This is a genomic window from Actinomadura sp. NPDC000600, assembly GCF_040492135.1.
In the GTDB taxonomy this organism is placed as follows: domain Bacteria; phylum Actinomycetota; class Actinomycetes; order Streptosporangiales; family Streptosporangiaceae; genus Spirillospora.
The window spans coordinates 167,201-251,160 of record NZ_JBEUPD010000010.1 but is presented as its reverse complement, the minus strand read 5'-3'; the positions used below and the strand labels follow the sequence as shown (position 1 = coordinate 251,160).

Sequence of the window (83,960 nt, the reverse complement as noted above, 5' to 3'; positions counted from 1 at the left end):
TCGTGTGGTCCCGGCCGCTTCCTGAGGGTGCGTCGCCGTCCACGGTGACGGTGTCGCAGGACGCGGCTGGACGCTGGTTCGTGTCCCTGCTGTGCGAAGACCCGTCCGTCCAGCCGCTCCCGGCGACGGATGCCGCCGTGGGCGTAGATGTCGGGCTCGACCACCTGCTGACCTTGTCCACCGGGGAGAAGGTCTCCAACCCTCGGCACGAGCGGCGCGACCGCGCCCGCCTGGCCAAGGCGCAGCGGCGGCTCGCCCGCAAAGCCGAGGGCGAGGGAGCGAACCGGGCCAAGGCGCGCCGGAAGGTCGCCCGGGTCCATGCCCGCATCGCCGACCGCAGGCGCGATCACCTGCACAAGCTCACCACTCGACTCGTTCGTGAGAACCAAACGATCGTGATCGAGGATCTCGCCGTTGGGAACATGGTGAAGAACGGCGGCCTGGCCCGCGCCATCGCCGATGCGGCCTGGTCGCAGTTCCGGAGCATGCTGGAGTACAAGGCCCGGTGGTACGGCCGCGAAGTGATCGCGATCGACCGCTGGTTCCCCTCGTCCAAGCTGTGCTCGGTCTGCGGCGCCTTGGCCGACGAGATGCCGCTGAACGTCCGCGAGTGGACGTGTGACTGCGGGACGACCCATGACCGGGACGTCAACGCGGCGAAGAACATTCTGGCCGTCGGGCTGACGGCGTCTGTCTGTGGAGCCGGTGTAAGACCTCAACGGAGTACTCCGGGCGGGCAGTCGGCGATGAAGCAGAAACCCCAGCGGGTGACCGCTGGAATCCCCCGCCTTTAGGCGGGGGAGGAAGTCAAGGCTGGTCATAGGAGACCGAAATGCCGCAGCCCCCGAAGCGCCTCACCCCGTCGAACAGCCCCCTCGACCTGTTCGGATCAGAAGTCCGCCGGTACCGCGTGCTCGCGGACCACAGCATCAAGCAGCTCGCGGACAAGATCCCCTACAGCGCGTCCTTCATCGGCGCCGTCGAACGCGCCGAATGCCACTGCGAACGGAACTTCGCCGAACACTGCGACGCCGTCCTCGACACCAAGCAGGCCCTGTCCCACCTCCACGACGGCCTGTTCGGCGACAAGAAGGACGGCTTCCCCGAGTGGTTTCGCAAGTGGCCAGAGGTTGAAGAGGACGCTGGAGCCCTTAAGGTCTACGAGCCCATAGTCATCTACGGACTGCTCCAGAGAGAAGACTATGCGAGCACCCTCCTGTTCGGTGACCGCGAAGCGGTCGACGCTCGACTGGCTCGCCAGTCCATTCTCACTCGTACGAGCCCTTTGCCGCCGCGTCTGATCTACATCCTCCCGGAGACGGTTCTCTGGAATGATGTCGGCGGACCGGCCGTGATGCGGCCCCAGCTTGAGCGCCTCGTGGAGGCTGTCGGCCCTCGATTGAGTATCCAAGTCGTTCCCAACGGAGCGCGGCACCCTGGTAACGAGGGGACCTTCACAGTCGCCACCCGCCCAGGGGGTGAGGAAATAGCCTTCGCAGAGACCGCACTACGTGGGATCATGATTGAGGAGCGCAAGGACATCTCCAGACTCAAAGACAGGTTCGACGCGATCAGCACGCAAGCCCTCCCGGTCGGAATGAGCGTCGACCTGATCAGGCGGACCCTCGACGAGAAGTGGCGATCATGAGAAGTGATCTTGTGTGGCGTAAGTCGAGCCGTAGCGGCAGCTCCGGTGGCCAATGCGTTGAGTTGGCCGGAGCGAAAGACGGTGTGGCCATTCGGGACTCGAAGGACCCGAACGGTCCGATGCTTCTTGTCCTGCCGACCGTGTTGCGCGAGGCGATCCGGCTCGCCACGGAGTGAGGACGCGCGATGCGGGACCTGATCTGGCGTAAGTCGAGCCGTAGCAGCAGTGATGGTGACCAGTGCGTCGAGGTTGCCCACGTGGAGCACGGAGTTGCCATTCGGGACTCGAAGGAGCCGGAGGGGCCGTTTCTGGTCGTTCCGCGTGCCGCCCTGCGTGCGGCGCTTCGCGGCCTGACCGATCGCTAGCTCGGCGGACGGCTCGTCCCCCGGCCGATTCAACGATCCGTCGGCGGCGGACCGGCCGGGGAGTCCGACTGGCGGGTGAGCCGGGCGAAGCTGTCGAGCATCGCGGTGAGGCCGAGGTCGAAGTGGTCGTCGGGGTAGGCGTCGTCGGCGCTCTTGGCGAGAAGGTTGTAGTCCGGTGCGTCCGGCGGCGGTTTCCTGCTGCGCCGCTCGCCGCCGAGCCGGAGCACGGCGAGGGTGAGCGCGTGACCGACGGTGAATTCCCGCAGGCAGCGCAGGACCCGCAGGGCGGTGCCCGGGGTGAATCCGGACGCGGTCATGAGCTCGATCATGCGGTTGCCGGTGTCGATGGCCGCTGGTGAGCGGACCGGGCGGGTGGCGAAGATGGTGACCGCGTGCGGGTGGGCGAGCAGGGTGTCCCGCATGCGGCGGGCGTACTGCTCGGCCAGTTCCCGCCAGGCCCCTTGCCAGGGCAGGGTGTCCACGTCGAGCTCGCCGAACAGCGTCTCGGCGATGCCGTCGAAGAGCGCCTCCTGGTCGGTGAAGTACCGGTAGACGGCCATCGGGTCCACGCCGAGTTCGGCCCCGAGTTTGCGCATGGAGAACTTGTCCCGGCCGATGTCGTCCACGAGGGCCAGGGCCATGGCGGCGATGTACTCGCGGCTCAGCGTCGGCCTCATCGGCGCCGCCGGCCGCGACCGGCGGGCTTCGTCGTCTTTCGTCATGGGTGTAGCTGGTCCAGGATCTCGGTCAACCGGTGTGCGAACGCCTGCGGGTGTTGCTGGTATGCCGTGTGTCCTCCGGGAAATTCCACGCAGGGTATGCCGAGTGTCTCACCGAGGACGTGAGCAGGGCGGTGGTAGAGACGGCCGACGCTGTCCTGGCCGGTGGCCGGCCGCCACGGCACCGAGACCGAGCGCAGTGCCGCCAGGTCCGGTTCGTATTCGTAACAGAACGCGGGCAACTCGCGGCGGAAGAGGATGCCGGCGTTGCCGAGCAGGCGTTGCGTCCCGCCGGGCTCGCGTCCGGTCACCCGCCGCGACATCCGGCCGAGGGCCAGTAGGACCCGCATCATCGCCGCCAGCGCGACACGGCCGGGGCGAGTCTGGAGAGACCGGGGCGGCTTGGGCATCGTCATGGCCGCGAAGGCGGTGAACGCTCGCAACGGCCCCTCCGTGTCAGCGATCCGGCGCAGCTCGTCCAACTGCCGCTGTTCGGGCCCGCCGGGGAGGACCTGAACCAGCGGCGGCTCGTGGACCACAGCGCCGAGCAGGCGGCTCTCATGCGCGGCGAGCAATTCCAGGGTGATGATCGCGCTGCCGCTGCTGCCGAAGACGAAGGCGCGGTCGATCCCGTGGTGGTCCAGCACGGCGACGACGTCGGCCGCCTGCTCCGCGACCCCGACGGGGCTGGACGCGTCGTCGAGAGGGCTGCGGGAGTTCCCCCGCCGGTCGAACGTGATCACGGTGAACCGTTCCGCCAGCGGCCGGACGACATCGCCGTACATCGCCGCGTCGCCGCCGCCTCCGGGGACGAGCACCAGCGCGGGCCCCTGCCCCGTCCTTTCCGTGTACAGCCTGGCACCGGGACTCCGAACCAGATCCGCGGCTCCTGCAGATGCCACGCCACCTCCATACGGCTCACTCCTGGACTACAGTGTAGTTGCTGTCTACAGTGTAGACGTCCTCATGACCTGGAGGACTCCTCGTGACAATGTCCGCTTCGATGCCGCTGCCCGCGCGTACCCGGGTCCTGTTGCTCGCCGGCCTCGGCCCGGCGCTGTACATCGCCGTGTTGCTGCTCGACAGCATCACGCGCCCCGGCTACCGATGTGCGGGTCAGTGCTCCGGCCTTCGGGGCGTGGGTGAAGGCCGGCGCGGGTGGGGCGCCAGGCCCGAGGGTGTTCTAACCCGGCTGGTTCTGCTGCTGGATGTAGTGCCGCAGCGCGGTGAGGGACGCGCCGCCCATGCTCCCGGCGAAGTAGGACGCCGACCACAGCTTGTTCGCCCGGTGGTAGTGGCGGGCCAGTTCGGGGAACTCCTGGCGCATCCTTCGGGAGGACACGCCCTTGAGCGAGTTGACCAGTTTGGACACCGCGACCTTGGGTGGGAAGTGCACCAGCAGGTGCACATGGTCGGCCTCGCCGTTGAACTCGGCCAGTTCGGTGTCGAAGTCGGTGCACACGTCTCGCATGATCTGCTCCATGCGCTCCAGTTGGGTTCGCGTGAACACCGGATGCCGGAACTTGGTCACGAAGACCAAGTGCGCGTGCAGCATGAAAACGCAGTGTCTGCCGGTCCTTATATCGCTGTGCTCTGCCATAGACCAATAGTAGGATCAGGGTGTGCGGCTGAGGTATCAGTTCCGGCTCCACCCGACCCCCGGCCAGCAGGAATTGCTGGCGCGGGCGTTCGGGTGCGCGCGGGTGGTGTACAACGACGCCCTGCGCGCACGGGAGGAGGCGCACGCGGCCGGGCTGGCGCACCCCTCGGACGGGGAGTTGTCCAGGCGGGTCATCACCGAAGCGAAGAAGACCCCCGAGCGGGCATGGCTCGGGGAGGTCTCGGCCGTGGTGCTCCAGCAGGCGCTGGCGGACCTGAGCACCGCCTACCGGAACTTCTTCGCGTCGGTGTCGGGGAAGCGGAACGGCCGCAGGGTCGCGGCGCCCCGGTTCCGGTCGCGCAAGGACGGGCGGCAGGCGATCCGCTTCACTCGCAACGCCCGTTTCACGGTCACGGCGGGCGGGAGGTTGCGCCTGCCGAAGATCGGGGACGTGCGGGTGCGGTGGTCGCGTCCGCTGCCGTCCGAGCCGTCGAGCGTGACGGTGATCCGGGACGCGGCTGGGCGGTACTTCGCGTCGTTCGTGGTCGAGACCGCGGACGAGCCACTGCCGGACGTGGCGGCCGAGGTCGGGATCGATCTGGGGTTGACGTATTTCGCGGTGACCTCCGACGGCCGGAAGATCACCAGCCCGAGGTTCCTGCGCCGCGCCCAACGACGGCTCCGCAAAGCCCAGCAGGCCCTGTCCCGCAAGCAGAAGGGCTCAGCGAACCGGCGCAAGGCCGCCGCGAAGGTCGCGCGCCTGCACGCGCGGGTGGCCGATGCGCGGCGGGATCATCACCACAAGCTCTCCACCCAGTTGATCCGCGACAACCAAGCGGTCTACGTGGAAGACCTCGCGGTGAACGGTCTCGCCCGCACCCGCCTCGCCAAGTCGGTGAACGACGCGGGCTGGTCCCAGTTCCTCGCCATGCTCCAGTACAAGGCCGAACGGTACGGCCGCACCTTCACGAAAGTGGACCGCTGGTTCCCCTCCTCCAAACTATGCGGGGCATGCGGGAGCCTGGCCGAGTCGATGCCGCTGAACGTCCGCACGTGGACGTGCGCGTGCGGCGCGGTCCACGACCGCGATGTCAACGCCGCCAACAACATCCTGGCCGCCGGACGGGCGGACAGGCTAAACGCCTGCGGAGGGACCGTAAGACCTCCCGTCCAGGGAGGCAGGACCCGGCGAAACAGGAAGCCGCAGAAGTGCCGCACACTCGGCACAGGCTGAATGCCCGGCCTTCAAGCCGGGGAGCGCGTCAATTCAGCGTGCTCGCCACCGGCGGCCGGCCTGCTCCGGTGAGGCCCGGGTTGAGTTGGCCGGGCCGGCAGGTGGCGTGGCGATGGGAGACGAGAAGGAGCCGGAGGGGCCGGTCCCGCTCGTTCCTCGTGCTGCGCTTCGCGGCCTGACCGATCGCTAGTAGGGGAGGTCGTGCGCGTCCGGGCCGTCGATGTACCGGGCGAGCCATGGCGGCACGCCAGGGCGCGGATACGTCTGCAGGTCGTTGAGGTAATGATCGGGCGCCAGCAACTGGTCGTGGGGGAAGGGGCCCTCGCCGTGGTCGTAGTTCACGGTCGTCTCACCGAAGCTCGTGACGGTGAGCAGCAGCCGCCACCACGGCCCGGCGGGCATCTCCGCAGCGGCGAGCCGCTGGCGCCGGACGAGCGCGGCGACCGACTCCGGCACCGGCGCGACGACCGACCGCTGGTAGGACGAGAAGCGCAGGTGGGAGATCTCGGCGGAGACCGTGAAGGCGAACTCCGCCCGCAGCCACTCCCAGTCGGGCGGCCCGAGCTGGGCCAACGCCCGCACGATCGGCTCGATCAGCCGGTTCGGCTCCGCGGCGCTCGCGTCCTCGGCTGCGGAGCCGACGACCGTGATGCCGCTGACGGCCGGTTCGTCGTCACCGTCATGCTCCAGCCACCGGGCGAATTCGGCCATGTACTCGTCGGCGTCCAACCCGGCGCGCGGCGGCCGGGCGGTGGGCTCCTGCGCGGTGAGGGTGCGCTCCTGCGCGGTGAAGCGGTCCTGCGCGACGTGCGGGGGGACGGACGACGAGACCTCCTCGACGCGGCCGGAGTCGCCGACCAGGAACACCGACCGCCCCACCGGCATGTCGAGGAACGCCATCGGGTCGCTCTCGTCGACGTCCACCGGCGCGTACACACTCCAACCGGCCTCGAAACGGTCCGCCGCCAATCCCGCCGTGGGGTAGTCCAGGCCGCGAGACCGAATCCATTTCACTACTAGGGAAATCGCTTCCGCCGCGTCCATCCGTCTGGCCTCCCGCGCGTTATCGCCGGTCACTATACGGGGGTGGACGAGGAGCGGGAGCGGTTCAGCCGGACGGTTCGCTTCACGGCGCGGTCCTCTTCTTGAGGGGTTGGCGAAGTGCCATCCTGAACCGATGGAGGTCGTCTTCGCCGAGAAGCACATCCGCTTCCTGTACTACGACTTCCGCGGTGCCACCGTCCACCCCACCGGAATGGTCACCCCCGCGCAGATCCGCGACGCCGACTGGAAGGCCATCAGACCCGAGATCCGGACGACTCTCGGCGAGACCCTGTTCCTGCCCAGCGCGCAACGGTCGGAGCTTGAGCGGTTCTGTGTCCGCAATGGCGTCGCCCGCAGGTCCCGCTTCGATGCTTGGGCAGACCTCCTCGAACCCTTCCTCGACACCCGCTTCGACCCCGAAGACGAACGCGCCACCCTCACCCGTCTGCGCGAGGCCGGGTTCCTCTCACGGGAGGTCGCTGAAATCCGTCGGCGCCTCACTCCGCTGATGCACGCCTACAATTTCGACGCCATGGTCTGGGAATGGGCCCATCTCGGCCTGTGCGACCTTCTCAACGCCGCCAACGCCCCGGTCATCCCCCCTGGCATCCAGAACGAACTGGGCGAACCCGCGGCCTTCTATGCCTGGACCATGATGATCGCCGACCGCTTTCGCTGACGCCTGCCCATGGCACGCGACCCGCGACAGCGAGGTCGGCTCCACGGGGCAGGCATTGCGCGCCCGGCAGCCGCGAATGGTCTCGTTTCAGCTTGTGCGGTAGTGGCGGCGGAGGGCTATGCCCGCCGCGACGCCGCCCGCGAGGGCGCCGGCGCCTGCGGCGGCGGGGAGGGCGACCATCGTGACCTTGCGGCCGGTGCGGAAGTCGTGGATCGGCCAGCCGTGGTCGCGGGCGTGGGCGCGCAGCTCCGCGTCCGGGTTGACGGCGTGCGGGTGGCCGACGGCGGTCAGCATCGGCAGGTCGTTGATCGAGTCGCTGTAGGCCGAGCAGCGCGCGAGGTCGAGCCCCTCGCGCTGCGCCAGGGCCCGGACGGCCTCCGCCTTCGCCGGCCCGTGCAGCAGGTTCCCGACGAGCCGGCCGGTGTAGACGCCCTCGCGGGTCTCGGCGACCGTGCCGAGGGCGCCGGTGAGGCCGAGCCGGTGCGCGATCGTGCGGGCGACCTCGACGGGCGTGGCGGTGACGAGCCACACCTGCTGGCCCGAGTCGAGGTGCTGGAGTGCGAGGGTGCGGGTGCCGTGCCAGATGCGGTCGGCCATCACCTCGTCGTAGATCTCCTCGCTCAGCTTGACGATCGCGCTGACCTTCTGCCCGGCGACGAACGCGAGCGCGGCCTCCTTGGCGCTGCCGATGTGCTCGGAGTTCTCGCTGCCGCGCAGGCGGAACGCCGCCTGCCCCCAGGCGAACATGGCGAGGTCGCGCATGGTGAAGAGCTTGCGGGCGGCGAGACCGCGCGCGAAGTAGTAGATCGACGCGCCGCGCATCATCGTGTTGTCGACGTCGAAGAACGCCGCGGCGGCGGGGTCGGGCGCGGGGAGCGGGGCGGGCTCGGCCGCCGCGGCGGCGGCCACCTGCCCCGCGCTCTTGTGGTCCTCGTCCCTGCCGCGCCCCCAGAACGGAGGCTGCCAGAATCGCCGCATGAGGCGAAGCCTAGTCAACCGCCTCCCCGTGCCCCTCCCTCCGGTCGCGATTGCGACAGTCCTCACCCCTGTCGCTCGCGGCCGCCATCAACCGCTCGCGCAGCACGGCGCGGAACCGCGGGTCGGGACCCGCGGCGCTCTCCCGCAACCGGGCCAGCGCGTTCCCCTGCTCTGCGATCTTTCCTCGCCTCGTCAACACCGAGCTCTCACTCGCCGCTCCCTTGCGGACGTCAGGCGCGAACGCGCTCCTGACCGCTTGAACGATCGGACGGTGGGCCGGGTTACGGCCCAGTAGTTCATTAATAAACCATCCAGTCGGCCCGCAATGGCGGTTCAAGCGACGGATCAGGTCGGCCCCGGCGGGTCGGCGCGGCGGATCAGCGCCGCGGGCGGGGTCATCCGCGCAGGTCGTCCGGGAGCATGCGGGCCAGCGACCGGACCGCGCGGTACTGCAGCGCCTTGATCGCGCCCGGCTTCTTGTCCATGATCAGCGCGGTCTCGGCGACCGACAGCCCGTGCAGGAAGCGCAGCACGACGCACTCCTGCTGCTCGGAGTTCAGCCGCCGGACGGCCCGCAGCAGGGTCCGGTTGGTCATCGCGTCCAGGACGGCCCGCTCCGGCCCCTCCTGCGGGCGGTCCGGCTCGATCAGCTCGGCGGTGCAGACCTCCAGCCGGTAGCGGCCGGACTTGAAGTGGTCGGCGACCAGGTTGCGGGCGATCGTGACCAGCCAGGCCCCGAAGTCCTTGCCCTGCCAGTGGAAGTCGCAGATGCGGCGGAGCGCCCGCAGGAATGTCTCGCTGGTGATGTCCTCGGCGAGCGCGTGCGTCCCGACCCGGTAGTAGACGTACCGGTAGACGAGTTCCACGTAGTGGTCGTAGAGGGAGCCGAACGCCTCGGCGTCGCCGTCCCGCGCCCGCAGCACCAGCGCCTTGAGGACCTCGGCCCTGTCGGACGAGCGGTCGGCGGGACGCGTCAGGGAGCCGCGGGAATGCCGGGGAAGCGGGATGACCCCGGCATCGAGGGTCAAGCTGCTCATGCAGTTCTCCTCGGGGCGTACGCGACCTCCGGCGTGAAGTGCCACTCTAGATACCGAAAGGTACGCGAGGCAATGGTGCGTTCCTTGCCCGCGGTTACCCGTCAACCCCGCGCATCGGGCACCATGGGGGCGCGATGGTCGATGCTCTTCTCGCGTTGCTGGCGACCCTTGGTGCCCTGGCGGCCACCGGGTTGCTGGTTCAGCGCGCCTACAAGGACCGGCTGCTCTATCTGATCGCCTGGTCGTTCACGCAGGTCGGGCTGACGCTCGCGCTGCTGTCCATGAGCCTCGGCTTCATGATGGGCTTCAACGGCGTGCTGTTCCGCGTCATGGAGCTCGGCGCGGCGCTGATCGGGCCGGTCTGGCTCGCGCTCGGCATGATCGAGCTGATCGCCCGGTACGTGCAGGTCCGGTTCGGCGCCTGGTTGTTCACGATCTCCTACACGGTCGTCGCGATCGTCATCCTGATCCTGGACCCGCTGAAGGGCTCGCTCGGCAAGAGCCTGCCGAAGCCCGGCGCCACCTACGACGCGCTGCCGCTGCTGCTGATCGACGGCGGGCACGTCGTCGCCGTGCTCGCGCTCGCGGGGTGCACCGGCGTGACCGCGTGGCTGGCCAGCAAGCGCGACCAGGAGGCGGCGGAGCTGCTCATCCCGGTGGCGCTGGTCGCCCTGGCGGGCGTGCTGGTGGTCAGCGGCACCCGCGGGTTCCTGCCCGCGCCGCTCGCGCTGATCGCGCTCGGCGCCGCCGCGGGCCTCGTCTGGTACGGGTCGATGCGCACGATCCCCGTCTACGACGAGGACGCTGACGGCTACGACGAGTACGGCGACGAGCCCGCCACCGGCTACGAGGAGCAGGGCTACCCCCGGCGCGCCAAGGCCGAGCCCGTCCCGGCGCCCACCCCGCCCCCGGACCCCCGGCGCGGCGAGCTGCGCTTCCCGGAGCCCGCGTCCGAGGAGCTGCGCTACCCCGAGAACACCAGCATCCCCGAGAACACCGGCGTCCCGGAGCGGTCCATGTACCCCGACAACCCGGCCGGGCCCACGGCGATCGACGGTCCGCTCGGCGGTCCGCTCGACCGCTCCCCGCTCGCCGGCCTGGCCAAGCCGGGCGCGCTCGGCGGCGAGCTGGCCAACGCCTGCGGCCAGATCACCGTCTACACGCTGCTGGACGGGCGCGAGGACGCCTTCGACCGGCTCGCCGCCGACCTCGTGAAGGCCGCGCTGGCGACCGAGCCCGACACGCTGGTCTTCGCCTGCCATGAGGTGGTCGGCGGCCCCACGCAGCGGATCTTCTACCAGCTGTTCCGGGACGAGTCCGCGTTCGCCGCGCACCGCCGGCAGCCGCACCTGCAGCGCTTCCTCGCCGAGTCGCGCACCCACGTGATCGCCACGAACGTGATCGAACTGAAGCTCGGCCCGGCCAAGGTGCCGCTCCCGGCGCCGGAGTTCCCCGGAAGGTGACATGCCGCGCGAGATCATGATCACGCTGCTCGGCAAGCCGGGCTGCCACCTGTGCGAGGACGCCCGCGCGGTGATCGAGCGCGTCGCCCGCGACCTCGGCGTGCCGTGGGAGGAGCGCGACATCACCCAGTCGGAGCAGGACACCGAGCAGTACTGGGAGCAGATCCCCGTCACGCTGGTCAACGGCGTCCAGCACGACTTCTGGCGCGTCGACGAGAACCGGCTCCGCAAGGCGATCGAGGACCTCCGCCAGCGCTAGCCCGGCAGCGCCGCGACCTGGGTTTCGGTCCGGCGGCAAGAGGGAGTGGTACGGCAGGAGCGCCCCTCCGTGATTAGTGCCGCAGGGCCATTGTTCTCCCGCGTTGAGGGTGCCAGGGCACCTTGTGAGCCGTTCGCCCGATCGAAGATCGTTTGAAGGTACGGCCGTTCACCCGAACCGCGAAGAGGAGCTCCCATGTCCTTCAAGATGCGCACGCTGGGCGTCGGCGTCGCCGCCGCGGCCGCCTTCGTTCCTTTCGCCGCGACCGCCGCGCAGGCCGCTCCGGTCACCGCCCAGCGGGCCTGCACCTATGACGTCTGCATGTACACCAAGACGAACTTCAAGGGCTCGTGGAAGGGCTACAACCACTACAGGAACAAATGCGTCTCCTACGACAAGGCCTTCAAGATGAAGTCCTTCAAGATCAACAGCTCCGTGGGCACGACGTTCTGGTCCAAGAAGGGCTGCAAGGGCACCCCTTCCATGAGCTTCAGGGGCCACGCCAAGGTCAAGAACTACACGTTCACCTCGCGGTCGAGTCGCTGACCGCCTGACGACGGCGCCCCGTGGAGCAGCGGCCCACGGGGCGCCGTCGCGTCGTGCGTCCGGCCGGCGCCCGGCGGTTGCCCGCGCGGGCATGTCTGGTCGGTCACACCCCGCCGATCTCCGCTATCCCGGTCGTATGCTGAAAAGTCCCTGATGGACGGCTCTTCCGGGATGCCGCCCGGAACGCGCGCTCGCCGCGAAGCCGGGGGGCCGACTTTGTGCGCGTATTCACAAAGGCTTAACCTGGGGGACACACCGTCGAGCCGAAGAGCAGGCCGTGACACCTCGACAGAACCGCCACCGCGACCGCGCGGGCCGCGGCATCCCCGAAGCCACCGTGGCGCGGCTCCCGGTCTACCTGCGGGCCCTCACCGGGCTGCAGGATCGCGGCGTCGCCACCGTCTCCTCCGAGGAGCTCGCGGCCGCGGCCGGCGTCAACTCGGCCAAGCTCCGCAAGGACCTCTCCCACCTCGGCTCCTACGGGACCCGCGGCGTCGGCTACGAGGTCGAGTACCTCGTCTACCAGATCTCCCGCGAACTCGGCCTCACCCAGGACTGGGTGGTCGCGATCATCGGTGTCGGTAACCTTGGCCGGGCCCTGGCCGGCTACGGCGGTTTCGCGTCCCGCGGCTTCCGCGTGGCGGGCCTGCTCGACGCTGACGAGTCCATCGTCGGACAGGAGATCTCCGGCATGACGGTGCAGCACATCGACCGCCTGGAGGACATGATCGCCGAGCACGGCGTGTCCATCGCCGTGATCGCGACCCCGGCCGGCGCCGCCCAGGGCGTGTGCGACCGCGTGGTGGCGGCCGGCGTGACGAGCGTTCTGAACTTCGCCCCGGTGGTGCTGTCGGTGCCCGACGGGGTCGATGTGCGCAAGGTCGATCTTTCCATTGAGCTGCAGATCCTCGCGTTCCACGAGCAGCGCAAGGCGGGCGGGCCCGACGGCTTCGCCCCGCTGGCGGGCGGCGAACCGCCGACCGGCGCTGCACAGTACGTGGAAACGGTGGAAGCATGAGGGGGTCAGACCCGGGGGCGTGGAGGGTCGTCCCCCCGCAAGCGGCAGGCAGGAGCGGAGCGGAGCAAGGGGCGCCGGCAGGCGCCTCCTCACCAGGAGCTCGCACGGCGCGGGTGGGCGGAGACGCGGAAGACCCTGGAGACGGGAAATGAGCATTCTGGTCGTGGGCCTCAGCCACCGAAGCGCGCCCGTGGCGGTGCTGGAGCGGGCGGCGGTGGCCGGTGACGATCTCGTCAAACTGCTGCACGCCGTGCACGCGTCCGCGAACGTCGCCGAGGCCGCCATCGTCTCGACCTGCAACCGGGTCGAGATCTACGCGGTCGTGGAGAAGTTCCACGGCGGCGTCTCGGCGATCTCGGAGCTGCTGGCCCTGCACTCCGGCGTCCCGCTGGACGACCTGTCGCGGCACCTGTACGTCCACTACGAGGAGCGGGCCGTCCAGCACGTGTTCGCGGTGGCGTGCGGGCTGGAGTCGATGGTCGTCGGCGAGGGGCAGATCCTCGGGCAGATCCGGCAGGCGTTCCGGCTGGCCCAGGAGGAGGGCACGCTCGGCCGTGACCTGCACGACGTCCTGCAGCAGTCGCTGCGGGTGGGCAAGCGCGCGCACCACGAGACCGGGATCGACAAGGCCGGCGCTTCGCTGGTCAGCGTCGGCCTGGACGTCGCGGTCCGGCATCTCGGCCCGCTGGAGGACGTCCGGGCGCTGGTGGTCGGCGCCGGCTCGATGAGCTCGCTGGCCGCCGCCACGCTGAGCCGCGCGGGAGCGCGCGAGGTGGTGATCGCCAACCGGACCCCCGCGCGGGCGCAGCGCCTCGCGGAGTCGCTGGACGTCCCGTCCCGCGCGATCGGGCTGGCGGAGCTGGACGCGGCCCTCGCCGAGGCCGACCTCGTGGTGTCGTGCACCGGCGCCGCCGGCCTGGTGATCACTGCCGAGCAGCTCGCGGCGCAGGGGATCGGGGCCGACGGACGGCGCCGCTTCCTCCTCGACCTGGCGCTGCCCCACGACGTGGACCGCGCCGTCCGCGACCTGCCCGGCGTCGGGCTGGCGGGCCTGGACGACCTGCGCACCGCGCAGGAGGCGGCCGAGGCCATCGGCCCGGAGGCGGTCGAGGCCGCGCGGCGGATCGTGTGCGCCGAGGTCGAGGCGTTCCTCAGCGCCGCCCGCGCCGCCGCCGTCGCGCCGACCGTCGTCGCGCTGCGCAGCAAGGCCGCCGAGGTCGTGGAGGCCGAGCTGGCCCGGCTGAGCGGGCGGGTGCCCGAGATGGACGTCCGGGCCCGCAAGGAGATCGAGCAGACCGTGCGGCGCGTGGTGGACAAGCTGCTCCACGCGCCGACCGTCCGGGTCAAGGAGCTGGCGGCGGCGCCGGGCGGCGACTCCTACGCCGACGCGCTGCGCGAGCTGTTCGACCTGGACCCGAAGGCCCCCGAGGCGGTGGCGCGCGCGGACATCCGCGAGGCCGACGTCCCCGAGGCGGCCGTCCCCCGGCTCGACGGCCGGGACCCGAACCAGGAATGCGCCGAGGCCGACTGCGTCAGCCCGGCGTCCGCGCCGGGCCGGGACGCGCTGTCCGAGGCGGTGTCCGATGCCGTGTCCGAGGTCGTGGCCGACGCCGTGTCGGACGCGATGTCGGACGGCGTGAACGCCGAGACGGTTAACGCGCAGGCCGCGAGCGTGCGGGCGGTCAGCGCCCGGGACGCCGTCCCGGCGCACGAAGGAGACGAGACGTGAGTACGGGGAGCAGGGGCCCGCTTCGGCTGGGCACCCGGAAGAGCCTGATGGCGACGACCCAGTCGCAGGGCGTCGCCGACACGTTGTCCGAGCTCACGGGGCATGCCGTCGAGCTGGTCGGGGTAACGACGCAGGGTGATGTGTCCAAGGCCCTGCTCGCCCAGATCGGCGGGACGGGCGTGTTCGTCAACGCGCTCCGCGACAAGGTGCTGTCCGGCGAGGTGGACTTCGCGGTGCACTCGCTGAAGGACCTGCCGACGTCCGAGACGCCCGGGATCGTCCTCGCGGCCACCCCGGCCCGCGACGACCCGCGCGACGCCCTGTGCGGCCCCTCGAAACTCGCCGACCTGCCGCGCGGCGCTCGGATCGGCACCGGCTCGCCGCGCCGCGTCGCGCAGCTGCGCGCCCTCCGCCCGGACCTGGAGATCGTCCCGATCCGCGGCAACGCCGACACCCGGCTCCGCAAGGTCGGCGACGGCGAGCTCGACGCGGTGGTGCTCGCGCACGCGGGCCTCAAGCGGATCGGCCGGCTGGACGCGGTCGGCGAGGTCTTCGACCCGGACCAGATGCTGCCCGCCCCCGGGCAGGGCGCGCTCGCGCTCGAATGCCGCGCCGACCGCGACGACCTCCGCGAACTGCTTGGAACGGTCGACGACGCCGCGACCCGGCGCGCCGTCACCGCCGAGCGGACGGTCCTGGCGGTGCTGGAGGCGGGCTGCTCCGCGCCCGTGGGAACATACGCTGCCGAAGTAGATGAAAGGCTGCATCTGACGGCGACCGTCGCGGCATACGACGGCAGCAGGCAGGTGCGGCTGTCCGCAAGCGGCCACCCGGATGACGCCGAGCGGCTCGGACGCGACCTCGCGGCCCGGCTTCTCGCGCAGGGGGCCGACCAGTTGATGGGGGAGCGCGAGTGAGCCCCGCCGCGAAGAGCACCACGAAGAGCACGGCCGCGACGGACGCCGCGGCCGACGAGAGCGTGGTCGAGAACACCGCCGCCGACAAGACCGCCGCCGACAAGAACACGACCACCGGGAAGACCTCGACGACCGGCAAGACCGCGAAGAGCACGGCCTCCGCATCCGCCGCCCCGCACCGGACGGCCGGCCCGGGGACCGTCGCGATCGTCGGCATGGGGCCCGGCGACCCCGGCCTGCTGACCCTGCGCGCCGCCGCCGAGCTGGAGCGCGCCGACACCGTCGTCGTGAGCCGCGCGCACTGCCCGGCCGAGATCCTGACCCACTGCCGCCCGGACGCCGAGATCCTCGACACGGCCGACGGCGACCCGGTGAAGCTCGCCGCGCGGGCCGCCAAGGCGGGCCGCCGGGTCGTCCGGCTGTTCCGCGGCGACCCCGGGGTGGCCTGCAACTACGCCGCCGAGGGCGGTGCGCTGGCCAAGGCCGGCGTCCCGTTCGAAGTGGTGCCAGGCGTCTCCTCCGTGACGGCCGTGCCCGGGTACGCGGGCATCCCGCTGACCGACGCCGCCAACCGCGAGATCCGCGTCGTCGACGCCTCCGAGGGCGGGGTCGACTGGGAGCGGTTCGCCGCCCCGGACACCACCCTCGTCATCCTCGGGGCCGAGGGCGCGGTCGCCGAAGTCGCCAAGGGCCTGGTGGCGGCGGGACGTCCCGACTCCACCCCGGCCGCGATGACCAGCCTCGGCACCACCACCGAGCAGGAGACCGTCGTCTCGACGCTCGCCAGGCTCGCGCCCGACACCAAGGGCATGGAGACCCCCGGCCTGATCGTCGTCGGCGACGTGGTGAACTGGCGCGACAAGCTGTCCTGGTTCGAGACCAAGCCGCTGTTCGGCTGGCGGGTCCTCGTGCCGCGCACCAAGGAGCAGGCCGCGTCGCTGTCGGACCAGCTCCGCGGGTACGGGGCCGTCCCGGACGAGGTCCCGACGATCTCGGTCGAGCCGCCGCGCACCCCGCAGCAGATGGACCGGGCCGTGAAGGGCCTTGTCACCGGCCGCTACGAGTGGGTGGTGTTCACCTCCACGAACGCGGTGAAGGCGATCCGGGAGAAGTTCACCGACTACGGCCTCGACGCCCGCGCGTTCGCCGGCCTGAAGGTCGCCGCCGTCGGGGAGCAGACCGCCGCCGCGCTGGTCGAGTTCGGCGTCGTCCCCGACCTGACCCCGTCCGGCGAGCAGTCCGGCGAGGGCCTCGCCCGGGAGTGGCCGCCCTACGACGAGGACCTCGACCCCATCAACCGGGTCCTGCTGCCGCGCGCCGACATCGCCACCGACGTGCTCATCGCCAGGCTGACCGAGCTCGGCTGGGAGTGCGAGGACGTGACCGCCTACCGGACCGTCCGGGCCGCGCCGCCGCCCGCGCCGATCCGCGAGGCGATCAAGGGCGGCGGGTTCGACGCCGTGCTGTTCACCTCGTCCTCCACGGTGAAGAACCTGATCGGCATCGCCGGCAAGCCCCACAACGTGACCGTGATCGCGGTGATCGGCCCGCAGACGGCCAAGACGGCCGAGGAGTACGGGCTGCGGGTCGACGTCATGGCCGAGAAGCCGTCGGTGTCGGCCCTCGCGGAGGCGCTGGCGGAGTACGGTGCCAAGCGGAGGGCGGCCCAGATCGAGGCGGGGGACCCGCTCCGCAAGCCCAGCCAGATGCGCCGGGGCGCCCGGCGCCGGAAGTAGACCCGCACCCGGAAAACCGAGGGATCATGTCTGCACAGTTCCCCGTCGCCCGCCCGCGACGGCTGCGGCGCACGCCCGCGATGCGGCGGCTCGTCGCCGAGACCCGGCTCAGCCCCGCCGACCTGGTGCTGCCCGTCTTCGTCAAGGAGGGCATCTCCGAGCCGCAGCCGGTCGCGTCCATGCCGGGCGTCTTCCAGCACACCCGCGACAGCCTCCGCAAGGCCGCGCACGAGGCGGCCGAGGCCGGCGTCGGCGGCCTCATCCTGTTCGGCATCCCGGCCGAGAAGGACGGCACGGGCTCGGCCGCCGACGACCCGGACGGCATCGTCCAGCTCGCGCTGCGCGACCTGGCGTCCGACCTCGGCGACTCGACCGTGATCATGACCGACCTGTGCCTGGACGAGTACACCGACCACGGCCACTGCGGCATCCTCACCGAGTCCGGCGAGATCGACAACGACGCCACGCTGGAGCGGTACGCCTCGATCGCCGTGGCGCAGGCCGAGGCGGGCGCGGCGGTCGTCGGCCCGTCCGGGATGATGGACGGCCAGGTCGGCGCGATCCGCGAGGCCCTCGACGGCGCCGGACACTCCGACACCGCGATCCTCGGCTACTCGATCAAGTACGCCTCCGCCTACTACGGCCCGTTCCGGGAGGCGGCCGAGTGCGCCCCGCGGTTCGGCGACCGGTCCACCCACCAGCAGGACCCGGCCAACGCCGACGAGTCGCTCCGCGAGGTCTTCCTCGACCTCGACGAGGGCGCCGACATGGTCATGGTCAAGCCCGCCGGCGCCTACCTCGACATCGTGCGCCGCGTCCGCGACGCGGTCGACGTCCCGGTGGTCGCCTACCAGGTGAGCGGCGAGTACGCGATGATCGAGGCCGCCGCGGAGAAGGGCTGGATCGACCGCGAGCGCACGATCATGGAGTCGCTGCTGTCGATCCGCCGCGCCGGCGCCGACATCGCCCTCACCTACTGGGCCACCGAGGTCGCCCGCCGGCTGGCCTAGATCATCGTCTAGCCCATCCGTCCCTCCGGTCCCTCCGCCCTCTAGTCACTTAGGGTTGTTTTCCCGGGGTTGCCGTGTCCGGCGTTCACCCCGGCGGGCATCATCGTTAACCAGGAACCCACGTGCGACCTTGGGTAATGGGGGGCGGAGATGCTGGCGGTCTCGGGGAGCAAGAAGCAGCGGGCGGCGCGCGACCGGATGGCCGCGGCCGCGCGGGAGTACGCCGACCTGGGCTGGCCCTGCTTCCCCGGAGCCCATCCCCCGGCCGGCGGTGACCGGGCGTGTTCGTGCGACCGGATCGGCTGTCCCGACCCCGGCGCGCACCCGGTGTCGGCCGCCTGGGCGCACCAGGCCAGCGTGGACGCGGGCACGATCGAACGCTGGTGGGACGAGCGGCCGCAGGCGAACATCATCTTGCCGACGGGCCGGGTGTTCGACGTGTTCGACGTACCGGCCGCGGCCGGGACCATCGCCCTCGACCGGATCGAGCGGGAACACCTTCCCGTCGGTCCGGTCGCGTCGTTCGGGGGCGACCGGCACCTGTTCTTCGTCGCCACGCGCGGCGCGCCCGTCGACGAGGACGAGTGGTGGTCCTGCCACCTCGACTGCTCCCCGGAGGACGTCGCCGAGACGCCCGGGATGCGCTGGCACTGCCGTGACAGCTACGTCGTAGCGCCGCCGTCCATCCTGCCGCACGGGCGCGAGGCGGCCTGGCTGCGCCCACCGTCCCGCGACCCGCTCCCCGACCCCCTCCGCCTCCTGGAAGTCCTCTCAGACGCCTGCGAGGACGCCTTGCTTTAGCAGTCCCGGCCCACTTCGCTCGCCTGGCGGCTGTGTTAATGCAGTCCCGGCCCACTTCGCTCGCCTGGCGGCTCGCTACGTGACCGGGCCTGGGCGAACGCGGCATCGCTTCGCGATCTGCCCGGTTCCGCTCGCCTCCGGCTTCGCTCCACCGGCCAGGTCACGCGTTCGCGCGCGACCCTAGCCAGGCGGGCCCGGCCTTCAGCGGGTGCGGCTCTCCGCCGGGTGCGGCCCTTACGGGCTGCGGGCCGCTCCGGCGGGCGTTCGGCTCGGTCCGGTCAGTGGGGGGCCTTGATGGGGGGCTTGCGGGTCCAGCCGCTGAAGGAGCCGCGCTGCATCTCGTTGCGGCCCTTCTCGGGGCCGGCGCGCACCCAGAACTTCACGGGGCGGAAGTCGGCGTCGAGCTTGACGGCGAACGCGATCTGCTGCGCGCCCGTCGCCTGTGCCATCTGCGCGTACAGGGGGCCGACGCCGGGGGCCTCCGTCAGCTTCGCGGCAGGGGCCTCGCCCTCATAGATCGCTCCAGACTTGGAGAGCCTGGTCGCCGACCGCATCAGCGCCGTCAGGCTCGCGACCGAGCCGCCCATGCGCACCTGGTCGGCGACGGCCGGGTAGCCGCGCCCGCCGAGCGGCGACGGCCGCCACTTCTTGCCCGCGCGGACGTACAGCCGGTCCTGGACGATGACGGCCCGCACCGGCTTGCGGGACGCGCCCGCCCCCGCCAGCGTGAGGGTGTAGGACGGGTTCCCGCCCTGGACCACCATCGTCCCCTTGCCGGTGGCCGCGAAGCCGCAGCAGCCGGTCTGCCGGTAGCTGAACGCGGCGCCGGGCGTCTTGGCGACGGCCTGGTCGATGCGGGCGACGAGCGGCGCGGGGTCGACGCCGCCGACCGGCAGCGTCGGCTGCGGGCTGCTGCTCTGCGCGGGCGTCGGCTCGGGCGGCTCCTTGTCACCGCTCAGCGACGTGCCGCCCTTGAACAGGACCGCCGCGCCCGCCCCGGCGGCGACGACCACCACGGCGACGGCGACCACCCAGCGCGTCCGGGACCGGCCGCCCCCCTGTGCGCCCGCGACGACCGGGGTGCGGCCGCTGCTGCGGGACGGCTTCGGCTTCGGCGGCTCGGGCTGCTGCGCGGCCTGCGCGGCGAGCTCGGTGAGGCGGCCGCGGCCCTGCGCCTCCCAGGACGGCCCGTAAGCGGAGACGGCCGCGTCCTCCAGCGCGCCGAGGAAGTCGGCGGCCGACTTCGGGCGCTCCTCCGGCTCCTTGGCCAGGCCCTGGTGGATCAGGTCGCGCAGCGGCCCCGGCACCTCCTCGGCCGGGATCGGCGCCTCGCGGTGCTGGCGCGCCATGTTGCGGCCCGCGTACGGGGGCCGTCCGGTGAGGCACTCGTAGAAGATCGCGGTGGCGGCGTACAGGTCGGTGGCGACCGTGGCCGGCTCGCCGTCCCACAGTTCGGGCGCCGCGTACTGCGGGGCCTGCTGCGCCTCGGTGCCCGCGGGCGCCGTCGCGAAGTCGGTGAGCCGGGCGTTGCCCTCGCCGTCGACCAGGATGTTCGCCGGCCGCATCGCGCCGTGGACGAGGTCGTGCTCGTGCGCGACGGCGAGGCCGAGGAGCATCCCGCCCAGCATCGACAGCGCCGCGAGGGGGCCGCTCGGGCCCTGCGCGGCGATCATGCGCCGCAGGCTCACCCCCTCGACGTACTGCATCACGAGCGCGGCGCCGTCGGCGGTCTCCACGAAGTCGTAGAGGTCGACCACGTTCGGGTCTTCCAGCTGGGACAGGCCCCGTGCCGCCACGCGGAAGCGCGCGAGAAACGCCTCGTCGGCGCCGAGCGCCGTGTCGAGGTATTTGATCGCGACCCGCGTGCCGGTCATGTCGTCGACCGCCAGCACCACCCGGCCCGAGGCTCCGCCGCCCAGTTCGCGTTCGTGGGTGAAGCCCGGGACCGTCCAGCCGTTGACCACGGTAGAAGCCATCCCTCCGATGTCGTCACTTGGTGGAATATCGGCCCATACGCCGCCGGGTCAAGGCAAGTCGCCGAACTGCAACTGAGAGACTGCAACCGTGACTGACTTCGATCGCTCCCGGCAGTTGTTCGACCGTTCCGCCGCCGTTGTCCCCGGCGGCGTCAACTCTCCGGTCCGCGCCTTCGGCGCCGTTGGCGGAACGCCCCGTTTCATGGCGTCCGGGCGTGGTCCGTACCTTACCGACGTCGACGGCAATACCTATGTCGATCTGGTGTGTTCGTGGGGTCCGATGATCCTCGGGCACGCGCACCCGGCCGTCGTGGAGGCGGTGCGGGACGCGGCCGGGCGCGGGACGTCCTACGGCGCGCCCACGCAGGGCGAGGTGGAGCTCGCCGAGGAGATCGTCTCCCGCACCCCGGCCGAGAAGGTCCGGCTGGTCAACTCGGGGACCGAGGCGACGATGTCGGCGATCCGGCTGGCCCGCGGGTTCACCGGCCGCACCAAGATCATGAAGTTCGCGGGCTGCTACCACGGGCACGTGGACTCGCTGCTCGCCGCGGCGGGCTCCGGCGTCGCCACGTTCGGGCTCCCCGACACGCCGGGCGTGACCGGCGCGACCACCGCCGACACGCTGATCCTGCCCTACAACGACGTCGCGGCCGTGGAGACGGCCTTCCACGACCACGGCAACGACATCGCCTGCGTGATCACCGAGGCCGTGCCGTGCAACATGGGCGTGGTCCCGCCGCTGGCCGGGTTCAACGCGCTGCTGAAGCGGCTGTGCGAGCGGTACGGCGCGCTGCTGGTGCTCGACGAGGTGCTCACCGGGTTCCGGGCGTCGCGGTCCGGGTGGTTCGGGGTCGAGGGCGTCCCCGGCGACCTGATGACGTTCGGCAAGGTGATGGGCGGCGGGCTGCCCGCCGCCGCGTTCGGCGGGCGCGCCGACGTCATGGACCACCTCGCCCCGGCCGGGCCCGTCTACCAGGCCGGCACCCTGTCGGGGAACCCGCTCGCCACCGCCGCCGGGCTCGCCACGCTGCGGCACGCCACGGACGAGGTGTACGCCGCGATCGACCGCTCGGCGCGGATCGTGTCGACGGCCGCGTCCGAGGCGCTGGAGCGCGAGGGCGTCCCGCACACGCTGCAGAACGCGAGCAACCTCTTCTCGATCTTCTTCACGGACGGGGCGGTGGGCGACTTCGCCGCCGCGCAGCGGCAGGACTCCAAGGCCTACGCCGCCTTCTTCCACGCCGCGCTGGAGCGCGGCGTGTACCTGCCCCCGTCCGCGTACGAGGTGTGGTTCCTGTCGGCCGCGCACGACGACGAGGCGCTGGAACGCGTCCTGGAGGCCCTCCCGCACGCCGCCCGCGCCGCGGCCCGAGCGGCGGCTTCCTAGAACGGCGGCTTCCTAGAACGGCAGGGCGCGGAGCGCTCTCAGGGCGGCGACGACCGATTCGGGACGCGGTGCGTGCAGGGGTGCGCGCACCGCGGGGTCGTCGATCAGCCCCTCGTCGGCGAGGCAGGCCTTCAGGACGGCCGGGGACGGCTCGCTGAACAGCGCCTCCGCCATCGGGAGCAGGGCGTTGTGGAACGTCAGCGCCCGCGCCGCGTTCCCCTCCCGCGTGGCCCGCGCCATGGCGGCGTAGGCGGCCGGCGCGAGGCACGCGCAGGCGGCGACGCCGCCTGCCGCGCCGAGCTGGAGCATGGGATAGATGTAGGCGTCGTCCCCGGACAGGATCGCCTTGCCCGGGTTGGCCGCCAGCACGGCCAGGGTGTCCTGGTCGATCGCGCCCGCGCAGTGCTTCATGCCGACGACGCAGTCGAGCGCGAGGATCTCCAGAAGCGCGCCGGCGGACAGCGGCTTCGCCGTCCGGTACGGCACGTTGTAGGGGATCAGCGGGACGTCCACGGCAGCGCCGACGGCGGCGAAGTGGTCGATGACCCCCTCCTCCGACGGCCGCAGGTAGTACGGGACGACGACGAGCAGCGCGTCGGCGAGCGGGGCGCGTTCGCGGGCCTGCCGGATCGAGTCCTCGGTGCCCATCGTCCCGGCGCCCACCGTCAGGGGCGTCCCGTGCTCGATCGAGACGGCGCGGCACACCTCCAGCACCGTCCGCTGCTCGGCGGCGCTCAGCAGCGCGGCCTCGCCGGTGGTGCCCAGCGCCACCAGGCCGGCGGCGCCGTTCTCCAGGCAGTGGCGGGCGAGGCGTTCGAGGGACTTGGCGTCCACCTCGCCGGAGCGGGTGAACGGCGTGACGAGCGACGCGTGGATTCCGTGCATGGGTCTCACCTCGTTCGGGCCGGCCGGGCGGCCGGAGCGGGGGATGCGGACGGCGCGGCCGCTTCGACCGGCGCGGGCGGTTCGGCCGACACGGCGGGCGCTGGCGGGACGGGCAGGCCGCGGCCGCGGAGCCGGATGCTGCCGACCGCGACCCCCGTGATGATCAGTGCGGCGCCGGCGAGCCGCGTCCCGTCCACGTGCTCGTCCAGCAGCAGGGCCGCCGAGACGAGCCCGAACGGCGGGACGAGCAGCGAGTACATGGCGACGGTGCCGACCTCGTACCGGCGGATCAGCCACGCCCATCCGCCGAAGCAGAACAGCGTGGCGACGTAGGCGATGAACGCGATCGAGGCCACCCCGGTGAGCGAGAGGTTCCGCGCCGCCTCCGGCACGGCCCCCGGCCCCTCGAAGACCAGCGACAGGGCGAGCAGGGGGAGGGGCGGCACCAGCGACATCCACACCATGAACGCGAACGCGTCGACCGGCTCCTCGGTGGACTGGTTCATCCCCCGCATCGCGACGTTCGCCAGCCCCCAGGCGGCCGCGCCGGCGAGGCAGACCAGGAACGCCCCCACCGGGCTCCCGCCCTCGCCCTGCGCGACGCCGAGCAGCGTGACGCCGCTGAACGCGACGACCATCCCGGCGACCTGCCGGCCGCCGACGCGCTCGCCCAGCAGCAGGCCCGCGAACAGCGCGGTGAAGATCGCCTGCACCTGGAGCACGACCGATGCCAGGCCGGCGGGCATGCCCATGCTCATGCCGAGGAACAGCAGGCCGAACTGCCCCACGCCGAGCGGGACGCCGACCAGGACGAACCAGCGGGCGGCGACCGGCGGGCGGCGGACGAGGAAGACCGCGGGCACCGCCGCGGCCGTGAACCGCAGCGCGGCCATCAGCAGCGGCGGAAAGTCCTCCAGCGCGACTTTGATGGGCACGAAGTTGAAACCCCAGAGGGCGGCGATCAAAGTGGCCAGCAGGACGTGGCGCGATTTCATGCCTCGATCGTGAGGAAACACTCGCTTTAGGACAAGCGAGAACTTCTTGACACCTCGTTTTAGTATTGCTTCATGCTTGATCTGGAACGGCTGCGCGCTCTGCACTCGGTCGCGACCTACGGGTCGGTCAGCGCCGCCGCGGACGTCCTCCACGTCACCACGTCCGCGGTGTCCCAGCAGCTCGCCAAGCTGGAGCGCGAGACAGGCCAGAAGCTCCTCGAACGCAACGGCCGCGGCGTCCGCCTCACCGACGCCGCCGAACTCCTCGTAGCGCACGCCGAGCGGATCCTGTCGCTCGTCGAGCAGGCGCAGGCCGACCTGGAGGCGCACCGCGGCTCCGTCGTCGGCCAGCTCACCGTCGCCGCGTTCCCCACCGCGATCCGCGGGCTGATGCCCGCCGCCCTGAGCGCCCTGCGCGCCGACCACCCCGAGCTGCGCGTCCTGCTCCGCGAGGAGGACCCCATGCGCAGCATGCCGCTCGTCCTGCGCGGCGACTTCGACATGGCGGTCGTCCAGGACTGGAACAACGAGCCGCTCCCGCTGCCCGAGGGCCTGCACAAGGGCGTCATCTGCGAGGACGTCGCCGACGTGGCGCTGCCCGCGGACCACGACCTCGCCGGCCGCGACACGGTCGACCTCAAGGAGCTCGCCGGGGACACCTGGATCAGCTCCTCGCCCGACAGCATCTGCTGCGACTGGCTGCTGCGCACGCTGCGCGCCATCGACAGCGAACCCAAGATCGACCACATGGCCTACGAGTTCGCCACCCAGCTCTCCCTGGTCGCCGCCGGGCTCGGCAACGTCATCCTGCCCCGCCTCGGCCGCTGCGACGTCCCGCCCGGCGTCGCGATCGTCCCGCTGTCGGCCCCGCTGTCGCGCCGCGTCTACGCCGTCTGGCGCGAGGAGGCCGCCCGCCGTCCCGCGATCCGCGCCGCCGTCACCGCCCTGCGCACGGCCGTCGCGGCCGACGCCCCCACCGACGTCCCCGCCCCGGCCTGACCTGCCTGGCACCCGCCCCGGGTCGTCGCGCGCGAACTTGTTCGGTAGGTTCTCGCGATCATGGAAGGCGAGTGGCGGGACGGCGCGGAGCAGGCCGGTGAGCGGTGGGCCGGTGAGTGGCGGGTCGGCGGGTACACCGAGGTGCGCGAGCTGGGCGCGGGCGCCCAGGGGCGGGTCGTGCTCGCCCGGGACGACGCGTCCGGCACCCCGGTGGCGATCAAGTACCTGGCGGTGCGGGCGGACGAGGCCGACCGGGAGCGGCTCCGCCATGAGGCGCTCATGCTCGGCCGCGCGAACAGCCCGCACGTGGCGCGGCTCTTCCGGCTCGTCGAGGGGCCGGGCACCGCCGCGATCGTGATGGAGGCCGTCGACGGCGTCTCCCTCAAGGAGGTGCTGGCGCGGTACGGCGCGCTCGGCCCGGAGGCGGCGCTGGCCGTCCTCAAGGGCTCGCTGCTGGGGCTGGCGGCCGCACACGCGGTCGGCGTCGTCCACCGCGACTACAAGCCCGCCAACGTCGTCGTCCCGGCGGACGGGCGGAGCCGCCTCGTCGACTTCGGCATCGCCACCCCCGCCGGGGAGGAGGCGGGCGGCGCCGGGACCCCGTACTACATGGCGCCGGAGCAGTGGAGCAGGCACGTCGCCACGCCCAGGACCGACGTGTACGCCGCGACCTGCGTTTTCGTGGAGTGCGTGACCGGGCGGCGGCCCTACACGGGTGCCCGTGCCGAGCTGATGCGGGCCCACCTGACCGGAGAGATCCCCGTCGACGCCGTGCCCGAGGCGCTGCGGCCGCTCGTCCTGAAGGGCATGGCCAAGGCGCCGGAGGAGCGTCCGGCCGGGGCCGCCGCGTTCGTGGACGACCTGGAGCGCACCGCCCAGGCCGCCTACGGCCGGGACTGGGAGGCCCGGGGCGTGCACGCCCTGTCCGCGGGCGCCGTCGCGCTCGCCGCGCTGTTCCCGCTCGCCGCTTGGCTGATGCCGGGCGCGGCGTCCGCCGCCGGCGCCGCCGCCGCGGGGACGGGCGCTGCCGCCGGAGCCTCTGGAGTGTCCGGTGCCGGGACGGCGTCGGTCGCCGGGAAGGTCGCCGCGGGCTCGGCCGTCAAGGCGTTCCTCGGCAGCGGCGCGGGCCTCACCGCCGCCGCGGTCGGTACGGTCGTGGTCGTCGGGGCGGGCGCCGTCGCCGTCCAGCAGGTGACGAAGCAGGACCCCGCCCCGCGCCCCTCGGCGACCGCCAGGGTCGCGGCCACCGTCGCGGACGTGAGGCCCTGCGTCACGCGGGCGCCGGGTGCGGTGATCACACCGTCCGACGGGCCCGCGAAGGTGACGCTCCCCGCGCAGGTCAAGATGCCGAAGAACGCCGCCGTCTACCGCTCCGGGCAGGGGCTGCTGATCGGCCCGGCGGGCGCGGAGTGCGAGGCGTCGGTCGGCGCGAACGCGGGCGCCGCCTCGGTCGGGGACTTCGGGACGGCCCTGGTCGAGCAGAACTGGCAGGGCTCGGTCGGCGGCATCCGCATCCAGATGTGCACGTACTTCCCTGACTCCGCCCAGGCGCAGCGCGAACGCGCGCAGGGCAACGAATGCTCGTCCATCCTGTCGACGCGACAGGCCCTGGCGACGGGCGTGCCCGGCTACCAGGCGGTGCTCACCCGCGGCCCCGGCACCGACAACCTCCCGCCGTCGCCCGCCGTGAAGGCCGAACTGGCCGTCCTGACACCGCGCGGCGTCGCCTGGCCGATCACCTGCACGGCCCCGGCCGCCCAGTCCGCCATCTGCGACGCCGCGCTCCTCTACTGGTTCACCCAGCGGCTGGAGGACGCCAAGGTCCCGAAGGCCGACCTCGACCGCGCCGCCAAGGCCATCTCCGACTTCGTCGCCTCCACCCGCATCTGACCCGCCCGACCGCCCCGTCTCACCCGCCGGGACAGGGGGGCGGGGCGGGCGGTGAACGCGGGTGATTCGAGCGCGGGTAATCTGGCGAGGCCATGACTGAGACCACGATCGTTCACCTCCTGCGGCACGGCGAGGTGCACAACCCCGAGGGAATCCTCTACGGGCGCCTGCCCGGCTACCGCCTGAGCGAGGACGGCGTCCTCATGGCGAAGGCCGCCGCCCGGTGGCTCGGCGACCGGGACGTCACCGCGCTGTTCTCCTCGCCGATGCAGCGGGCGCTGGAGACGGCCGCGCCGCTGGCCGACGCGTTCGGCCTGCCCGTCACGGTGGACGACCGCCTGATCGAGGCCGGCAACCACTTCGAGGGGCTCACCTTCGGGATCGGGACCGGCTCGCTGCGCCGCCCCGAGCACTGGCGCCACCTCGTCAACCCGTTCCGGCCGTCCTGGGGCGAGCCGTACAAGATGCTCGCCGCCCGGATGCGCGCCGCCGTCATCAGGGCCCGGGAGGCGGCGCGCGGCCACGAGGCCGTCTGCGTCAGCCACCAGCTGCCGATCTGGATCCTGCGGCTGCACGCCGAGCGCCGCAAGCTCTGGCACCACCCGGCGCGGCGGGAGTGCTCGCTCGCCAGCCTCACCAGCCTGACCTTCGAGGGCAGCCGGCTGGTGGAGGTCGCCTACCGCGAGCCCGCCGCCGGGATCGCGAAGGGCCCCAGTGTCGCGGGTGCCTGACCGCACCGCTAAGTTGTGTACTACATCTTGTAGTACTCAATATCCCGTGCCGCGCGTCTTCGCGGGACGTCCCGAACCGGGCGTCTCGCGCTGAACGACTGCACCGAACGCCTTGTACCGAAGCCCTGTAGGACCGAGGAGGGGCACGTGAACCCCCGCCGCATCTCGCCTTCCCGCGCCCCCTTCCGCGCGGGGGCCGCCGTCGCGCTCTGCGCGCTGCTCGCCGGCTGCGCCGGCACCGGCGCCGCCGACGGAGGGCCGGACGGCGGCGACAACCGCTTCATCTCCGGCGACGGCAACGTGACCGAGTACAAGGCGGCCGACCGCAAGGGCCTCCCCGCCGTCGGCGGCGAGCAGCTCGACGGCAAGGCCTTCAAGCTCGCCGACCTCAAGGGCAAGGTCGTCGTCGTCAACTTCTGGGCGTCCTGGTGCGCGCCCTGCCGCGGCGAGGCACCGTCCCTCCAGCAGGTCTACGACGAGAAGAAGGCGCAGGGCGTGGAGTTCCTCGGCGTCAACTTCAAGGACGCCAAGCCCAACGCGCAGGCGTTCGAGCGCAAGTTCAAGGTCACCTACCCCAGCCTCTTCGACGCCGACGGCCGCGTGACGCTGGCGTTCCGGGACGTCCCGCCGAGCGCGATCCCGAGCACGCTCGTGCTGGACCGGCAGGGCCGCGTCGCCGCCCGCATCATCGGCGCGACGACCTACACCAAGCTGAACCCCCTGGTCGGCAAGGTCCTCGCGGAGAAGTGAGCTCCCTGGACGAGACGGTCGTGAGCGGGTCGTTGGTGGCGGCGGCGCCGCTGGCGGCCCTCGCCGGGCTCGTCTCGTTCGCCTCGCCATGCGTCCTGCCACTGGTCCCGGGCTACCTGTCGTACGTGACGGGGATGAGCGGCGTCGACCTCGCCGAGCAGCGGCGCGGGCGGCTCCTCGCCGGGGTCCTGCTGTTCGTCGCGGGCTTCAGCGCGGTCTTCGTCAGCTACGGGGCGGTCTTCGGCGGGCTCGGCCGGTGGCTGCTGGAGTACCAGGACACGATCACCCGCGTCCTCGGCATCATCACGATCGTGTTCGGGCTCGCGTTCATGGGCTTCGTCCCCGGCCTGCAGCGGACGGTGAAGTCGGGGCGCCTCCCGGCTGCCGGGCTCGCCGGGGCGCCGCTCCTCGGCGTCCTGTTCGGATTGGGCTGGACGCCGTGCATCGGCCCGACGCTCGGCGCGGTGCAGGGCCTCGCGATCACCGAGGCCAGCGCCTGGCGCGGCGCGCTGCTGTCGCTGGCGTACTGCGCGGGCCTGGGCCTGCCGTTCGTGGCCACCGCGATCGCCTACCGTAGGGCACTCGGCGCGTTCGGCGCCGTGAAGCGCCACTACCCCCTGGTCATGCGGATCGGCGGGGGGATGCTCGTCCTCATCGGGGTGCTGCTCGTGAGCGGCCTGTGGGGTGACCTGACCATCGAGCTGAGGTCGTGGATCAGCGGCTTCGAACCGGTGATTTGAGATGACTGACACGGACCACGTCGACACCGACACCGACCACGCCGGCACGGACCAGGCCGAGGACAGGGCCGAGGAGACCGGCACCGAGGCGCCCGCCGCGCGGCAGGCGCCGGAGGAGGTGCCGCGCCCCTCCGGCATCGGGCCGCTCGGATGGCTGCGGTGGGGCTGGCGGCAGCTCACCACCATGCGGACCGCCCTGATCCTGCTGTTCCTGGTGGCGCTCGGCGCGGTGCCCGGCTCGATCCTGCCGCAGCGCGGCCAGGCGCCCGAGAAGGTCGCCGCCTACCTGGACAAGCACGAGACGCTCGGGCCCTGGCTCGACAAGTTCTCGATGTTCGACGTGTTCGCGGCGCCCTGGTTCGCGGCCATCTACATCCTGCTGTTCGTCTCGCTCGCCGGCTGCGTGATCCCGCGCGCCGTCAAGCACTACAGGTCGATGCGGGCGCGCCCGCCCGCGGCGCCCCGCAACCTCGCGAAGCTGCCGCAGTCGGCGGCGTACGAGACCGACGCCTCCCCCGAGGAGGTGCTCGCCGAGGCGCGCACGGCGCTGCGCGAGCGCCATTTCCGGGTGGACGTCTCCGGCGGCGCCGCGTCCGCCGAGAAGGGCTACCTGGGCGAGACGGGCAACCTGCTCTTCCACCTCGCGCTGCTGGCGCTGCTGTTCGCGCTCGGACTCGGCAACCTGTTCGGCTACCGGGGCAACGTCCTGCTGACCGAGGGCAAGACGTTCGCGAACTCGCTCGGCCTCTACGACCAGTTCCAGCCGGGACGCGCGTTCACCGGCGGCGAGCTGGCCCCGTTCACGCTCACGCTGGACGACTTCAAGGCCGAGTACGAGACCAAGGGCGACAAGCGGGGCCAGGCCACCGCGTTCAACGCGAAGATCCACTACCGGTCGAGCCCGGACGCCCGGAACAAGCCCTACGACCTGCAGATCAACCATCCGCTCAAGGTCGGCGGCGCGAAGGTGTACCTGCTCGGCCACGGGTACGCGCCGGTGTTCACCGTCCGGGACGCCAAGGGCAACGTCGCCTTCCAGGACTCGGTCCCGTTCCTGGAGATGGAGCCGCGGAACCTCACCTCCGAGGGCGTCATCAAGGTCCCCGACGCCGAGCCCGACCAGCTCGCCTTCTACGCCATCCTGTGGCCGACCGCCGTGGCGAGCGAGGACGGCAAGCAGATCGTCTCGGCGTTCCCCGCGCCGATCCGGCCGGTCGTCACCATCACCGCGTTCAAGGGCGACCTCGGCCTGGACTCCGGCAGCCCCCAGTCGGTCTACAAGCTGGAGGGCGTCGGCAAGACGCTCCAGCCGATCAAGGGCGGCCAGAAGCTGCTGGAGCCGGGGGAGACCTTCAAGCTCCCCGGCGACGCGGGCACGGTCACCTTCGACGGGCTCAAGGAGTGGACGAGCCTGTCGGTCAACCGCGACCCCGGCCGCATCCCCGCGCTGATCGCCGCGGTCCTCGCCGTGCTCGGCGTGGCGACCTCGTTCATGGTCCGCCGCCGCAGGGTGTGGGTCCGTGCGAGCGCCGGAGAGGGCGGGCGTACGGTTGTGGAGGTCGGCGGTCTCACGCTGGGGAACCCGACCTCGGAGTTCGACGACATCGTGACCGCGCTGCGCGGTCCGCAGGACGGGCCCGCTTCCGAGCCCGGCGAGACCGACCCCGCCGCCGACGGCCCCTCGGGTGCGGCGACCGAACCGAAGGAGTGACGAGGTGAGCCACGCCGACCTCGCGAACCTGAGCGACAAGCTCATGCTGACCACCGTGGTGATGTACATCATCGCGCTGGTCGCCTACGCCGCCGACATGGGCTTCGGCCGCCGCCGCGCGGTGGCCGCCGGCCCGGCGGAGAACTCGGCGGAGAGCACGGCGAAGGCCGAGGCGAAGGTGCTGGTGGGCACCGCCGGTGCCGAGACCGCGGGCGGAGCCGGGTCCGGCGAGGCCGCGGCGGACGGCGCCGCCCCCGGCACGGACGCCGGTGACGGGGCCGAGCGCCCCCAGGTCGACTGGATCCGGCTCGCCGTCCTGCTGAACGTGCTCGGCTGGGGCGCGCACCTCGGCGTCCTCGTGACCCGCGGGCTCGCCGCCAACCGGTGGCCGTGGGGGAACATGTACGAGTTCCTCACCGCCATCGCGTTCGCGGCGGTCACCGCGTTCATGGTCGTCATGTTCCGCTACCGGGCGCGCTTCCTCGGCGCGTTCGTCATGGCCGCCGCGGTCATCGCGCTCGGCGTCGCCAACATCTGGCTGTACGACTCGGTGGGCCCGGTCAGCCCGGCGCTGAACTCCTACTGGATCGCCATCCACGTGACCGCGGCGATCATCGCGACCGGCGCGTTCACCGTCGCGGGCGCCGCGACCGTCCTTTACCTGGTGAAGGAGCGGGCGGAGTCGCGCGGCGGGGTGGCGGACGGCGGCGTGCTGTCGCGCCTGCCGTCGGTGGAGTCCCTCGACCGGCTCTCGATGCGGGTCACGATGTTCGCCTTCCCGATCTGGACGGCCGCGATCATCATGGGCGCCATCTGGGCCGACCAGGCGTGGGGCCGCTACTGGGGTTGGGACCCCAAGGAGATCTGGTCCTTCGTCACCTGGGTCATCTACGCGGCCTACCTGCACGCCCGCGCCACCGCCGGCTGGAAGGGCCGCAAGGCGGCGATCCTGTCGCTGGTCGCGTTCGCCGCGCTCCTCTTCAACTTCTTCGGCGTGAACTACATGTTCTCCGGCCTGCACTCCTACGCCTGACGGCGGCGGTCCGCCACGGTCCCGTGACTCCCTGGGATGACGGGGAGTCGGCTTCCGGCTTACCCTTCCTTCGGGAGCCCGGTCCGGCGGCGGACGCCGCCCGATACCCCCGCGGGTCCCGCTGACAGAGGAGCCCGATGCGCTTCAAAGGCGTGCACCGCAAGCCCCGGGAGACGTTCCGCGGCGGACGGTTCCGCGCGGACGCGGCCGGCGACCCGCCCGGCGACGAGGTCGCCTACGCGCCGTCCCCGCCCGACTCGGGGCAGGTGCGGCCGCGCAGCAACCAGCCGCGCGACCGCTTCGGCCGGTTCCGCAAGGCGGGCCGCGACGACGACTACGCGCTCGGGCCGGAGCGCCCGGAGGCCGGGCCCGTCGACACGGCGGGCGGCCTGCGCGGGATGACCGGCCGGCTCGGGCGGCGCGGGCACGGCAGGCCGCGGTCGGGCGACTACTCCTGGAGCGACTTCGAGCTGGAGGACGAGCGGCCGCGCGTGGAGCCCCACCCGCCGGGCATGCCGCACGCCGCCGACGGGCGCCGCGACTGCGGCGTGCTCGAGGCCGTCCTGCACCGGCAGTGGGACCTGCGGGACGGGCCGCCGCCCCCCGAGGTGATCGGCGCGGTCGACAGCCTGGCGTCGCTGCCCGAGCCGCTGAAGGAGAAGCTGGCGAACGGCCTCGACGGCATCTACGTCGGCCCCGGCGGCGTCCCCCAGCTCGACGACATGGGCCACCTGCGCGACCGGCCGCTGCCGTCGGGCCGCGCCACCTGGGACATCTGCGCCGGCGCCTACGGCGACCGCAAGATCGTCGTCGGGGACCGGCCGTCCCCGACGCCGGACGTGATGCTGCACGAGGTCGGGCACGCGCTCGACGACATCGACGGCGACGACGGCGAGTGGACGTCCGACAGCCCCGCCTTCCGGCAGCTGTACGAGGAGTGCCTGCCGTACCTGGCGAGCGCGTTCCACAAGCAGCCGAACGCGCTCGGCCGCCGCGAGTTCTTCGCCGACGCGTTCGCCGCGATCTCCTCCCGGCAGCGGCCCGCACTGGTCGATATGCTCGCCGGCAACATCCGCACGGCCCTAGAGGTCATGCTCTTCTTCAACCGCAAGTACGGGATCTAGGACACGAGATGGTCAGGCCGCCCGACGACAGACGGCGAAGGTGATCGACGATGTACGTGATCCGGCTTCCCGACGGCACGCTCCGGGTCCCCCACAGCGTCCTCGCCGACGGCGAGGACGGGCCCGAGGCGCGCGAGGGGCGGATCATCGCCGACGCCTACATCGAGATCGGCCCGGACGACCCCGACTACGACCGGCTCCTGGAGGAGTCGCTCACCGAGGAGGAGCTGGCGGAACGGCGGCGCCGCTGGCGGGACGAGGACGCTGACCTGCTCCGCAGGTTCGAGGAGTGGAAGGCGGGCGGCCCGGAGAGTGAGCGCTGAGGAGTGAGCGGGGGCGGGGCGGGGGGCGCCCAGGCCGCCCGGCGAGGACTGCCTTCGGCCAAGGACTGCTTCGGCGGGCGGTCCGGGCGGTTCAGGACCGCGGGTCCGGGCGGTGGGCCCGCGTCAGTGGGCCGAATGCTCGGCGACGGGCTCCTCGCCGCGCAGCAGCGCGTGCACCTCCGACTCGCGGAAGCGCCGGTGGCCCCCCGGAGTGCGGATGCTGCTGATCCGGCCCGCGGCGGCCCACCGGGTGACCGTCTTCGGGTCGACCCGGAAGAGGGCGGCGACCTCTCCTGGGGTCAGCAGGCGCTCGCTCGTGCTTTCCACGTTTTCTCTCCCCCTTTGTCCCGCTCTCGGCGCGGGTGGACTGTTTAACAGTGTGGCGGGTCAAGACCGATTTCTCCCTTGTTTTCGGAAAAGATCACCGACCGTAGTCCGGTGAACTGGAGCGATCACGCACGGTGATTCCGGCATGGGTCACAGTGATCACCCTGACCCCCGCTGACCTGCCATGTCACGCCGTCAGCGCCCCCGCGAACGGCCGGGAGAAGTAGTCTCCCGGGCATGTCCGATCTCGTTACGACGCCGGAGATCGAGCGGGCCGCCGAGCGCATCGCGGGGGTCGCCGTCCGGACGCCGCTCGTCCCGTTCCGCCGCGACCCGGCCCCGTCCGCGTCCGGCGCGCCCGCGCTGCTGGTGAAGGCCGAGTCGCTCCAGCCGATCGGCGCCTTCAAGCTGCGCGGCGCGTACTCCGCGATCTCCTCCCTCGACCCGGAGGAGCGCTCGCGCGGCGTCGTCACGCACTCCAGCGGCAACCACGCGCAGGCCGTCGCCTACGCCGCCCGCGCCCTCGGCACCAAGGCCGTCCTCGTCATGCCGCACACCGCTCCGGCCGTGAAGGTCGAGGCGTGCATCGCGCTCGGCGCCGAGGTCGTCCACGTCGAGCCGACCGCCCAGGCGCGCGCCGAGACCGCGGACAAACTCGCCGCCGCGCACGGCTTCGCGCTGATCCCGCCCTACGACGACGCCCGGGTCATCGCCGGGCAGGGCACCGTCGGGCTGGAGATCGTCCAGGACCGCCCTGACGTGGACGTCGTGCTCGTCCCGATCGGCGGCGGCGGCCTGGTCGCCGGGGTGTCCGCCGCGGTCAAGGCGCTGCGCCCGGAGGCGAAGATCGTCGGCGTCGAGCCGGCCCTCGCCGCCGACGCCCGCGACTCGATGGCGGCGGGACGCCCCGTCGAGTGGGCGGCGGAGGAGACCGGCCGCACCCTCGCCGACGCGCTGCGCGTCCAGCGGGTCGGCGACCTGCCCTACGCGCACATGCGCGCGCACGTCGACGCCGTCGTCACGGTCACCGAGGACGAGATCCGGCAGACGATGCGCCGCCTCGTCCGCGAGGCCCGCCTCGTCGCCGAGCCCGGTGGCGCCGTCGCCACCGCCGCCTTCCTCTACCACCTCGCGGAGCTTCCCGAGGGCCGCACCTACGTCTCGATCCTCTCCGGGGGCAACGTGGACCCGGCCCTCCTCCTGGACGTGCTGAGCTGACCGCGGCGCCGGTACGCGGTCGCGAAGCCGCCGACCCGCGACCCCGGGGAGAGATCGCTCGGGACCGGGGATAACCTCGAAGGGCCATGCGTTCCGTCATCCTCTACACCCTCGCCAGGGCCGCGATCTTCGCGGTCACCGCGGGCGTGCTCGCGCTCTTCGGGGCCCGCGGGTTCCTCCTCCTGCTGCTGGCCCTGCTGATCAGCGGGGTCGTCAGCTACGTCCTGCTGTCCGCGCAGCGCGACCGGATGTCCGCCGCGGTCGCCGGCGGCGTGCGCTCGCAGCGCGAGAGGTTCGAGCGGTCGGTCGCCAAGGAGGACGCGCCGCGCCCGCGCGCGGACTGACCTGCGCGGACCGGCCCGTGCCCGACCGGCCCGCGCCCGGCCGGCGGTCCGATGCCCGCCGCGCGAGGCGAGAACCGGCCCCCCGCCCCCGCGTGCAGGGGCTTGAGCGGCCTAGGCTGGATTCATGACCCGCGCTTCACTCGACAAGCAGCCCGCCGACGTCGCGGCGATGTTCGACGGGACCGCCGAGCGGTACGACCTGATGAACACGCTGATGACCGGCGGCCAGGACCGGCGGTGGCGGCGGGAGGTCGTCCGGGCGATCGGGGCGCGTCCAGGCGAGCGGATCCTCGACCTCGCCGCGGGGACGGGCACCTCGTCGGTGCCGTTCGCCGAGGCGGGGGCCGACACGGTCGCGTGCGACTTCTCGCTCGGCATGCTGCGCGTCGGGGTGCGCCGCCAGGCCGGCGTCGCGGGCCTGCGCTTCGTGGCCGGCGACGCGCTGCGGCTGCCCTTCGCGGACGGCTCCTTCGACGCCGTCACGATCTCCTTCGGGCTCCGCAACGTCGCCGACACGGCGCTCGCGCTGCGCGAGCTCCGCCGGGTCACCAGGCCCGGCGGGCGGCTGCTGATCTGCGAGGTGAGCCACCCCCCGAACGCGGTCCTGGCGCTCGGCCACAAGGCGCACCTGCGCTACGGACTGCCGCTGCTGGCGCGGGTCAGCTCCAATCCCGACTCCTACCACTACCTCGCCGAGTCGACGCTCGCCTGGCCCGACCAGGCGGGGCTGGCGCGGCTCATCCAGGACGCGGGCTGGGACGGGGTGCGCTGGCGCGACCTCACGTTCGGCGTGGTCGCGCTGCACCACGCGGTGAACCCTGTCGTCAAGCCCTCTTGACGTGCGGCGGCCGGTGGCGCGGGACCGGTCCAGACTCGGACCGGCCCAGAAGTACCCACCAGTCGTGATAAAGGAATAGACTCCCCACCGGATGTTTGTGAAGTACTTCACAAGCGAACGAGCGAAGAGGACCATCGTGACCGACTCCACCCGACACGCGGACGTCATCGTCGTCGGGGCAGGCCCCGCCGGATCGGCGACCGCCTATTGGCTCGCGCAGGCCGGCCTGGACGTGTTCCTGCTGGAGAAGGCCACCTTCCCGCGCGACAAGATCTGCGGTGACGGGCTCACCCCGCGGGCCGTCCGCGCCCTCATCGGCATGGGCGTCGACATCAACGACCCCGGCTGGGGGCGCAACCGGGGGCTGCGCATCTACGGCGGCGGCGTGAAGGTCGAGCTGCCGTGGCCGGAGCTCGCGTCCTTCCCCGACTTCGGCCTCGTCCGCAAGCGCACCGACCTCGACCAGCTCCTCGCCGAGCACGCCGCCAAGGCCGGCGCCCAGCTCCTGCAGGGCTGCAACGTGACCGGCCCGATCGTCGACGAGCGCACCGACCGCATCACCGGCGTCACCGCCGACTACGAGGGCGAGAAGCTGGAGTTCCACGCGCCCCTGGTCGTCGCCGCCGACGGCAACTCGACCCGGCTGTCGCTCGCCATGGGGCTGCGCCGGCGCGAGGACCGCCCGATGGGCGTCGCGGTCCGCCGCTACTTCCAGACCCCGCGCCACGACGACGACTTCATGGAGGCGTGGCTGGAGCTGTGGGACGGCGAGCGCCTCCTGCCCGGCTACGGCTGGGTGTTCGGCGTGGGCGACGGCACCTCCAACGTCGGCCTGGGCCTGCTCAACACCAGCAAGGCGTTCCAGAACGTCGACTACCGCGGCATGCTCAAGCGCTGGTGCGCGCAGATGCCGGAGGACTGGCAGTTCGACGAGGAGCACGCGACCTCCAAGATCCGCGGCGCGGCGCTGCCGATGGGCTTCAACCGGCAGCCGCACTACACCCGCGGCATGCTGCTCGTCGGCGACGCCGGCGGCATGATCAACCCGTTCAACGGCGAGGGCATCGACTACGCCCTGGAGTCCGGCCGGCTGGCCGCCGACATCATGGTGCAGGCGCTCGCCCGCCGCACTCCCGCGCAGCGGGAGCGGACCCTGTACGAGTACCCGCGCATCCTGAAGGACGAGCACGGCGGCTACTTCACCCTCGCCCGCGTGTTCGTGCAGGCGATCGGCGACCCGCGGGTCATGAAGTTCCTGACCTCGCACGGCCTGCCGCACCCCACGCTCATGCGCTTCACGCTGAAGCTCCTCGCGAACCTCACCGACCCCAAGGGCGGCGACGCGATGGACCGTGTCATCAACGCGATGCAGAAGGTGGCGCCGACGGCATGAGAGCGCGCGTGGAATTCATACTTCCGCAGGTGAGCGGACTACAGTGCAGTACCCGACCCCCTGAGGGGAGCGCTATTGATCACCTTGGCTAGGGTGGCGGGTCGCAGGCGGCCCGCCCCGTACAACGTCGTACGTCCCGAGGAGAGGCTGTAGAGATATGGATCTCTATATTCCGATCATCGTGCTGGGGGTGCTCGCCTTCGCCTTCGCCGCCGGCTCGGTGGCGATGGCCGCGTTCACGGGTCCCAAGCGCTGGAACCGCGCCCGGTTGGACGCCTACGAGTGCGGCATCGAGCCGACCCCGCAGCCCGTCGGCGGCGGGCGCTTCCCGATCAAGTACTACCTGACGGCGATGCTCTTCATCGTCTTCGACATTGAGATCATCTTCCTTTACCCCTGGGCGGTCGCGTTCGACCGGATGGGGCTCTTCGGCCTTGTCGAGATGGTCCTTTTCATCGTCACCGTCCTTGTGGCGTACGCCTACATCTGGCGGCGCGGCGGTCTGGAGTGGGACTGACATGGGTCTAGAGGAGAAACTCCCCAGCGGATTCCTGCTGAGCACGGTCGAGCAGGCGGCGGGGTGGGCGCGCAGTTCCTCGGTCTGGCCGGCGACGTTCGGCCTCGCGTGCTGCGCGATCGAGATGATGGCCGCCGGCGACCCCCGGCACGACTTCTCCCGGTGGGGGATGGAGCGCGCCTCGGCGACGCCGCGGCAGGCCGACCTGATGATCGTCGCGGGCCGGGTGAGCCAGAAGATGGCGCCGGTGCTGCGGCAGATCTACGACCAGATGACCGAGCCGAAGTGGGTCATCGCGATGGGCGTGTGCGCCTCGTCCGGCGGCATGTTCAACAACTACGCGGTCGTGCAGGGCGTGGACCACATCGTCCCGGTGGACATCTACCTTCCCGGCTGCCCGCCGCGGCCCGAGATGCTGCTGGACGCGATCCTGAAGCTGCACGACAAGATCCAGAACACCAAGCTCGGGCCGCAGCGCGCGAAGCAGATCGCCGAGCTGGAAGAGGCCAAGCGCCGCCGTCTTCCGCTGCTCGGGCAGGGAGCGTGAAATGAGCTCTCAGAACCCTGAGCAGCAGGCCGAGCAGAACGCCGACAAGCTCCCCGCGCAGGCGGAGGAGGAGCGCCGCGAGCAGCCGGTCGTCCGCAAGGGCATGTTCGGCGCGCGGACCACCGGCGACACCTCCGGCTACGGCGGGCTCGTCATCCGGCAGAGCCCGAAGGTGTCCGCGCAGCGCCCGTACGGCGGGCCCGGCGGCGCCGCCGAGGCCGGCGAGTTCGACGAGGTCGCCGACGAGCTGGAGCGGGCCTACCCCCACTTCGGCGACGCGGTCGAGCGGGTCGTCGTCGACCGCGGCGAGATCACGTTCTTCGTCAAGCGCGAGCACCTGGTGGAGGTCGCGCGGACCATGCGGGACGAGCCGTCCCTGCGCTTCGAGATGTGCTCGGGCGTTTCGGGCGTGCACTACCCGAAGGACGAGGGCGCCGAGCTGCACTCGGTGGTGCACCTGCTGTCGATCACGCACAACCGGCGCGTCCGGCTGGAAGTGACCTGCCCGGACGCCGACCCGCACGTCCCGTCGCTGGTGCCGGTCTACCCGACGAGCGACTGGCACGAGCGGGAGACCTACGACTTCTTCGGGATCATCTACGACGGCCACCCGGCGCTCACGCGGATCGAGATGCCCGACGACTGGGTCGGCCATCCGCAGCGCAAGGACTACCCCCTCGGCGGCATCCCCGTCGAGTACCGCGGCGCGGAGATCCCCCCGCCCGACGAGCGGAGGTCGTACGTATGAGTTCCACGAAGTACACCGAATACGACGCCTACGCCGCCGAGGAGGCGGCCGAGGGCAAGGTCTTCGACGTCAACGGCCAGGACTGGGACCAGGTCGTCGCCGGCGCGGAGGACCTCGGCGACGAGCGGCTCGTCGTCAACATGGGCCCGCAGCACCCGTCCACGCACGGCGTGCTCCGGCTCATCCTGACGCTCGACGGTGAGACGGTGAACGAGGCCCGGGTGGGCATCGGGTACCTGCACACCGGCATCGAGAAGAACATGGAGTTCCGCACCTGGACGCAGGGCACCACGTTCTGCACCCGGATGGACTACCTCGCGCCGATCTTCAACGAGACGGCGTACTGCCTGAGCGTGGAGAAGCTGCTCGGCATCACCGACCAGATCCCGGAGCGGGCCCAGATCATCCGCGTGATGATGATGGAGCTGAACCGGATCTCCTCGCACCTGGTCGCGATCGCCACGTTCGGGCTGGAGCTCGGCGCGACGACGGTGATGCTGAACGGCTTCATCGAGCGCGAGTACACCCTCGACCTGTTCGAGGAGATCACCGGCCTGCGGATGAACATGGCCTACGTCCGTCCGGGCGGGGTCGCGCAGGACCTGCCGAGCGGCGCGACCAGCAAGATCCGCGACTACCTGGACCGCATGCCGAAGCGCATCCAGGCGATGCGCAAGCTGATGGACGCCAACCCGGTCTACCTGGCGCGCACGCAGAACATCGCGTACCTCGACCTGACCGGCTGCATGGCGCTCGGCGTCACGGGCCCCGTGCTGCGCGCGACCGGGCTCCCGTGGGACCTGCGCAAGTCGCAGCCCTACTGCGGGTACGAGACCTACGACTTCGAGGTCGCCACGCAGGACACCAGCGACGTCTACGGCCGCTACCTCGTCCGGATGGACGAGATGGAGCAGTCGCTGAAGATCGTCGAGCAGTGCCTGGACCGGCTCCAGTCGGTCAAGGGCCCGGTGATGATCGAGGACAAGAAGATCGGCTGGCCGGCGCAGCTGGCGATCGGCGCGGACGGCATGGGCAACTCGCCCCGGCACATCGCGCACATCATGGGCACCTCGATGGAGGCCCTGATCCATCACTTCAAGCTGGTGACGGAGGGCTTCCGGGTGCCCGCGGGGCAGGCGTACGCGCCGATCGAGTCGCCGCGCGGCGAGCTCGGCGCCCACGTGGTCAGCGACGGCGGCACCCGGCCTTACCGGGTCCACTTCCGGGAGCCGTCCTTCGTCAACCTGCAGGCCACCCCGGCGATGGCGGAGGGCGGCATGGTCGCCGACGTCATCGCGGCGGTAGCCAGCATCGACCCGGTCATGGGGGGAGTGGACCGATGACATACGGACCTGAGGTCCGCGAGCGGCTGGAGCGCGACGCCAAGGAGATCATCGGCCGGTACCCCCGGCCGCGCTCCGCGCTGCTGCCGCTGCTGCACCTGGTGCAGTCGGAGGAGGGCCACATCACCGAGGCCGGGATCGAGTTCTGCGCGGAGCAGCTCGGCATCACCCCGGCGCAGGTGACGGGCGTCGCCACCTTCTACACGCAGTACAAGCACGCGCCGGTCGGCGACTACCACGTCGGCGTCTGCATCAACACGCTGTGCGCCGTCATGGGCGGCGACCAGATCTGGGACGAGCTGAGCGAGCACACCGGGGTCGGGCACGACGAGGCCACCCCGGACGGCAAGGTCAGCCTGGAGCGGATCGAGTGCAACGCGGCCTGCGACTTCGCGCCGGTGATGATGGTCAACTGGGAGTTCTTCGACAACATGACTCCCGAGAAGGCCAAGCGGCTCGTCGACGACCTGCGCTCTGGTAAGCAAGTGCTTCCTTCGCGTGGCCCGAAGAGCCTGGCCACCTGGAAGGAGGCGTCCCGCGTGCTCGCCGGGTTCCCCGACGGGCGCGCCGGCGAGGGCGTCCAGGCCGGGCCGGAGTCGCTGGTCGGACTGGAGATCGCGAAGCAGCGCGGCTGGGAGGCGCCCCGCGCCGACGTCGAGCGCGAGCGTCCGGAGGAGCCGGTGAAGCCCGAGGACATGGGCTCCCCGCCGCAGGAGCCGGGCAAGCCGGTCGGCGGCGAGGCCAAGCCCGGGTCGCAGGAGGGGCGGAACAAGTGACCACGCTCACCCCGATCCTCACCAGGAACTGGGACCAGGCCGACTCGTTCACCCGCGCGGGCTACGAGCGCGACGGCGGCTACGAGGCGCTGCGCAAGGCGTTCCGCATGGAGCCGGACGAGATCGTCCAGGCGGTCAAGGACTCCGGCCTTCGCGGCCGCGGCGGCGCGGGCTTCCCCACCGGGATGAAGTGGGGCTTCCTGCCGCCGTCCAGCCCGAACCCGCGCTACCTCGTCGTCAACGCCGACGAGTCCGAGCCGGGGACGTGCAAGGACATCCCGCTGATGATGGCCAACCCGCACGTGCTCGTCGAGGGCATCATCATCAGCGCGTACGCGATCAAGTCGAACCTCGCGTTCGTCTACGTGCGCGGCGAGGTGCTGCACGTGATCCGCCGCCTCCACCAGGCGGTGGCGGAGGCGTACGAGGCCGGCTACCTCGGCAAGGACATCCTCGGCTCCGGCTACGACCTGGACGTGGTCGTGCACAGCGGCGCCGGGGCCTACATCTGCGGCGAGGAGACGGCGCTGCTGGACTCCCTCGAAGGGTTCCGCGGTCAGCCCAGGTTGAAGCCCCCCTTCCCGGCGGTCGCGGGCCTGTACGGCGGGCCCACCGTCATCAACAACGTCGAGTCGATCTCCTCGGTTCCCTCGATCATCGCCAACGGGCCGGAGTGGTTCGCCGCGATGGGCACCGAGAAGTCCCAGGGCTTCGGGATCTTCTCGCTGTCCGGGCACGTCACGCGGCCCGGGCAGTACGAGGCGCCGCTCGGCATCACCCTGCGGGAGCTGCTCGACATGGCGGGCGGCGTCCGCGAGGGGCACCGGCTGAAGTTCTGGACGCCCGGCGGGTCGTCCACGCCGATCTTCACCGAGGAGCACCTGGACGTGCCGCTGGACTTCGAGTCCGTCGGCGCCGCCGGGTCCATGCTCGGCACCCGGGCCCTGCAGATCTTCGACGAGACGACCTGCGTCGTCCGCGCCGTGCTGCGCTGGTCGGAGTTCTACGCGCACGAGTCGTGCGGCAAGTGCACGCCGTGCCGCGAAGGCACCTACTGGTACAAGCAGATGCTGAAGCGGCTGGAGGCCGGACAGGGCACCGAGGAGGACCTGGAGACCCTGCTCGACATCTCCGACAACATCCTCGGCCGGGCGTTCTGCGCCCTCGGCGACGGCGCGACCAGCCCGGTCGTCTCGTCCATCAAGCTGTTCCGGGACGAGTACCTCCGGCACTTCGAGCTGGGCGCCTGCCCGTTCGACCCGGCCAAGTCCACCCTCTGGGGAGGTGCCAAGTGACCGTCACCGACGACAAGTCGGGCAAGTCGGTTGAGCAGGTGGAGATGGTCTCCTGCACCATCGACGGCTTCGAGATCGAGGTGCCGAAGGGCACCCTGATCATCCGGGCCGCCGAGCTGCTCGGCATCCAGATCCCCCGGTTCTGCGAGCACCCGCTGCTCGACCCGATCGGCGCCTGCCGGCAGTGCCTGGTCGAGATCCCGGACGCCGGGAACGGCCGCGGGATGCCGAAGCCGCAGGCGTCCTGCACCACCGCCGTGATGCCGGGCATGGTCGTCAAGACCCAGCTCACCTCGCCGGTGGCCGACAAGGCCCAGCACGGCATCATGGAGTTCCTGCTCATCAACCACCCGCTGGACTGCCCGATCTGCGACAAGGGCGGCGAGTGCCCCCTGCAGAACCAGGCGATGTCCAACGGGCGCGGCGAGACCCGGTTCCTGGAGACCAAGCGGACCTGGCCGAAGCCGCTCCCGCTGTCCAGCGGCGTGCTGCTCGACCGCGAGCGCTGCATCCAGTGCACCCGCTGCACCCGGTTCTCCGAGCAGATCGCGGGCGACCCGTTCATCGACCTGTTCGCCCGGGGCGCGAAGGAGGAGGTCGGGACCGCCGACGGCAACCCGTTCCACTCCTACTTCTCCGGCAACACCGTGCAGATCTGCCCGGTGGGAGCGCTCACCGGCACCGCCTACCGGTTCCGGTCCCGCCCGTTCGACCTCGTGTCGCAGCCGAGCGTGTGCGAGCACTGCGCGTCCGGCTGTTCGATGCGCACCGACCACCGCCGCGGGAAGATCACGCGGCGGCTGGCCGGGGACGACCCGCAGGTCAACGAGGAATGGAACTGCGACAAGGGCCGCTGGGCGTTCGCCTACACCACGCAGCCCGACCGGTTCACGCACCCGCTCGTCCGGGGCGAGGACGGCGAGCTGGAGCCGGCGTCCTGGCCCGAGGCGCTCACCATCGCGGCGCGCGGCCTCGCGGCGGCGCGCGGCTCCGCCGGCGTCCTGACCGGCGGCCGCGTCACGCTCGAGGACGCCTACGCCTACAGCAAGTTCGCCCGGATCGCGCTCGGCACCAACGACGTCGACTTCCGGGCCCGGCCGCTGTCGGACGAGGAGTCGCGGTTCCTGGCCTCCTCCGTCGCGGGGCACCCGATCGAGGTCACCTACGCCGACCTGGAGAAGGCGCCGGTCGTCCTCCTCGCCGGGTTCGAGCCCGAGGAGGAGTCGCCGATCGTCTTCCTGCGGCTCCGCAAGGCGTTCCGCAAGAACCGCCTGAAGGTGTTCGCCGCGGCCCCGTTCGCCACCCGCGGGCTGGGGAAGGTCGGCGGCACGCTGCTGCCGACGCCGCCCGGCGCGGAGGCCGAGACCCTCGGCTCCCTCATCGGGGACGCCGCCAAGTCCGACATCCGCACGCTGCTGGAGACGCCCGGCGCCGTCATCCTCGTCGGCGAGCGGCTCGCCACCAGCCCCGGCGCGCTGACGTCGGCGGTCCGGGTGGCGCAGGCGACCGGCGCCCGGCTGGCCTGGGTGCCGCGCCGGGCCGGTGAGCGCGGCGCGATCGAGGCCGGGGCGCTGCCCGGGCTGCTGCCGATCGGCCGCCCGGTCACCGACCCGCAGGCGCGCGCCGAGGTCGCCCGCGCCTGGGGCGTCGCCGACCTGCCCGCCGGGCCCGGCGAGGACACGGCCGGCATCATCGCGGAGGCGGCCGCGGGGCGGCGCGGCGCGCTGCTCGTCGGCGGCGTCGACCCCTACGACCTGGCCGACCCGGAGGCGATGCTGCGGGCGCTGGAGGCCGCCCCGTTCGTGGTGAGCCTGGAGCAGCGGCCGAGCGCGGTCACCGACCGCGCCGACGTCGTCCTGCCGGTCGCGGCGGTCGCGGAGAAGTCCGGGACGTTCGTCGACTGGGAGGGCCGCGGCCGCCAGTTCGACGTGGTGCTCAAGTCCGCCGGGCGGATGTCCGACCTGCGGGTGCTGCACGCGCTGGCCGACGAGATGGACGTCCACCTCGGTCTGCCGGAGCCCGAGGCCGCGCGCCGCGAGATGGCCGCCCTCGGCGCCTACCGCGGCGAGCGCCCGGACGCGCCGAACGTCGCGCAGGGCCTGCCCCCGCACCCCGAGCAGGGCGAGGCACTCCTCGCGACGTGGCGGCTGCTGCTGGACCGGGGCCGCCTGCAGGACGGCGAGCCGTTCCTCGCGGGCACCGCCAAGCACGCCGTCGCCCGGCTGTCGCCCGCGACCGCCGCGGAGATCGGCGCGACCGGCGCGGTGACCGTCACGGCCGCGCGCGGCGAGGTCACGCTCCCGCTGGAGATCACCCCCGACCTGCCCGACCGGGTGGTGTGGCTGCCGACGAACTCGGCCGGCTGCGCCGTGCACCGGGACCTCGGCGCGGAGGCGGGAGGCGTCGTCAAGATCGCGAGCGCGGTGCTCGCGACCGCGACCGAGAACGCTGGAGGCATCCGATGAGCTACCTGGCCGCGGCGCCGGCGCCCGACCCGCAGCTGCAGGACTTCGGGTCGGACCCGTGGTGGCTGATCGGCGGCAAGGTCCTCGCCGTCTTCGTGTTCCTCGTCGTCACCGTGCTGATGACGATGTGGATCGAGCGGCGCGTCATCGGCCGGATGCAGCTGCGCGTCGGCCCCAACCGCGCCGGGCCCTTCGGCCTGCTGCAGGGCCTCGCCGACGGCGTCAAGCTGGCGCTGAAGGAGGACATCGTCCCCCGCCAGGTGGACAAGGTCGTGTTCGTCCTCGCGCCGGTGATGTCGGCGGTGCCGGCGTTCATCTCGTTCATCATCATCCCGTTCGGGCCGACGGTGTCGGTGTTCGGGCACCAGACGGCGCTGCAGGGCACCGACCTGCCGGTCGCGGTGCTGCTCGTCCTCGCGATGTCGTCGATGGGGATCTACGGCATCGTGCTGGCCGGCTGGTCCTCGATGTCGCCGTACTCGCTGCTCGGCGGGCTGCGCTCGTCCGCCCAGATGATCTCCTACGAGATCGCGATGGGCCTGTCGTTCGTGGCCGTGTTCATGTTCGCGGGCTCGATGTCCACCTCGGAGATCGTCGCGGCGCAGCACGACAAGTGGTTCGTGGTGCTGCTCGCGCCGTCGTTCGTCGTGTACGTCATCACGATGATGGGCGAGTCGAACCGCATCCCGTTCGACCTGCCCGAGGGCGAGGGCGAGCTGGTCGGCGGCTTCCACACCGAGTACTCGTCGCTGAAGTTCGCGATGTTCTTCCTCGCGGAGTACATCAACCTGGCGACGCTGTCGGCCCTGGCCACCACGCTGTTCCTCGGCGGCTGGCGCGCTCCCGCGCCGATCTCCACGGTGTGGGCGGGCGCCAACTCCGGCTGGTGGCCGGTGCTGTGGTTCCTGGTCAAGGTCTTCCTGTTCATCTTCTTCTTCATCTGGCTGCGCGGCTCGCTGCCGCGGGTCCGCTACGACCAGCTCATGAAGCTCGGCTGGAAGGTGCTGATGCCCTTCTCGCTCGGCTGGATCCTGCTGGTCGCGACGATCCGCGCGCTGCGCAACGACGGCTACGAGATGCGGCAGCTGTTCATCGCCGCCGCCGTGGTCGCCGCGGTCGTGCTGGTCGCCACGGTGGTGTGGGAGATGGCCCGCGGCCGCGAGGACGGCAAGGAGATCGTCCCGGGGGCGACGGAGGGGCCGCGCACCGACCCGTCGGCGGGCGGGTTCCCGGTCCCGCCGATGGACGCGCCCCACTACCACGGCCGCGCTCCCGAGCCGGTCCGGCCGGCCACGATCGAAACCCCCTCCGAGGAGGTCACCAGTGGGACTCACTGATTTCCTGAACCCGGTCAAGGGGTTCGGGGTCTCGTTCCACCAGATGTTCATGAAGAGCGAGACCGTTCAGTACCCCGAGGTGAAGAAGCCGACGGCTCCTCGCTTCCACGGGCGGCACCAGCTGAACCGGTGGCCGGACGGCCTGGAGAAGTGCGTCGGCTGCGAGCTGTGCGCGTGGGCGTGCCCCGCGGACGCGATCTTCGTCGAGGGCGCCGACAACACGGCCGACGAGCGGTACTCGCCCGGCGAGCGGTACGGGCGCACCTACCAGATCAACTATCTGCGGTGCATCCTGTGCGGCCTGTGCATCGAGGCGTGCCCGACCCGGGCGCTCACGATGACCAACGAGTACGAACTCGCCGACGACAGCCGCGAGAGCCTCATCTACACCAAGGAGATGCTGCTGGCGCCGCTGCGCGAGGGCATGGAGGCGCCCCCGCACGAGATGCGGCTCGGCGACACCGAGGAGGACTACTACCGCCTCGGCCTCCAGGAGAGCGACTCCGCGCCGACCGCGTCCTCCGAGGGGGGACGACCCCCCACGCCCCCCGGATCGCCTTCGGCTCCAACCGTTCCTTCCGAGAGCGGCGGCCGCGCCGGCATGGACCAGGCCGTCAAGCGCGAGAAGGACGTCAAGCGCGAGAAGGCGCGCAAGGGCGGTGAGGGCAAGTGACCGGCTCCGTCGCGAGCGCGCACGTGCTCGCCGCCCAGGTCGCCGACAAGCAGTCCGGCGAGCCGTTCTTCTTCTGGCTGCTGGCGGTCGTCTCGGTGCTCGGCGCACTCGGCATGATCCTCGCGCGCAAGGCGGTGCACTCGGCGCTGCTGCTGGCGACCGTGATGCTCTCCCTGGCCGCGCTGTACGCGATCCAGAACGCGCCCTTCCTGGCGTTCGTGCAGGTGATCGTCTACACCGGCGCGGTGCTGATGCTGTTCCTGTTCGTGCTGATGCTCGTCGGCGTCAGCTCCACCGACTCGCTGGTGGAGACGATCCGGGGGCAGCGGTTCTGGGCGGTGATCGCCGCGGTCGGCTTCCTCGTCCTGCTCACCGTCGGGGTCGGCAACGCCGCGCTCGGCAACTCGGCCGGGCTCACCCAGGCCAACTCCGAGGGCAACGTCATCGGCCTGGCCCGGCTCCTGTTCTCCAAGTACGTGTTCGCGTTCGAGGCGACCAGCGCCCTGCTGATCACCGCGGCGCTGGGCGCGATGGTGCTGGCGCACCGGGAGCGCACCGAGCCGAAGGCGACGCAGAAGGACCTGTCGCGGCAGCGGTTCCTGTCCGGCTCGCACCCGGGCCCGCTGCCGGGCCCCGGCACCTACGCCCGGCACAACGCCGTCGACATGCCGGCGCTGCTGCCCGACGGGACGCCTTCTGAGCTGTCGGTCAACCCGGTCATCGCGGCCCGTACCGACACCGCGGAGCGGCACGCCGACCTGTACGGCGGCTCCGAGGAGGAGGCCCTCGAACGGGACGTGGCCGCGGTCAAGGCGGTCACCGAGGACGTCCGCGACACCGACGCCGAGGAGCGCTCGGTCAAGTCGGGGACCCCGGCCGCCGGCGGCGGCGCGAGTGAAGGCGAGGCAGGCGAATGAGTCCGGGGCACTACCTGGCGCTCTCGGCGATCCTGTTCACCATCGGAGCGCTCGGCGTCCTCGTGCGCCGCAACGCCATCGTGGTGTTCATGTGCGTCGAGCTGATGCTGAACGCGACGAACCTGGCGTTCGTCTCGTTCTCCCGCATGCACGGCAACCTCGACGGCCAGATCATCGCCTTCTTCGTGATGGTGGTGGCCGCCGCGGAGGTCGTGGTGGGTCTGGCGATCATCATGACCATCTTCCGGACCCGCAGGTCCTCGTCGGTCGACGACGCGAACCTGCTGAAGTACTGAGAGGCCAGGGATGAAAGCGGAAGGCATCCAGGCCGCGTCCTGGCTCCTCGTCGCGCTCCCGCTCGCGGGCGCCGCGATCCTCCTGCTGGGGGGGAGGCGCACCGACAAGTGGGGCCACCTGCTCGGCACCGCGCTGTCGGTGGGGTCGTTCGCGGTGGGCGCCGCGATGTTCGCGCAGATGCTCGGGTACGACGCCGAGACCCGGCGCCGCACCGTGCACCTGTGGGACTTCATCGACGTCGGCACGTTCAAGGTCGGCATGGACCTGCTGGTGGACCCGCTGTCCATCACCTTCGTCCTGCTGATCACCGGGGTGGGCTCGCTCATCCACATCTACTCGATCGGCTACATGTCGGGCGACCCCGACCGGCGCCGGTTCTTCGCCTACCTGAACCTGTTCCTGGCGGCGATGCTGCTGCTGGTGCTGGGGAACAACTTCCTGATCCTGTTCCTCGGCTGGGAGGGCGTCGGTCTCGCCTCCTACCTGCTCATCGGGTTCTGGCAGCACAAGCCGACGGCCGCGACCGCCGCGAAGAAGGCGTTCGTCGTCAACCGCGTCGGCGACATGGGGCTGATCATCGCGATCGCGCTGATCTTCGCCACGTTCGGCACCATCGACTTCGGGCCGGTGCTCGGCACCGGCGCCGAGCACGCGGGGCTCGCCGACAAGCTCGGCACCGGCACCGCGACGGCCATCGGGCTGCTGCTCCTCGTCGGCGCGTGCGGCAAGTCGGCCCAGCTGCCGCTCCAGTCCTGGCTGCTGGACGCGATGGAGGGCCCGACCCCGGTGTCGGCCCTCATCCACGCGGCCACGATGGTGACCGCGGGCGTCTACCTGATCGTCCGCTCCGGGCCGATCTTCGAGATGTCCGAGACCGCGCAGCTGGTGGTGACGATCGTCGGCGCGGCCACGCTGCTCGCCGGTGCGATCATCGGTTGCGGCAAGGACGACATCAAGAAGGCCCTCGCCGGGTCGACGATGTCGCAGATCGGCTACATGGTGCTGGCCGCCGGGCTCGGCCCGGCGGGCTACGTGTTCGCCATCGCGCACCTCGTCGCGCACGGCTTCTTCAAGGCGGGCCTGTTCCTCGGCGCCGGCTCGGTCATGCACGGCATGAAGGACGACGTGAACATGCGCCACTACGGCGCGCTGCGCACGGTGATGGTGATCACCTACGCGACGTTCGGGCTCGGGTACCTCGCCATCATCGGGTTCCCCGGCCTGTCCGGCTGGTTCACCAAGGACGGCATCATCGAGGCCGCCTACGACAAGGGCGGCACGTCCGGGATGATCCTCGGCTCCTGCGCGCTGATCGGCGCCGGGATCACCGCGTACTACATGTCGCGGGTCATGTTCATGACGTTCTTCGGTGAGAAGCGCTGGGAGGACGACGTCCACCCGCACGAGTCGCCGGCCGTCATGACCTGGCCGCTGATGCTGCTCGCGGTCGGCTCCGTCTTCGCGGGCGGGTTCCTGATCCTCGGCGGCTTCGCCGACTTCCTCGAACCGGTCGTCGGGGCGCCCGAGCACGCGCACGAGTTCAAGTGGCTCACCGCGCCGGGCGCCGCCACCTTCGTCCTGATGGTCGTCGGTGCCGGGATCGCCTGGATGCAGTACGGCGCCCGCAAGGTGCCGCGCGAGGCGCCGAAGGGCTCCTTCATCACCGTCGCGGCCCGCAAGGACCTCTACGGCGACGCGCTGAACGAGTCGCTGCTGATGCGGCCCGGCCAGTGGCTGACCCGGCTCGCGGTCTGGTTCGACGGGCGCGGCGTCGACGGCGCCGTCAACGGCACGGCCGCCGGCGTCGGCGGCAGCTCCGGCCGGCTCCGGCGCGTCCAGACCGGCTTCGCCCGCTCCTACGCCCTATCGATGCTCGGCGGCGCGGCCCTCGTGGTCGCGGCGCTCCTGGTGGTGAACGTGTCATGAGCGACTTTCCCTGGCTGAGCGTCCTCATCGCGCTGCCACTCGTGGGCGCGGTGCTGCTCAGCGCCATCCCGCGCGAGCGGGAGGCGCTGGTCAAGCAGTTCTCGCTCGGCGTCTCCCTCCTCGTCGCCGCCCTCACCGGGGTCATGGCGGCGGGCTTCGACGCGGGCGGCCCGCGCTTCCAGTTCACCGAGAAGTACTGGTGGATCAAGGAGTTCGGCGTCCACTGGGCGCTCGGCGTCGACGGCGTCGCGCTGGTGCTGATCCTGCTGTCGGTGATCCTCGTCCCGCTGGTCATGCTGGCGTCGTGGGGCGAGGCCGACCGGTCCGGCGGCGTGGACGTCCCCGCGAAGCGATCGGCGAAGACGTACTTCGCGCTGCTGCTGGCGCTCGAATCGGCCATGATCGGCGTGTTCGCCGCGACGGACGTGTTCCTGTTCTACGTCTTCTTCGAGGCGATGCTGATCCCGGTGTACTTCATCATCGGGTACTTCGGCGGCCCGCAGCGCTCCTACGCCGCGGTGAAGTTCCTGCTGTACTCGCTGTTCGGCGGGCTGCTGATGCTCGTCGCCGTCATCTGGCTGTACCCGCTGTCGAGCCGGGCGGTCGAGAAGGGCGGCCTCGGGCAGGGCACGTTCATGTTCGACGAGCTGTCGAAGATGAACATCGACCCGACGACGGCCAAGTGGCTGTTCCTCGGCTTCTTCGTCGCGTTCGCGATCAAGGCGCCGATGGTGCCGGTGCACACCTGGCTGCCGGACGCGGCGCAGCAGTCCCCGCCCGGCGCGCTGGTGCTGATCGTCGGCGTCCTGGACAAGGTCGGCACCTACGGGATGCTCCGGTTCTGCCTGGAGTTGTTCCCCGGCGCCGCCAAGTGGGCGACCCCGGTCGTGCTCGGGTTCGCGGTGCTCAGCATCATCTACGGCGCGGTCCTCGCGATCGGCCAGGTCGACATGAAGCGCCTGATCGCCTACACGTCGGTCTCGCACTTCGGGTTCATCGTCCTCGGCATCTTCGCGATGACGTCGCAGGGCCAGTCCGGCGCCGCGCTCTACATGGTGAACCACGGGTTCTCCACCGGCGCGCTGTTCCTCGTCGTCGGCTTCATGATCGTCCGGCGGAGGTCCGCGCGGATCTCCGACTTCGGCGGCGTGCAGAAGGTCGCGCCGGTGCTCGCCGGGATGTTCCTGATCGCGGGCCTGTCCGCGCTGTCGCTGCCCGGCCTGTCCACGTTCGTCTCGGAGTTCCTCGTCATCGTCGGGACGTTCAGCCGGTACGAGTGGGCGGGCGCGCTCGCGGTGAGCGGCGTCGTGCTCGCCGCCATCTACGTCCTGTGGATGTACCAGCGGACCATGGGCGGCCCCAAGGTGCCCGCGGTCGAGGGCATGAAGGACCTGTCCGCCCGGGAGAAGTGGGCCATCGCCCCGATCATCGCGATCATCGTGGCGATGGGCTTCTTCCCGCAGCCGGTGCTGCACGTGATCAACCCGTCGGTGGACCACACGCTGGCCCGGGTCGGCGAGCACGACCCGGCGCCGGACATCACCGGTAACGTCGCCGAGAACGGAGCCCGTCCATGAGCACCACCAGTCAGGTGAGCGCGGTCCTCGCGCAGGGGGGTGACATCCCCGCGCCGCACATCGAGTACGGGCAGATCGCCCCGCTGCTGCTGGTCCTCGGCGCCGCCGTCGTGGGCGTGCTCGTCGAGGCGTTCGCCGGCCGGAACGCGCGCTACTACCTCCAGGTGCCGGTCGCGTTCCTCGGCCTCGCGGGCGGGTTCGCGTGGACGATCGCGCTGGCGTGGCGCGACAACCCGCACCACGTCGCCGCCGAGGGCGCCCTCGGCGTGGACGGGCCCACCCTGTTCATCCAGGGCACGATCCTGGTGCTGGCACTGGTCAGCCTCCTGCTCATCGCCGAGCGGGGGGACAAGGCCGGCGGCCACTTCGCCGCGCAGGCGTCCGCCCTGCCCGGCAGCGAGGCCGAGCAGCGCACCACCGCGATGGGGTTCACCCAGACCGAGGTGTTCCCGCTGATGATGTTCGCCGTCGCGGGCATGATGATGTTCCCGGCGGCCAACGACCTGCTCACCATGTTCGTGGCGCTGGAGGTCATGTCGCTGCCGCTGTACCTGCTGTGCGGGCTCGCCCGCCGGCGGCGCCTCCTCTCCCAGGAGGCGGCGGTCAAGTACTTCCTGCTCGGCGCGTTCTCCTCGGCGTTCTTCCTGTACGGGGCGGCGCTGCTGTACGGGTACGCCGGGTCCGTCCGGCTGTCGGACATCTCCGCACAGATCGGCAAGGACGCGGGCAGCGAGACCCTGCTCCTGTCGGGCGTCGCGCTGCTGTCGGTCGGGCTGCTGTTCAAGCTCGGCGGCGTCCCGTTCCACATGTGGAAGCCGGACGTCTACCAGGGCGCCCCCACGCCGATCACGGCGCTGATGGCGTCCTGCACCGTCGTCGCCGCGTTCGGCGGGATCCTGCGCGTCTACTACGTCGCGTTCGAGACGCTGAAGTGGGACTGGCGGCCCGTCATGTGGGGTGTGGCGATTCTCACGATGGTCGCCGGCTCGATCATCGCGATCACGCAGACCGACATCAAGCGGATGCTGGCCTACTCGTCCATCGCGCACGCGGGCTTCCTGCTCATGGGCGTGATCGCCAGCTCCGCGGACGGCCTGTCCAGCACGATGTTCTACCTGGTCGCCTACGGCTTCACCTCCATCGGCGCGTTCGCCGTCGTGACGATGGTGCGGGACGCGGGCGGCGAGGCCGGCCACCTGTCGCGGTGGGCGGGGCTCGGCAAGCGGTCCCCGGTGGTCGCGGGCGTGTTCGCCTTCTTCCTCCTGGGCTTCGCGGGCATCCCGCTGACCAGCGGCTTCACCGGGAAGTTCGCGGTGTTCAAGGCCGCCGTCGAAAGCGGCGCGACGCCCCTGGTGGTCGTCGCCGTGATCTCCTCCGCGGTGGCCGCGTTCTTCTACGTCCGTGTGATCGTCGTCATGTTCTTCAGTGAGCCGGACGCCGAGGGCCCGGTCGTGGTGGCCGGCCCGGCGACCGCGGTCGCGGTCGCCCTCGGGGTGACGGCTACTGTGGTACTCGGCGTGATCCCGCAGCCCGTTCTGGACCTCGCGGGTCAGGCCACGACCCACATGTTCGTCCGGTAGGGAGTCTTGGGTGAGCAACCCATTCGCTGAGAAGTCCGGCGGGCCGGCCCTCCAGGAGACCGGCCCGTTCGGGCTTCCCGTCGACGCCGCGCTGGCGGCCGACGCCAAGGAGCGCCTGGCCTCCGTCGAGTCCCTGCTCCTGGACTGCGTCCGCGGCGAGGATCCGCTGCTCACCGAGGCGTCGCAGCACCTCGTCGAGGCGGGCGGCAAGCGGTTCCGGCCGATGCTGGTGCTGCTGGCCTCCCACTTCGGCGACCCCGCGGCGCCCGGCGTCGTCCCGGCCGCCGTCGTCGTCGAGCTCACCCACCTCGGCACCCTCTACCACGACGACGTCATGGACGAGGCCACCGTCCGGCGCGGCCAGCAGTCCGCGAACTCCCGCTGGACGAACACCGTCGCCATCCTCACCGGCGACTACCTGTTCGCCCGCGCGTCGGACCTGCTCGCCGACCTCGGCCCGGAGGCCGTCCGCATCCAGGCCCGCGCGTTCGCCCGCCTGGTGCGCGGCCAGATCCAGGAGACCGTCGGCCCCGCCGAGGACGCCGACCCCCTCAAGCACTACCTCCAGGTCGTCGCCGACAAGACCGCGTCCCTGATCGCCGTCTCCGGCCAGTTCGGCGCCCTGCTCTCCGGCGCCCCCGCCCACGTCGTCGACACGGTCACCTCCGCCTGCGAGAAGATCGGCATCGCCTTCCAGCTGTCCGACGACATCCTCGACATCGCCTCCGAGACCGAGGAGTCCGGCAAGACGCCCGGCACCGACCTGCGCGAGGGCATCCGCACCCTCCCCATGCACCACGTCCTCGCCGGCATCGGCTCCGGCCCGGACGACGCCCGCCTCCGCGAGCTGCTCGTCCAGGACCTCACCGACGACGCCCTGCACGCCGAGGCCCTCGCCCTCCTGCGCGCCCACCCCGCCATGGACCGCGCCCGCGCCGACCTCCGCCGCTGGGCCGAGGACGCCCGCACCGAACTCCTGACCCTCCCCGAAATCCCCGCCCGAGACGCCCTCACCAACCTCTGCGACTACGTGATTTCCAGGACGGGCTGACCTCGACCCGCACCTGAGTGGCCGCACGTTCGCGGCGAGATCGAGCGCGAGACTAAACGGGGCCGCGGGACCGCCGGGTGATGCCGGCGGCCACACGGCCCCGCTTTTGTCTTTTAGGCGTTCTGGGGTTCGGGTTCTTCGGTTAGGCCTCGGGTCTTCATGGCGTGCAGGACGAGGTCGATGAGGACTTCCTTGCAGGAGTCCAGGCGGCGGGCGTCGCAGAGCATGACGGGGACCTTGGGGCCCAGGTTGAGGGCCATCTGGATCTCCGCGAGGTCGTAGCGCTGGGCGCCCTCGAAGCAGTTCACGGCGACGATGAACGGGGTGCCGCGGCGCTCGAAGTAGTCGACGGACGGGAAGCAGTCCGACAGGCGGCGGGTGTCGGCGAGGACGACGGCGCCGAGCGCGCCGAGGGAGACCTCGTCCCACATGAACCAGAAGCGCTCCTGGCCGGGGGTGCCGAACAGGTAGAGGACGTACTCGTTGCGCATCGTGATGCGGCCGAAGTCCATCGCGACCGTGGTGGTCTGCTTGCGCTCCACCCCGGAGATGTCGTCGATGCCGACGCTCTCGTCGGTGAGCAACTCCTCGGTGCGAAGCGGGCGGGTCTCCGAGACCGTGCCCACCATCGTGGTCTTGCCGACCCCGAAGCCGCCCGCGATCACGATCTTGACCGCGGTGGGGAGCCGGCGGGCGCGCACGTCGCGCCTAGAGGGCCCGGAGACCATCGATCACCGCCTTGTAGAGCCTGATGTCATGCATGTCCGCCTCTGGTTCGGGTTCCTGCAGGGAGACGAAACCCTTGTCGAGCAGGTCGCCGAGCATCACCCGCACGGTCGCCACGGGCAGGTCGAGATGGCCGGTGATCTCGGCCACCGACATCACCGCCTGGCAGAGCCGGATGATGGCCAGGTGCTCGGGGCCGAGGCCGATCGCGCCCTCCGGTTCGGGGCCGACCGCCACCACCAGGGTGATGAGGTCGAACTTGCCGCGGGTCGGCTCGATGCGGCCGCTGGTCATCACGTACGGCCGCACCATCGGGCCGGCGTGCTCGTCCAGGAAGCGGTCCTGGACGGGCGGCCGCGTCGCGGTCTCGTCCACCCAGGGCTCCTGGGTGGGGTCCTCGGGGGGCATCATGCCGGGCGCCCCTCCTGCGCGGTCTCCGAACGCGACGGCGTGGTGAGGTGGTGGCCCATGGCGGTGACGAGCATCGCCATCTCGTAGGCGATGAGGCCGACGTCGGCCTCCTCGCCGGCGAGGACGGCAAGGCAGGCGCCCTTGCCGGCCACCGTGACCAGCAGGAACGCCGAGGCCATCTCGACGATCGTCTGCCGGACGGGGCCGCCGCCGAAGCGGGTGCCGGCGCCCTTGGCCAGGCTCTGGATGCCCGCCGCGACGGCGGCGAGGTGCTCGCCGTCGTCCTGCGTCATGCCCTCGGAGGACGCCATGAGCAGGCCGTCGGCCGAGAGCACGACCGCGCTGCGGGCGTGCGGCAGCCGGTGCACCAGGTCGTCCAGCAGCCAGCCGAGATCGGAGGAGGAACCGGTCTTCTGCGTCACTGATCTGCCTCGCCTTCCGCTGCGTTGGTGCCGAGGGCTTCCGCCGCCTCAGAGCGGCCCCGCTGGGTACCGCGCTGATAGGAACCCATGATCCGCTGGATCTCCTCGGGGGAGCGGCCCGGGTCGTCCTGCTCGTCCTGCTCGTCGGCGACGACGGGCTCATCGGTGCGCAGGGGGTCGGCCAGGTTCGCCTGCGGCACCCGGACGGGCAGACCGGACGGTGTCGTGGAGATGTCGGGCACGGGTGGCAGGTCCTCCGGCTCGATGGGGTCGGGACGTGCGCCGTCCTCGGGGTCCTCGTCGCGCCGCGCGGGCGCGGGGGCCTCGGGCCGCGGTTCGGGGACGCTGCCGCCGGACGCCTGGGCGGTCGGCGGTTCCGCCGCCGGCGGGGGGACCGCGACGAGGGCGGGCCCTACGGGCTGCGGTCCGGTGCTCGCCGGGGGGAGCGTCGCCGTGGGCGCGGTGGTGCGGACGGCGGCCGCCGGCGCGGCGCCGACCGCGGCGGGGCGCCGCACCTCCAGGCCGTTCGTGGTGGTGGTGCCGGCCGGGACCTGCGCCGGGCCCTGCTCGACGATCAGTTCCCGGGGGATGACGACGACGGCGGTCGTGCCGCCGTAGGCGGACCGCTTCAGCGACACCTGCAGGTTGTAGCGCTCGGCGAGCTTGCTGACCACGAACAGGCCGAGCTGGACCGAGCTCTGCAGGTTGAAGTCGGGCGGGTCGGCGATCCGCGCGTTGATCTCGGCGAGCTTCTCGTCGGTCATGCCGAGCCCGCGGTCCTCGATGTCGATGGCGAAGCCGCTGGCGACCAGGTGCCCGCCGACCTGCACGATGGTGTCGGGCGGGGAGAACGACACGGCGTTCTCGATCAGCTCGGCGAGCAGGTGGGTGACGTCGCCGACCGCGCGTCCGGCCAGTTCGACCGGGCCGAACGGCAGGACGGTGACGCGGGTGTAGTCCTCGACCTCGCCGACGGCGGCGCGGACGACGTCCACCATCGGGACGGCGTTGCGCCAGCCGCGGGCCGGGAGGGCGCCGGAGAGCACGATGAGGTTCTCGGCGTTGCGCCGCATGCGGGTCGCGAGGTGGTCGAGACGGAACAGCTCCTCCAGCTCCTTGGTCTCGATGTCGCGGCGGCGCTCCATGGTGTCCAGCATGGTGAGCTGCCGGTGCACCAGCGTCTGGGTGCGGCGGGCCAGGCTCAGCAGGACGTCCCGGATGCCGCGGCGCAGCTCCGCCTGCTCGACGGCGGTGCGGATCGCGGTCTCCTGGACGGCGTTGAACGCACGGCCCACCTGCCCGATCTCGTCCGTGCCGAACCGCAGCGGCGGCGCCTCGACGGCGACGTCCACCTGCTCGCCGTGCCCGAGCCGTTCGACGACGCCGGGCAGCCGCTGCTCGGCCAGCTCCCAGGCGGCGCCGCGCAGCCGTTCCAGCTGCCGGACGAGCGCGCGCGCCGTGGTGATCGACACGACGATGGACGCGATGACCGCGAGAAGGCCGAGTCCACCGGCGAGCAGCAGCCGGACGATGACCCAGGCGGCGATCGGGGTGGCGCGCTCCACAAGCCGGTCGCCGGCGTCCTGGATCGTCTTGCGCATCTGGGCGATCGCGGGCTCCGTCGCGCCGCGCCACTGCTCGGCGCTCACGTTGGGGCGCTGCGCCTTGTTCCGCGTGAGGAGCGCGTCCTCCATGTTGACGACGGTGTTGAGGCGCTTGTTGGCGTTCAGCTCGTTCCACGCCTGCCGGTCGGCGAACTCCAGGTCGACCAGGGCGCGGTCGTAGTTGAGGCGGCGCGCGCCGACGGCCTTGGCGATGTCCAGCTGGTCGACCGGGGTGATCCGGCCGGACGCCAGGACGCCGGCGATGAGCGCGTCCTCCTGGGACAGCAGCTCCCAGGAGCGGTTGACGGCGATCTCCGCGCGCAGGTCGGCGGTGAAGCCCTTGTCGTCGAGCGTCGTCGTCCCGTCGTACATGTGGAAGATCGACTCGATGGTGTCGGAGTAGACGTCCATGATGTGCCGGCGGTCGTAGACGCCGGAGTCGATCGAGCGGCGGTCGCCGTCGAGCCGGCCGAGCAGCCGGACCATCGCGTCGAGCCGCCGGTCCATCTCGTCGTCGGCGGCGCGGCGGACCGAGCCGCTGCGGGCCTTCTCGACGACGATGGCCCGCTCCTTGTCGGTGCGGGCGCGCTGGGCGGCGAGCAGGTCGGGCCGCCGCTGGCCGGACGCGAGCATGGTCACGGTGAGGCGGCGCTCCTGCTGCAGCTCGACGAGCAGCGGGTCGCTCGGGGCCACGACGCTGTCCAGGGTGCTCACGAAGAGCAGGTTCACGCCTTCGCGCAACGTCACCCAGGCGGCGAAGGCCCACAGCGCGGTCAGCGAGACCAGCAGGGCCGCAATCTTGGTCCGCAGCCGTGAGTTGCGGAAACGCATTATGATCGCCCCAACAATTGTCAAGGTGCCTGCAATGCGAGGTACTGGGGCCCGGCTGCGAGACACTGGTGGCGTGAGTGCGGGTAGCGCTATGCCGTGTCACCGGCAACGCACCGCTGAACCTTACCAACGCCACCAAACCCACTCAAGGTGAATGGTTTCCGTCTCAGCCGTACAAGCAGGTCACCCTCATACAACGTGGTGAAATTCACCGCACCGAAACACTGGCGTCACACCGGGCGAGACGAAGAGCCGCCAGCACCGCCGCCCGGACGATCGTCGTTGGGCGATATAGGTCTTTGTCATGCCATAGAGGCGGCTTGCCGGAGTCAACGTCCTCCGGACCGCCGGTCAAGGCGCCGGAGGCGGTCCGCAGGGCCGATCTCAGGTAGGCGTCGCCCCGCCGGACCGCTCGCTCCGCCGCCTCCCGCACCGCCGAGTCGGTCGCGGCGTCGCCGGACGGACGGGCCAGCGTGAGGACGTGCACGGCGTAGGCCGTCTCCTCGGCGGTCCCGCACCAGCGTCCCCACGAGCCGTCCGGGCGCTGTTCGCGCAGCACCCACCCGACGGCCCGGCGCACCGCGTCCGCGGATTCCGGGCCGCCGAACCCGTCCAGCGCGAGGGCCGCGCAAGCGGTCGCGTAGAGCGGTGAGGCATGCCACCGGTCTTCCCAGCGGCCGTCGTTCAACTGCTCGCCCCTCAGCCAGGACGCCGCCTTTCGCGCGCTCGCCGCGTAACGGCCTGCCGGGTCGGCGCCGCCGCACTCCAGGTAATGGCCGAACGCCTCAAGTACGTGCGAGTTGGTCGTGACGGAGCGTCCGTTCTCACCGGGCCAGCTACAGAAATGCGTCTTCGTTTCGTACTTCCACAGCAGGTCGGGTGGGTGCGGTTCCCCGAGAAGCGACAACGCGTACAGCAGACCGGAACTGGTGTCGGCGTCCGGAGGCAGGCCGGTGCCGCCCGGCGCGCCGTCCTCGCCGAGCGCCGTCCGCATCTGGGCGATCAGCTCCGGCGGGACGGCCGGCGCGAGCCCGGCGCGGGCCAGCCAGCCCAGCACCCAGCCGCGCTCGAAGTTGGTCACCGGGACGGCGACGGGAACGGGACCGCCGTGCTGCTCGACGGCGGCCTCCAGGTAGCGCAGCACGGCCTCGTCCGCCTCCCCGCCCCGGCCCGGAGTGCCGAGCCAGGCGGCGGTGGCGGCGGTGGAGGCGCCGACGGTCGCGAACCGTCCCGGCGCCTCCGGCGCGGAAGGATCGCGGGAGGGGTGCGGGCCCGGCAGCGGTACGGGGTGGACGGACTCGGCGCGGCGTGCCGACGCACCCGCCACTTCGAGCGCGTGCTGCACCTTCAGCGGGACGGCGCCGCCGCCTTCGAGATGGGCCCTGGCGGCGGCGACGAACGCTCCGTCCATCCCGGCGGGCGGGGCCAGCCGGCCGCCGGTCCACCAGGTCGCGAAGGCGGGGTCGTCGCGGAGCCGGTCGAGGTGCCCGTTGATCGCCTCGATGAGGGCCGGGGTGATGTGCTCGATCGCCGGCATGTCCGGGACGTCCGTCGCCGCCCCGCCGTAGATCCACCGCGCGACGGTCCGCATGGCGCGCCCGGCGCCGCGGGTCACCTCGGCGACGTAGACGCCGGACGGCCAGCGCCGACCCTCCGAGACGAGCACGGACAGCAGCGCCTCGGTCGCGCTCAGGCTAGGGACGAGCGCGTAGCCCGGATCGGGCGGTCCCCAGCCGCCGTCGGGCCGCTGCGTGTCGAGCAGGAACCGGATCCGCCGGGAATGCCCGGTCAGCCACGGGGCCAGGCTCACCAGCCGCCCGGTCTCGTAGACGGACGGGGACGAGCGTCCCCACGGGGCGCGCACGAGGTCGGCCACCAGCGCGTCGGCGGCCGTGTGAAGATCGTGGGGGTCCGGGTCCGCGGCTTCGGGCGCGTCCGGACCCGCCTCCTCGACGGTCACAGCGACCCCCAGTAGTCGCTCAGCTCGTAGAAGCCCGTGCTGTAGCCGATCTGCCGTTCGAGGTAGGCGACGGCCTCGGGGCAGTCGGCCCGCAGCGGCCGGACGCGGTCGCGGCTGCCCGCCACGATCTCGTCGATCCGCGCGGTGATCTCGGCACGTTCCACGCCGAGCATCTGCGCGTTCAGGTCGCCCCAGGTGACGTCCCGCTCGTAGGTGGCGAGGTCGTTGAGCAGCCGCAGCACCTTCTGGACGTCCCGGCTCGCGGCCTGCAACTCGCCGATGTGGTCGAGGACGCCCTGGTCGGCGTGCACGATCCAGTGCGAGACGTTGACCCAGGCCGAGCCGTAGTTGTCGGCGTTGTCCAGGTACTCGTCGAACGTCGGCCAGGCCGCCTTGTCGCCCGACTTCCACGTCAGCTCGCGGGCGCCGCACTCCAGGAGCCGTCCGAGCTGCGCGAGCCAGTCGTCGCGCAGCGCCGCGAAGGCCGGAGACGCGGCCGCGTCGTCCCGGATGTCGGCGAGGAACCTCGTGAGCCCGTCGCCCGGGGTCGGCGCGGCCCCCTCGGCCACGGCGAGGCAGCGGCGGTTGATGTCGTCGACCTCGTCCCTCGACGTCGCGACATGGTCCACCAGCCAGTCCAGGCCGAAGATCCACAGCGAGGTGCGCGCCGCCATCCGGATCCCGGACGCGCTCAGCCACGGCGACCCGAAGGCGTTCGCGCAGGCCACGGCGTTGAACAGGGTCTCGTCGATCGGCTTGGCGTCGAACAGGTCGGGATAGGACTCGGCGCACTTCGCCAGGTCGCGGGCGCACTTCACGGCCTGCGCCATCACGGCCCCGTTGTGCCGCGCGTCCTGGAGGGCATCGGGCTTCGCGGGGCCGCCGGTATGCGGGGGCGCCCCGTCCACCGCCGTCACGCGTCCCGCCTGACCGGGGTCAGCGTCATCTCCAGCGACTCCCGCGGCCGCAGGGTCGCGCCGATGCGCGGCATGGCGGGGATGGCGTCGGACAGGGTCGGACGGAACCGGTTCAGGATGCTCGTCAGGATCATCCGCGCCTCGACGTCGAACACGTGGCGGCCGATGCACTGGTGCGGCCCGCCGCCGAACGGGAAGTAGGCGTAGCGGTGCCGCTTGCGGGAGTTCTCCGGCGTGAACCGCTCCGGGTCGAACTCCAGCGGACGTTCCCACACCGACGCGAGCCGGTGCGTGAGGAACGGGCTGATGAGGACCGGGTCGCCCGGCTCGATGTGCACGCCGCCGAGGATCGTCGGGGCGGTCGCCATGCGCGGGAACATCCAACCCACCGGGTAAAGGCGCAGCAGTTCCTGGACGACCTGCGACACGTACGGCAGTTGCGGAAGGTGGTCCGGACGGACCGGCTCGCCGCCGACCACGTCCTCGATCTCCTCGACCAGCCTGTCCCTGACGTCGGGGTGGTCGTGCAGCAGCGGCCACAGCCAGGTCAGTGCCAGCGTCGTGGTCTCGGTACTGGTCGCGAACATGGCGAGCAGGTTGTCGCGGATCCACTTGTCGTCAGGCGGGGCGCCGTCCTCGGTCCGGGCCTGGCAGAGCGCGGTGAAGATGTCGCTGCCGTCGCCCGGGTCGTCCCGGTAGCGCGCCACCAGCTCGAACAGGACCTCGTCCATCACCTGGACGGCGTCCTTGAACGCCTTGTCGCCCGGCATCGGCAGGACGCGGGGCAGGAACGGCAGCAGGAACCGGACCGAGATCGAGGTCGCGATCTGGTCGAACGTCGGGATCAGCTTGTTGGCCTCGACGGGGGAGATCTTGTCGCCGAACAGGACCTTGATCACGGTCTCGTTGACGATCCGGCTCATCTCCGGCAGCACGTCGATGGGCCGTCCCGCGCGCGCCGGCTCGTCCAGCTTGGCGACGGCGTCGTTGATCGCCTCCGCCATCAGCCCCGTGAGCCGGTTGACGTTGCGGGTGGTGAACACCGGCTGCAGCACTCGCTTGCTGTGCTCCCACTCAGCGCCCTCGGACAGGATGCTGTCGCCCATCAACTCCCGCAGGGGCCGCCAGAACACCCCGTCCCGCTGGAAGATCTCCGACTCGCGCCGCAGGACCTGCTGGATGTGGTCGGGATGGGTGACGAGGTAGGGGTGCGATGCACCGAGGTCGAGCCGGATGAGCCGGCCGTCCCCCTCCGTGCTGATCCGCTCCAGTTGGCGCAGCGGGTCGCGGACGAATCCGGCGACCGTGCGGTACAGGGGGAAGTTCTTCGCCTTCTGGACTGGGACGGCGCCGACGTCAACGGACATTACCGACTGCCCCTCGATGTTGAGTTGGAGTGCCAGTGCTCGCGGTCACACCGTCCCGGAGCGCGGGGCCGCCCGGGACGTCCGGCGCCCCTCGCGGCGGGACGCCAGGAATGAGTGATTAGGGGTGTGTGGGAAGGTTGCGGTGTTATGTAGCTTTCTGTGGGAGTATCACATGATCAATTAACATCGGCAAGGCTTGGAGCGGTAGAAATCTCAACCTTTTCGACGTGACCCTTATCACTTGCCGGCTGTGTTGTCCCGTTGTCGAGTCGGCCTTACAAGCATGATCAAATGGCTCGCGAAAAGGGCGTACGCTCCCACCGGACAACACAGAGAGTGATGCCGGTTAAGTGGAGCTCTCTTCCGGTTTATACCGAATTACTTTGCCGCGCGGTCGATCGGGGCCAGATCGGGCCACGCGACGCGCCCCGCCACCCGCACCTCGCCGATCACCGTCCGTGATCCGCAGCGCGCCACGACCGGGTACGTGCTCGGCGGGGCGTCCCGCCTGACGACGGCGGCGCCGTCCACCGCGCGTCCGGCGAACGCCTCAGACCTCGCGGTCACCCTGCCCGTGCAACCGGGCACCGCCAGCCGGACCCGCTCACCGGGCCGCACGGCGCGGGGCTCCACCGACACCGGGCTCCTCCCGGTCGCGGTCGCCTCTCCCGTCGCCGGAGCCAGCATGCCCGCCGCCACGAGCGCCGTTCCCAACACGGTGACGCTGAGCAGACGCAACGACGACTCCCTCACTCGGGCGTGTGACGTCCGGCACTTTAGCCCCTCAGGGCGGTTTCGGGCACCGCTTCCCGGCGTCCGGCGCGCAACCCGTCCCACGTGAGCGTCACCAGCGCGACCCAGACCAGCAGGAACCCCGCCCACCGGCTCGGCGGCATCTCCTCGTGCTGCACGAGGAGACCGATCGCGAACTGCAGCACCGGCGCCAGGTACTGGAGCATGCCGAGGGCGCTCAGCGGCAGCCTCACGGCCGCCGCGTTGAACAGCATCAACGGGACGGCCGTCACGATCCCGGCCGCGGCCAGCAGCGCCGCGTGCCCCACGCCGTGATGCCCGAACGCCGCCGCGCCCCGTCCCTCCAGCACCAGCACGAACGCCAGCGCCGGCAGGAACGTCACGGCCGTCTCGACGGCCAGGCTCTCGGCCGACGGCATGTCGGCGAACTTCTTGAGCAGGCCGTACACCCCGAACGCGAACGCCAGCACCAGCGCGATCCACGGAGGCCGCCCGTAGTCGACGGTCAGCACGACCACCGCGGCCGCCCCCGTCCCGACCGCCGCCCACTGCCATGGCCGCAGCCGCTCCCGGAAGACCAGCACCCCGAACACCACGGTGATCAGCGGGTTGATGAAGTACCCCAGCGCGGACTCGATCGTGTGCCCGCTGTTGACGGCGTAGATGTACGTCCCCCAGTTGACGCTGATCGCCAGCGCCGCCAGCGTCAGCAGGACGCCCCGCCGCCATCCCAGCGTCCGCAGCCACCCCCGGCTCCGCCGCACGGCGAGCACCGCGACCACCGCCACGAGCGACCACATGATCCGGTGCGCGAGGATCTCTCCCGCCCCCGCGGGCTTCAGCAGCGGCCAGTACAGCGGGAACAACCCCCACATCACGTACGCCGCGACCCCGCACACCATGCCCCGCCTCACGAACGCAACATACCAGCAGGTAATCAACCAAACGGAACAACGCTCATGTCATTTGGCTCACTGACCTTGAGAGCATGTTCGGCTTAGCGAAGACCAAGATGGTCACTCCAGAAAAGGCGCTCCCCGGCAGGGACGAGCCCATCCCGGTACCGGACTAACCTCCGCCACCGACTTCCACTTCGCCGAGGCCTACCTCCAGAAAAACCCCAACGGCTACCGCGGCCCAGGCGGCACCGGCCTCTCGTCCCCCGCAGGAGTAGCCTCCGCGGGGTGACTTGGACGGCGGACGAAGAGGTCTCGGCCCTCTGGGCAGAGCATTTGGATCTCGCGTTCCCAGACGCCTTGCGGTGGCTGGACGCTCCAAGCGGTGAGTCAGTGGCGACGCTCGACGCCTACGTGGCGGGTTGCATCTCCGCGTACCTGCTGGGAGGGACTCTTGATACCGAACGCCGGTCCGCCTTGAACGGCCTGCTGAGCGATCTTCGTGGCGTCATGCCGCAGCTGCGTGGCGACGGCGCCGAGTACGTGGCCCGCTTGCTCCGCATGGCGGAACTGATCGCCGCTTCTCTGCGATAGCGGTGACGCTCAGGCGACGTAGGTGTCGAGCACTTCGTGCACCTGGGGGGCCGTCCCGTGTGGCTGCAGCTTGGTGGCTAACGGTCAGATTTGTGCGTCTGGCTCTTGGGGCGCGGTCTTCGCCAGGGCGCCCGGCCGGGGGTTGCCCCTGACGGCGACGCAGATTCCGAAGATCCGCTCCCGTCCTGTCCAGCCATTGATCCGGCCGCGGTTGTTGCTGATCCGCACACGGCCCTTGGCGGCATCGATGCCCGAGACGAGATGCAGGTAGACCGTCCCGGCCACCCGAGCGAGCACGATGTCGCCGACCTCGAGTTTCACCGGATCGACCGGCGCGACGGTGACCAGATCCCCGCTTCGGATCAGCGGCACCATGGAGGACCCGGAAGGCCGGAACTCCACGGTGGCCCCCTCCGCGACTCGCGCGGCGATCGTATCCATTTTTCCCATAAAGGCAGGATGCGGGCCTCGCGCATACCTGTCGATCGAATTTAGACGCATCTACTGCATCTCTTCGATAGCGGCGCAGGTCAAGCGCCGTAGCCGTAGGTCGTGGTATTCGGGCTCGGCCGTTGCCCGGATGCCCTGTGGGGCGAGTCGACGGCCCCGCCGCCAGCTCATCGGCAGGCCGGCCCCGTCTGGGTTACGACATGCCGGTGCCAAGCGGGCGTGAACCCCTCCCCAGCGCACGTGCCGCGCTCTGCGGGGGAGGTGCCATCTTGTGGTGATGGCTGAATCCGGAGTGCGTTATCCCTTGGTCGCGGCTTGTACGGCTGCGAACCAGCGCGCGGCCGCGAATTCGAACATCGATTGAACGACGGGAAGCCTGAACGCATACCAGCCTTCGTCGCTGGCCAGTGTCATGTTGATCAGGGTGCCCGAATGCGATGGAGTTGCGACGATGGATGCCTTCATAGGGAAAGCTCCGCTCCGGATAAGAGCGCCGAAGAGGCGAAGTAGCAATCGGGAGCCTTTCCGAGCGTGGATGGTGTCACCCTGGCAGGCAATGTCCTTCCAGTTCAGCCCGTCCAGCGTGGTGACAATGGTCCGTATCGAATCGGCCGGCGTCCGATGGACTTCCCATTGCTGGTCCGCGCGCATGCGCGGAGCCTATCGCAAAGCGTCCGGTATATGTCGGTTCAACCGGCCGGTACCGATCGGCCGAGCCCGTGCGGCCGCGTAGCAAACGCACTCGCTTCCCCGGCGCGGTGTGCGCGGAGGAAGCCGCGTGATGATGTCGTACTTGGCGGCGGACTTGACCTCGTGCCCGCGCCGGGTGCGATGCTCATCTCGTTCTTGTTCAGTCGAGGTACGCGGGTAGGTGGCGACACGGATGTGGTGGGGCACGCTCGGTGGAAGCTTCGTTCGGGGCCTCGGCGGCACAGGGCTGAGCCGTTCCGGCGGCCTGGCCCCCGCCGAGTAAGGGCATGCCCACAGGACGGGTCCTCTACGTGATCGCTTGTGGAGCCTCTGCGGCGTCCGATGTGGAGGTCTTTGTACGGCTGGCGCAGGGCGAGGGTTGGCATGTCCGGGTGATCGCGACCCCGATGGGGGCCAAGTTCCTGGACATGGAGCGGCTCGCAGACCTGACGGGCGGGCCGGTGCGGACCGACTTCCGCCGGCCGCACGAGACGTCGAACGGCCTGCCTCCCGCCGATGCCGTCGTGGTGGCTCCGGCCACGTTCAACACGATCAACAAGTGGGCGCTGGGCATCACGGACACGGTCGCGGTCGGGATGCTCTGCGAGCTCCTGGGCATGGGCGTGCCGACGTTGGCGGTGCCGCAGGTCAAAGCCGAACTGGCCGGCCATGTGGCCTTCCGCCGGAATCTGGAAGCTCTTCGCGCTATGGGCGCCCACGTGCTCTTCGACCCTGCCGCCCCTCCGGAGGCGCGCATGCCCGGCTGGCACGACATCCTCGCGGAGCTGAACAGCATCCTCGATGACTGACCCGGCGGTGTCGGGTCAGTGGACGGCGGTGGTGCGGCCGTTGATCACGAGAGATTGACCATCGCGCAAGGTGCGATGGGCGGTGCCTTGCGCGCAATAGTGGTCGGCGACCTCACCGAGGATTTTGGTCTCGGGATGGCCGGGGGAGTCGATATGCGGCACCACGACGTAATCGAGGACGGCGAGGCCGTCGAAACGGGCCGGGGTGCCATAGGCGGTCTGCACTGCCTCGGGGTCGTCGCACCGATCTAGGCCGTGAAGGTCCGGGGCCAGGACGCAAGCGCCGGCGCTGTAACCGGCATAGACGGCGGCGTCCTCGCGCAGCAGTTCGGCGATGGCGCGGTCGGCGCCGCTCGCCGCCAGAGCGTGGCGCAGGACGAACACGTTGCCTCCCCGGACCCAGAGGAGGGGGAATCCGCGAAGCGTGGCCGCGACTCGGCTGGGGTCCTGGCCGAAGAACGCCCGCAAGTCGACTTCGACCGGCCGCAGGCCGAGGGCGGCGAGGGCGTCGATCTCCCGCTCGACCGCCGCTCGGCGTCGGGCAGGGCGTCAACAGCGTTGGCGATCACCGCGGCCCGCGTCCCGGCGGCACCGGTCAGCAGCCCCAGCATCTGTTGTGGATGCTCCCCGGTCCGCCAGGAAGACAGATACATGCGCACCCGAGAACCCTAGAGCCCCCGGCCGGGGCCGCTGATCCCGAACACCTCGGCATGGGCCCGCCGACCTCGGTGGGCCCGCAGATCGGGTCGAATTAGCCGACCTCATGGTGTCCGGTTTTGCATGGACCGTACGCTACTTTCTCCCTCGGTACCGAGCGAGAGCGACCTGATGACTTGGGAGACGCCGCCGACGGTTCTGTGGCTGCTGCCATGCCTGGCGTGGCTTGTCGTGTGGTTGTTCCTTTAGGAGGAAGGACGACCCATCAAGCCCGGATTGGGGCTGCTTAGCAGTTCAGGCGTGGGATGTGGCGCATGTGGCCGAGTGCGTACTTCTGTGGGTGTTCGACTGTCCCGTTTAGGCAAATCCTTGGACGAGCGGGGCCCCATACGGCTGGTGGTGCACTAGTCTTTGCGACCTAGGCACTTTGAAAGGTTGCACTCTGCCGTCTGGCAGAGCAGTGGAAGGTGTAGGGGCATGCCGGACAGTCCGACTGTTCACCAGCGACGCCTTCGGGTAGAGCTCCGCAGGGCGCGCGAGGCCGCCGGGCTGACGCAAGAGCAGGCGGCGAAGGCCTTGGACTGGTCCCTCTCGAAGATCATTCGTATTGAGGGTGGGACGGTCCGGGTCGCGGTGAGCGACGTCCGTGTCATGTTGCAGGAGTACGGGGTGGGGCCGGAGCGGTTCGACGAGTTCCTGGGCCTGGCACGGGCAGCTCGTGAAACGGCGTGGTGGAGCGCCTATCGCAGGGTGCTCAGTTCGCAGATGGCCGAGCTCATCGGCTTCGAGTCGGCCGCCGGCGTATGCCGGGAGTTCGATCCTCTGCTCATTCCCGGGCTGCTGCAGACCAGCGCCTATGCCAAGGAGATCCTCACCAACCTGCGCGGAGAGGCCGCACCCGAGCAGATCAACGAACTGGTCGAGGTGCGGCTGCGCAGACAGGACATCTTCGAAGGCGACGCTCCGCCCAGGTTCTACTTCGTCATCGACGAGGCGGCGATACGCAGGCCGGTCGGCGGTGCCGCTGTGATGCGGGCCCAGTTGTCGCATCTGCTGGAGATGACGAAGCGCCCCAACGTGACGATCGAGATCGTCCCGTTCGGCCATGGAGCGCATCCGGGGCTGAGCGGGCCGTTCAAGCTCATCGAGTTCGTTGAGCCCGAGGACGACGACGTGCTCTACCTCGAAGGCGCACAGGGGGAGTTGATCGGGCGCGACTATCGCGAGGACATCGTCCGGTATCGCGAGAAGTTCGAGGTGCTGCGCCGAATTTCGCTCGGCCCGGAAGGCTCGGCCGTGCTGCTCAACACGGCCGCGGAATCCCTCTGAGAAGCCTTGCCCGCATCACCGGCGACGGGTGATTGATCCACCTATGGCTTGATCTACGGTGAACACTTACACTTTCACATTGACAGAGCACGACACAGGACTGTGGTGTGCCTGAGATCGTGCGCCGAAGGGCATGGCCGAGCTTGAGGATGTCCGCCCGAACAGAAGGTCGCCGTTCGCATCCTGATCGGCCTGCGAGGACGCCTCCAAGGTTGTGCCCAGGAATTCTGACAGCCGCGTCGCGAGGGCCGGCGGTTGGAAGGGGCCAGTGTGGACAGGACGGAACGATCGCAGGTGGTCTGGAGAAAGAGCAGCCGCAGCGGGGGCGGGAACTGCGTCGAGATCGCCTTTGACGGGGACTCCGTCCTGATGCGGGATTCCACTGATCGCCTGAGCGCTGTCCTGTCGATTTCGAGCGTGCAGTGGCTGCTTCTGCGGAGCTCGCTCCGCAGGCGGTACGGCGCTGCGCAGGACTGAAGACCGATCATGCGGCGGGCTCCGGGAGGAGAGGCTCCCGCGGCAGCACCGGGTCGTGGTGGATGTAGCCGCTGTACGGCTTCTCTTTGATCACTACTTCCAGCTTGACGAAGTTCGTGGGGTTCAGGGCGCAGAAGCCGCTCCCCACGACGTCCTTGTACAGGATGTCGGACACCACCAGGGCCAGGTCACGGTCCTGGTGCTCGGCGAGGTGGTCGCGCAGCGGTGCCGCGTCCAGCAACCGGGAGACCACGACGGGGGCGTCGCCGGCCGGGCCGAGCGGCCCTTCGATCATGGTGCCGTAGTGGAACGCGAGCCGCATGCGCAGGCGGGTGGCCCGATGCTCGTTGAGCTCGGCGAGCGCGTGTTCGAGGTCGCAGGCGAAGGCGCCCACCACGTGGGGGATGTCGACGTCGGCGGGCATGACGACGAGTTCCCCGTCCCCGCCCGGCTGGCGGTACCAGCCGCTGGTTCGGAGCCCGGACCTTCTCGCGGAGCCGTTGAGTAACCTGCGAAGGTCCTTCTGGGCGGCGAGTTGCCGCTGCGCGTCCAGGTGACTGTACTTCTCCAGGTCCACGGCGAGGAGCAGGCGGTACGCGAGCCGCCTCCCACCGGTGGGCCAGGGCCATCGAAGCATCATCTGCCGTCCTAGAAGCCGCCGTCAGTTCGATTGTGCCCGATGCATCCTGCTATGTGCAGGGCAACATGAGTCGGTTAGCAACATGGCACTTCGCCGGTAGCTTCTGGCTGAGGGCGGAGCAGACTGCCACCGCTCCTTCACCTGCATAGACGTCACGGGAAGAGTTCAGTTGTATCTTGCGGGGTGGCGTGTGGACACCTCGCGTTGTGCCATATGGCGTTTTGCCTTCTGGATGGCCCCGACCCCCGGTCGCTCGCTAGGGTTGGGGGATGGGGTTTGAGGTTGTTTGTGAGGTGGAGCCGCCTACGCGGCCGGATCTGCGGCGGGTGCGGCATCAGATCGGGGTGTTGAGTCCGGTGGCGGACTCGTTCCTGATCCCGGACAACCACATCGGGCGGGCGACGGTGTCGAGTGTGGCCGTCGCTCATGAGGTGCAGGCGATGGGGGCGCGCGGGATCGCGTGCCTGAACTCCCGCGACCGGAACCTGCTCGGGTTCCGGCGCGACCTGCTGACGGCCGCTGCCTACGGGGTCGAGCGGTTCCTCTTCGTCTACGGGGACAAGCCCTCGGCCGGCGGACGGACGAGCGAGCTGACCGTGCGCGCGATGATCGAGGAGGCCCGGGCGGCGGGGGAGGATGCCGCTTTCGCCGGGTGTGCCCCGTTCCAGGTGGGGGTGACCTCCGGGCTGCGGCGGGTCCCTGACTGGAAGCGGGCGGCGGACTTCATGTTCGTCCAGGTCAGCTACTCGGTGGAGAGCCTGCTGCGGTGGCGGGACACCGTTGACGTCGAGGGGCCCGTGTACGCCGGGGTGATGGTGCTGGCGAGCGCGGGGATGGCCCGCAACCTGGCCGCGTCGATTCCGGACATCGACATCCCGGACGAGCTGGTCGAGGCGGTCGAGCGCGACCGGGCGGCCGGGGTCGCGGCGGCGTGCGAGCAGGTGCTGGCCGTGCGCGACAGCGGGGCGTTCGACGGGGTGCACCTGGTGCCGGTCAGCCGGTATCGGGAGGTGGCCGCGCGGCTCGAGCGTGAGCTGCACGCCTAGCCGGGCAGGATGGGCGCATGAAACTGACGCCGGGGCTGCGGGGCGAGGTCGAGATCGTGGTCGCGGAGGCGGACACGGCCGTCCAGGTGGGGAGCGGGGACGTGCCCGTGCTGGCGACGCCGCGGCTGCTCGCGCTCGCCGAGGCGGCCACGGTGAAGGCGGTCGGGCCCTGGCTGGAGGAGGGCGCGACCTCGGTCGGGACGCGGGTCGAGGTCCGGCATCGCGCGGCCACACCCGTCGGCGGACGGGTGACGGTCACCGCCGAGTTGCGGGACGCGGACGGGACGCGCCTGGCCTTCGCGTTCGAAGCCGTCGACGGACGGGGCGCGGTGGTGGGTGAGGGCCGGGTCGAGCGGGTGGTCGTGGACAGGGAGAGCTTCCTTTCGCGGCTCTCCCGTTGAGGGTCAGTACGGCAGGAGGCGGCCCGAGGGGGTTCGCAGGTCGGGCTGGCTCGGTTGACGTGGGGGCTTGGGGCGCTTGATGAGCTGCTGCCGTGCCATGGTGATCATCTCCCCCCGCCGGGCTGCCTTTAAAACCCGTGGATCGAGCGGTTACCTCATGTGACGCGGCCGGGCCGGACGAGGTTCGCTGAGCTTATGCGACCAACACTGCCCGTTCGACCGATTTTTGGGAAGCCCATTTCCACGGTTCGCGTCCAGAAGATCGCGGATCGTGGCCGAAATCAGGTGACGGCACCGAATCAAGAGACGATGTCGCGCGTCCGGAAACGGCGGAACGCCAGTGCGAACAGGACGGCGGCGTAGGAGACGGAGATGGCGGCGCCCTTGGCCATGCCCGCCCACTGGACTTCGGGCTGCAGGGCGTCCATCCAGGAGTACATCCAGTGCGTCGGGAGGAAGTCGCGCCAGGAGCCGAGCGCTGTGACGGCGTCCAGGATGTTGCTGACGATGACGAGCCCGACCGCGCCGCCGACCGCGCCCAGAGGGGAGTCGGTCGTCACGGAGAGCAGGAACGCCAGGGCGGCGACGACGAGCTGCGCGACCAGGGAGTAGCCGACGATGATCGCCATGCGGCCGAGCGCGGTGCTCACCGGGACGGTGCCGCCGGTCGGGAGCTCGACGTCGCCCCAGCCGAACCCGGCCGCCCCGGCGACCAGCGCCATCAGCGGCAGGCTGACGACCGCGACGACCGCGTAGGACAGGGCGACGATCAGCTTCTGGCGCAGCAGCCGGGCGCGCGGCACGGGCGCGGCGAGAAGGTAGCGCAGGGACGACCAGCCCGCTTCGCTCGCCACCGTGTCGCCGCAGAACAGGGCGACCGCGACCACCAGCAGGAAACCGGTCGAGACAAAGAGGGCGAACAGGGCGAAGTTCAGCGCGGACGACGTGGCGACGTCGACCAGGCTGGGGACGCCGTCCGGGCCCGGGTCGCCGCCGAGCTTGAACGCGGCGACCAGCACCCACGGCAGCACGAGCAGGATCGCGAAGGCCACCAGCGTGCGGCGGCGCCGGAACTGCCGGACGGCCTCCACCCGCAGCGGAAGGGTGCGCCGGACGTGGTAGGCGGTCATGGACCCTCTCCGATGATCTCCAGGAACGCGTCCTCCAGGCGGCGGCCGGACCCGGTGATCTCGGCGACCGGGCCGGCGGCCACGCGGCGGCCGGCGGCCATGACGACCGCGTGCGTGCAGGTCTGCTCGACCTCGGCGAGCAGGTGGCTGGAGACGATGACCGTCCGCCCGGCGGCCGCGTACCGGACGAGCACCTCCCGCATCTCGCGGATCTGGGGCGGGTCGAGTCCGTTGGTGGGCTCGTCCAGGACGAGGAGGTCGGGCAGCCCCAGCATGGCCTGCGCTATGGCGAGACGTTGCCGCATCCCCTGCGAGTACGTGCGGACGGCCCGGTCCAGCGCCGAGCCCAGGTCGGCTATCTTCAGCGCTTCGTCCAAGTGGGCCTCGTCCAGGGGACGGCCGGTGGCGCGCCAGTAGAGGTCCAGGTTGTCGCGGCCGGAAAGATGGGGCAGGAATCCAGGTCCCTCTACGAACGACCCCAGGCGGGACAGCACGGGCGCGCCCGGGTACACGCGGTGCCCGAAGATGCGGATCGAGCCTGAGTCAGGATGGATCAGCCCCATCAGCATGCGCAGCGTCGTCGTCTTCCCCGCACCGTTCGGGCCGAGGAGCCCTAGCACCTGCCCCTTCTCCACCCGGAACGACAGGTCCGAGACCGCGAGATGCCCGTTCTTGTACGCCTTCGTTAGCCCGGTTATCTCCAGGGGAACGTCGTTGTCCGTTTCGGCGCCGCGCCTGTGGCGTCCAGGGAGAAGGATGGCGAGCGCCAACGCGACGGCAACGAGAGGCAGTGCCCACACCCAGGCGGGCAGAGGCGCCGGCGCGGTCTTCAGCGACGGGACGGACGGGACGCTCAGCGGCGACACCACCTGCACCTTGTACGACGAGGGCTCGGCGGGCGTCGCGAACCCCATGTCGGTGGTGGCGATGACCAGGCGGAGCCGGTGCCCGCGGTCGAAGCGGTAGTCCATCGCCGGGAGCGTCACCGTGACCTCGCCGCCCGACACCCGGAACGGTGCGGCCAGCCGCCGCGCCGGGGCAGCCGCCCCGCCCGGGGGGACGTCGTAGAGCTTCGCGAACAGCGGGCCGTCCCCGCTGACCTTCAGCCGGACGGTCGCGGCGCCCGTCAGCCACAGCGGACGGTCCAGCGGACGAGTGTCGAACGTGGCGGTCTGCCCGGGCATGTCCGAGGGCAGTTGCCCGCCCAGGGAGCCGCCGAGCGACCCGCCAAGGGAACCGAGCGCCCCCAGCCCCGGCAGGGCCGAGATCGACGCGGGCGCCCCGCCCGCCGGGTTGAAGATCGTCTGCTCGCTCCCGGCCAGCGGCAGGGTCGACGAGTCACCAGAAAGCCCCGGATAACGCCGCGTCGACGCCTCGTCCACGACGACCGCCTGGGTGGAGGAGTCGAGCCCGCCCGCCCGCGTCACCGTGAACCCGTCCGGGGACGGCGCCGACGTCCGCATGAGCCGCGCGTCGAAGAAGTCGCGCACGAGTCCCTCGACCCGCTCGGTCTCCGGGTCGCCGCCGTCGTGCCCGCCCTGGAACCACACCACCGACACCGGCGCGCCGTTCCGCGCGATCGCCCGCGCGTTGGCGTCGCCCTGGTCGAGGGGGAACAGCGAGTCGGACTGCCCCTGGACGACCAGCGCCGGCACCCTGATCCGGTCGGCGACGGACGCGGGGCTCGACCGCCGCAGCGTCGCGATCGCCGACTCGGTCGGACGGCCCTTCTCCGCGACCTCCTGGTACATGTCGCACAGGGACGGCAGGAAACGCCCGCACGCCGTGCGGCCGGCGCTGCCCGTGAAGAACAGGCCCGCCCACAGCTTCTTGAAGACGCCGTCGGTGGGCTTCGCGCCCGCGGCGGCGTCGGGGAAGAGCGCGTCGGGCAGGCTGTTCCAGGTGATCTGCGGCGCGATGGCGTCCACCCGCCGGTCGTACGCGGCGGTCATCAGCGCGATCGCGCCGCCGTAGGACTCGCCCGCCATCCCGACGCGCGGGTCGCCGGGCCCGTCGAGCCGGACCTCCGGGCGCCGCGCCAGCCAGTCGATCAGCTGCCGGGTGTCCTTCACCTCGTAGTCGGGGGAGTTGAGGGCGATCTCGCCGGTCGAGCGCCCGAACCCGCGCGCCGACCAGGCCAGCACCGCGTACCCGGCGCGGGCCAGGCCGCGTGCCTCGCCCGCGACGTCCCGCTTGCTGCCGCCGAAGCCGTGCCCCAGCAGGACCGCCGGGCCCTTCGCCCGCCCGACCGGCTTGTAGAACGTCGTGTCGAGCGTGACGCGCTGGTCGTCCTTCGGCCCGTCGACGACGGTGACGCGCTGCTCGGTCTCCCGGACGCGGGCCTCCCCGTCGGCCGTCGCGCCCCACGCCGCGGCACCGCCCGCGATCACCACGGCGACCCCGGCCGCAGTCCAGCGCGCGGACCGTCCCGTCCTGCCCCACCGCGCCTTGAGCGCGCCCGCCCGCCTCATGCCAGAACCCTATGCGCGCCCCGCGACCGGCCGCTCCGCCCTGAAGCCGATCTCGGCTGCTCCCGCCGCGGTACGCGGGCCCGGCGCCGCTACGCCTCGCGACGGACGGACGGGGCGAGGGCGGCGGTGAACATCGCGGTGAGGCGGTCGGTGAGTTCGGCGGGGTCGGCGGCGCGCAGGTCGCCGAGGCCGAGCAGGCGCCGCACCGGCCCGCCGCCCATGATGATCGTGGACGCCAGCAGCGCCCGCGCCCGCGCGTCGGGCCCGTCCAGCTGCGCCACCATCGGCTCGACGATGACGTCCTCCAGGTAGCGGAGCAGGATCTCCTTGACCTCGGGGTGGCCGGCCGACCGGTCCAGCATCCGGGACATGGCGGTGACCGAGCGCTGGTCGACCTGCCGGACGAAGTGCTCGGCGAGGCGGCGCGGCAGCCCCTCGGGGTCGCCCGCGATGACGCCGCGGATCACCGACTCCCCGGCCAGCACCTCGCCGAACAGCGCCGCCTTCGAGCCGAAGTACCGGTTCACCAGCGCCATGTTCGCCTCGGCGCGTGCGGCGATCATCCGGACGGTGACGCCGTCGTAGCCGTGCTCGCCGAACAGGTCGCGGGCGGCGTCCAGGATGCGGCGCCGGGTGGCCTCCCGGTCGCGCTTGCGCCGCCGCGCGACCTCGCGGCGGGGCTCCTTCTCGACCTGCATCCCCAGCTCCCGGTCACCGGTAACGGTCCATCCCCATTATCCAATGAGTTGCAAGTAAACAACCGTCTACATAAGGTATATGCAGAACACAGGTATTTCATCCGAGTTGTGGGGGCAGGGTGGCTCAGGCGAGCGTGGCGTCGCACGGCCCGGCGGCGCCAGAGCAAGCGCGACCGCACTACACGCACCGTCAGATCCTGGAGATCCTCGCCGGTCTGATGATGGCGATGCTGACGTCGATGATCTCGACGTCGGTGGTCGCGACGGCGCTGCCGACGATCGTCGGCGACCTCGGCGGCCAGGACAAGCTCTCCTGGGTCGCGAGCGCCTCGCTGCTGACCATGACGGCGTCCACGCCGCTGTGGGGCAAGCTGTCGGACATCGCCGGGCGCAAGCTCATGTTCCAGACCGCCCTGATCATCTTCGTGGCGGCCTCGGTGGGCGCGGGCCTGTCGCAGGACATCGGCCAGCTCATCGCGGCCCGCGCGTTCCAGGGCCTCGGCGTCGGCGGCCTGTCCGCGCTCGCCCAGGTCATCCTCGGGGACGTCGTCGAGCCCCGGCAGCGCGGCCGCTACGCCGGGTTCATGGGCGCGGTCTTCGGCGTCTCGACCGTCGCCGGGCCGCTGCTCGGCGGGTTCATCGTGGACACCGACGGCCTGGGCTGGCGCTGGTGCTTCTACGTGTGCGTGCCGCTCGCGGTCGTCGCGTTCCTCGTCATCCAGAAGGTGCTCAAGCTGCCGAAGGTGCGCCGCGACACCCGCATCGACGTCTTCGGCGCGTTCACCATCACCGGCAGCGCCGCGCTGCTGATGCTGATGCTGTCCATGGGCGGGACGGAGTTCGCCTGGAACTCCCAGTGGACCTACATCCTGCTCGGCGCCGCCGCCGTGCTGCTCGTCCTCGCGATCGTCGCCGAGCGCGTCGCGCGCGACCCGATCCTGCCGCCGCGGCTGTTCCGCAACCCCACTTTCCTGCTGACCTCGTTCGTCTCCGTCTGCGTCGGCATGGCGATGTTCGGCGTGATGATCTACATGCCGCAGTACCTGCAGATCGTCAAGGGGATGAGCCCGACGGCGTCCGGCCTGATGACGCTGCCGCTGGTGGTCGGCATGCTCGTCACCTCCACCGGTTCCGGGCAGGTCGTCACCCGCACCGGCCGTTACAAGATCTTCCCGGTGTTCGGGCTGCTGTGCGTCGCCGGCGGGCTGTACCTGCTGTCGCTGCTGCACACCGACTCGCCCAAGGTGCTCGTCGGTACCGACCTCGCCGTCCTCGGCGTCGGGATGGGTCTCAGCCTGCAGATCCTCATCCTCGCCGCGCAGAACGCCGCGGCGCCCGCCGACCTCGCCTCCACGACGTCCGGTGTCTCGTTCTTCCGTAATCTCGGCGGTGCTATGGGCGTGGCCGCGTTCGGCGCTATCCTCACCAACCGGGTCGCGGACGAGATCACCAGTGGCTTCCGCGCCGCGGGCATCCCCATGCCGGGCGGCGGTGCGCACGGTCTCGGCTCCCCGGAGGAGATCAGCAAGCTTCCCCCGCCGGTCAGGGGCATCATCCAGGAGGCGTTCACGAACTCGCTGCAGACCGTCTTCCTCGTCGGCATCCCGGTGGCCCTGGTCGGGTTCCTCGCGGTGCTCGCGCTGAAGGAACTCCCCTTGCGCGGCTCGGCGCACCGCGGCAAGGGCGAGCCGGCGCCCGCCGTCCAGCAGGAGGCGCCCGCGGAGAGCGGCGTCGTCCACCCGCCGTCCCCGGCGGTGCGGACGGGTGCCGTCGGTGCGATCGGCGCCGGCAGGCACGCGCGCGGCCACGGCCCCCAGGACGACGGCCGCTTCGCCAAGACCGCCACGCCGCCGACCCCGCCCGAGGAGCCGGCGGCGCCCTCGGCCACTCTGGACCTGGCCTCCCAGGTGCACCTCCTGGCCCAGCAGAACGGGCTGCACGAGCCCGGCGGCGTTCCGGTGCGGGGCGTCGTCCGGACGCGCGAAGGCGAGCCCGTCGCCTCGGCCGCCCTCACTCTCATCGGCGTGGACGGCCACCAGCTCGCCCGCACCATCACCCGGGAGGACGGGCGGTACGCGCTGCCGACGCCCGGCCCCGGCAGCTACGTGCTGATCGCCGCGACCGGCGGGCACGAGCCGCAGGCCGCGACGCTCGTCGTCGGCGACCGGCCGGTCGAGTTCGAAGTGCTGCTGGCCGGCAGCGGCGGCCTCGTCGGAACGGTCCGCAGCGCCGACGGCACCCCCATCGTCAACGCGATGGTCGTCGTCACCGACGTGCGCGGCGACGTCGTCGGCACCGGACGCACCGACCCCGACGGCCGCTACGCGTTCAAGGACATCGTGACCGGCGCCTACACGCTCGCCGTCAGCGCCGCCGCGCACCGCCCGGTCGCGATGCCGGTGGAGGTCGCCGGGAGCGGGCAGACGGTGCTGGACGTGGACATGCCGCCCGGCGCCCGGATTCGCGGGACGGTCCGCAACGAGTCGGGCGAACCGGTCGGGGACGCGCGGGTCACGCTCGTCGACGCCGCCGGGAACGTCGTCGCGATGGTCATCACCGGACCGGACGGCGAGTACGCCTTCACCGACCTCACCGGCGGCCAGTACACGCTGATCGCGTCCGGATATCCTCCGGTCGCGACCGGTCTGTCGCTTTCCGGCGGCGGACTGGACGACCACGACCTGAAGCTCGGCTACCCGGACGAGTGACGGACGCGAGCGAGCCGGGCCGCCCGCGGGCGGCGGCCCCAGAACACGGAACCTGGAGTGCGGGTCGTTGATGGACGCGAACCGAGGTCTGCGCGGGACGGTGCGGACGAAGGACGGCTGGGCGGTGCGGCACGCCATCGTCACGGTCACGAACCTGGCGGGCGACCAGGTCGCGCGCGAGCAGACCGGGGAGGACGGCGTGCTCGCCGCCGGCCCGCTGCCCCCCGGCACCTACACGGTGATCGTGACGGCGATGGGCTTCCAGCCGGCCGCCTCAACGATGATCGTCTCCAGCGCGGGCACCGCCGACATCGGGAAGATCGTCCTCGGCCGGGCGGGCGGCACCGAGCTCCCGCCGGCCGGCGCCTGGACGATCGACCCGGCGCACTCCAACGTCGGCGCCGTCGCGCAGCACCTCGGCCTGTCGAGCGTCCGCGGCCGGTTCGGCGCCTTCGAGGGACGCATCGAGATCGCCGAGCCGGTCGAGGAGTCACGCGTCACGGCGCGCATCGAGGCGGCGTCCATCGACACCGGCAACAAGATGCGCGACGACCATCTGCGCTCTGCCGACTTCCTGAACGCCGACGTCCACCCGGTCGTCACCTACGAGGGCGAGGGGCTGACCGCCGCCGGGCCCGACCGCTGGACCGTCCACGGCCGCCTCACCCTCAACGGCGTCACCCAGCCGGTCGACCTCGACATGACCTACCTCGGCAGCGGCGGCGACCTGTGGGGCGGCCTCCGCGCCGCGTTCCGCGCGACCGCCGAACTCCGCCGCACCGACTTCGGCATCCGCTTCAACCAGATCGTCGAAGCGGGCGTAGCCCTGGTAGGCGAAAGCCTGAAGGTCGAACTGGAAATCCAGGCCGTCCAAGGCGAGGAGCTTCCCCAGGCGTGAGCGCCTGATTTCAGCCCCCGTGCCCCTTTAGTTGGCGGACCAGGGCGTTCGCTGAGGCGCGGTCGGGGGAGCCGGTCACGATGACCTTGCCGTCGGTGATGGCCATGTCGACGCGCGGCAGGGTGACCAGCCGCTCGCGGACGACGAAGGCCAGGTCGCGGCCGACCGTCGCGCGGGTCAGCTGGGCGAACGCCTGCCGGTCGCTCGGGCGGAGCGTCACCGCCACGTCGTACCCGCCGGGCTTCACGCGCGACTTCTGCACGCGCAGGTCGGCGACCTTGTGGATGGCGAGCCCCTGGGTGAGGCGGTAGCAGGTCACCCCGGTGGCGGTCTGCCCGGTGATGCCCTGCGTCCCGGCGGGGCACTGGCCCGGGACCGCCTGCGCGACCGGGTAGATGTGCAGCGGCGCGGTTAGCGTCACCGGCCGCGTCCGCATCGAGGACGCGATCAGCCCGCCGGTCACCGCGACGGCGGCGATCAGCAGGCCCAGCGTGAGCACCATGACCAGCATCGCCGACCGGTGCTGCTCGGCGGCCCCCGCGGGCGGGGCCTCCCGGTAGGTGCGGCCCCGCCGCCGCGCCGCCCGGCTCCGCTTCATCTCCGCGGCCTGCCGCTGCCGCTGCGCGGCCCGCGCACGCCGCCGCTCCGCCTCCGTGTCCAGCGGCCGGGAGGCCGCGGGCAGCACGGCCGTCGTGGCCTCGGCGCGCCGGTCCGCGTCGCGCAGGCTCTTCTGCCCCAGCGCCTCGGCGGGGTCGCGGCCCGGTTCGGGCGAGGCCTTCATGGGACGCGTGTCGCCGGACGGGGCGGGGACGGGACGCTGGGGCTGCGTCGGCTGCGCGGCGTCTTCGGGGATCAGCGGGGCCTGGCGCTTCACGTTCGAAGGCGAGGGTTCGGGGGACGGGGCGGGAGGCGCCGGGGTGGGCGCGGGATCCTCGTCCCGCGAACGACCCTTGTTACGGCGCGGTATGACCCGCATCGTCACCTCCCCGGTTCATGATCTCCTCAGTCTGTCAGGCGGGGGCGCCGCCGCGCATGGCGTCCCGTCCGGAAGACTCCCGCGGATCGCCGGCCGTCGGCACGTGAGAGACAGTGCCCCGTTCCCGGGGTTTCCAAGCGTGCGAAGGCCCGGCCCCGCGGTGGCGGGGCCGGGCCTCGGAAAGTGCTCTCCTACGTCGTCGCGATCAGTCGATGCGCCAGGTGTCGCCGCTGCCGAGCAGGGCCGCGAGGTCGCCCTCGCCCTGCGTCCGGACGGCCTCGTCGAGCTGGGCCCGCATCAACTCGTCGTAGGACGGGCGGTCGACGTCGCGGAAGATGCCGATCGGGGTGTGCTCGAACGCCGGCTGGTCCAGCCGCGACAGCGCGAACGCCTGCGACGGGTCCGGGTTGTGGGCGTCGTGCACGGCGATCTCGGACGGGTCCACGTCCGCGACGTTCACGACCTCGAACGACCCGGACGGGGTGCGGCGCAGCGCCTTGGCGCGGTCGGCCCCGAACACGATCGGCTCGCCGTGCTCCAGCCGGACGGTGACGTCGTCGCGCACCGCCGCGTCCTTCAGCGGGTCGAACGCGCCGTCGTTGAAGATGTTGCAGTTCTGGTAGATCTCGACGAGCGCGGTGCCGCGGTGCTGCGCGGCGGCCCGCAGCACCGACTGCAGGTGCTTGCGGTCGGAGTCGATGGTGCGGGCGACGAACGAGCCCTCCGCGCCGATCGCGAGCGACAGCGGGTTGAAGGGGGCGTCGAGCGAGCCCATCGGCGTCGACTTGGTGATCTTGCCGAGCTCCGAGGTGGGCGAGTACTGGCCCTTCGTCAGCCCGTAGATCCGGTTGTTGAACAGCAGGATCTTGAGGTTGACGTTGCGGCGCAGCGCGTGGATCAGGTGGTTGCCGCCGATGGACAGCGAGTCGCCGTCGCCGGTCACCACCCACACCGACAGGTCCGGACGGGACGTGGCGAGGCCCGTCGCGATCGCGGGCGCGCGGCCGTGGATCGAGTGGAACCCGTAGGTGTTCATGTAGTACGGGAACCGCGACGAGCAGCCGATGCCGGAGATGAACGTGATGTTCTCGCGGCGCAGCCCGAGCTCGGGAAGGAAGGACTGGACGGCCGCGAGGATCGCGTAGTCACCGCACCCGGGGCACCAGCGCACCTCCTGGTCGGTCTTGAAGTCCTTCATCGTCTGCTTCCCGTCCGCCTTCGGGACGAGGGAGAGCAGGCCGTTCCCGGTCGGCGCGCCGTTGCCGTTCCCGTTCGGGGAGCCGTTGCCGTTCGCTCCGTTGTCACTCACTGTCGATCACATCCTGGATGACGCCCTGGAGCTCCTCGGCCTTGAAGGGCAGGCCGCGGACCTGGTTGTAGCCGATCACGTCGATGAGCAGCCGGCCGCGCAGCAGCAGCGCGAGCTGGCCGAGGTTGATCTCAGGGACGATCACCTTGTCGTAGGAGCGCAGCACCTCGGGCAGGTTCGCGGGGAACGGGTTGAGGTGCCGCAGGTGCGCCTGCGCGATGTTCCGCCCGGACGCCCGGACGCGCCGGACGGCCGCGGAGATGGCCCCGTACGTCCCGCCCCAGCCCATCACCAGGACGCGGGCGTCGCCGGACGGGTCGTCCACGGCGAGCGGCGCGATGTCGTTCGCGATGCCGTCGATCTTGGCCTGGCGGAGCCGGACCATGCGGTCGTGGTTCCCGGGGTCGTAGGAGATGTTGCCGGTGACGTCCGCCTTCTCCAGGCCGCCGATCCGGTGCTCCAGCCCGGCCGTGCCCGGGACCGCCCACGGGCGGGCGAGGGTGGCCGGGTCGCGCTCGAACGGCTGGAACTCCTCCTGCGAGGGCTCGGCGAAGTTCGGCTCGATCTTCGGCAGGGACGCCACGTCCGGCAGCTTCCACGGCTCGGACCCGTTGGCGAGGTAGCCGTCCGACAGCAGGATGACCGGCGTGCGGTACTTCACCGCGATCCGCGCCGCCTCGATCGCCGCGTCGAAGCAGTCCGACGGGGACTGCGGCGCGACCACCGGGACGGGGGCCTCGCCGTTGCGGCCGTACATGGCCTGCAGCAGGTCGGCCTGCTCGGTCTTGGTCGGCAGGCCGGTGGACGGCCCGGCCCGCTGCACGTCGATGACCAGCAGCGGAAGCTCGGTGGCGACGCCGAGGCCGATCGTCTCGCTCTTCAGCGCGATGCCGGGCCCGGACGTCGTGGTGACGCCGAGCGACCCGCCGAACGAGGCGCCGAGCGCCGCGCCGACCGCGGCGATCTCGTCCTCGGCCTGGAAGGTCCGGACGCCGAACCGCTTGTGCTTGGAGATCTCGTGCAGGATGTCGGACGCCGGCGTGATCGGGTAGGAGCCGAGGAAGATCGGCAGCCCGCTCTGCACGCCCGCCGCGACCAGCCCGTACGCCAGCGCGAGGTTCCCGGTGATGTTGCGGTACAGCCCGGGCTCGTGCTCGGCCGGCTTGATCTCGTACTGCACCGAGAACGCCTCGGTGGTCTCGCCGTAGGACCAGCCCGCCTGGAAGGCCGCGATGTTGGCCTTCATGATCTCGGGCTTGCTGGCGAACTTGCGCTCCAGGAAGGCCAGCGTCCCCTCGGTGGGACGGTGGTACAGCCACGACAGGAGGCCGAGCGCGAACATGTTCTTCGCGCGCTCGGCGTCCTTCTTGGAGATGTCGAAGTCCTCCAGCGCCTTCACCGTCATCGAGGTCAGCGGCAGCGCGTGGACCCGGTACTCCGACAGCGAGTCGTCCTCGACGGGGCTGGTCGCGTAGCCGACCTTGGCGAGGTTGCGCTTGGTGAACTCGTCGGTGTTGACGATGAGGTCGGCGCCGTGCGGCAGGTCCCCGAGGTTCGCCTTGAGGGCGGCGGGGTTCATCGCCACCAGGACGTTGGGCGCGTCGCCGGGCGTCAGGATGTCGTGGTCAGCGAAGTGCAACTGGAAGCTGGACACGCCGGGGAGGGTCCCGGCGGGGGCGCGGATTTCGGCCGGGAAGTTCGGCAACGTCGAAAGGTCGTTGCCGAACGCCGCGGTCTCCTGGGTGAAGCGGTCGCCGGTCAGCTGCATGCCGTCGCCGGAGTCCCCGGCGAAGCGGATGATGACGCGGTCGAGCTGCTGGACCTGTTTGGTCACAGAGGAAGACCTCCTCGACGCGCAGCATCCGTCCTGGGGGAGGCACCCAGGATCGTGATGCTACTAAGGCTTACCTTCATGGTATGTCCGGGACGGGATGGATGAGCGGGGACAGGCCGCACACCGGGATGACCGCACAGGATGAAGACGTGCGCTCCCCGCGGGGTGCCGGTGGCCGCGCGTCTTGGAGGCGAGCGACGGCGGCGGAACGCTCCGCAGGTCCTATCGGGCGATACGACCTGGACGGGCCCCCGGGTTCATCCCGAACACAGGCAGCTGCGCTGGCGGCACAGGTCGACGTGCAGACGCCGGACCAGCAGCCGCGCGGGACTCGTCGAGGAGCATTCGCTCCCCAGAGGCGTGGAGTTCACGACCCGAAGTGTAGACAGCCGGAATCCCGTTCGACCGCACCGCCCCTGAAGGTGGGGTTCACGGTGTCCCTGGTGTCTGGGATGTGGCG

Annotated in this window: 81 protein-coding genes and 1 pseudogene (1 of these 82 cut by a window edge); 52 read left to right on the top strand and 30 right to left on the bottom strand. The window is 71.2% G+C overall.

Annotated elements, in window-relative coordinates; translation table 11 throughout:
• From ABWI07_RS17660 to ABWI07_RS17645, 4 genes are all read left to right on the top strand, one after another.
• Window positions 1-794: RNA-guided endonuclease InsQ/TnpB family protein (locus ABWI07_RS17660; protein WP_353819146.1), on the top strand; the 794-nt coding region annotated here is incomplete at its 5' end.
• Window positions 795-832: 38 nt separating this feature from the next.
• Complete coding sequence (locus tag ABWI07_RS17655) at window positions 833-1,648, top strand: helix-turn-helix domain-containing protein (RefSeq protein ID WP_353819145.1); 816 nt, start codon at window positions 833-835, stop codon at window positions 1,646-1,648.
• Window positions 1,645-1,824: a DUF397 domain-containing protein gene (locus tag ABWI07_RS17650; RefSeq protein WP_353819144.1), complete on the top strand. Its 180-nt coding sequence runs from the start codon at window positions 1,645-1,647 to the stop codon at window positions 1,822-1,824. Before ABWI07_RS17655 ends, ABWI07_RS17650 begins: the two co-directional genes overlap by 4 nt.
• Window positions 1,825-1,833: 9 nt before the next feature.
• On the top strand, window positions 1,834-2,013 hold the full coding sequence (locus ABWI07_RS17645) for a DUF397 domain-containing protein (RefSeq protein WP_353819143.1): 180 nt from the start codon (window positions 1,834-1,836) through the stop codon (window positions 2,011-2,013).
• Between the two features lie 29 nt (window positions 2,014-2,042).
• Here the strand turns inward: ABWI07_RS17645 and ABWI07_RS17640 are convergent, their stop codons facing one another.
• The 3 genes from ABWI07_RS17640 to tnpA all read right to left on the bottom strand — a co-directional run bounded on the left by ABWI07_RS17640 (window position 2,043) and on the right by tnpA (window position 4,332).
• Window positions 2,043-2,735, bottom strand: a complete 693-nt coding sequence (locus tag ABWI07_RS17640; protein WP_353819142.1) for a TetR/AcrR family transcriptional regulator — start codon at window positions 2,733-2,735, stop codon at window positions 2,043-2,045.
• Entirely contained in the window at window positions 2,732-3,634 is a 903-nt protein-coding gene (locus ABWI07_RS17635) for an alpha/beta fold hydrolase (RefSeq protein ID WP_353819141.1), read from the bottom strand. The genes ABWI07_RS17640 and ABWI07_RS17635 overlap by 4 nt, the downstream gene beginning before the upstream one ends.
• Window positions 3,635-3,915: 281 nt before the next feature.
• A complete protein-coding gene (gene tnpA, locus ABWI07_RS17630) occupies window positions 3,916-4,332 on the bottom strand; it encodes an IS200/IS605 family transposase (RefSeq protein WP_353819140.1) in 417 nt (138 codons plus the stop codon).
• A gap of 22 nt (window positions 4,333-4,354) precedes the next feature.
• Between tnpA and ABWI07_RS17625 the strand changes: the two genes are divergently transcribed.
• The gene (locus ABWI07_RS17625; RefSeq protein WP_353819139.1) at window positions 4,355-5,566 is read left to right on the top strand and encodes an RNA-guided endonuclease InsQ/TnpB family protein; all 1,212 of its coding nucleotides are present in this window, start codon (window positions 4,355-4,357) and stop codon (window positions 5,564-5,566) included.
• Between the two features lie 186 nt (window positions 5,567-5,752).
• Here ABWI07_RS17625 and ABWI07_RS17620 read toward each other — a convergent pair whose 3' ends face one another.
• Window positions 5,753-6,490: a hypothetical protein gene (locus ABWI07_RS17620; protein WP_353819138.1), complete on the bottom strand. Its 738-nt coding sequence runs from the start codon at window positions 6,488-6,490 to the stop codon at window positions 5,753-5,755.
• A gap of 253 nt (window positions 6,491-6,743) precedes the next feature.
• Between ABWI07_RS17620 and ABWI07_RS17615 the strand changes: the two genes are divergently transcribed.
• A complete protein-coding gene (locus ABWI07_RS17615; RefSeq protein ID WP_149259730.1) occupies window positions 6,744-7,289 on the top strand; it encodes a hypothetical protein in 546 nt (181 codons plus the stop codon).
• A gap of 87 nt (window positions 7,290-7,376) precedes the next feature.
• Here ABWI07_RS17615 and ABWI07_RS17610 read toward each other — a convergent pair whose 3' ends face one another.
• Both ABWI07_RS17610 and ABWI07_RS17605 read right to left on the bottom strand, forming a co-directional pair.
• Window positions 7,377-8,267: an HAD family hydrolase gene (locus ABWI07_RS17610; RefSeq protein ID WP_149259729.1), complete on the bottom strand. Its 891-nt coding sequence runs from the start codon at window positions 8,265-8,267 to the stop codon at window positions 7,377-7,379.
• Window positions 8,268-8,662: 395 nt separating this feature from the next.
• The gene (locus ABWI07_RS17605) at window positions 8,663-9,304 is read right to left on the bottom strand and encodes a sigma-70 family RNA polymerase sigma factor (protein WP_149259728.1); all 642 of its coding nucleotides are present in this window, start codon (window positions 9,302-9,304) and stop codon (window positions 8,663-8,665) included.
• Between the two features lie 134 nt (window positions 9,305-9,438).
• Here ABWI07_RS17605 and ABWI07_RS17600 point away from each other — a divergent pair, with 134 nt between their 5' ends.
• From ABWI07_RS17600 to ABWI07_RS17560, 9 genes are all read left to right on the top strand, one after another.
• On the top strand, window positions 9,439-10,767 hold the full coding sequence (locus ABWI07_RS17600; protein WP_353819137.1) for a putative quinol monooxygenase: 1,329 nt from the start codon (window positions 9,439-9,441) through the stop codon (window positions 10,765-10,767).
• 1 nt (window position 10,768) lies between these two features.
• Window positions 10,769-11,026, top strand: a complete 258-nt coding sequence (locus ABWI07_RS17595; RefSeq protein ID WP_149259726.1) for a glutaredoxin family protein — start codon at window positions 10,769-10,771, stop codon at window positions 11,024-11,026.
• Window positions 11,027-11,221: 195 nt separating this feature from the next.
• Window positions 11,222-11,572, top strand: coding sequence for a hypothetical protein (locus ABWI07_RS17590; RefSeq protein ID WP_149259725.1), 351 nt, complete (start codon window positions 11,222-11,224; stop codon window positions 11,570-11,572).
• A gap of 277 nt (window positions 11,573-11,849) precedes the next feature.
• Window positions 11,850-12,590, top strand: coding sequence for a redox-sensing transcriptional repressor Rex (locus ABWI07_RS17585; protein ID WP_149259724.1), 741 nt, complete (start codon window positions 11,850-11,852; stop codon window positions 12,588-12,590).
• Window positions 12,591-12,738: 148 nt separating this feature from the next.
• Complete coding sequence (locus tag ABWI07_RS17580) at window positions 12,739-14,319, top strand: glutamyl-tRNA reductase (RefSeq protein WP_353819136.1); 1,581 nt, start codon at window positions 12,739-12,741, stop codon at window positions 14,317-14,319.
• Entirely contained in the window at window positions 14,316-15,236 is a 921-nt protein-coding gene (gene hemC, locus ABWI07_RS17575) for a hydroxymethylbilane synthase (RefSeq protein WP_149259723.1), read from the top strand. Before ABWI07_RS17580 ends, hemC begins: the two co-directional genes overlap by 4 nt.
• A 206-nt stretch (window positions 15,237-15,442) precedes the next feature.
• The gene (locus ABWI07_RS17570) at window positions 15,443-16,972 is read left to right on the top strand and encodes a bifunctional uroporphyrinogen-III C-methyltransferase/uroporphyrinogen-III synthase (RefSeq protein WP_353819150.1); all 1,530 of its coding nucleotides are present in this window, start codon (window positions 15,443-15,445) and stop codon (window positions 16,970-16,972) included.
• A 26-nt stretch (window positions 16,973-16,998) separates the two neighbouring features.
• Window positions 16,999-17,982: a porphobilinogen synthase gene (hemB, locus tag ABWI07_RS17565; protein WP_149259722.1), complete on the top strand. Its 984-nt coding sequence runs from the start codon at window positions 16,999-17,001 to the stop codon at window positions 17,980-17,982.
• Window positions 17,983-18,132: 150 nt separating this feature from the next.
• Window positions 18,133-18,783: a bifunctional DNA primase/polymerase gene (locus ABWI07_RS17560; protein WP_353819135.1), complete on the top strand. Its 651-nt coding sequence runs from the start codon at window positions 18,133-18,135 to the stop codon at window positions 18,781-18,783.
• 278 nt (window positions 18,784-19,061) lie between these two features.
• Here the strand turns inward: ABWI07_RS17560 and ABWI07_RS17555 are convergent, their stop codons facing one another.
• Entirely contained in the window at window positions 19,062-20,759 is a 1,698-nt protein-coding gene (locus ABWI07_RS17555; RefSeq protein ID WP_353819134.1) for a serine/threonine-protein kinase, read from the bottom strand.
• Between the two features lie 88 nt (window positions 20,760-20,847).
• Between ABWI07_RS17555 and hemL the strand changes: the two genes are divergently transcribed.
• Window positions 20,848-22,146 (top strand): glutamate-1-semialdehyde 2,1-aminomutase, encoded by a 1,299-nt coding sequence (gene hemL, locus ABWI07_RS17550; RefSeq protein ID WP_149259719.1) that lies wholly within the window; start codon window positions 20,848-20,850, stop codon window positions 22,144-22,146.
• A gap of 12 nt (window positions 22,147-22,158) precedes the next feature.
• Here hemL and ABWI07_RS17545 read toward each other — a convergent pair whose 3' ends face one another.
• Window positions 22,159-23,031 (bottom strand): dihydrodipicolinate synthase family protein, encoded by an 873-nt coding sequence (locus tag ABWI07_RS17545; RefSeq protein WP_149259718.1) that lies wholly within the window; start codon window positions 23,029-23,031, stop codon window positions 22,159-22,161.
• A gap of 5 nt (window positions 23,032-23,036) precedes the next feature.
• A complete protein-coding gene (locus tag ABWI07_RS17540) occupies window positions 23,037-24,026 on the bottom strand; it encodes an EamA family transporter (protein ID WP_353819133.1) in 990 nt (329 codons plus the stop codon).
• 72 nt (window positions 24,027-24,098) lie between these two features.
• Between ABWI07_RS17540 and ABWI07_RS17535 the strand changes: the two genes are divergently transcribed.
• The 9 genes from ABWI07_RS17535 to ABWI07_RS17495 all read left to right on the top strand — a co-directional run bounded on the left by ABWI07_RS17535 (window position 24,099) and on the right by ABWI07_RS17495 (window position 33,327).
• Window positions 24,099-25,025 carry a LysR family transcriptional regulator gene (locus tag ABWI07_RS17535; RefSeq protein ID WP_149259716.1) on the top strand — a complete coding sequence of 309 codons (927 nt, stop codon included), beginning with the start codon at window positions 24,099-24,101 and terminating at the stop codon, window positions 25,023-25,025.
• Between the two features lie 60 nt (window positions 25,026-25,085).
• Complete coding sequence (locus ABWI07_RS17530; protein ID WP_200841907.1) at window positions 25,086-26,915, top strand: serine/threonine-protein kinase; 1,830 nt, start codon at window positions 25,086-25,088, stop codon at window positions 26,913-26,915.
• A gap of 92 nt (window positions 26,916-27,007) precedes the next feature.
• A complete protein-coding gene (locus ABWI07_RS17525) occupies window positions 27,008-27,646 on the top strand; it encodes a histidine phosphatase family protein (RefSeq protein ID WP_149259715.1) in 639 nt (212 codons plus the stop codon).
• 147 nt (window positions 27,647-27,793) lie between these two features.
• Window positions 27,794-28,396, top strand: a complete 603-nt coding sequence (locus tag ABWI07_RS17520; protein WP_235036835.1) for a TlpA family protein disulfide reductase — start codon at window positions 27,794-27,796, stop codon at window positions 28,394-28,396.
• Complete coding sequence (locus tag ABWI07_RS17515) at window positions 28,393-29,136, top strand: cytochrome c biogenesis protein CcdA (protein ID WP_149259714.1); 744 nt, start codon at window positions 28,393-28,395, stop codon at window positions 29,134-29,136. Before ABWI07_RS17520 ends, ABWI07_RS17515 begins: the two co-directional genes overlap by 4 nt.
• Before the next feature lies 1 nt (window position 29,137).
• Window positions 29,138-30,847, top strand: a complete 1,710-nt coding sequence (resB, locus tag ABWI07_RS17510) for a cytochrome c biogenesis protein ResB (RefSeq protein ID WP_353819132.1) — start codon at window positions 29,138-29,140, stop codon at window positions 30,845-30,847.
• Between the two features lie 4 nt (window positions 30,848-30,851).
• Entirely contained in the window at window positions 30,852-31,880 is a 1,029-nt protein-coding gene (gene ccsB / locus ABWI07_RS17505; protein WP_353819131.1) for a c-type cytochrome biogenesis protein CcsB, read from the top strand.
• 137 nt (window positions 31,881-32,017) lie between these two features.
• Window positions 32,018-33,004, top strand: a complete 987-nt coding sequence (locus ABWI07_RS17500) for a hypothetical protein (RefSeq protein ID WP_149259711.1) — start codon at window positions 32,018-32,020, stop codon at window positions 33,002-33,004.
• 50 nt (window positions 33,005-33,054) lie between these two features.
• On the top strand, window positions 33,055-33,327 hold the full coding sequence (locus ABWI07_RS17495; protein WP_149259710.1) for a hypothetical protein: 273 nt from the start codon (window positions 33,055-33,057) through the stop codon (window positions 33,325-33,327).
• Window positions 33,328-33,450: 123 nt separating this feature from the next.
• Here ABWI07_RS17495 and ABWI07_RS17490 read toward each other — a convergent pair whose 3' ends face one another.
• Window positions 33,451-33,654, bottom strand: a complete 204-nt coding sequence (locus ABWI07_RS17490) for a BldC family transcriptional regulator (RefSeq protein WP_141580358.1) — start codon at window positions 33,652-33,654, stop codon at window positions 33,451-33,453.
• A 237-nt stretch (window positions 33,655-33,891) separates the two neighbouring features.
• On the opposite strand from ABWI07_RS17490, the gene ABWI07_RS17485 reads away from it, so the two are divergent.
• From ABWI07_RS17485 to ABWI07_RS17395, 19 genes and pseudogenes are all read left to right on the top strand, one after another.
• Window positions 33,892-34,872 (top strand): threonine ammonia-lyase, encoded by a 981-nt coding sequence (locus ABWI07_RS17485; RefSeq protein ID WP_353819130.1) that lies wholly within the window; start codon window positions 33,892-33,894, stop codon window positions 34,870-34,872.
• Window positions 34,873-34,958: 86 nt separating this feature from the next.
• Window positions 34,959-35,216, top strand: coding sequence for a DUF4229 domain-containing protein (locus ABWI07_RS17480; RefSeq protein WP_353819129.1), 258 nt, complete (start codon window positions 34,959-34,961; stop codon window positions 35,214-35,216).
• 124 nt (window positions 35,217-35,340) lie between these two features.
• The gene (locus ABWI07_RS17475) at window positions 35,341-36,054 is read left to right on the top strand and encodes a demethylmenaquinone methyltransferase (RefSeq protein ID WP_149259707.1); all 714 of its coding nucleotides are present in this window, start codon (window positions 35,341-35,343) and stop codon (window positions 36,052-36,054) included.
• Window positions 36,055-36,190: 136 nt separating this feature from the next.
• Window positions 36,191-37,447 carry a geranylgeranyl reductase family protein gene (locus tag ABWI07_RS17470; protein ID WP_235036833.1) on the top strand — a complete coding sequence of 419 codons (1,257 nt, stop codon included), beginning with the start codon at window positions 36,191-36,193 and terminating at the stop codon, window positions 37,445-37,447.
• 157 nt (window positions 37,448-37,604) lie between these two features.
• On the top strand, window positions 37,605-37,964 hold the full coding sequence (locus ABWI07_RS17465) for an NADH-quinone oxidoreductase subunit A (RefSeq protein WP_149259705.1): 360 nt from the start codon (window positions 37,605-37,607) through the stop codon (window positions 37,962-37,964).
• 1 nt (window position 37,965) lies between these two features.
• Window positions 37,966-38,511 carry a NuoB/complex I 20 kDa subunit family protein gene (locus ABWI07_RS17460; protein ID WP_149259704.1) on the top strand — a complete coding sequence of 182 codons (546 nt, stop codon included), beginning with the start codon at window positions 37,966-37,968 and terminating at the stop codon, window positions 38,509-38,511.
• Between the two features lies 1 nt (window position 38,512).
• Window positions 38,513-39,259, top strand: a complete 747-nt coding sequence (locus ABWI07_RS17455; RefSeq protein ID WP_149259703.1) for an NADH-quinone oxidoreductase subunit C — start codon at window positions 38,513-38,515, stop codon at window positions 39,257-39,259.
• The gene (locus ABWI07_RS17450) at window positions 39,256-40,602 is read left to right on the top strand and encodes an NADH-quinone oxidoreductase subunit D (protein WP_149259702.1); all 1,347 of its coding nucleotides are present in this window, start codon (window positions 39,256-39,258) and stop codon (window positions 40,600-40,602) included. Before ABWI07_RS17455 ends, ABWI07_RS17450 begins: the two co-directional genes overlap by 4 nt.
• A complete protein-coding gene (nuoE, locus tag ABWI07_RS17445; RefSeq protein WP_149259701.1) occupies window positions 40,599-41,378 on the top strand; it encodes an NADH-quinone oxidoreductase subunit NuoE in 780 nt (259 codons plus the stop codon). Before ABWI07_RS17450 ends, nuoE begins: the two co-directional genes overlap by 4 nt.
• Window positions 41,375-42,673, top strand: a complete 1,299-nt coding sequence (gene nuoF, locus ABWI07_RS17440; protein WP_353819127.1) for an NADH-quinone oxidoreductase subunit NuoF — start codon at window positions 41,375-41,377, stop codon at window positions 42,671-42,673. Before nuoE ends, nuoF begins: the two co-directional genes overlap by 4 nt.
• Window positions 42,670-45,138 (top strand): NADH-quinone oxidoreductase subunit G, encoded by a 2,469-nt coding sequence (locus ABWI07_RS17435; protein WP_149259699.1) that lies wholly within the window; start codon window positions 42,670-42,672, stop codon window positions 45,136-45,138. The genes nuoF and ABWI07_RS17435 overlap by 4 nt, the downstream gene beginning before the upstream one ends.
• Window positions 45,135-46,475, top strand: a complete 1,341-nt coding sequence (nuoH, locus tag ABWI07_RS17430; protein WP_149259698.1) for an NADH-quinone oxidoreductase subunit NuoH — start codon at window positions 45,135-45,137, stop codon at window positions 46,473-46,475. Before ABWI07_RS17435 ends, nuoH begins: the two co-directional genes overlap by 4 nt.
• A 43-nt stretch (window positions 46,476-46,518) precedes the next feature.
• Window positions 46,519-46,983: pseudogene (gene nuoI, locus ABWI07_RS17425) on the top strand (NADH-quinone oxidoreductase subunit NuoI); the annotation flags it as partial.
• A gap of 161 nt (window positions 46,984-47,144) precedes the next feature.
• On the top strand, window positions 47,145-48,065 hold the full coding sequence (locus tag ABWI07_RS17420) for an NADH-quinone oxidoreductase subunit J (protein WP_149259697.1): 921 nt from the start codon (window positions 47,145-47,147) through the stop codon (window positions 48,063-48,065).
• The gene (nuoK, locus tag ABWI07_RS17415) at window positions 48,062-48,361 is read left to right on the top strand and encodes an NADH-quinone oxidoreductase subunit NuoK (protein WP_021593191.1); all 300 of its coding nucleotides are present in this window, start codon (window positions 48,062-48,064) and stop codon (window positions 48,359-48,361) included. The genes ABWI07_RS17420 and nuoK overlap by 4 nt, the downstream gene beginning before the upstream one ends.
• Before the next feature lie 10 nt (window positions 48,362-48,371).
• Window positions 48,372-50,288, top strand: coding sequence for an NADH-quinone oxidoreductase subunit L (nuoL, locus tag ABWI07_RS17410; RefSeq protein ID WP_149259696.1), 1,917 nt, complete (start codon window positions 48,372-48,374; stop codon window positions 50,286-50,288).
• Entirely contained in the window at window positions 50,285-51,865 is a 1,581-nt protein-coding gene (locus ABWI07_RS17405; RefSeq protein ID WP_149259695.1) for an NADH-quinone oxidoreductase subunit M, read from the top strand. The genes nuoL and ABWI07_RS17405 overlap by 4 nt, the downstream gene beginning before the upstream one ends.
• Window positions 51,862-53,445, top strand: a complete 1,584-nt coding sequence (gene nuoN, locus ABWI07_RS17400) for an NADH-quinone oxidoreductase subunit NuoN (RefSeq protein WP_149259694.1) — start codon at window positions 51,862-51,864, stop codon at window positions 53,443-53,445. The genes ABWI07_RS17405 and nuoN overlap by 4 nt, the downstream gene beginning before the upstream one ends.
• A gap of 91 nt (window positions 53,446-53,536) precedes the next feature.
• Complete coding sequence (locus tag ABWI07_RS17395) at window positions 53,537-54,496, top strand: polyprenyl synthetase family protein (protein ID WP_235036893.1); 960 nt, start codon at window positions 53,537-53,539, stop codon at window positions 54,494-54,496.
• 113 nt (window positions 54,497-54,609) lie between these two features.
• On the opposite strand, the gene ABWI07_RS17390 is transcribed toward ABWI07_RS17395, so the two are convergent.
• From ABWI07_RS17390 to rarD, 9 genes are all read right to left on the bottom strand, one after another.
• Window positions 54,610-55,224: a GTP-binding protein gene (locus ABWI07_RS17390; protein WP_149259692.1), complete on the bottom strand. Its 615-nt coding sequence runs from the start codon at window positions 55,222-55,224 to the stop codon at window positions 54,610-54,612.
• The gene (locus ABWI07_RS17385) at window positions 55,205-55,633 is read right to left on the bottom strand and encodes a DUF742 domain-containing protein (RefSeq protein ID WP_149259691.1); all 429 of its coding nucleotides are present in this window, start codon (window positions 55,631-55,633) and stop codon (window positions 55,205-55,207) included. The genes ABWI07_RS17390 and ABWI07_RS17385 overlap by 20 nt, the downstream gene beginning before the upstream one ends.
• Complete coding sequence (locus ABWI07_RS17380; protein WP_149259690.1) at window positions 55,630-56,055, bottom strand: roadblock/LC7 domain-containing protein; 426 nt, start codon at window positions 56,053-56,055, stop codon at window positions 55,630-55,632. The genes ABWI07_RS17385 and ABWI07_RS17380 overlap by 4 nt, the downstream gene beginning before the upstream one ends.
• Complete coding sequence (locus ABWI07_RS17375) at window positions 56,052-58,490, bottom strand: sensor histidine kinase (RefSeq protein WP_149259689.1); 2,439 nt, start codon at window positions 58,488-58,490, stop codon at window positions 56,052-56,054. Before ABWI07_RS17375 ends, ABWI07_RS17380 begins: the two co-directional genes overlap by 4 nt.
• A gap of 208 nt (window positions 58,491-58,698) precedes the next feature.
• Complete coding sequence (locus tag ABWI07_RS17370; protein WP_149259688.1) at window positions 58,699-60,450, bottom strand: prenyltransferase/squalene oxidase repeat-containing protein; 1,752 nt, start codon at window positions 60,448-60,450, stop codon at window positions 58,699-58,701.
• Window positions 60,447-61,367 (bottom strand): terpene synthase family protein, encoded by a 921-nt coding sequence (locus tag ABWI07_RS17365; protein WP_353819126.1) that lies wholly within the window; start codon window positions 61,365-61,367, stop codon window positions 60,447-60,449. Before ABWI07_RS17365 ends, ABWI07_RS17370 begins: the two co-directional genes overlap by 4 nt.
• Window positions 61,364-62,734 (bottom strand): cytochrome P450, encoded by a 1,371-nt coding sequence (locus tag ABWI07_RS17360; RefSeq protein WP_353819125.1) that lies wholly within the window; start codon window positions 62,732-62,734, stop codon window positions 61,364-61,366. Before ABWI07_RS17360 ends, ABWI07_RS17365 begins: the two co-directional genes overlap by 4 nt.
• A 378-nt stretch (window positions 62,735-63,112) precedes the next feature.
• A complete protein-coding gene (locus ABWI07_RS17355) occupies window positions 63,113-63,472 on the bottom strand; it encodes a hypothetical protein (RefSeq protein ID WP_149259686.1) in 360 nt (119 codons plus the stop codon).
• Window positions 63,473-63,510: 38 nt separating this feature from the next.
• Window positions 63,511-64,389, bottom strand: coding sequence for an EamA family transporter RarD (gene rarD, locus ABWI07_RS17350; protein WP_502912829.1), 879 nt, complete (start codon window positions 64,387-64,389; stop codon window positions 63,511-63,513).
• Window positions 64,390-64,776: 387 nt separating this feature from the next.
• On the opposite strand from rarD, the gene ABWI07_RS17345 reads away from it, so the two are divergent.
• Window positions 64,777-64,977 carry a hypothetical protein gene (locus ABWI07_RS17345; RefSeq protein WP_149259685.1) on the top strand — a complete coding sequence of 67 codons (201 nt, stop codon included), beginning with the start codon at window positions 64,777-64,779 and terminating at the stop codon, window positions 64,975-64,977.
• Between the two features lie 84 nt (window positions 64,978-65,061).
• On the opposite strand, the gene ABWI07_RS17340 is transcribed toward ABWI07_RS17345, so the two are convergent.
• Both ABWI07_RS17340 and ABWI07_RS17335 read right to left on the bottom strand, forming a co-directional pair.
• Window positions 65,062-65,418, bottom strand: coding sequence for a S24 family peptidase (locus tag ABWI07_RS17340; protein WP_200841906.1), 357 nt, complete (start codon window positions 65,416-65,418; stop codon window positions 65,062-65,064).
• 306 nt (window positions 65,419-65,724) lie between these two features.
• Window positions 65,725-66,078, bottom strand: coding sequence for a hypothetical protein (locus ABWI07_RS17335; RefSeq protein ID WP_149259683.1), 354 nt, complete (start codon window positions 66,076-66,078; stop codon window positions 65,725-65,727).
• Between the two features lie 326 nt (window positions 66,079-66,404).
• Here ABWI07_RS17335 and ABWI07_RS17330 point away from each other — a divergent pair, with 326 nt between their 5' ends.
• Entirely contained in the window at window positions 66,405-66,926 is a 522-nt protein-coding gene (locus ABWI07_RS17330; RefSeq protein ID WP_149259682.1) for a flavoprotein, read from the top strand.
• A gap of 15 nt (window positions 66,927-66,941) precedes the next feature.
• On the opposite strand, the gene ABWI07_RS17325 is transcribed toward ABWI07_RS17330, so the two are convergent.
• Complete coding sequence (locus ABWI07_RS17325) at window positions 66,942-67,439, bottom strand: Type 1 glutamine amidotransferase-like domain-containing protein (protein WP_353819149.1); 498 nt, start codon at window positions 67,437-67,439, stop codon at window positions 66,942-66,944.
• A gap of 621 nt (window positions 67,440-68,060) precedes the next feature.
• On the opposite strand from ABWI07_RS17325, the gene ABWI07_RS17320 reads away from it, so the two are divergent.
• Both ABWI07_RS17320 and ABWI07_RS17315 read left to right on the top strand, forming a co-directional pair.
• Entirely contained in the window at window positions 68,061-68,912 is an 852-nt protein-coding gene (locus ABWI07_RS17320) for a helix-turn-helix domain-containing protein (RefSeq protein WP_149259680.1), read from the top strand.
• A gap of 270 nt (window positions 68,913-69,182) precedes the next feature.
• A complete protein-coding gene (locus ABWI07_RS17315; RefSeq protein ID WP_149259679.1) occupies window positions 69,183-69,389 on the top strand; it encodes a DUF397 domain-containing protein in 207 nt (68 codons plus the stop codon).
• 7 nt (window positions 69,390-69,396) lie between these two features.
• On the opposite strand, the gene ABWI07_RS17310 is transcribed toward ABWI07_RS17315, so the two are convergent.
• Complete coding sequence (locus tag ABWI07_RS17310) at window positions 69,397-70,029, bottom strand: nucleotidyl cyclase domain-containing protein (RefSeq protein WP_353819123.1); 633 nt, start codon at window positions 70,027-70,029, stop codon at window positions 69,397-69,399.
• Between the two features lie 356 nt (window positions 70,030-70,385).
• Between ABWI07_RS17310 and ABWI07_RS17305 the strand changes: the two genes are divergently transcribed.
• Both ABWI07_RS17305 and ABWI07_RS17300 read left to right on the top strand, forming a co-directional pair.
• Window positions 70,386-71,075, top strand: coding sequence for a methylenetetrahydrofolate reductase (locus ABWI07_RS17305; protein ID WP_235036831.1), 690 nt, complete (start codon window positions 70,386-70,388; stop codon window positions 71,073-71,075).
• A gap of 17 nt (window positions 71,076-71,092) precedes the next feature.
• A complete protein-coding gene (locus ABWI07_RS17300; RefSeq protein ID WP_353819122.1) occupies window positions 71,093-71,476 on the top strand; it encodes a thioesterase family protein in 384 nt (127 codons plus the stop codon).
• Window positions 71,477-71,775: 299 nt separating this feature from the next.
• Here ABWI07_RS17300 and ABWI07_RS17295 read toward each other — a convergent pair whose 3' ends face one another.
• The 3 genes from ABWI07_RS17295 to ABWI07_RS17285 form a co-directional block, all read right to left on the bottom strand.
• Entirely contained in the window at window positions 71,776-72,606 is an 831-nt protein-coding gene (locus ABWI07_RS17295; protein ID WP_353819121.1) for an ABC transporter permease, read from the bottom strand.
• Complete coding sequence (locus tag ABWI07_RS17290) at window positions 72,603-75,077, bottom strand: alpha/beta fold hydrolase (protein ID WP_353819120.1); 2,475 nt, start codon at window positions 75,075-75,077, stop codon at window positions 72,603-72,605. The genes ABWI07_RS17295 and ABWI07_RS17290 overlap by 4 nt, the downstream gene beginning before the upstream one ends.
• A gap of 89 nt (window positions 75,078-75,166) precedes the next feature.
• The gene (locus tag ABWI07_RS17285) at window positions 75,167-75,775 is read right to left on the bottom strand and encodes a TetR/AcrR family transcriptional regulator (protein WP_353819119.1); all 609 of its coding nucleotides are present in this window, start codon (window positions 75,773-75,775) and stop codon (window positions 75,167-75,169) included.
• Window positions 75,776-75,894: 119 nt separating this feature from the next.
• Here ABWI07_RS17285 and ABWI07_RS17280 point away from each other — a divergent pair, with 119 nt between their 5' ends.
• Together ABWI07_RS17280 and ABWI07_RS17275 are read left to right on the top strand one after the other, a co-directional pair.
• Entirely contained in the window at window positions 75,895-78,483 is a 2,589-nt protein-coding gene (locus ABWI07_RS17280; protein WP_149259672.1) for an MFS transporter, read from the top strand.
• A 70-nt stretch (window positions 78,484-78,553) separates the two neighbouring features.
• Complete coding sequence (locus tag ABWI07_RS17275; RefSeq protein WP_353819118.1) at window positions 78,554-79,381, top strand: YceI family protein; 828 nt, start codon at window positions 78,554-78,556, stop codon at window positions 79,379-79,381.
• A gap of 10 nt (window positions 79,382-79,391) precedes the next feature.
• Here ABWI07_RS17275 and ABWI07_RS17270 read toward each other — a convergent pair whose 3' ends face one another.
• From ABWI07_RS17270 to ABWI07_RS17255, 4 genes are all read right to left on the bottom strand, one after another.
• A complete protein-coding gene (locus ABWI07_RS17270) occupies window positions 79,392-80,255 on the bottom strand; it encodes a SecDF P1 head subdomain-containing protein (RefSeq protein WP_353819117.1) in 864 nt (287 codons plus the stop codon).
• A 307-nt stretch (window positions 80,256-80,562) separates the two neighbouring features.
• Window positions 80,563-81,666, bottom strand: a complete 1,104-nt coding sequence (locus ABWI07_RS17265) for a 2-oxoacid:ferredoxin oxidoreductase subunit beta (protein WP_353819116.1) — start codon at window positions 81,664-81,666, stop codon at window positions 80,563-80,565.
• The gene (locus ABWI07_RS17260) at window positions 81,659-83,500 is read right to left on the bottom strand and encodes a 2-oxoacid:acceptor oxidoreductase subunit alpha (protein ID WP_353819115.1); all 1,842 of its coding nucleotides are present in this window, start codon (window positions 83,498-83,500) and stop codon (window positions 81,659-81,661) included. Before ABWI07_RS17260 ends, ABWI07_RS17265 begins: the two co-directional genes overlap by 8 nt.
• Before the next feature lie 429 nt (window positions 83,501-83,929).
• On the bottom strand, window positions 83,930-83,960 hold the 3' portion of the coding sequence (locus ABWI07_RS17255) for a hypothetical protein (protein WP_353819114.1). The gene runs 1,685 nt beyond the window's last position; 31 of the gene's 1,716 nt are visible here — the last part of the coding sequence; its start codon lies off the right edge, out of view — the gene reads right to left on this strand; the stop codon is at window positions 83,930-83,932.

Bases quoted from the DNA above. Each gene is read 5' to 3' on its own strand.
- ABWI07_RS17385 (WP_149259691.1), bottom strand. From the start codon at position 55,633: ATGATGCCCCCCGAGGACCCCACCCAGGAGCCCTGGGTGGACGAGACC.
- ABWI07_RS17340 (WP_200841906.1), bottom strand. From the start codon at position 65,418: ATGGATACGATCGCCGCGCGAGTCGCGGAGGGGGCCACCGTGGAGTTC.
- ABWI07_RS17500 (WP_149259711.1), top strand. From the start codon at position 32,018: ATGCGCTTCAAAGGCGTGCACCGCAAGCCCCGGGAGACGTTCCGCGGC.
- ABWI07_RS17495 (WP_149259710.1), top strand. From the start codon at position 33,055: ATGTACGTGATCCGGCTTCCCGACGGCACGCTCCGGGTCCCCCACAGC.
- ABWI07_RS17465 (WP_149259705.1), top strand. From the start codon at position 37,605: ATGGATCTCTATATTCCGATCATCGTGCTGGGGGTGCTCGCCTTCGCC.
- ABWI07_RS17645 (WP_353819143.1), top strand. From the start codon at position 1,834: ATGCGGGACCTGATCTGGCGTAAGTCGAGCCGTAGCAGCAGTGATGGT.
- ABWI07_RS17525 (WP_149259715.1), top strand. From the start codon at position 27,008: ATGACTGAGACCACGATCGTTCACCTCCTGCGGCACGGCGAGGTGCAC.
- ABWI07_RS17450 (WP_149259702.1), top strand. From the start codon at position 39,256: ATGAGTTCCACGAAGTACACCGAATACGACGCCTACGCCGCCGAGGAG.
- ABWI07_RS17275 (WP_353819118.1), top strand. From the start codon at position 78,554: ATGGACGCGAACCGAGGTCTGCGCGGGACGGTGCGGACGAAGGACGGC.
- ABWI07_RS17335 (WP_149259683.1), bottom strand. From the start codon at position 66,078: ATGCGCGCGGACCAGCAATGGGAAGTCCATCGGACGCCGGCCGATTCG.
- hemB (WP_149259722.1), top strand. From the start codon at position 16,999: ATGTCTGCACAGTTCCCCGTCGCCCGCCCGCGACGGCTGCGGCGCACG.
- nuoE (WP_149259701.1), top strand. From the start codon at position 40,599: ATGACATACGGACCTGAGGTCCGCGAGCGGCTGGAGCGCGACGCCAAG.
- ABWI07_RS17605 (WP_149259728.1), bottom strand. From the start codon at position 9,304: ATGAGCAGCTTGACCCTCGATGCCGGGGTCATCCCGCTTCCCCGGCAT.
- ABWI07_RS17290 (WP_353819120.1), bottom strand. From the start codon at position 75,077: ATGAGGCGGGCGGGCGCGCTCAAGGCGCGGTGGGGCAGGACGGGACGG.
- rarD (WP_502912829.1), bottom strand. From the start codon at position 64,389: ATGGTGTGCGGGGTCGCGGCGTACGTGATGTGGGGGTTGTTCCCGCTG.
- ABWI07_RS17405 (WP_149259695.1), top strand. From the start codon at position 50,285: ATGAGCGACTTTCCCTGGCTGAGCGTCCTCATCGCGCTGCCACTCGTG.
- resB (WP_353819132.1), top strand. From the start codon at position 29,138: ATGACTGACACGGACCACGTCGACACCGACACCGACCACGCCGGCACG.
- nuoL (WP_149259696.1), top strand. From the start codon at position 48,372: ATGAAAGCGGAAGGCATCCAGGCCGCGTCCTGGCTCCTCGTCGCGCTC.
- ABWI07_RS17535 (WP_149259716.1), top strand. From the start codon at position 24,099: ATGCTTGATCTGGAACGGCTGCGCGCTCTGCACTCGGTCGCGACCTAC.
- nuoK (WP_021593191.1), top strand. From the start codon at position 48,062: ATGAGTCCGGGGCACTACCTGGCGCTCTCGGCGATCCTGTTCACCATC.
- ABWI07_RS17390 (WP_149259692.1), bottom strand. From the start codon at position 55,224: ATGGTCTCCGGGCCCTCTAGGCGCGACGTGCGCGCCCGCCGGCTCCCC.
- ABWI07_RS17480 (WP_353819129.1), top strand. From the start codon at position 34,959: ATGCGTTCCGTCATCCTCTACACCCTCGCCAGGGCCGCGATCTTCGCG.
- ABWI07_RS17545 (WP_149259718.1), bottom strand. From the start codon at position 23,031: ATGCACGGAATCCACGCGTCGCTCGTCACGCCGTTCACCCGCTCCGGC.
- ABWI07_RS17580 (WP_353819136.1), top strand. From the start codon at position 12,739: ATGAGCATTCTGGTCGTGGGCCTCAGCCACCGAAGCGCGCCCGTGGCG.
- ABWI07_RS17320 (WP_149259680.1), top strand. From the start codon at position 68,061: ATGCCGGACAGTCCGACTGTTCACCAGCGACGCCTTCGGGTAGAGCTC.
- ABWI07_RS17375 (WP_149259689.1), bottom strand. From the start codon at position 58,490: ATGCGTTTCCGCAACTCACGGCTGCGGACCAAGATTGCGGCCCTGCTG.
- ABWI07_RS17590 (WP_149259725.1), top strand. From the start codon at position 11,222: ATGTCCTTCAAGATGCGCACGCTGGGCGTCGGCGTCGCCGCCGCGGCC.
- ABWI07_RS17650 (WP_353819144.1), top strand. From the start codon at position 1,645: ATGAGAAGTGATCTTGTGTGGCGTAAGTCGAGCCGTAGCGGCAGCTCC.
- ABWI07_RS17330 (WP_149259682.1), top strand. From the start codon at position 66,405: ATGCCCACAGGACGGGTCCTCTACGTGATCGCTTGTGGAGCCTCTGCG.
- ABWI07_RS17560 (WP_353819135.1), top strand. From the start codon at position 18,133: ATGCTGGCGGTCTCGGGGAGCAAGAAGCAGCGGGCGGCGCGCGACCGG.
- ABWI07_RS17455 (WP_149259703.1), top strand. From the start codon at position 38,513: ATGAGCTCTCAGAACCCTGAGCAGCAGGCCGAGCAGAACGCCGACAAG.
- ABWI07_RS17360 (WP_353819125.1), bottom strand. From the start codon at position 62,734: ATGTCCGTTGACGTCGGCGCCGTCCCAGTCCAGAAGGCGAAGAACTTC.
- ABWI07_RS17460 (WP_149259704.1), top strand. From the start codon at position 37,966: ATGGGTCTAGAGGAGAAACTCCCCAGCGGATTCCTGCTGAGCACGGTC.
- ABWI07_RS17300 (WP_353819122.1), top strand. From the start codon at position 71,093: ATGAAACTGACGCCGGGGCTGCGGGGCGAGGTCGAGATCGTGGTCGCG.
- ABWI07_RS17610 (WP_149259729.1), bottom strand. From the start codon at position 8,267: ATGCGGCGATTCTGGCAGCCTCCGTTCTGGGGGCGCGGCAGGGACGAG.
- ABWI07_RS17310 (WP_353819123.1), bottom strand. From the start codon at position 70,029: ATGATGCTTCGATGGCCCTGGCCCACCGGTGGGAGGCGGCTCGCGTAC.
- ABWI07_RS17615 (WP_149259730.1), top strand. From the start codon at position 6,744: ATGGAGGTCGTCTTCGCCGAGAAGCACATCCGCTTCCTGTACTACGAC.
- ABWI07_RS17640 (WP_353819142.1), bottom strand. From the start codon at position 2,735: ATGACGAAAGACGACGAAGCCCGCCGGTCGCGGCCGGCGGCGCCGATG.
- nuoN (WP_149259694.1), top strand. From the start codon at position 51,862: ATGAGCACCACCAGTCAGGTGAGCGCGGTCCTCGCGCAGGGGGGTGAC.
- tnpA (WP_353819140.1), bottom strand. From the start codon at position 4,332: ATGGCAGAGCACAGCGATATAAGGACCGGCAGACACTGCGTTTTCATG.
- ABWI07_RS17595 (WP_149259726.1), top strand. From the start codon at position 10,769: ATGCCGCGCGAGATCATGATCACGCTGCTCGGCAAGCCGGGCTGCCAC.
- ABWI07_RS17485 (WP_353819130.1), top strand. From the start codon at position 33,892: ATGTCCGATCTCGTTACGACGCCGGAGATCGAGCGGGCCGCCGAGCGC.
- nuoH (WP_149259698.1), top strand. From the start codon at position 45,135: ATGAGCTACCTGGCCGCGGCGCCGGCGCCCGACCCGCAGCTGCAGGAC.
- ABWI07_RS17530 (WP_200841907.1), top strand. From the start codon at position 25,086: ATGGAAGGCGAGTGGCGGGACGGCGCGGAGCAGGCCGGTGAGCGGTGG.
- ABWI07_RS17655 (WP_353819145.1), top strand. From the start codon at position 833: ATGCCGCAGCCCCCGAAGCGCCTCACCCCGTCGAACAGCCCCCTCGAC.
- ABWI07_RS17555 (WP_353819134.1), bottom strand. From the start codon at position 20,759: ATGGCTTCTACCGTGGTCAACGGCTGGACGGTCCCGGGCTTCACCCAC.
- ABWI07_RS17285 (WP_353819119.1), bottom strand. From the start codon at position 75,775: ATGCAGGTCGAGAAGGAGCCCCGCCGCGAGGTCGCGCGGCGGCGCAAG.
- ABWI07_RS17600 (WP_353819137.1), top strand. From the start codon at position 9,439: ATGGTCGATGCTCTTCTCGCGTTGCTGGCGACCCTTGGTGCCCTGGCG.
- ABWI07_RS17475 (WP_149259707.1), top strand. From the start codon at position 35,341: ATGACCCGCGCTTCACTCGACAAGCAGCCCGCCGACGTCGCGGCGATG.
- ABWI07_RS17540 (WP_353819133.1), bottom strand. From the start codon at position 24,026: ATGAAATCGCGCCACGTCCTGCTGGCCACTTTGATCGCCGCCCTCTGG.
- ABWI07_RS17295 (WP_353819121.1), bottom strand. From the start codon at position 72,606: ATGACCGCCTACCACGTCCGGCGCACCCTTCCGCTGCGGGTGGAGGCC.